Origin of the sequence: Cypionkella sinensis (assembly GCF_042646385.1) — a bacterium.
Classification (GTDB): Bacteria; Pseudomonadota; Alphaproteobacteria; order Rhodobacterales; family Rhodobacteraceae; genus Cypionkella; species Cypionkella sinensis.
The window spans coordinates 2126010-2234246 of sequence record NZ_JBHRTO010000001.1 but is presented as its reverse complement, the minus strand read 5'-3'; the positions used below and the strand labels follow the sequence as shown (position 1 = coordinate 2234246).

122 protein-coding genes and 1 tRNA gene (2 of these 123 running past the window's edge) are annotated in these 108237 nt (G+C 62.2%); 48 read left to right on the top strand and 75 right to left on the bottom strand.

The features are described from left to right. Together ACFOGH_RS11170 and ACFOGH_RS11165 are read left to right on the top strand one after the other, a co-directional pair. Positions 1-1009, top strand: the 3' portion of a protein-coding gene (locus ACFOGH_RS11170; protein WP_380073148.1) for an amino acid ABC transporter permease. 506 nt of this gene lie to the left of the window's left edge; the window shows 1009 of its 1515 coding nt (coding positions 507-1515); its start codon lies beyond the left edge, outside the window; its stop codon occupies positions 1007-1009. A 16-nt stretch (positions 1010-1025) separates the two neighbouring features. Further along, on the top strand, positions 1026-1805 hold the full coding sequence (locus ACFOGH_RS11165; protein WP_380073147.1) for an amino acid ABC transporter ATP-binding protein: 780 nt from the start codon (positions 1026-1028) through the stop codon (positions 1803-1805). A 168-nt stretch (positions 1806-1973) separates the two neighbouring features. Here the strand turns inward: ACFOGH_RS11165 and ACFOGH_RS11160 are convergent, their stop codons facing one another. From ACFOGH_RS11160 to argB, 3 genes are all read right to left on the bottom strand, one after another. Next, complete coding sequence (locus ACFOGH_RS11160) at positions 1974-2477, bottom strand: SixA phosphatase family protein (protein ID WP_380073146.1); 504 nt, start codon at positions 2475-2477, stop codon at positions 1974-1976. Continuing rightward, on the bottom strand, positions 2474-3115 hold the full coding sequence (locus tag ACFOGH_RS11155) for a ferredoxin (protein WP_380073145.1): 642 nt from the start codon (positions 3113-3115) through the stop codon (positions 2474-2476). Before ACFOGH_RS11155 ends, ACFOGH_RS11160 begins: the two co-directional genes overlap by 4 nt. Positions 3116-3210: 95 nt before the next feature. Further along, positions 3211-4089 carry an acetylglutamate kinase gene (gene argB / locus ACFOGH_RS11150; protein WP_380073997.1) on the bottom strand — a complete coding sequence of 293 codons (879 nt, stop codon included), beginning with the start codon at positions 4087-4089 and terminating at the stop codon, positions 3211-3213. 227 nt (positions 4090-4316) lie between these two features. On the opposite strand from argB, the gene ACFOGH_RS11145 reads away from it, so the two are divergent. Then, positions 4317-5048, top strand: coding sequence for an SDR family NAD(P)-dependent oxidoreductase (locus ACFOGH_RS11145; RefSeq protein WP_380073144.1), 732 nt, complete (start codon positions 4317-4319; stop codon positions 5046-5048). Between the two features lie 12 nt (positions 5049-5060). Here the strand turns inward: ACFOGH_RS11145 and yihA are convergent, their stop codons facing one another. The 7 genes from yihA to rpmH form a co-directional block, all read right to left on the bottom strand. Continuing rightward, positions 5061-5717: a ribosome biogenesis GTP-binding protein YihA/YsxC gene (gene yihA, locus ACFOGH_RS11140; protein WP_380073143.1), complete on the bottom strand. Its 657-nt coding sequence runs from the start codon at positions 5715-5717 to the stop codon at positions 5061-5063. Next, positions 5714-6460 carry an MOSC domain-containing protein gene (locus ACFOGH_RS11135; protein WP_380073142.1) on the bottom strand — a complete coding sequence of 249 codons (747 nt, stop codon included), beginning with the start codon at positions 6458-6460 and terminating at the stop codon, positions 5714-5716. Before ACFOGH_RS11135 ends, yihA begins: the two co-directional genes overlap by 4 nt. Next, on the bottom strand, positions 6457-8259 hold the full coding sequence (yidC, locus tag ACFOGH_RS11130) for a membrane protein insertase YidC (RefSeq protein ID WP_380073141.1): 1803 nt from the start codon (positions 8257-8259) through the stop codon (positions 6457-6459). Before yidC ends, ACFOGH_RS11135 begins: the two co-directional genes overlap by 4 nt. A gap of 138 nt (positions 8260-8397) precedes the next feature. Beyond that, on the bottom strand, positions 8398-9942 hold the full coding sequence (locus ACFOGH_RS11125; RefSeq protein WP_380073140.1) for a putative bifunctional diguanylate cyclase/phosphodiesterase: 1545 nt from the start codon (positions 9940-9942) through the stop codon (positions 8398-8400). Between the two features lie 167 nt (positions 9943-10109). Further along, positions 10110-10358 (bottom strand): membrane protein insertion efficiency factor YidD, encoded by a 249-nt coding sequence (gene yidD, locus ACFOGH_RS11120; RefSeq protein ID WP_380073139.1) that lies wholly within the window; start codon positions 10356-10358, stop codon positions 10110-10112. After that, positions 10355-10768, bottom strand: coding sequence for a ribonuclease P protein component (rnpA, locus tag ACFOGH_RS11115; protein WP_380073138.1), 414 nt, complete (start codon positions 10766-10768; stop codon positions 10355-10357). Before rnpA ends, yidD begins: the two co-directional genes overlap by 4 nt. Before the next feature lie 56 nt (positions 10769-10824). After that, a complete protein-coding gene (gene rpmH / locus ACFOGH_RS11110) occupies positions 10825-10959 on the bottom strand; it encodes a 50S ribosomal protein L34 (protein WP_380073137.1) in 135 nt (44 codons plus the stop codon). 261 nt (positions 10960-11220) lie between these two features. Between rpmH and ACFOGH_RS11105 the strand changes: the two genes are divergently transcribed. From ACFOGH_RS11105 to ACFOGH_RS11090, 4 genes are all read left to right on the top strand, one after another. Further along, positions 11221-11916: a TVP38/TMEM64 family protein gene (locus ACFOGH_RS11105; protein ID WP_380073136.1), complete on the top strand. Its 696-nt coding sequence runs from the start codon at positions 11221-11223 to the stop codon at positions 11914-11916. Next, positions 11917-13326 (top strand): dihydrolipoyl dehydrogenase family protein, encoded by a 1410-nt coding sequence (locus ACFOGH_RS11100; protein WP_380073135.1) that lies wholly within the window; start codon positions 11917-11919, stop codon positions 13324-13326. A 63-nt stretch (positions 13327-13389) separates the two neighbouring features. After that, the gene (locus tag ACFOGH_RS11095) at positions 13390-14811 is read left to right on the top strand and encodes a sensor histidine kinase (RefSeq protein ID WP_380073134.1); all 1422 of its coding nucleotides are present in this window, start codon (positions 13390-13392) and stop codon (positions 14809-14811) included. Between the two features lie 110 nt (positions 14812-14921). Continuing rightward, positions 14922-14998 (top strand) — tRNA-Arg (locus ACFOGH_RS11090). Between the two features lie 218 nt (positions 14999-15216). On the opposite strand, the gene ACFOGH_RS11085 is transcribed toward ACFOGH_RS11090, so the two are convergent. Together ACFOGH_RS11085 and ACFOGH_RS11080 are read right to left on the bottom strand one after the other, a co-directional pair. Further along, entirely contained in the window at positions 15217-15837 is a 621-nt protein-coding gene (locus tag ACFOGH_RS11085; RefSeq protein WP_380073133.1) for a hypothetical protein, read from the bottom strand. Positions 15838-15913: 76 nt separating this feature from the next. Further along, positions 15914-17047 (bottom strand): aminotransferase class I/II-fold pyridoxal phosphate-dependent enzyme, encoded by a 1134-nt coding sequence (locus ACFOGH_RS11080; protein ID WP_380073132.1) that lies wholly within the window; start codon positions 17045-17047, stop codon positions 15914-15916. Positions 17048-17082: 35 nt separating this feature from the next. On the opposite strand from ACFOGH_RS11080, the gene ACFOGH_RS11075 reads away from it, so the two are divergent. Beyond that, positions 17083-17841 (top strand): MBL fold metallo-hydrolase, encoded by a 759-nt coding sequence (locus ACFOGH_RS11075; RefSeq protein ID WP_380073131.1) that lies wholly within the window; start codon positions 17083-17085, stop codon positions 17839-17841. 6 nt (positions 17842-17847) lie between these two features. Here the strand turns inward: ACFOGH_RS11075 and ACFOGH_RS11070 are convergent, their stop codons facing one another. Together ACFOGH_RS11070 and ACFOGH_RS11065 are read right to left on the bottom strand one after the other, a co-directional pair. Next, positions 17848-18570 (bottom strand): SDR family NAD(P)-dependent oxidoreductase, encoded by a 723-nt coding sequence (locus ACFOGH_RS11070; RefSeq protein ID WP_380073130.1) that lies wholly within the window; start codon positions 18568-18570, stop codon positions 17848-17850. 241 nt (positions 18571-18811) lie between these two features. Then, a complete protein-coding gene (locus ACFOGH_RS11065; RefSeq protein ID WP_380073996.1) occupies positions 18812-19678 on the bottom strand; it encodes a LysR substrate-binding domain-containing protein in 867 nt (288 codons plus the stop codon). A gap of 165 nt (positions 19679-19843) precedes the next feature. Between ACFOGH_RS11065 and ACFOGH_RS11060 the strand changes: the two genes are divergently transcribed. Continuing rightward, complete coding sequence (locus ACFOGH_RS11060) at positions 19844-20455, top strand: carboxymuconolactone decarboxylase family protein (protein ID WP_380073129.1); 612 nt, start codon at positions 19844-19846, stop codon at positions 20453-20455. On the opposite strand, the gene ACFOGH_RS11055 is transcribed toward ACFOGH_RS11060, so the two are convergent. After that, positions 20425-20889: a nuclear transport factor 2 family protein gene (locus tag ACFOGH_RS11055; RefSeq protein WP_380073128.1), complete on the bottom strand. Its 465-nt coding sequence runs from the start codon at positions 20887-20889 to the stop codon at positions 20425-20427. The genes ACFOGH_RS11060 and ACFOGH_RS11055 overlap by 31 nt on opposite strands. 15 nt (positions 20890-20904) lie before the next feature. Between ACFOGH_RS11055 and ACFOGH_RS11050 the strand changes: the two genes are divergently transcribed. Further along, on the top strand, positions 20905-21570 hold the full coding sequence (locus ACFOGH_RS11050; protein ID WP_380073127.1) for a pyridoxamine 5'-phosphate oxidase family protein: 666 nt from the start codon (positions 20905-20907) through the stop codon (positions 21568-21570). On the opposite strand, the gene ACFOGH_RS11045 is transcribed toward ACFOGH_RS11050, so the two are convergent. Then, a complete protein-coding gene (locus ACFOGH_RS11045) occupies positions 21533-22171 on the bottom strand; it encodes an NrsF family protein (protein WP_380073126.1) in 639 nt (212 codons plus the stop codon). The genes ACFOGH_RS11050 and ACFOGH_RS11045 overlap by 38 nt on opposite strands. Further along, positions 22168-22725 (bottom strand): sigma-70 family RNA polymerase sigma factor, encoded by a 558-nt coding sequence (locus ACFOGH_RS11040; RefSeq protein WP_380073125.1) that lies wholly within the window; start codon positions 22723-22725, stop codon positions 22168-22170. The genes ACFOGH_RS11045 and ACFOGH_RS11040 overlap by 4 nt, the downstream gene beginning before the upstream one ends. Before the next feature lie 265 nt (positions 22726-22990). On the opposite strand from ACFOGH_RS11040, the gene msrB reads away from it, so the two are divergent. The 4 genes from msrB (at position 22991) to ACFOGH_RS11020 (ending at position 26661) form a co-directional block, all read left to right on the top strand. Continuing rightward, a complete protein-coding gene (gene msrB / locus ACFOGH_RS11035) occupies positions 22991-23476 on the top strand; it encodes a peptide-methionine (R)-S-oxide reductase MsrB (RefSeq protein WP_380073124.1) in 486 nt (161 codons plus the stop codon). 30 nt (positions 23477-23506) lie between these two features. Further along, on the top strand, positions 23507-24814 hold the full coding sequence (locus tag ACFOGH_RS11030) for a cytochrome c biogenesis protein DipZ (protein WP_380073123.1): 1308 nt from the start codon (positions 23507-23509) through the stop codon (positions 24812-24814). Between the two features lie 51 nt (positions 24815-24865). Then, positions 24866-25594 carry a peptide-methionine (S)-S-oxide reductase MsrA gene (gene msrA / locus ACFOGH_RS11025; RefSeq protein WP_380073122.1) on the top strand — a complete coding sequence of 243 codons (729 nt, stop codon included), beginning with the start codon at positions 24866-24868 and terminating at the stop codon, positions 25592-25594. 122 nt (positions 25595-25716) lie between these two features. Next, positions 25717-26661, top strand: coding sequence for a LysR family transcriptional regulator (locus ACFOGH_RS11020; RefSeq protein ID WP_380073121.1), 945 nt, complete (start codon positions 25717-25719; stop codon positions 26659-26661). Here ACFOGH_RS11020 and ACFOGH_RS11015 read toward each other — a convergent pair. Continuing rightward, entirely contained in the window at positions 26601-27191 is a 591-nt protein-coding gene (locus ACFOGH_RS11015; protein ID WP_380073120.1) for a peroxiredoxin-like family protein, read from the bottom strand. The two genes, ACFOGH_RS11020 and ACFOGH_RS11015, sit on opposite strands and share 61 nt — an antisense overlap. A gap of 305 nt (positions 27192-27496) precedes the next feature. Between ACFOGH_RS11015 and ACFOGH_RS11010 the strand changes: the two genes are divergently transcribed. The 11 genes from ACFOGH_RS11010 (at position 27497) to ACFOGH_RS10960 (ending at position 35509) form a co-directional block, all read left to right on the top strand. Further along, on the top strand, positions 27497-27844 hold the full coding sequence (locus ACFOGH_RS11010; RefSeq protein ID WP_380073119.1) for a hypothetical protein: 348 nt from the start codon (positions 27497-27499) through the stop codon (positions 27842-27844). Between the two features lie 65 nt (positions 27845-27909). Beyond that, on the top strand, positions 27910-28761 hold the full coding sequence (locus ACFOGH_RS11005; protein WP_380073118.1) for a cytochrome b/b6 domain-containing protein: 852 nt from the start codon (positions 27910-27912) through the stop codon (positions 28759-28761). Then, entirely contained in the window at positions 28761-29513 is a 753-nt protein-coding gene (locus ACFOGH_RS11000) for a molybdopterin-binding protein (protein ID WP_380073117.1), read from the top strand. The genes ACFOGH_RS11005 and ACFOGH_RS11000 overlap by 1 nt, the downstream gene beginning before the upstream one ends. 394 nt (positions 29514-29907) lie before the next feature. Beyond that, a complete protein-coding gene (locus ACFOGH_RS10995; RefSeq protein ID WP_380073116.1) occupies positions 29908-30249 on the top strand; it encodes a hypothetical protein in 342 nt (113 codons plus the stop codon). A gap of 447 nt (positions 30250-30696) precedes the next feature. After that, positions 30697-31347, top strand: coding sequence for a hypothetical protein (locus tag ACFOGH_RS10990; protein ID WP_380073115.1), 651 nt, complete (start codon positions 30697-30699; stop codon positions 31345-31347). Positions 31348-31360: 13 nt separating this feature from the next. Beyond that, positions 31361-31567: a hypothetical protein gene (locus ACFOGH_RS10985; protein ID WP_380073114.1), complete on the top strand. Its 207-nt coding sequence runs from the start codon at positions 31361-31363 to the stop codon at positions 31565-31567. Between the two features lie 403 nt (positions 31568-31970). Next, complete coding sequence (locus tag ACFOGH_RS10980) at positions 31971-32474, top strand: type III secretion system chaperone family protein (RefSeq protein ID WP_380073113.1); 504 nt, start codon at positions 31971-31973, stop codon at positions 32472-32474. Between the two features lie 117 nt (positions 32475-32591). Then, positions 32592-33404, top strand: coding sequence for a pyrroline-5-carboxylate reductase (gene proC / locus ACFOGH_RS10975; RefSeq protein WP_380073112.1), 813 nt, complete (start codon positions 32592-32594; stop codon positions 33402-33404). After that, positions 33401-33748 (top strand): tRNA-binding protein, encoded by a 348-nt coding sequence (locus ACFOGH_RS10970; RefSeq protein ID WP_380073111.1) that lies wholly within the window; start codon positions 33401-33403, stop codon positions 33746-33748. The genes proC and ACFOGH_RS10970 overlap by 4 nt, the downstream gene beginning before the upstream one ends. Next, positions 33748-34692: a 2-hydroxyacid dehydrogenase gene (locus ACFOGH_RS10965; RefSeq protein WP_380073110.1), complete on the top strand. Its 945-nt coding sequence runs from the start codon at positions 33748-33750 to the stop codon at positions 34690-34692. Before ACFOGH_RS10970 ends, ACFOGH_RS10965 begins: the two co-directional genes overlap by 1 nt. A gap of 160 nt (positions 34693-34852) precedes the next feature. Next, complete coding sequence (locus ACFOGH_RS10960; RefSeq protein WP_380073109.1) at positions 34853-35509, top strand: sulfotransferase family 2 domain-containing protein; 657 nt, start codon at positions 34853-34855, stop codon at positions 35507-35509. Positions 35510-35635: 126 nt separating this feature from the next. On the opposite strand, the gene ACFOGH_RS10955 is transcribed toward ACFOGH_RS10960, so the two are convergent. From ACFOGH_RS10955 to ACFOGH_RS10910, 10 genes are all read right to left on the bottom strand, one after another. Further along, complete coding sequence (locus ACFOGH_RS10955; protein ID WP_380073108.1) at positions 35636-37834, bottom strand: 3-hydroxyacyl-CoA dehydrogenase NAD-binding domain-containing protein; 2199 nt, start codon at positions 37832-37834, stop codon at positions 35636-35638. Further along, positions 37831-38811: a cupin domain-containing protein gene (locus ACFOGH_RS10950; protein ID WP_380073107.1), complete on the bottom strand. Its 981-nt coding sequence runs from the start codon at positions 38809-38811 to the stop codon at positions 37831-37833. The genes ACFOGH_RS10955 and ACFOGH_RS10950 overlap by 4 nt, the downstream gene beginning before the upstream one ends. Then, a complete protein-coding gene (locus ACFOGH_RS10945) occupies positions 38793-39263 on the bottom strand; it encodes a cupin domain-containing protein (RefSeq protein ID WP_380073106.1) in 471 nt (156 codons plus the stop codon). Before ACFOGH_RS10945 ends, ACFOGH_RS10950 begins: the two co-directional genes overlap by 19 nt. Next, positions 39250-39723: a hypothetical protein gene (locus tag ACFOGH_RS10940; RefSeq protein ID WP_380073105.1), complete on the bottom strand. Its 474-nt coding sequence runs from the start codon at positions 39721-39723 to the stop codon at positions 39250-39252. Before ACFOGH_RS10940 ends, ACFOGH_RS10945 begins: the two co-directional genes overlap by 14 nt. Positions 39724-39725: 2 nt before the next feature. Next, positions 39726-40937 (bottom strand): acetyl-CoA C-acetyltransferase, encoded by a 1212-nt coding sequence (locus ACFOGH_RS10935; RefSeq protein WP_380073104.1) that lies wholly within the window; start codon positions 40935-40937, stop codon positions 39726-39728. Between the two features lie 9 nt (positions 40938-40946). Next, entirely contained in the window at positions 40947-41582 is a 636-nt protein-coding gene (locus tag ACFOGH_RS10930; protein ID WP_380073103.1) for a glutathione S-transferase family protein, read from the bottom strand. Positions 41583-41867: 285 nt separating this feature from the next. Further along, positions 41868-42077 carry a hypothetical protein gene (locus tag ACFOGH_RS10925; protein WP_380073102.1) on the bottom strand — a complete coding sequence of 70 codons (210 nt, stop codon included), beginning with the start codon at positions 42075-42077 and terminating at the stop codon, positions 41868-41870. Positions 42078-42105: 28 nt separating this feature from the next. Next, positions 42106-43878 carry an acyl-CoA dehydrogenase C-terminal domain-containing protein gene (locus tag ACFOGH_RS10920; protein ID WP_380073101.1) on the bottom strand — a complete coding sequence of 591 codons (1773 nt, stop codon included), beginning with the start codon at positions 43876-43878 and terminating at the stop codon, positions 42106-42108. Positions 43879-43930: 52 nt separating this feature from the next. Further along, positions 43931-44338, bottom strand: a complete 408-nt coding sequence (locus ACFOGH_RS10915) for a MerR family transcriptional regulator (protein WP_380073100.1) — start codon at positions 44336-44338, stop codon at positions 43931-43933. Positions 44339-44462: 124 nt separating this feature from the next. Further along, the gene (locus ACFOGH_RS10910) at positions 44463-44846 is read right to left on the bottom strand and encodes a MerR family transcriptional regulator (protein ID WP_380073099.1); all 384 of its coding nucleotides are present in this window, start codon (positions 44844-44846) and stop codon (positions 44463-44465) included. A gap of 97 nt (positions 44847-44943) precedes the next feature. Here ACFOGH_RS10910 and ACFOGH_RS10905 point away from each other — a divergent pair, with 97 nt between their 5' ends. Genes ACFOGH_RS10905 through ACFOGH_RS10895 form a run of 3 tightly spaced genes read left to right on the top strand, consistent with a single transcriptional unit; the run spans position 44944 to position 47194 of the window. Beyond that, positions 44944-45378, top strand: coding sequence for a PaaI family thioesterase (locus tag ACFOGH_RS10905; RefSeq protein ID WP_380073098.1), 435 nt, complete (start codon positions 44944-44946; stop codon positions 45376-45378). Beyond that, positions 45375-45890 carry a PaaI family thioesterase gene (locus ACFOGH_RS10900; RefSeq protein WP_380073097.1) on the top strand — a complete coding sequence of 172 codons (516 nt, stop codon included), beginning with the start codon at positions 45375-45377 and terminating at the stop codon, positions 45888-45890. Before ACFOGH_RS10905 ends, ACFOGH_RS10900 begins: the two co-directional genes overlap by 4 nt. After that, positions 45887-47194 (top strand): MATE family efflux transporter, encoded by a 1308-nt coding sequence (locus ACFOGH_RS10895; protein WP_380073096.1) that lies wholly within the window; start codon positions 45887-45889, stop codon positions 47192-47194. Before ACFOGH_RS10900 ends, ACFOGH_RS10895 begins: the two co-directional genes overlap by 4 nt. Positions 47195-47273: 79 nt before the next feature. Here the strand turns inward: ACFOGH_RS10895 and ACFOGH_RS10890 are convergent, their stop codons facing one another. The 18 genes from ACFOGH_RS10890 to ACFOGH_RS10805 all read right to left on the bottom strand — a co-directional run bounded on the left by ACFOGH_RS10890 (position 47274) and on the right by ACFOGH_RS10805 (position 62164). Further along, positions 47274-48029: a TIGR02186 family protein gene (locus tag ACFOGH_RS10890; RefSeq protein ID WP_380073095.1), complete on the bottom strand. Its 756-nt coding sequence runs from the start codon at positions 48027-48029 to the stop codon at positions 47274-47276. Beyond that, on the bottom strand, positions 48026-48952 hold the full coding sequence (locus tag ACFOGH_RS10885) for a sulfite exporter TauE/SafE family protein (protein ID WP_380073094.1): 927 nt from the start codon (positions 48950-48952) through the stop codon (positions 48026-48028). The genes ACFOGH_RS10890 and ACFOGH_RS10885 overlap by 4 nt, the downstream gene beginning before the upstream one ends. Positions 48953-49030: 78 nt before the next feature. Beyond that, positions 49031-49837: a purine-nucleoside phosphorylase gene (locus ACFOGH_RS10880; protein ID WP_380073093.1), complete on the bottom strand. Its 807-nt coding sequence runs from the start codon at positions 49835-49837 to the stop codon at positions 49031-49033. A gap of 86 nt (positions 49838-49923) precedes the next feature. Then, positions 49924-50892, bottom strand: coding sequence for an ABC transporter permease (locus ACFOGH_RS10875; protein ID WP_380073092.1), 969 nt, complete (start codon positions 50890-50892; stop codon positions 49924-49926). Then, the gene (locus ACFOGH_RS10870; protein WP_380073091.1) at positions 50892-52037 is read right to left on the bottom strand and encodes an ABC transporter permease; all 1146 of its coding nucleotides are present in this window, start codon (positions 52035-52037) and stop codon (positions 50892-50894) included. The genes ACFOGH_RS10875 and ACFOGH_RS10870 overlap by 1 nt, the downstream gene beginning before the upstream one ends. Position 52038: 1 nt before the next feature. Next, the gene (locus ACFOGH_RS10865; RefSeq protein ID WP_380073090.1) at positions 52039-53610 is read right to left on the bottom strand and encodes an ABC transporter ATP-binding protein; all 1572 of its coding nucleotides are present in this window, start codon (positions 53608-53610) and stop codon (positions 52039-52041) included. Then, positions 53610-54605 (bottom strand): BMP family lipoprotein, encoded by a 996-nt coding sequence (locus ACFOGH_RS10860; protein ID WP_380073089.1) that lies wholly within the window; start codon positions 54603-54605, stop codon positions 53610-53612. Before ACFOGH_RS10860 ends, ACFOGH_RS10865 begins: the two co-directional genes overlap by 1 nt. 214 nt (positions 54606-54819) lie before the next feature. Further along, a complete protein-coding gene (gene rimI / locus ACFOGH_RS10855) occupies positions 54820-55230 on the bottom strand; it encodes a ribosomal protein S18-alanine N-acetyltransferase (RefSeq protein WP_380073088.1) in 411 nt (136 codons plus the stop codon). A 3-nt stretch (positions 55231-55233) separates the two neighbouring features. Next, positions 55234-55833, bottom strand: a complete 600-nt coding sequence (tsaB, locus tag ACFOGH_RS10850) for a tRNA (adenosine(37)-N6)-threonylcarbamoyltransferase complex dimerization subunit type 1 TsaB (protein WP_380073087.1) — start codon at positions 55831-55833, stop codon at positions 55234-55236. Next, a complete protein-coding gene (locus tag ACFOGH_RS10845) occupies positions 55823-56380 on the bottom strand; it encodes a NifU family protein (RefSeq protein WP_380073086.1) in 558 nt (185 codons plus the stop codon). The genes tsaB and ACFOGH_RS10845 overlap by 11 nt, the downstream gene beginning before the upstream one ends. Positions 56381-56825: 445 nt before the next feature. Continuing rightward, positions 56826-57419, bottom strand: coding sequence for an OmpW/AlkL family protein (locus ACFOGH_RS10840; protein ID WP_380073085.1), 594 nt, complete (start codon positions 57417-57419; stop codon positions 56826-56828). 114 nt (positions 57420-57533) lie between these two features. Next, the gene (locus ACFOGH_RS10835; RefSeq protein ID WP_380073084.1) at positions 57534-57701 is read right to left on the bottom strand and encodes a hypothetical protein; all 168 of its coding nucleotides are present in this window, start codon (positions 57699-57701) and stop codon (positions 57534-57536) included. Positions 57702-57801: 100 nt separating this feature from the next. Then, positions 57802-58272 carry a DUF2867 domain-containing protein gene (locus ACFOGH_RS10830; RefSeq protein WP_380073083.1) on the bottom strand — a complete coding sequence of 157 codons (471 nt, stop codon included), beginning with the start codon at positions 58270-58272 and terminating at the stop codon, positions 57802-57804. 81 nt (positions 58273-58353) lie between these two features. Next, positions 58354-58755, bottom strand: a complete 402-nt coding sequence (locus ACFOGH_RS10825) for a DUF1398 domain-containing protein (RefSeq protein WP_380073082.1) — start codon at positions 58753-58755, stop codon at positions 58354-58356. A gap of 36 nt (positions 58756-58791) precedes the next feature. After that, positions 58792-59235, bottom strand: coding sequence for a MarR family winged helix-turn-helix transcriptional regulator (locus ACFOGH_RS10820; protein WP_380073081.1), 444 nt, complete (start codon positions 59233-59235; stop codon positions 58792-58794). Between the two features lie 431 nt (positions 59236-59666). Continuing rightward, positions 59667-60122, bottom strand: a complete 456-nt coding sequence (locus tag ACFOGH_RS10815; RefSeq protein ID WP_322322945.1) for a universal stress protein — start codon at positions 60120-60122, stop codon at positions 59667-59669. Between the two features lie 340 nt (positions 60123-60462). After that, the gene (locus tag ACFOGH_RS10810; protein WP_380073080.1) at positions 60463-61326 is read right to left on the bottom strand and encodes a branched-chain amino acid aminotransferase; all 864 of its coding nucleotides are present in this window, start codon (positions 61324-61326) and stop codon (positions 60463-60465) included. 262 nt (positions 61327-61588) lie between these two features. Beyond that, entirely contained in the window at positions 61589-62164 is a 576-nt protein-coding gene (locus tag ACFOGH_RS10805) for a DNA-3-methyladenine glycosylase I (RefSeq protein ID WP_380073079.1), read from the bottom strand. A 106-nt stretch (positions 62165-62270) separates the two neighbouring features. Between ACFOGH_RS10805 and ACFOGH_RS10800 the strand changes: the two genes are divergently transcribed. The 4 genes from ACFOGH_RS10800 to yddG all read left to right on the top strand — a co-directional run bounded on the left by ACFOGH_RS10800 (position 62271) and on the right by yddG (position 66252). Next, entirely contained in the window at positions 62271-63110 is an 840-nt protein-coding gene (locus ACFOGH_RS10800; protein ID WP_380073078.1) for an EAL domain-containing protein, read from the top strand. Positions 63111-63243: 133 nt separating this feature from the next. Beyond that, positions 63244-64419, top strand: coding sequence for an acetyl-CoA C-acetyltransferase (locus ACFOGH_RS10795; RefSeq protein WP_380073077.1), 1176 nt, complete (start codon positions 63244-63246; stop codon positions 64417-64419). 108 nt (positions 64420-64527) lie between these two features. Then, entirely contained in the window at positions 64528-65253 is a 726-nt protein-coding gene (gene phbB / locus ACFOGH_RS10790; RefSeq protein WP_380073076.1) for an acetoacetyl-CoA reductase, read from the top strand. A 117-nt stretch (positions 65254-65370) separates the two neighbouring features. Then, on the top strand, positions 65371-66252 hold the full coding sequence (gene yddG, locus ACFOGH_RS10785; RefSeq protein WP_380073075.1) for an aromatic amino acid exporter YddG: 882 nt from the start codon (positions 65371-65373) through the stop codon (positions 66250-66252). Here the strand turns inward: yddG and ACFOGH_RS10780 are convergent. From ACFOGH_RS10780 to ACFOGH_RS10770, 3 genes are all read right to left on the bottom strand, one after another. Further along, on the bottom strand, positions 66249-66413 hold the full coding sequence (locus tag ACFOGH_RS10780) for a YdcH family protein (protein ID WP_380073074.1): 165 nt from the start codon (positions 66411-66413) through the stop codon (positions 66249-66251). The two genes, yddG and ACFOGH_RS10780, sit on opposite strands and share 4 nt — an antisense overlap. Positions 66414-66511: 98 nt before the next feature. Continuing rightward, on the bottom strand, positions 66512-67273 hold the full coding sequence (locus ACFOGH_RS10775; protein ID WP_380073073.1) for a tRNA1(Val) (adenine(37)-N6)-methyltransferase: 762 nt from the start codon (positions 67271-67273) through the stop codon (positions 66512-66514). Beyond that, positions 67274-67489 (bottom strand): putative signal transducing protein, encoded by a 216-nt coding sequence (locus ACFOGH_RS10770; protein WP_380073072.1) that lies wholly within the window; start codon positions 67487-67489, stop codon positions 67274-67276. Positions 67490-67557: 68 nt separating this feature from the next. Here ACFOGH_RS10770 and ACFOGH_RS10765 point away from each other — a divergent pair, with 68 nt between their 5' ends. Then, the gene (locus ACFOGH_RS10765) at positions 67558-68559 is read left to right on the top strand and encodes a polyprenyl synthetase family protein (RefSeq protein ID WP_380073071.1); all 1002 of its coding nucleotides are present in this window, start codon (positions 67558-67560) and stop codon (positions 68557-68559) included. A 63-nt stretch (positions 68560-68622) separates the two neighbouring features. Here ACFOGH_RS10765 and ACFOGH_RS10760 read toward each other — a convergent pair whose 3' ends face one another. The 4 genes from ACFOGH_RS10760 to ACFOGH_RS10745 all read right to left on the bottom strand — a co-directional run bounded on the left by ACFOGH_RS10760 (position 68623) and on the right by ACFOGH_RS10745 (position 73427). Next, positions 68623-69465, bottom strand: a complete 843-nt coding sequence (locus ACFOGH_RS10760) for a 4-(cytidine 5'-diphospho)-2-C-methyl-D-erythritol kinase (protein WP_380073995.1) — start codon at positions 69463-69465, stop codon at positions 68623-68625. A gap of 1 nt (position 69466) precedes the next feature. After that, positions 69467-71227: a tetratricopeptide repeat protein gene (locus ACFOGH_RS10755; RefSeq protein ID WP_380073070.1), complete on the bottom strand. Its 1761-nt coding sequence runs from the start codon at positions 71225-71227 to the stop codon at positions 69467-69469. Positions 71228-71349: 122 nt separating this feature from the next. Continuing rightward, on the bottom strand, positions 71350-71706 hold the full coding sequence (locus ACFOGH_RS10750; RefSeq protein ID WP_380073069.1) for a low molecular weight protein tyrosine phosphatase family protein: 357 nt from the start codon (positions 71704-71706) through the stop codon (positions 71350-71352). A gap of 71 nt (positions 71707-71777) precedes the next feature. After that, positions 71778-73427, bottom strand: coding sequence for an electron transfer flavoprotein-ubiquinone oxidoreductase (locus tag ACFOGH_RS10745; protein WP_380073068.1), 1650 nt, complete (start codon positions 73425-73427; stop codon positions 71778-71780). Positions 73428-73700: 273 nt separating this feature from the next. Here ACFOGH_RS10745 and greA point away from each other — a divergent pair, with 273 nt between their 5' ends. Both greA and ACFOGH_RS10735 read left to right on the top strand, forming a co-directional pair. Beyond that, the gene (gene greA, locus ACFOGH_RS10740) at positions 73701-74171 is read left to right on the top strand and encodes a transcription elongation factor GreA (protein WP_380073067.1); all 471 of its coding nucleotides are present in this window, start codon (positions 73701-73703) and stop codon (positions 74169-74171) included. A 36-nt stretch (positions 74172-74207) separates the two neighbouring features. Beyond that, positions 74208-75215 (top strand): hypothetical protein, encoded by a 1008-nt coding sequence (locus ACFOGH_RS10735; RefSeq protein WP_380073066.1) that lies wholly within the window; start codon positions 74208-74210, stop codon positions 75213-75215. 15 nt (positions 75216-75230) lie between these two features. Here ACFOGH_RS10735 and ACFOGH_RS10730 read toward each other — a convergent pair whose 3' ends face one another. The 4 genes from ACFOGH_RS10730 to mobA are packed head-to-tail and all read right to left on the bottom strand — an operon-like array spanning position 75231 to position 77728. After that, entirely contained in the window at positions 75231-75815 is a 585-nt protein-coding gene (locus ACFOGH_RS10730) for a GNAT family N-acetyltransferase (protein ID WP_380073065.1), read from the bottom strand. Continuing rightward, the gene (locus tag ACFOGH_RS10725) at positions 75812-76687 is read right to left on the bottom strand and encodes a molybdopterin guanine dinucleotide synthesis (RefSeq protein WP_380073064.1); all 876 of its coding nucleotides are present in this window, start codon (positions 76685-76687) and stop codon (positions 75812-75814) included. The genes ACFOGH_RS10730 and ACFOGH_RS10725 overlap by 4 nt, the downstream gene beginning before the upstream one ends. Next, positions 76647-77144 (bottom strand): molybdopterin-guanine dinucleotide biosynthesis protein B, encoded by a 498-nt coding sequence (mobB, locus tag ACFOGH_RS10720; RefSeq protein ID WP_380073063.1) that lies wholly within the window; start codon positions 77142-77144, stop codon positions 76647-76649. Before mobB ends, ACFOGH_RS10725 begins: the two co-directional genes overlap by 41 nt. Then, positions 77141-77728: a molybdenum cofactor guanylyltransferase MobA gene (mobA, locus tag ACFOGH_RS10715; RefSeq protein WP_380073062.1), complete on the bottom strand. Its 588-nt coding sequence runs from the start codon at positions 77726-77728 to the stop codon at positions 77141-77143. Before mobA ends, mobB begins: the two co-directional genes overlap by 4 nt. 81 nt (positions 77729-77809) lie before the next feature. Here mobA and ACFOGH_RS10710 point away from each other — a divergent pair, with 81 nt between their 5' ends. Continuing rightward, positions 77810-78514, top strand: a complete 705-nt coding sequence (locus tag ACFOGH_RS10710) for an AzlC family ABC transporter permease (protein ID WP_380073061.1) — start codon at positions 77810-77812, stop codon at positions 78512-78514. Next, on the top strand, positions 78511-78834 hold the full coding sequence (locus ACFOGH_RS10705) for an AzlD domain-containing protein (protein ID WP_380073060.1): 324 nt from the start codon (positions 78511-78513) through the stop codon (positions 78832-78834). Before ACFOGH_RS10710 ends, ACFOGH_RS10705 begins: the two co-directional genes overlap by 4 nt. Before the next feature lie 60 nt (positions 78835-78894). On the opposite strand, the gene ACFOGH_RS10700 is transcribed toward ACFOGH_RS10705, so the two are convergent. The 5 genes from ACFOGH_RS10700 to ACFOGH_RS10680 form a co-directional block, all read right to left on the bottom strand. Beyond that, complete coding sequence (locus ACFOGH_RS10700; RefSeq protein ID WP_380073059.1) at positions 78895-79515, bottom strand: hypothetical protein; 621 nt, start codon at positions 79513-79515, stop codon at positions 78895-78897. Between the two features lie 23 nt (positions 79516-79538). Further along, the gene (locus ACFOGH_RS10695) at positions 79539-79673 is read right to left on the bottom strand and encodes an aa3-type cytochrome c oxidase subunit IV (protein WP_380073058.1); all 135 of its coding nucleotides are present in this window, start codon (positions 79671-79673) and stop codon (positions 79539-79541) included. Between the two features lie 98 nt (positions 79674-79771). Beyond that, positions 79772-80272, bottom strand: a complete 501-nt coding sequence (locus ACFOGH_RS10690) for a DUF6173 family protein (protein WP_380073057.1) — start codon at positions 80270-80272, stop codon at positions 79772-79774. Between the two features lie 9 nt (positions 80273-80281). Then, on the bottom strand, positions 80282-81310 hold the full coding sequence (locus tag ACFOGH_RS10685; RefSeq protein WP_380073056.1) for an MBL fold metallo-hydrolase: 1029 nt from the start codon (positions 81308-81310) through the stop codon (positions 80282-80284). Continuing rightward, positions 81307-83004 carry an acyl-CoA dehydrogenase gene (locus ACFOGH_RS10680; protein WP_380073055.1) on the bottom strand — a complete coding sequence of 566 codons (1698 nt, stop codon included), beginning with the start codon at positions 83002-83004 and terminating at the stop codon, positions 81307-81309. The genes ACFOGH_RS10685 and ACFOGH_RS10680 overlap by 4 nt, the downstream gene beginning before the upstream one ends. Positions 83005-83128: 124 nt before the next feature. Between ACFOGH_RS10680 and ACFOGH_RS10675 the strand changes: the two genes are divergently transcribed. Further along, a complete protein-coding gene (locus tag ACFOGH_RS10675) occupies positions 83129-84076 on the top strand; it encodes an L-threonylcarbamoyladenylate synthase (RefSeq protein WP_380073054.1) in 948 nt (315 codons plus the stop codon). 384 nt (positions 84077-84460) lie between these two features. Here the strand turns inward: ACFOGH_RS10675 and ACFOGH_RS10670 are convergent, their stop codons facing one another. The 3 genes from ACFOGH_RS10670 to ACFOGH_RS10660 form a co-directional block, all read right to left on the bottom strand. Further along, on the bottom strand, positions 84461-85141 hold the full coding sequence (locus tag ACFOGH_RS10670; protein WP_380073053.1) for a fumarylacetoacetate hydrolase family protein: 681 nt from the start codon (positions 85139-85141) through the stop codon (positions 84461-84463). Further along, positions 85142-86704 (bottom strand): serine hydrolase, encoded by a 1563-nt coding sequence (locus ACFOGH_RS10665; protein WP_380073052.1) that lies wholly within the window; start codon positions 86702-86704, stop codon positions 85142-85144. A gap of 151 nt (positions 86705-86855) precedes the next feature. Beyond that, positions 86856-87563: an HAD family hydrolase gene (locus ACFOGH_RS10660; RefSeq protein ID WP_380073051.1), complete on the bottom strand. Its 708-nt coding sequence runs from the start codon at positions 87561-87563 to the stop codon at positions 86856-86858. Between the two features lie 147 nt (positions 87564-87710). Between ACFOGH_RS10660 and clpS the strand changes: the two genes are divergently transcribed. Further along, the gene (gene clpS / locus ACFOGH_RS10655; protein WP_380073994.1) at positions 87711-88031 is read left to right on the top strand and encodes an ATP-dependent Clp protease adapter ClpS; all 321 of its coding nucleotides are present in this window, start codon (positions 87711-87713) and stop codon (positions 88029-88031) included. A 9-nt stretch (positions 88032-88040) separates the two neighbouring features. After that, entirely contained in the window at positions 88041-89009 is a 969-nt protein-coding gene (locus ACFOGH_RS10650) for a class I SAM-dependent methyltransferase (protein ID WP_380073050.1), read from the top strand. A gap of 9 nt (positions 89010-89018) precedes the next feature. On the opposite strand, the gene ACFOGH_RS10645 is transcribed toward ACFOGH_RS10650, so the two are convergent. Continuing rightward, the gene (locus ACFOGH_RS10645) at positions 89019-89408 is read right to left on the bottom strand and encodes a hypothetical protein (protein WP_380073049.1); all 390 of its coding nucleotides are present in this window, start codon (positions 89406-89408) and stop codon (positions 89019-89021) included. A 102-nt stretch (positions 89409-89510) separates the two neighbouring features. Here ACFOGH_RS10645 and hemF point away from each other — a divergent pair, with 102 nt between their 5' ends. Then, positions 89511-90365 (top strand): oxygen-dependent coproporphyrinogen oxidase, encoded by an 855-nt coding sequence (gene hemF, locus ACFOGH_RS10640; RefSeq protein WP_380073048.1) that lies wholly within the window; start codon positions 89511-89513, stop codon positions 90363-90365. A gap of 177 nt (positions 90366-90542) precedes the next feature. Here hemF and ACFOGH_RS10635 read toward each other — a convergent pair whose 3' ends face one another. The 3 genes from ACFOGH_RS10635 to hemE all read right to left on the bottom strand — a co-directional run bounded on the left by ACFOGH_RS10635 (position 90543) and on the right by hemE (position 93820). Further along, a complete protein-coding gene (locus ACFOGH_RS10635; RefSeq protein ID WP_380073047.1) occupies positions 90543-91436 on the bottom strand; it encodes a DMT family transporter in 894 nt (297 codons plus the stop codon). A 4-nt stretch (positions 91437-91440) separates the two neighbouring features. Continuing rightward, positions 91441-92652 (bottom strand): aminotransferase-like domain-containing protein, encoded by a 1212-nt coding sequence (locus tag ACFOGH_RS10630; protein WP_380073046.1) that lies wholly within the window; start codon positions 92650-92652, stop codon positions 91441-91443. A gap of 142 nt (positions 92653-92794) precedes the next feature. Further along, positions 92795-93820, bottom strand: coding sequence for a uroporphyrinogen decarboxylase (gene hemE / locus ACFOGH_RS10625; protein WP_380073045.1), 1026 nt, complete (start codon positions 93818-93820; stop codon positions 92795-92797). A gap of 78 nt (positions 93821-93898) precedes the next feature. Here hemE and hemC point away from each other — a divergent pair, with 78 nt between their 5' ends. Further along, a complete protein-coding gene (hemC, locus tag ACFOGH_RS10620) occupies positions 93899-94834 on the top strand; it encodes a hydroxymethylbilane synthase (protein WP_380073044.1) in 936 nt (311 codons plus the stop codon). On the opposite strand, the gene bchO is transcribed toward hemC, so the two are convergent. Genes bchO through crtA form a run of 4 tightly spaced genes read right to left on the bottom strand, consistent with a single transcriptional unit; the run spans position 94831 to position 99086 of the window. Further along, complete coding sequence (gene bchO / locus ACFOGH_RS10615) at positions 94831-95709, bottom strand: alpha/beta fold hydrolase BchO (RefSeq protein ID WP_380073043.1); 879 nt, start codon at positions 95707-95709, stop codon at positions 94831-94833. The genes hemC and bchO overlap by 4 nt on opposite strands. A gap of 1 nt (position 95710) precedes the next feature. Beyond that, positions 95711-97360, bottom strand: a complete 1650-nt coding sequence (locus ACFOGH_RS10610) for a magnesium chelatase subunit D (protein ID WP_380073042.1) — start codon at positions 97358-97360, stop codon at positions 95711-95713. After that, on the bottom strand, positions 97357-98361 hold the full coding sequence (gene bchI / locus ACFOGH_RS10605) for a magnesium chelatase ATPase subunit I (protein ID WP_380073041.1): 1005 nt from the start codon (positions 98359-98361) through the stop codon (positions 97357-97359). Before bchI ends, ACFOGH_RS10610 begins: the two co-directional genes overlap by 4 nt. Then, a complete protein-coding gene (crtA, locus tag ACFOGH_RS10600) occupies positions 98358-99086 on the bottom strand; it encodes a spheroidene monooxygenase (RefSeq protein ID WP_380073040.1) in 729 nt (242 codons plus the stop codon). The genes bchI and crtA overlap by 4 nt, the downstream gene beginning before the upstream one ends. A gap of 114 nt (positions 99087-99200) precedes the next feature. Between crtA and ACFOGH_RS10595 the strand changes: the two genes are divergently transcribed. The 3 genes from ACFOGH_RS10595 to ACFOGH_RS10585 are packed head-to-tail and all read left to right on the top strand — an operon-like array spanning position 99201 to position 102354. Next, entirely contained in the window at positions 99201-100763 is a 1563-nt protein-coding gene (locus ACFOGH_RS10595) for a phytoene desaturase (RefSeq protein ID WP_380073039.1), read from the top strand. Then, a complete protein-coding gene (crtB, locus tag ACFOGH_RS10590) occupies positions 100760-101785 on the top strand; it encodes a 15-cis-phytoene synthase (RefSeq protein WP_380073038.1) in 1026 nt (341 codons plus the stop codon). Before ACFOGH_RS10595 ends, crtB begins: the two co-directional genes overlap by 4 nt. Positions 101786-101820: 35 nt before the next feature. Continuing rightward, positions 101821-102354: a TspO/MBR family protein gene (locus ACFOGH_RS10585; protein WP_380073037.1), complete on the top strand. Its 534-nt coding sequence runs from the start codon at positions 101821-101823 to the stop codon at positions 102352-102354. Positions 102355-102777: 423 nt separating this feature from the next. Here ACFOGH_RS10585 and crtC read toward each other — a convergent pair whose 3' ends face one another. After that, on the bottom strand, positions 102778-103614 hold the full coding sequence (gene crtC / locus ACFOGH_RS10580; RefSeq protein WP_380073993.1) for a carotenoid 1,2-hydratase: 837 nt from the start codon (positions 103612-103614) through the stop codon (positions 102778-102780). Next, positions 103611-105182, bottom strand: a complete 1572-nt coding sequence (gene crtD, locus ACFOGH_RS10575; protein WP_380073036.1) for a 1-hydroxycarotenoid 3,4-desaturase CrtD — start codon at positions 105180-105182, stop codon at positions 103611-103613. Before crtD ends, crtC begins: the two co-directional genes overlap by 4 nt. Before the next feature lie 117 nt (positions 105183-105299). On the opposite strand from crtD, the gene ACFOGH_RS10570 reads away from it, so the two are divergent. The 3 genes from ACFOGH_RS10570 to bchC all read left to right on the top strand — a co-directional run. Beyond that, positions 105300-106181: a polyprenyl synthetase family protein gene (locus ACFOGH_RS10570; RefSeq protein WP_380073035.1), complete on the top strand. Its 882-nt coding sequence runs from the start codon at positions 105300-105302 to the stop codon at positions 106179-106181. Between the two features lie 10 nt (positions 106182-106191). Then, the gene (locus tag ACFOGH_RS10565) at positions 106192-107301 is read left to right on the top strand and encodes a methyltransferase (RefSeq protein ID WP_380073992.1); all 1110 of its coding nucleotides are present in this window, start codon (positions 106192-106194) and stop codon (positions 107299-107301) included. A 133-nt stretch (positions 107302-107434) separates the two neighbouring features. Continuing rightward, a protein-coding gene (gene bchC / locus ACFOGH_RS10560; protein ID WP_380073991.1) for a chlorophyll synthesis pathway protein BchC crosses the window boundary here: on the top strand, positions 107435-108237 show its 5' portion. It continues 154 nt past the right edge of the window; the window shows 803 of its 957 coding nt (coding positions 1-803); its start codon is at positions 107435-107437; its stop codon lies off the right edge, out of view.

Below are 108237 nucleotides of genomic sequence, written 5' to 3'. Positions count from 1 at the left end.
TGCAATCGTGATTACCGATCCCATGGTCGATCACTCAAAACTCGTCATCGCGCTTGTCGCAGCGCTGATGCTCGTTTGCACGGGTATTGCTGCGATCCGCCCACGGCTCCTGCTGGGAATCACCCTTTTCTTCCCCTTCCTCGCGCTGTGGATGATGTGGGGTGGTTCGATCTGGGGTCCGATCACCGCCATGCTCGGCTTTGTCGTCATGGTCGTGGTTTACGGCTTTGTCGCCCCCAAACTCGGCCCGGTCATGGGCGCAAGCCTTGGCTTTCTGTCAGCCTGCTTGTGGTGGCTGTTCCTGCAATCCTACGTCTCGGAATCTTGGCAAGGCCTGCTGCCGTTCGATCTTGTCTACGTCCCCTCCGACAAATTCGGCGGCTTCCTGTTGGCCTTCGTGATCGGCGTCTCGTCGATCTCAATCTCGCTGCCCCTCGGCATCCTGCTCGCCCTCGGTCGTCGCTCGGACATGTTCCTCGTCAAAACCCTCTCGGTCGGCTTCATCGAATTTGTCCGCGGCGTGCCCTTGATTACCATGCTGTTCACCGCCAGCCTGCTGCTGCAATACTTCCTGCCGCCGCAGACCAAATTCGACCTGATCCTGCGCGTCGTCATCCTCGTCACCATCTTCTCGGCCGCCTATAACGCCGAAGTGGTGCGCGGTGGCCTCGCCGCCCTGCCACGCGGCCAATATGAAGCCGCCGACGCTTTGGGTCTGGATTACTGGCAGGCGCAACGGCTGATCATCATGCCGCAAGCGCTGAAAATCTCGATCCCCGGCATCGTGTCGACCTTCATCGGCCTGTTCAAAGACACAACGCTGGTGTCCTTCGTCGGCCTCGCCGACCCGCTCAGGGGCATCACCACAATCGTGCGCGCCGACATCGCGTGGAAAGGCATCTACTGGGAGCCTTACATTTTCGTCGGCGCCATCTTCTTCCTCGTCTGCTTCGGCATGTCCCGATACTCGATGTATCTGGAGAACAAGCTGAAGACTGATCATCGCTAAATCAAGGACTTACATCATGGCAGACCCCGCAATCGACCGCAGCAAGATGAAAGTCTCGGATGAGATCGCCATCCAGATCGCCAATATGAACAAGTGGTATGGCACCTTCCACGTCTTGCGCGACATCAACATGACCGTGAATAAGGGCGAACGCATCGTCATCTGCGGCCCCTCTGGTTCCGGCAAATCCACCCTGATCCGCTGCATCAACCGGCTGGAAGAACACCAGCAAGGCCAGATCGTCGTTGACGGCACCGAACTGACCTCAGACCTTAAGAACATCGACAAGGTGCGCTCGGAAGTCGGCATGGTGTTCCAACACTTCAACCTGTTCCCGCATCTGACGATCCTCGAGAACCTGACGCTGGCCCCGATCTGGGTCCGCAAGGTGCCGAAGAAAGAGGCCGAGGAAACCGCGATGTATTTCCTCAGCAAGGTGAAAATCCCCGAGCAGGCGCATAAATACCCCGGCCAGCTTTCCGGCGGGCAACAGCAGCGCGTCGCCATCGCACGCTCGCTCTGCATGAAGCCACGCATCATGCTGTTTGACGAGCCGACCTCGGCCCTCGACCCCGAGATGATCAAAGAGGTGCTCGACACCATGATCTCCCTCGCCGAAGAAGGCATGACCATGCTCTGCGTCACCCACGAAATGGGCTTCGCGCAGGCGGTGGCAAACCGGGTGATCTTCATGGACCAAGGCCAGATCGTCGAGCAGAACGAACCGCGTGAGTTTTTCAATAACCCGCAATCGGATCGCACCAAGCTGTTCCTCAGCCAGATTCTCGGCCATTGATGTAGCGTGCGTGCTCGCACGCACCAGGACATGCAAAAAAAAGAAAGGCGCCCCTGCCATGGGCGCCTTTTTTCTGTCCGGGTGGCGAAAGTGTTAAAACTTCCTTAAATCGGCCACCCTAAGTACTTGATCTAAAATGATATAAAAAGGTCCCGAGTTGGGACCACTCTAAACCACCATCTCCCGCGGGATCACGAAATCCACCGTCACGCCCTGCCCAAAGCCCACCTGATCCCACGAATCCACGGCAAAATCCGCGACCAGTGTCGCCCCCGTCGGATACCGCGAAAACTCCGGGTTCAGCGGGGCCTGCGCCACCAGTTTATCGGCAAATTCGGCAATCCCCGGATTGTGCCCGATCATCATCACCACATCCGCCTGCGCGTGCCGCAGCACCGCCAGCATCACATCCACCCCGGCATGATACAGCGCCGGTTTCAGCTCCATCAGCGGCGTCGCAGGCAGGGCAGGGGCGATCCCCGACCAGGTCTGCCGCGTCCTGACCGCGTCCGAACACAGCACCTTGCCCGGCACATACCCGCGAGAGGCCAGCCACTGCCCCAGATCCGCCGCCGCCGCCTTCCCCCGCTCATTCAAGGGCCGGTCATGGTCCGGCGTCAGCGGGTCGTCCCAGGCAGATTTGGCGTGGCGGGTCAGGATGAGGCGTTTCATGTGTGGAATGTTCCCATGTGATAGGCCGAATGTTCCGCCAGTCTTGCATAGCCTTGCGACACCGGGCAAGCCCGTCGCACCGCACAGCCGAAATTCATGCAATCCCCGCCACTTGCGCCGCTCAAATACGCGTGACAGGCTGGCACATCATAACCCGCCGCACCCAACGCCCCCGCCGGGCAAGCATCCAGACAAGGCCGCGCGCAGCCCTCGCAAGGCGACACCGCGCGCGCCACCTCAACCCGTTCCTTCAACGCCAGCGCGCCGCGAAACGACACCAGCAATCCCTGCTCGGCCTGCACCAGCAACCGCACCGGGCTATCCCACACCCGCCCCGTCCGCAGCGCCCATTGATAAAACGGATGATAGGGCGCGCCACCAAACGGAAACAGCGCCTTCGCCGCCAGATCGCAGGCCATGCTTCCAATCACCCGCCGCGACCAGCGATCAATCGGATCGGATTTCGCATCCAGCCACTCAGGCTCCGCCTTGATATGCGGCCAATACCCCGGCTCCAAAGGCCCCAACAACAGAACCGAGCGCGTCCCGGCTGGCAACCCCGCCTCATCGTCGCAAGTGAATCCACCCAGCACCGCCAGAAAGTGCCGCGCCGCCATCGCCTCGATCTCAGCCAGCATTTTGTCCTCTTCAGCTTGGTCCCAATACTCCCGCCGGAGGCATCCGACGCAAGCCTAAGAGCCTCCGGCGGGAGTATTTGGGCCAAGATGAAGCCTTAGCGCTTCACCCGCGGCGTCACGCGCGGCACGGTCGAGCGGATTTGCGACCCCGCGCCGTGATCGGTGAACAACTCAAGCAGGCAGGCATTCGGAATCCGCCCATCAAGGATCGTCACCGCCCGCGTGCCCGCCTCAATCGCCATCAGCGCGGTTTCGGTTTTCGGGATCATCCCGCCCGAGATCACCCCATCCGCCGTCATCTGCCGGATTTCATCCGGGGTGATCTGCGTCATCACCTCGCCAGCCGCGTTCTTCACCCCCGGCACGTCGGTCAAAAGCAGCAGGCGATCCGCCTGCAACGCGCCCGCAATCGCCCCGGCAGCGGTGTCGCCGTTGACGTTGAAGGTCTCATTATCCGCCATGCCGGTGGCCACCGGGGCCACCACCGGGATGATGCCGGCGTTATAAAGATCGCGCAAAACCTGCACATTCATCTCCACCGGGCGGCCGACAAAGCCGAGTTCCGGGTCATCGGCGACGCAGACCATCAGATCGTCGTCCTTGCCGGAAATCCCCACCGCGCGCCCGCCCGCATCCATGATCGCCTGCACGATGCGCTTGTTGACCAGACCCGACAGGATCATCTCGACAACCTCGACCGTCGCCTTGTCCGTCACCCGTTTGCCGCGCACGAATTCCGATTTGATGCCCAGTTTGTTCAGCATCTCGTTGATCATCGGCCCGCCGCCATGCACGACCACCGGGTTCACCCCGACCTGCCGCATCAGCACCACGTCGCGAGCAAATTCCGCCATCGCAGCATCGTCGCCCATCGCATTGCCGCCAAATTTCACCACCACCACTGCGCCTTCAAAGCGTTGTAGATAGGGCAGGGCCTCGGACAGCATTTTGGCGGTGGTCTTGGCATCGGTCATGGTCAGGGTCTGCTTTTGCATAGGGAAGACTCCGGTGATTTTGCGCGTGATAGCCCCTTTGCGCCCCCCTGCCAAGCAAAGCTTTTGTGTCTGAGCAAAGGTTAAATAGTGGTAAATGACCCTGTGTTAAGTAATTGAAATCACTAATGCGCCGAGATGGTCCACGCGTGGACACCCTTGCATTCGCCCGTCAATGCCCTAGCTTGACCGCAAAGCAGGAGACCCGCATGACCGAGCAAAAAACCCTCGTCCTGACAGGCGCAAGCCGCGGAATCGGCCATGCGACCGTCAAACGCTTTGGTGGTGAAGGCTGGCGGGTGCTGACCTGTTCGCGGCAACCTTTCGATCCCCGCTGCCCCTGGCCGGGGGGCGAGGAAAACCATATCCAGATCGACCTCGCCGACCCCAATAAAACCATCGCCGCGATCGAGACGATCAAGGCGAAACTTAACGGCAAGCTGCACGCCTTGGTCAACAATGCCGGGATTTCCCCGAAAGGCACGGGAGGCGCGCGGCTGAACACGCTGGAGACCGACCTGCGCACTTGGGGGCAGGTGTTTCACGTCAACTTCTTCGCCAGCGTCATCCTCGCCCGTGGCCTGCAAGCCGAACTGGTCGCGGCCCAGGGCTCGGTGGTAAACGTGACCTCCATCGCGGGCAGCCGGGTGCATCCGTTTGCGGGGGCGGCCTATTCCACGTCAAAGGCGGCGCTTGCCGCCCTGACCCGCGAAATGGCGCATGATTTTGGCCCGCTGGGAGTGCGGGTGAACGCCATCGCGCCCGGCGAGGTTGAAACGGCCATCCTCTCGCCCGGCACTGACAAGATTGTCGAGCAACTGCCGATGCGCCGCTTGGGTCAGACCAAAGAGGTGGCCGACGCGATCTGGTTCCTGTGTTCGGATCAGTCGAGCTATATCTCGGGCACCGAAATTCAGATCAACGGCGGCCAGCACGTCTGAAAGCGCAGGCTTTCAGACCAGAGTCGCGATGATCGCCCGCAGGGTTTCGATCCCATCGCCCTTTTCAGAACTGGTCACGACAATCTCGGGGTAGGCGGCGGGATGTTTGGCGATGGCCCCCTTGACCTGCTCGATGGACGCGTCACGGTCTGCCGTAGAAACCTTGTCGGCCTTGGTCATCACCACCTGAAACGTCACCGCAGATTTGTCGAGCAGGGTCAGGATTTCTTCATCCACCGCCTTCACGCCATGCCGTGTATCAATCAGCACAAACGCCCGCCGCAGGGTCTGCCGCCCCGCCAGATAGGATTTCAGCAGCGCCTGCCATTTCGCCACAACCGGCTTCGGGGCTTCGGCATAGCCATAACCCGGCAAATCGACGAGGAAACGGTTCATCTCGCCCAAGGCGAAATAGTTGATTTCCTGCGTCCGCCCCGGCGTATTCGAGGCGCGGGCAAGGTTTTTCCGCCCGGTCAGCGCATTGATCAGGCTGGATTTGCCGACGTTCGAGCGGCCTGCAAAGCAAACCTCCAGCCGATCCGGTTCGGGCAGGCCCGACATCGCGACGACGCCTTTGACGAAATCGACCGGGCCAGCGAACAGCAGACGGCCGGTTTCGCGGGCAAAGGGTTCCGGCTCGGGTGCCAAGGTGAATTGCAGGCTTGTCATGCCAATCTCCATTCATCGCCGACCGCAACCGGCCCGCTTTCCACGACCACGCCGTAAACCCCGAAATCCTGATGGCCGAAATGTGTGTTCAAGGCGGTCAGGGTCGGGGCATTGACCTTGCCGGTTTCGGGATCAACCGTGGTGGCGCTGCACCGCTCGATGCGTTCCTCGATTCGGAATACGGTGTGCCCGATCACCAGATGTTTGCCGACCCAACCGAGTTCGGCCCAAGGCTCCACACCATCCAGCCACAGATTGCCACGCCAGCGATCCTGCGACAGCGATATACCCATCTTTGCCGAAAGATCGGCCAGTGAGGCCGTGGACAGTATGGAAAGCGCGGGCAAGTCGGTGTCGGTCATGCCGCGCCCCGCGCAGACAATCGACACCGGCTGCGCGCGATCCGGTGGGTTGAGGGGCGTCACCCATTCCAAAAAGCGGGGCAGGTCGGCCGTATTATCTGGGCGAAACCGGATCTCACCACGCTCCGGGTGGTGCAGGGTGACGGTCGCCGTCGCCTCATCCAGCGTCGAGGTGATCGCCATCAGGGCCGGAGCCTTGGCCCCCCGCGCAAAATTCACGCAGCGGTTCCAGCCCGGCACCAACTTGGCCGCCTCATGTGCGACGGCCCAATGGCGATCCCACGGCATACACGCGCCCGCCAAAAGACGAACGGACGCGAGGGCTTCGCGTCCGTGTCCTTTGATAGGGTGGCGATAAATCTGCGCCAGTCGCCCTGTCATTTCTTGGCAACCTCAACCGGCTTCTTCTTGGCAAAACCAGATTTGATGTTGCCGAAGATATCCGGTTTGTGGCCGTGGCTGCGCATGATCAGATACTGCTGCGCAAAGGTGATGGTATTGTTTGTGATCCAATACACCACCAAGCCGCTGGCAAAACCGCCCAGCATAAACATGAACACGAACGGCATCCAAGCGAACAATTGCTGCTGCACCGGATCAGCGGGGGCCGGGTTCAGTTTCTGCTGCAGCCACATCGTGATGCCCAGCAGGATAGGCAGCACGCCGATGAAGATCGTGGCCAGCAGGGTGTGCGGCGCGGGGGCCGCCCAAGGCAAAGCCCCGAACAGGTTGAAAAGTGACGACGAATCCGGGGCAGACAGGTCTTTGATCCATCCAAAGAACGGCGCTTGGCGCAATTCGATGGTGACGAAAATCACTTTATACAGTGAGAAGAAGATCGGGATCTGGATCAGGATCGGCAGACAGCCCGCCGCCGGATTGACCTTGCGCTCTTTATACAGCGCCATCATGTCCTTTTGCAGCTTTTGCTTGTCGTCGCCGGCGCGCTCTTTCAGCACCTCCAACTCGGGCTGCAATTCTTTCATCCGCGCCATCGAGACGTAGGATTTATACGCCAGCGGCAGCACCAGAAGTTTCAGGATGAACGTCAGCCCGATGATCGCGAGGCCCATGTTGCCGATCAGCCCGTGCAGCCAATGCAGCACGACGAAGATCGGTTTGGTCAGGAAGAAGAACCAGCCCCAATCGATCGAGTCGATAAAGCCTGCGATGCCGTCCTTGTCCTGATAGGCGCGGATGGTTTCCCATTCTTTCGCGCCTGCGAACATCCGGGTGGTGGTTTGCATCGTCGCACCGGGGGCCACCGTCATCAGCGGCTGGCGCACCTCGGCCTGATAGATATCCGATCCGGGCAGATATTTTGCCACTGCGGTGTAGGGTTTGCCCTGTTCGGGGACGAGGGTTGTCATCCAGTAGTGGTCGGTAAAGCCGATCCAGCCATCGGTGGCCGCTTCGGTGACTTCGGCAGGAAAGCCTTCGCGCTCATTCGGGGTCATCGAGGCGAATTTGGAATATTTCAGCTCTTCCAAGCTGCCGTCGGTGCGCCGCACCAGACCTTCATGCACCACATAGATGTTTTGCAGTTGCGGCAGGCCTTGGCGAATGATCTGGCCATAGGAATACAGATTGGCAGCAGCAGTTCCGGTGTTTTGTACAGAATCCGTGACGGTGAACATGTAGTCTTCATCCACTGCGATGGTGCGCAGGAATTTCAGTCCCTTGGTGTTTTCCCATTGCAGAGTCACCGGCTGACCGGCGGACAAGGTGCCGCCAGACGCAATCTTCCATTCAGTTTTCGCTCCGGGCACGTCTTCCGCCAACAGGCCGGTTCCCGGAGCCCAGCCGAAGACCGCATAATAAGGCGTCGTCTGTCCCACGGGTGACAGCAGTTTGACGGTGGGCGAGTTTGCCTCGATAGTCTCATGATACGTTTTCAGCGACAGGTCATCAAACCGCCCGCCGAGCATCGAGATTGAGCCGGACAGTTTCGGCGTATCAATGGTCAGACGCGGCGCATCCGGCAAAGGCTCGGTCGAGGCGACGGTGCCGGCAGGCGCGGTGGTTGTCGGGGCGTCGGGCACAGCGGCCAAAGGCTCGGTCGCTTGGGTCTCGGCTGGGAACCATTGCGGGAAAAGCATCGGGCCTGCGACGAACCAACCAAGGATCACCAGAAAGCTGAGTACGGTTGCGAGGATGAGATTCTTGTTTTGATCGTCCATCGGGACAAGCACCATTCCTGTTCAGGGTCAGGCGTGGTTCAACGATAGGGGGGCGCAAAGGTCAAGCGGTTTTCCCCTTTTAGCAGGGCTTGGGCTTGGGTTTGCCGCGCAATTCCCGGGGCTCGCGGCGATTTGTCGTCACCGCGCACGCGACCCGATGCGTGGAATGGCCCCGACCTTGGCGCGATGGCGGGCGATCCATTCCAGCGTTTCATCGACCGGCATGGGGCGCGCGATGCCAAATCCTTGCACATCCCCGCAACCCAATTGTGACAACATCGCATGTTCGCCGGGGGTCTCGACACCTTCGGCCAAGGTTTCCAGCCCCAGACGTTCGGCCATCGATAATATGGCGGCCACCATCTTTTGCTGTTCGCGATCTTCGTCGAGTTTGGCCACAAAGCTGCGGTCAATCTTGATGCGGCGCACTGCAAAGCGGCGGATTGAGGTGATCGAGGCATGCCCCGTGCCAAAATCGTCCAGATCGATACCGCAGCCCAAGGCAGCCAGTGCCGCGATGTTGGCGACGATGATGTCATTGTCGGTTTGGGCGACGACGTTTTCCAACACTTCAACTGAAAGCCGTTTCGGCGCTAGATCGAAACGGTCCAGTTCCCATTTCAGCTTTTCAGCCAGCCGGGGATTGCGCAACTCTTGCGCCGAGAAATTCACGGCAACCGTTGGCACATTTAGCCCGGCGCGATCCCAGCGGGCGAGGGCAGAAAGGGCGTGATATAGGATGACTTCGCCGAGGCGTTCGCTTAAACCAGCATCCTCGATCATCGGCAGAAATTCTGCGGGCGGAATCAGCCCCTTATCGGGGTGATACCATCGCGCGAGCGCCTCAAACCCCGAGATTGCGCCGGTGTGGGTGGAAATCTGCGGTTGAAAATGCGGCCGGATCTGCCCTTCGTCCAGCGCGTGTTCCAGTTCATCCCGCAGCGCGTCACGGTCGGCGCGGGTTGCGGCCATATCCTCGGAAAAGCTGCGAATGGCACCTGGGCCGTGGCGCAGGGCGTCGTCAGCGGCGATTTGGGCCGCGTTCAGCAGACTTGCGCCGTTTGGTTCTGGCGCACGGTTGCCCATGCAAAATCCGATGGAACAAGTGACGTAGAGCCGTGTGGCATTGAGGCTGATTGGCGCAGAGAGTGCCGATTGCAACCGGGCAGCCACCTGCACCACCGTTTCGATATCCAGTCGCCGGACGGGGGCCAGCGCCACGGCAAATCCGCCGCCTTCCAGCCGCGCCACCACATCGCCTGCGCGCAACGAAGCGCAGATACGTTCTGCCGAGCGCGCCAGCACTTCGGTTTGAGCGGCGCGGCCGTGCAGTTCGACGATACGCTCTGCCATATCGAATTGAAGCACCAAACATGTTGTCGTGCGCCCGCTTAGATGTGATTCGCGCAATGTTGCGTCCAACGTGCCAACGATTTGCGCCCGTAGCGACAGGCCGTCCAACACCTGCAACTGATCTGGTTGGGCGTCGGTTGGCCGTACCGCGCCAGAGATGGCGAACAAAAGGGGCGCGCCCAAGGCGATCAGGATAAGATCACGCTCCCCCCCCAGCCAGAACGCGGCCAGAGTTATCGCGGGCAGGAAAACGAACGCTTCTGGTCTGCGCAACAGTGCCCCGACGCGGATAAATCCTGCACAGATTGCGGCGAAAACGCGTGAAACCATCGGACCAGCCCTGTTTTCAATCAGAGGCAATAGCACCTCGACTTCTTCCAGATTAGCCAAACAGCCTATTCGGAAAGTTAATTCTCACCCCAAAGTTGCAGACGATTTTCACTAAATGTTCTACTATCTGTTAACGATGTGCCCATCAAATCTGCCGTCGATATGCCTTATCCCTTGGCATCAAAGTCGGGGTCTGCGCCGGGGACGGGATCGTAGCCGTGCCCACCCCATGGGTGGCAGCGGCAGATGCGGTTCACCATCAGATAGCCGCCCTTTGCGGCGCCATGACGCTCCAGCGCTTCCATGGCATAGGCCGAGCAAGTGGGTTGAAAGCGGCAGCCGTGGCCGACCCATGGGCTCAGCAGCAGGCGGTAGGCGCGCACGGGCAGGGCCACGATGTGCGCCAGCGGTGTCATGTCCGCGTCCGGTGCACCGAGGCCAGTGCAGAGGCCAGGTCTGATAACATGTCTTTGTAATCGCGCGCTATTGTTGCATCGGGCTTGGCTACCAACACGTAATCCCAGCCGGGGCGCGCAAGGGATGGCAGGACTTGTCGCGCCAAAGCGCGCATCCGGCGCTTGGCACGGTTGCGCGCCACGGCGTTGCCGATTTTCTTCGAAGCGGTGAAGCCGATGCGCACCAGCGGTTGATCATCGCCGCGTGCCCGGCCCTGCAACAGAAAGCTGCCCGTGCCCTGCCTGCGACCCTGGGCGGTGCGCAGGTAGTCCGGGCGGTTTTTCATGGTTTCAACACAAACGGAAACCGCCGGAGGCGCTTCGGACGCTTCGGCGGTGGTGCCAATGTCCGATACCTTCGGCGGTGTCATGGTTTACTCCTGCATCCGGCCCCGCAGGGCCAGTCAGAGATAACGCCTGTCAGAGATTAAGCCGACAGCTTCTTGCGGCCCTTGGCGCGGCGCGCTGCCAGCACAAGACGGCCACCTTTGGTTGCCATACGGGCGCGGAAGCCGTGACGGCGGGTGCGAACCAGGTTCGACGGTTGAAAAGTGCGCTTCATCGCGGTCTCCATCAGACAGGCACGGCGAACCACAAGATTCGACGGCGTAAACTTGAAGCCCGGTCTTTAGGGGGGGATAAGCAGTAAGTCAACGCGCGTCCTGCGAGAATTCTGCAACATTTGCCGATCATGGCTGATCACACCGGCTAAATTGTTACAAATCCGCAGCTTTACATTGCTGATTTGCCGAACCTGATCAACCCGACGTGAGGCGACTGGCGCGGAAAGGGCAATCCGACCAAGTTGAGCTAAAGGATGACCATGACCCGAAGCACCCGCCTGATCCCGATTGCTCTGATTCTCTGTGCCGCTGTTGTCGGCGCAGTGTTTCTGCGCGAACGGTTGTCGTTTGAAGCTTTGGCTGAGAACCGCGAGGCATTGCTGGCCTACCGTGACGCGCATTTCTTGTCGGCAAGCCTTTTGTTTGTCGGCGTATATGTGGTCATCGTTGGACTCAGCCTGCCGGGGGCGACGATTGCCACCCTGACTGGCGGTTTTCTGTTCGGGCTGTTCCCCGGCACGCTTTACAATGTGATTGCAGCCAGCGTCGGGGCGATTGGCATCTTTTTAGCGGCGCGGGCTGGTTTTGGCGCGACCTTGGCGGAACGGCTGCAGGGGGGATCAGCCTCGCGCGTGCAGACGGCGCTGCGTGAGAATCAATGGTCGGCGCTTTTCATCATGCGGCTGGTGCCTGCGCTGCCCTTCGTTCTGGCCAATCTGCTGCCTGCCATCGTCGGCGTGCGCTTGCTGCCGTTTGCGGTGACGACATTCTTTGGCATCATTCCGGGGACATTTGTGTTCACATCGGTTGGCGCAGGTCTGGGCGAGGTGTTTGCGCGCGGTGAGCGGCCTGATTTGGGGGTGATTTTTTCTGCACCCATACTGTTGCCGCTGTTGGCGTTGGCGGCGTTGTCGGCATTGCCGATTTGGTTGAAGAAACGCAAGGAAAGGCGCTGAATGGAGCGGATTTCGACGGATATCTGCATCATTGGGGCGGGTTCGGGCGGGTTGTCGGTGGCCGCTGGGGCATCCCAGATGGGGGCAAAAGTGGTGCTGATTGAAGGCGCTGCGATGGGTGGCGATTGTCTGAATTTCGGCTGTGTGCCATCCAAAGCGCTGCTGGCGGCGGGGCGGGTAGCGCAGTCGAACCGTACGGGGACGCCCGGCGTGGCGGGGGCTGAGCCGCAGATCGACTTTGCCGCTGTCAAAGCTCAGATTGCAGCCGTGATCGGGCAGATCGCGCCGGTGGATAGTCAGGAACGCTTTGAAGGCTTTGGCGTTCAGGTGATCCGGGCCTACGCACGCTTTGTGAACCCGCGCGAAGTCGAGGCGGGCGGCAAGATCATCCGCGCGCGGCGGTTTGTGATCGCCACCGGGTCGCATCCGATGATTCCTCAGGTTCCGGGGCTGGAGACCATCCCCTATCTGACCAATGAGACTATTTTCGCTCAGCTAGAGCGGCCCGCGCATCTGCTGATTCTGGGGGGCGGCCCGATTGCGATGGAAATGGCGCAGGCGCATCGGCGCTTGGGCTGTGCTGTGACGGTCATCGCGCGCAGCAAGGTTCTGGGCCGCGACGACCCGGAAGCCGCAGCGCTGGTGCTGTCCACGCTGCGCGATGAAGGGGTTTCGGTGCTGGAAGGCCGCAACATCGCCCGCTTGCGCCCGCTTCCGGATGGGCTGGAGGCTGTGCTGGACGATGGCACCACGCTGGCCGGATCCCATCTGCTGATCGCGACGGGGCGCACGCCTGCGATCAAGGCGCTGGATTTGCCCGCTGCCGGAGTTGCTTTCACCGAGCGCGGCGTGACCGTTGGACCAAATCTGCGCAGCAGCAACCGCCGGATTTATGCGGTGGGCGATGTCTCGGGTGGATTGCAGTTCACCCATGTTGCGGGGGCACATGCGGGTGTGGTGATCCGGCAGATGCTGTTCGGTCTGCCCGCGAAGCAGGCGGTCATTGTGCCCACCGTCACCTATACTGACCCTGAACTTGCGCAGGTTGGGCTGACCGAGGCCGATGCGCGCAAGCACCATCCTAACTTGCAAGTGCTGCGGCAAGAGTTTCTGCACAACGACCGCGCAGTGACAGATGGCAAGACCGCGGGCTTTCTGAAACTGATGTTGGTCAAGGGTCGCCCGGTGGGTGTGACTATTGTCGGTGCCGGAGCAGGCGAGTTGGTTGGGCTATGGGCGCTGGCAATGAGCGCGGGTCTGAAGGTTGGTGCACTGGCATCGATCATCGCGCCCTACCCGACGCGCGGAGAGATTTCCAAGCGTGCAGCAGGGGCCTATTTCTCGCCGAAACTCTTTGATAACATAGCCGTGAAGCGCGTGGTGCGGCTGGTTCAACGGTTTTTGCCATAAGCTGCGTTTGGATAGGCTGGGGCAGCGATGCCCTGATCTTTCCAGAGTGTTTATAGGCAGAGGATGACCGGAAGCGTGGCAGCGGGACGGGGCGGATTCTTGAACACCCTGTCAGGCCGCTTTCTGGCCTTGACGGTAGCTTTTGTCATGCTGGCCGAAGTGTTGATCTTCGTGCCCTCCATCGCCCGCTTTCGCGCCGATTTTCTGACACTCCGGTTGGAAAAGGCGCAGATCGCGTCCTTGGCGCAGCTTGCGGCCGAAGACATGGTGACGCCAGCGTTGGAGAAAGAACTGCTGGCCAATGCCGAGGTTTACAACGTCGTACTGCGCCGCGATGAAGTGCGGCAACTGGTGCTGTCCTCGCCGATTCCCAAGCCGATTGCCGATACGTTCGATCTGCGCGAGGCGGGACCTTGGACGCTGATCCGCGATGCTTTTGCCTGCCTGCTGGACCCTGAGGACCAGATTATCCGCGTGATCGGCTATCCGGTGCAGTCGGCGGGGCTTTTGATTGAAATCACGATGGATTCCGCGCCGATGCGGCGCGCGATGCTGGATTATGGCGGGCGGATACTGGTGTTGTCGGCACTGATCTCGGGTGTCACTGCGCTGTTTCTGTTTCTGGCGGTGCAGCGGCTGATCGTGTTGCCGATTCGCCGGGTGGTCAATCACATGACCGCTTATGCCGAGGCCCCAGAAGATGCGCGCCGGGTCATTGCCCCCAATGCCTCGGTGGTCGAGTTGCGCGACGCCGAGGAAGCCATGCATGCGATGCAGACCCAGTTGACAGGTTCGCTGCGGCAAAAGGAGCGGTTGGCGCAGTTGGGCGGCGCTGTGGCCAAGATCAGCCATGATCTGCGCAACATCCTGACCACGGCGCAGCTTTTCGCCGACAGGATAGAGGGCAGCACCGATCCAATGGTCGTGCGTGCCGCGCCCAAGCTGGTCGGCTCCATCGCGCGGGCGGTGGCGCTGTGCGAATCAACCTTGGCTTTTGGCAAGGCAGAAGAATCGCCGCCACAACTGCGCGAAGTGGCCTTGGCCCCGCTGGCGGAGGATGTTGCCGAAGCCGAGGGGCTTGCGGATGAAGGCTCTGTCACCTGCCTGATCGAAGTGCCCGAGGCTTTGGTGATCCATGCCGATTACGATCAGTTGTTCCGAGTGCTGTCCAACCTGGTGCGCAACGCGCGTCAGGCCATTGAAGCCACTGGGGCCGAGGGCAGCATCGAAATCTCGGCTGGCGAAACCGCTGCGGAATGGTGGATCAGGGTGGGTGACACTGGCCCCGGCCTGCCGGAAAAGGCCCGCGAGCATTTGTTTGAGGCATTTCAGGGCGGTGCGCGCAAAGGTGGCACGGGTTTGGGCCTTGCGATTGCCGCCGAACTGATCCGCGGCCATGGCGGCCGTCTGGAACTTGCCCGCACGGATCGCGATGGCACCGAATTTCTGATCCACCTGCCCAAGGCCATCGGTTCTGCAGCCTGATTACGCAGGGAGTTCAGGGCTTGCCGTGAACTTTGCGCAGCAAGTTGCATTTCGCAGCGTATTCGCCCTTGCAATGCCCGGCAGGGGCAGCTAAATGCAGCCGCAAGAGTGGATCCATAGCTCAGCTGGATAGAGCATCAGACTACGAATCTGAGGGTCGGGCGTTCGAATCGCTCTGGGTCCACCACTTTTCCTAATAAAAACAATGGGTTAGCGGCGCGCGATGAGCGTCTGCATTGTGGTTTTTATTTCATGCTAGCGCTATGCTAGCCTCGCCCACCCCCATCCGAATCCCGATCAAGCAAACACCCCCTGCCTTGTGGCAGAGGGTGCTACAGCGTCAGATCGGCAAAGAGTAGCCAACCCCGCTGCTGGGTCCGATGTTTGTCACGAAGGCTCGGTTTCCTATCTCCGCCGGGCGCTGAAGGCACTAGCCCGGACCCTCGGTGCGTGCATGGGACACTCGCGAGGGGTTTCGTTATTCGATCCGCATCTTGCAGCGATCACAGATTCGCAACCGCACAACCCCGCCCGCGCCAACCGCTCATTCGTCTTGCCACGTGTTTCTTGGAGCCAATTCCAAAAGATGCCAATGTGCTCCAGCTCCACACGCCGATCTTTCGGTTCCCCTGCATGTCGCTTCATGTCTGCTTTTAGATTGGCGACGGGATTCACCGCAATGATAGGTGAGCTGTCTTGCTTCCGATACTCATTGCCTGCCCAGTTGCAAAGAGTGCGGAGTGTGGTGAACGCGATGGTAGCTTGCACGGGTGCTGGTCCCTTGCCGCGAAGCCCCTTAGTCGCCATTTCTTGGAACCGTTTACGGCATTCCTTCTCCGTGAGTGATGCGATTGGGCGGTCCTTCCACTTCTCGAAAACCTGTTCGATATGGCGATCCATTTCCCGACGCGTGCTTTCCTTCAACATGCCGGGGCGGGCGAAATAAGCGTTCGCCACCTGCCGCAGCGTTACGGACATAGCTTCGTCTTCCCGCTTCACGTTGCGAGGGTCGATGCCCTCAAACATCTGCTGAAGAATTGACCGGGCTCTCCTTCGCGCTTCGTCTTCTGTGTATGTGGGAAGCCGTCAGTCAGGTTGCGCCCTAGTAATCAACCGGCCAGTCGTGCAGCGCTTGTGACAGGCGGTCCAGCCCGTCTTGCAGCCGCACTGCGGCACCACCGCCAACCCCCAGCCGGATGTGCTGTGGCAGGTCATAGGCACTGCCCGGCAACAGGAATGTTCGATAGGGAGCGGCCAGCAGAAACCGTGCGAAAGCGTCGCTGTCAACGCCATCGGGCAGGCGCGCGAGCCCGATCAGGCCGGCTTTGGGCTCCACCCACGACAGATTTGGCTCGGCCGTGACCCAGGCGGTCATCTGCGCCAGATTGGCGGCTCCTTCCGTCCGCGCACGCTGAAGCGCAGCTTGGTAGCGCGCGGGCCGCATGGCGATCTCGGCAATCACCTCGCCCATGATGTTCATGATTTCGCTGGAGTTTTCGCGTAGGACAAGTGCGTCACGCATGAGAGTGGCATCGCGGCAGATCAGCCAACCGGTGCGCAAACCTTGCAAGCCCAGCGCCTTGCTGACTGATCCTGTTGTGATGCCGCGCGCATACAGCCCTGCGACCGACGGCGCACGAGGGCCGCGCCATTCCAGCCCGGCGTAAACCTCATCCACCAGCAACCATGCCCCGACTCGATCAGCGATGGCGACAACCTCGGCAAGATCGGCGGCGCTCATTAGATCGCCGGTCGGGTTGTTCGGGTTGGTCAGAAAGATCATCCGGGTGCCGGGTGTGACCGCTGCCGCTAGCTGATCCAGCGGCAAGCGCCAGCCTTCGGCTTCGGATCGCGCCACTTTGACGATCTCGGCGCCTTTGGCTTTCGCCAAAACTTCGGCCTGCGGCCAGCCGGGGGTTTCGATCACGATCCGCTCGCCGGGTTGCAGAAGCTGTATGATCGCAAGATAGTTCGCTTCGGCGGCACCGGCGGTGATCAGCACATCGGCGGGCGTGCAGATGTCGGTCAGCCGAGCCTGAGCCAGAACGTGTTCCCGCAGGTCCGGCAAACCGCGAAAATCGCGGCCGTTCCAGTCAAGCGACTGGTTTGGGTCAAGATCATCCAGATAATCGCCCAACTTTGGCGAACCCGACAGCGAAAAGCCGACGATGGCCTCGGGTGCGGCTTCGGTGGTTTCCAGCAAGTATTGGAACAGGGTGTGTATCTTGACTTTCAAGCAGGCTCTCCGCTTCATCTGCCGGGGGGTATCCTATGATGGAACAGATAAGGCTAAAGGGGAAACCCATTCGGCTGGCAGTCTTGGATTACGGGCTGTTCGAGGTGCATTCCGGCCCGCGCACGATCGGCATTTGCGGCTTTGCAGTGCAGACCGATGCGGGCGAAGTGGTGCTGATCGACACGGGATTTCCGGTAAAATACACTGTGGATGCCGAAGCTGCGACCGCGGAAGATGCCTTAGGCAGCTTTGGTCGGGTGCTTCAGATCACGCCAGAAAACACCCCCGAGGCGCAGCTTGCCGAACTGGGCCTACGCAAGGCGGATGTAACGCTGATGATCCAAAGCCACACCCATATTGATCATGTCGGCCATATGGACGGCTTCCCCGGTGTACCGATCTTGATCGCCAAGGCCGAGCGCGATTTGCCGCGCCCGATGTATTGGTCAGGTAAACAGGCGATGGAGTGGCCGGACCGCGACTATCATCTGGTGACACAGGATTTCAGCTTGGGCGAGGGGTTTGACGTGTTGCTCTGCCCCGGCCACGCGCCGGGCCAACTCGCGTTCATGATTGCCTTGCCGCAGACCGGTTGGATGCTGCTGACCTCGGATGCGATCAGCCGCGCCAGTGAGATCGACGAGGGGTTCGCGGGGTCGTGGGATGTGCCTCTGGCGATCCACCACGGTGCGCGGCTGATGGAACTTGCCCGCGCCAAGGGGGCCGAAGTGATATTTGGCCACAGCCCGCAGCAATGGCCGGTGCTGCGCAAGGCTCCCGAATGGTTTACCTGACCCCGATCATCTTACATCGCGCCCTTGATTGAGGATGATCACATTGCCGCTGCAAATATCCCCAGCGGCCGAAATCAGGAAGCCGACCCAAGCGGCCACCTCGCTGGGCTGCATCGCATGGCCATGCGGCATGGCGGCGATGGCGCGGGCGAGGACATCATCGGTCAACACCTTGAACAGCGGCGTTTCAGTCATCGCTGGGGCAAGGGAGTTGACGGCAATCTTGTCGCGCGCGTAGCGGCGTGCCAAATCCTTGGTCAGCGTGTCAAGCGCGGCCTTTGACGCGCGGTAATGCGGCGGATCGAACACATCGAAGTTGTAAGCGCCATTCGACGATATATTGACGATCTTTCGCACGCCCGCACGGCCTGACATCAGCTTGATTGCGGCTTGGCTGCAATGAAACGCGCCCGAGAAGTTGATTGCCATTTGCCGATCCAGCTCTTGTGCCGGGATGTCAGGAAAGTCTGACATAAAGCATGTGCCGGCGTTGTTCACCAAAGCATCAATGCCGCCGCGATCACGCGCGATTACAGTGAATATGTCAGTGATTGCCGAGGCATCGCTGAGGTCCGTCACATGCCCAGTAAAACCGGCCTGCGCCATGCTGGCCAGGCCCGCCTCATCAATATCCAGCCCGATCACATGCAGCCCATCTGCCAACAGCTTGGCGCTGATAGCGCGGCCCAGTCCTCCCGCAGCACCGGTCACGACGGCTATTCTTGTCATGGATCATCCTATCCGAAAATTGCTACCTGTCGCAGCATGCCAGAGATCACCACAGATATGGCAAACCGTGCAAGATCAAGTCGTGCGCGCGAAGTTAGCACCGTGGCAAAATCGTGCTGCGTGTGGCTGCACCCCGTCGGGTGTTCAAGCCCTGCGAGCCGCTGCGAAGTTCACGGCGCGAAACTGCAATGGTGGCAGCATCTGTTGGATAGCCATTGAGCGCTATCGCGCCGTCCGTTGTTCATGCTTCCCATCGCCTGCTCCGCAAGCTTTCTCTGATCCGCGGTGCGCCAAAATCAAGAAAGGCGCGCAACTTCAAGGGTAAAGCGCCTTGCGCGTCATAGACCATGCTGACGGGGATGGCGGGCGGAGCGTGCGTGTCCAAGACGGTATGCAACTGCCCTGCATTGCGTGGAGCGGCGATCTGATAGGAGAGCACTTGCGTCAGCCCCAGACCTGCAACAGCGGCATCAATGGCTGCCTCGGCTGTGTTGACCGACAAGCGCGATTGGACCTGCACAGATTTTTCAATGCCATGGATTTGAAACGCCCATCGGTCGGGCTGGCCCAGCCCGCTAAAGCTGATACAGCGGTGCTGTGACAGATCGTCGGGGGCGACAAGCGCGGCATTTGTGGCCAGATAGGCCGGGCTGGCGCAAACCAAGCGCTGCACCTCGCCCAGCCGGATGGCACGCAAACGGCTGTCTGGCAATGTCCCGATCCGGATGGCAACATCAACGTGATCATCCTGTAGATGCAGCAATCGGTCTGCCAGCGTCAGCTTGATGTCGATCTCTGGGTAGGTTTGCAGAAATGCTGTCACAACGGGCAGCACGTGCAATCGGCCAAATACCACAGGGGCAGTCAGCGTCAGCTCGCCGCGCGCTGATGTGAACTGGCCAGCGGCAGCAAGCTCGGCCTCGGCCACATCGCGCAGGATACGTTGGCAGGCAACAACATAGGATTGCCCGGCTTCGGTCAGCGTCACGCTACGGTTCGAGCGTTGCAGGAGCCGCGCACCAAGATGGTTTTCCAGGTCGGATATCTTGCGGCTTATCGTGGTCAGCGGCACGCCCAATTTGCGCCCCGCCGCCGAAAGATTGCCCAGCTAGACCACCTGCGTCAGCACCTGCATCGCGTCCAGCCGATCCACGGCACATCCTTCCGATAAATGGAAATATATTCGCCGAATATGCCGAATATTCCCCGATATTGAAAGGGCGTAGTTCCCTTGCAGCGGGCCATATCGGCTCGATCAACCGAGGAGACCATAATGACCCGTATCGCCACCCCCGCCACCATCACCGACGCCCCGCTGGCCGCGCAGCCTTTGCTGGACGCCGTGAAAAAGCAGCTTGGCGTTGTGCCAAACCTGTTCCGCACCGTTGCCAACAGTCCGGCTGCGCTTGAAGGCTACCTTGGCCTGTCGGGCGCTTTGGGCAAGGGCAGTCTGCCCGCCGCCACCCGCGAACGCATCGCCCTTGCCGTGGCCGAGATCAACGGATGCAATTACTGCCTGTCGGCGCACAGCTATCTTGGCAAGAACCTTGCCAAGCTGGACGAAGCCGAAATCCTTGCCAACCGGAGAGGCCATTCCAACGATCCCAAGGCCGATGCTGCCGTGCGGTTTGCAGCCCTTGTGACCAAGGCGCGCGGCCATGTCAGCGACGAGGACCTGCGCGCGGTGAAGATGGCGGGCTATGATGACGGCCAAGTGGTTGAGATAGTGCTGCATATCGCGCTGAACACCTGGACGAACTATATCAACGAGGTCGCGCAGACCGTGATTGATTTGTGCGACCTTAACTGCGGGAGAGAACGCCACGTCGCTGGAGCAAATCATCTGCTATCCCTTCATAGTCCAAGGTCACTAAGGCCGGGGTGATCGTCGGGCCTGCGCCCCAACGGCCAATGAAATTTTCTCTCAGTTTCGGCGATTGCCAGATCATTGATGCTGGCGTGACGCTGTTGCATCAGCCCGTCGGCGTCGAACTGCCAGTTTTCGTTTCCGTAGCCGCGAAACCACGCGCCCGTCATGTCGCGCCATTCATAGGCGAACCGCACCGCAACCCGGTTGCCCAAGGTGCCCCAGACCTCTTTGATCAGGCGGTAGTCTAACTCGCGTTCCCACTTGCGGGTAAGGAATGCCACGATCTCGCTGCGCCCTGTGAGGAATTGAGCGCGATTGCGCCAGCGGCTGTCCTCGGTATAGGCCAAAGCGACGCGGGCCGGGTCGCGCGAGTTCCATGCATCTTCGGCCATGCGGGCCTTTTGCGCGGCGGTTTCCAAGGTAAACGGTGGCAGGGGTGGGCGTGACATCGGCATTCTCCGGGTGTGTGCGCCGCTCGGAATTGGGCGGCGCAGAAGAGTGGATCAGGCAACAAGTGCCTTGGCGACAGGGAAACCCGCAAAGGCTCGCGCAGGGCTTATGCGCAGCAGGAAGATGCAGGTGCGTGGGAGCATGAAATCACGGAAGCGCTGCTCGATTTTATCTCAGCACAGACAAGCTTGTTTCTGGCCACTGCCAGTGCCGACGGTCAGCCCTACATCCAGCACCGCGGTGGCCCGGCTGGATTTCTGCGGGTGCTTGACGCTCAGACGTTGGCCTTTGTGGATTTCACCGGCAATCGGCAATACATCACAATGGGCAATTTGTCCGAAAATCCCAAAGCGCAATTGTTTCTGATCGACTATGCGCAGCGCCGCCGCATCAAGATCTGGGGAACCGCACAAGTGGTAGAGGGCGACGCCGATTTGGTCGCCGCCTTGATGCCTGAAGGCTACAAAGCGCGCCCAGAACAGGTGATCTTGTTCAAGGTCGCGGCATGGGATGTGAATTGCCCTCAACACATTCCGCAGCGTTTCGAAGCATCTGATGTCGCAGAAGTTCTTGCCGCCCGAGACGCAAAAATTCTGGCGCTGGAAGCCGAGCTTGCGACCCTTCGTGCGCAGCAAGAGCCACCTACCAATGTAGCAGACGACGTCCCACCAGCGCGCTAACTGCAGTGACAATCACAATCGCAACGCCATACCAGGTTACGAAGAACAGCGGGTTGTCGCGGGTGCAGAACAGAGAATACCCGGTGGTCACACCAGTCGCCGCGGTCAGCCCGATCAGTGCAGCGGTTAACGCGGGCGAGGTGGTCGCCCCGCGCCGCGCCATGCGCAGCATCGCGGCCACCGGAACAATAGCCAAAACCAGGATAGAGCCCAGACACTCGGCCAGCGAAAACACCCCAACTTCGGCAAAGCGGGCAGGGGGCGGGCGCATGGCAAAAGCCCCGCCCCACAGGACAACTGCCGAAACCAAGGGCAGGGCGTAGGCCCAAACAACAACCCCCGCCCGAGCTTCCGGCCTAGTCAGCCGCAACACAAGCGTCATCGACAAGGCGCAAGTGATCAATGGCAGTAGCGTCTTGAATGGCACAACCGGATTCGACCAGGCTTGCAGCAATCCGGGCCGCGTGCCTAGTACCGACAAGAACGCAGCAATGGGCACAATGATCGACACAGCCATCATCGCGCCAAGCAGCCCACGGCTAAAGGGCTGGGATGCAGCTTCACCCGCCAAACGGGCGATCAAATCGTCGGTGCGCATCATGATTGGTCCTTGCGGCCAAGTGCAGCCATCCGCTTCATCGCGCGGTGCAAAGTAACGCGCAGATTGGCAGCGCTTATCTGCAATCGAGCGCTAACTTCAGCCTGTGGTTCTTCCCGCAGCACGACGGCTCGCACCACTTCTGCGGCGCGCGGCTCTAACTGGCCCAACAGACGATCAACCTCTGCCCGGTCATCGCGCGCGCCCAGCGCATCGGTCTGCATCTCTGCGGGCACGACGTCGCTATAATCTTCAATGGGCAGATGCATCGCTACGCCGCGTTTGCGGTATGCGTCGATGATCTTGTAGCGGGTGATCGCATAAAGCCATGGCCGCAGGGGGTGTGCTTCGTCCCATGTGTGCCGCTTCAGATGGATGCCAAGCAAAACGTCCTGCACAATATCCTCGTGTTGATCGGGGGGAAGATTGCGGCCGCGTGCGCGCACAATTCCCCGGACAATCGGTGTAACGGCGTGCAGAAACCGGGCGTAGGCCTGCTTGTCGTCAGCATTTGCCGCCTTCAGCAACGTGGCCAAAGGATCTTCGGTCAGCTGCATTCCTTCAGTCCTTTCGGGCGGCGCAGGCGGATTGTTACAAGCGATAGGCGATTATTCTGCATTACGCCATCGCCGCGAAATCTTTGAACACCAAAGCGTGAGCCGCGTAACAGCGCCAGATTTTCGGCGAATGGACCATCCGAAAGCAACTGACTGATCCCGCAATCGGCAGGCGCGGAAATAGAACCCGCGCCTCTCCATGCGGAACCATACCCCGGCACGCGCACCCTGTGGTGCATCGGCCTGACATTCGAGGAGACTGACCATGCAACCATCGCGTCGTTCCGTTCTGACGAGCCTTGTTTTGGGCACTGCTGCATTTGGAGTGGGGCTCAGCCGCAGTTTCGCCTTGGCGGGCGAAAGCTTGGCCGTCAGCCACACCGATGCCGAATGGCGGGCAATGCTGACGCCTGCGCAGTATCAGGTGCTGCGCCAGCAGGGCACCGAACGCGCCTTCAGCAGCCCTTTGTTGAACGAGCACCGCAAAGGCATTTTTGCCTGCGCAGGCTGCGATCTGCCGCTGTATTCGTCTGAGACGAAATTCGACAGCGGCACCGGCTGGCCAAGCTTCTGGCAGCCGCTGAAGGGCGCAGTCGGCACCACAACCGACACCACCCTGTCCGAGGTTCGCACTGCCGTGCATTGCAGCCGCTGTGGCGGCCATCTGGGCCATGTCTTTAACGACGGCCCGCAACCGACCGGCCTACGCTATTGCATGGACGGTGTCGCGATGACCTTCCACGCCGCCTGACTTATCCCCCATTCAGCGAAGGATCAAATCATGCTGTTGTTTGTACTGGCGTTTATTGGTGGAATGCTGACGATCGCGAGCCCCTGCATCCTGCCGATGCTGCCGTTCGTGTTTGCGCGGGCAGGGCATCCCTTTGTCAAGAGCACCTTGCCAATGCTGGTGGGCATGGCTGCCACCTTCGCCGCCGTTGCCTCGCTTGCAGCGGTCGGCGGTGAATGGGCCGTGGCTGCAAATCAATATGGCCGCAACATAGCCTTGGTCGTGATGGCAGGATTTGGTGTGGCGCTGTTGCTTCCTTCGCTCGCCGAAAAGCTATCACGACCCGTCGTGGCGCTCGGCGCGCGGTTGTCGGAAACGGCAGATCGCACGCGCCGCGGCGGTGGGTCAGTCGTCGCGCCATCCCTGCTCCTAGGCGTCGCCACAGGATTGTTGTGGGCGCCCTGTGCCGGACCGCTGCTTGGGTTGATCCTGACAGGGGCCGCAATCAATGGGGCCAACCTGACCACAAGTCTGTTGCTGTTGGCCTATGCCCTAGGCGCAGCCACGTCGCTTGCCTTAGCCTTGCTGGTCGGCGGGCGGGTGTTTCAGGCGATGAAACGCTCGCTGCACGCTGGAAACTGGCTGCGTCGTGGGTTTGGCGTTGCGGTCATTATTGCGACGGCCGCGATAGGGCTTGGTGTCGATACCCGCATTCTGGCGAAAGCGTCTTACGCCAGCACGGCGATCCTAGAGCAGCGGTTGCTTGACAGCATGACCGCGCCACAATCCGAACCAGCAATGCAGGGCGAGATGCTGCAAAACGCGCCTGCCTCGGCCATCCCCGCATTGCAGCCCGCCATTGTCACCCAGATCAAGGCTGAACGCGTCAGACTTACTCTGCCGGTCGAACCGACCCAACCAGACCTGAAGGGTGCGGTGCAATGGTTAAACTCGGAACCGCTGCAGATGCGCGATCTGAAGGACAAAGTTGTGCTGGTCAATTTCTGGACCTTCGGCTGCATCAACTGCCTGCATACGCTGCCCTATGTCAAAGCCTGGGCTGAGAAATATGCGGATCAGGGCTTTGTCGTGATCGGCGTGCATTCACCTGAATTCGCCTACGAGAAAGACCGCGACAATGTCAAAGCCGCAGTAAAGGATCTGGGCGTTACTTTTCCGGTCGCACTCGACAATGATTTCACCATCTGGCGCCAGTTCAACAACCGCTACTGGCCCGCGCAATACTTCATCGACGCCAATGGCCAAGTCCGCTTCCACCATTTCGGCGAAGGTAAATACGATCAGTCTGAACAAGTGATCCGGCAACTGCTTGCCGAACGTGATGCAGCCGCGCCCTAAGCGCTGCCGGCTTCGTCTCTCATTTCCAAACACTCACCGAAAGGAAACGCCATGCGCAAATCCCTGACCCAACGCCACAGTTCCACCAATCACCCACCGCGGCGCGCCATCATTGCGCTTATGGCTCTGCTGACAGGCACGGCGATGCTGCCTGTTAGCGTCAGCTTTGCCGGTGAGGGTGTCGCTATCCCGGCCCCCAGCATTGACGAGGCTGCAACAGCAGGCACGCAAACCGCAATTTTCGCAGGCGGCTGCTTTTGGGGCGTGCAGGGAGTGTTTCAGCATGTCGACGGGGTCATCAGCGCCACCTCGGGTTACACAGGCGGCGATACAGCAAACCCCAGTTACGATGTGGTCACAACTGGCACCACTGGCCATGCCGAAGCGGTGAAGGTCGTCTACGATCCGTCGAAAGTGACCTATGGCCATTTGTTGCAGATTTTCTTCTCGGTCGTCGCTGATCCCACCACTTTGAACTACCAAGGCCCGGATCACGGCACGCAGTATCGCACGGCGATCTTTCCGACCAATACCGCACAGGCCAAGATCGCCAAGGCCTACATTGCCGACCTCGATGCGGCGAAAGTGTTTGGCGCCGCTATCGTGACCAAGATCGAGCCCCAAGCAAAGTTCTATAAGGCTGAAGACTACCATCAGGATTTTCTGACACTGAATCCAACTTATTTCTACATCGTCATCAACGACCTGCCCAAGGTTGCCGATCTGAAATCGCTGTTCCCGCAAAGTTATCGCGCCAAACCAGTTCTGCTGATGAACTGAGAATTTGCGCTTTCGGTCCACAAAGCATGTATGCTCGCGGCGTCAGATCTAAGGATGCCGCGAGCGACACAACAAAAACAATGCCCATTCATCCAATCAGGTAGCCCGTAACGCCCATGGAAATGCACCAGATCAAATACTTTCTGGCCGTGACGCGGACGCTGAACTTCACCCGTGCGGCGGATCAGTGCAATGTGACCCAGCCCTCGCTGACCCGTGCGATCCAGAAGCTTGAGGACGAGTTTGGCGGCATTTTGTTCAACCGCGAACGTGCGCTGACGCATCTGACAGAACTGGGCCGCATGGTGCTGCCGCATCTGGAACAAACTTACGAGGCGGCCGAGGCTGCGACCCTTTTGGCCAACAGCATCGGTAAAGCCGAGGTGACACCGCTGGTGATCGGGGTCGCCGATGGTCTGCATCTTCCGGTGATGGATGACATTCTGGCCAATTTGGCCACCACCTTGCCAGCGCTGACGCTCGATGTGCGCGGCGGAACCTCGGCACAGGTGCTGGATGCTGCACTAAAGGGCGGAATTGATCTGGTGATCATCGCGATGCCGGAACAAGCGCCCGACCGGCTTGAGACATGGCCGCTTTTCCAGCAGCGCTATGCCGTAGCAGTCGCGGCCCACCACCGCGGCGGCAATGGCCAGCCAATTGCAATGGCCGAGGTCGCGGCAGAGCCATGGATCGATTGCGGAGATGCCGGAACGGCGATCTGGCGTAACGCTGCATGCGCGATGGGATCTACGCCGACCTTTCGTCACAAGGTCGAAAGCCGCAGTCAGGCGCTGCGCCTGGCAGCCCTCGGTCTTGGTCATGTGATCGTGCCCGCGGGGCTTGCCGCGCCCGGCCTGCGCGTGGTGAGCCTGTCAGACTGCGAACTTTACCAGAAAGTCGTACTGGGAGCCGTTGCGGGTCGACGTCGGGGCTATGCCGCCGAAGCCTTTCTGCGTGCGGCCCGCGCGCGCGACTGGCAGCCCGTTGGCACAGACCCTGCCGGTCAGGTGGGCCTGATCAAACTGGAAAGCGCACAAAGCACGGCAGCGGGTTCAGCCCTGTGATGAAAATCGGGATCGACAAAGGAAAAATGTACCTGCCGCGATGGGTCCAGCAGGAATGTGGCAGGTGCCGGCAGCAAACCGTTTGAGGTTCCATAGGCCTCGGCCAAATCAAACCCATCTTCGCGAAACTGCTGCAACACCAACGGGCCTACCGGAAACGCCAGACCATAGCGCAATGCCACGCCCAGATCGGGATCACACAGCACCACGGCGTCTTCGCCTGCAATCTGCGCCAAACCTGCCAACCGCCCGCCGGTTTCGGGTGTCACAATGATCAACCGCCCACCTGCCGCGCGCAACGCGTCGCGGTTTTCAGCCCAAGCCCCAATTTCTTCCGCGCAAAACGGGCACCAACTTCCGCGATTAAAGCTCAGAACCGCCGGACCATCGGCCAACAGGTCTTGCAACCTGCGCAAACGCCCCATGGCATCCGGCAAGGCAAAATCCGGCGCAAGTGCGCCAACCTGCGGTGCATTGGCCATCGCTTCCGAACTGCGCAGCCGTGCGATCAGCGCATCATAGCTTGCCATCCAGCTGCCCGGAAGGGCGCGACAAGCGGCAAGACGCGGCGCAAGGGGAGGTGGGTTTTTCATGCAGCCATCATTGTGCAATTTTCGCGCCGCATAAAGAGGGCCGCTCGCATGGGTTTCATACGCGTAAAGCATGATAGCGCCCGGGTGATAGCTTTCGAGTATTGAAAGCATAGGTAGGTGGCATTTTCTATTTTGGGTGGCTTGGGGCACCTTCAACCTAATCGGTCCCGCTGTGGATCGGTTCTAACCCGTCAGGTCAAACGTCAATCGCTGCATGACCTGCGCCCAAATGGAGAATTGCCATGAACCGTTTTCTGATCATCCTCGCGATGTCGACCGCCATGACTGCCCCGGCTTTTGCCGACTCGATGGCCAAAGACATGGCCTGCAGCGCCTTCTCGGCCATGGACTCTGCGGGCATGATGGCCGCCATGAACGAAGCCAAAATGGCTGGCGACGCTATGGCGTCCGGTGACGCGATGGCCTCTGGCGATGCAATGGCATCCGGTGACGCAATGGCTTCGGGCGATGCGATGGCGTCTGGTGACGCCATGGCGAAAAGCCCCGAAGATGAAATGGCTGCTGTGGTCGAAACCTGCAAAGAGCATCCTGACATGATGCTGATGGATGCGATGCACCCCAAGATGTGATCTGGCTTGGGCACCGCGGGTATAGCGGTGCCCGAACTACCCTCTGACCCGATCAGGATAGCAAAATGCACATCACCGACCCAGTGACCATGGCGCCCCCCTCTACGCCGAAAGGTGGCGACCTTGTGGACCGACATCGTCTGTCCACGCGGCTTTGGCATTGGACGAATGTTGTGACTTTTGTGATCATGCTGATGAGCGGCCTTATGATCTTCAACGCGCATCCAAGGCTTTACTGGGGCGCCTATGGTGCCAACCCCGATTACGCCTGGTTGCAGATCGGAGCCACGCAAGCCAACACCGGCTTTGTTCGTGTTGGCAACCTTACTGTCGACACGACCGGAGTCTTGGGCCGCTGGGCTGACAGCGGTGGCCAAGTCCGTAACCGGGCTTTCCCATCATGGGCGACGCTGCCGCAGACTTATAATCTCGCATTGGCACGTCGCTGGCATCTGACTTTTGCCTGGGTTTTTGCCGTCGGCCTTGCCGCCTATCTGATCCGCAGCTTGGCCAACCGCCATCTGCAACGCGACTTGCTGCCCACCTCAGACGAAGTCCGCCCCTCGCATATTTGGGCTGACATCAAACACCACGCCAAATTGCAATTCCCAACCGGGGTTGCCGCCCTGCGCTACAACGTCTTGCAGAAGTTTGCATATCTTTCGGTGCTGATCGCGCTGATCCCCGGCATGATCCTGACTGGCTTTACCATGTCGCCTGGCCTGAATGCCGCGATGCCATGGTTGCTTGATCTGTTTGGCGGCCGTCAATCGGCGCGGTCCCTGCACTTCATTTTCGCCTTCGGCCTTGTTGGCTTTATCGTGATCCACCTCGCCATGGTCGTGCTTGCGGGTCCCCTCAACGAAGTGCGCTCGATGATCACCGGTCGCTACCGTCTGCCGAAGGAGAAAGTCTGATGCCGCTTCTGACCCGCAGATCTTTTTTGACTGGCCTTGGCTTTTCCACGATTATCGGCACCACCGCCGGCCTTGTGGTCAGCCCAACATTCCGCGACCTGATCTTGGGCAGCGGCGAGAAACTGGCGTATCAAACCCATCGCCTGATCGGGCGAAACGCCTTGGCTCCAGAGTTTACCGAGGCCGATCTCTCCCCCGATTTCCGCACGAACGGCAATACTATGCCTGCCTCTGCCGAGTATCAGCGCCATATCGAAACCAATTTCGCCAACTGGCAGTTGCAAGTCGACGGCCTTGTCGCAACTCCGAAGGCCTTTTCGCTGGCCACGCTGAAAACCATGCCAGCCCGCACCCAGATCACTCGCCACGATTGCGTTGAGGGTTGGAGCGCGATTGGCAAATGGACAGGCGTGCCGCTCAGCGCGTTGTTGTCGCAAGTTTCACTCTTGCCCACCGCGCGGTATCTGGTGCTGCACTGCGCTGATGATTTCAGTGGCAACGCCTACTACGAAAGCATTGATTTGGTGGATGCTTTCCATCCCCAGACCATCCTTGCCCACACGATGAATGACACGCCGCTAAGTGTCGGCCACGGCGCGCCACTGCGCCTGCGGGTTGAACGGCAGTTAGGCTATAAGCAAGCCAAGTACATCATGCGCATCGAAGCCACCGCTACCCTGGCCGGGGTTGGTCTGGGTAAAGGCGGGTTTTGGGAAGATCAAATCGGCTATGATTGGTACGCGGGTATCTAGGCATCGGAGTGCGAAAGCCCACGGGTCTTACGAACGACCATTGGCAATCTGTTGGCCTCAGAGCAGACAGCAGACGCGTTGAAGATCGCCTATTTCCACAAGGCCAAATAGAGCACCGCGCCGGACGACACCGGCGCTGGGGGGGTGCACACCGTCGCGGCCAGTAAAGATGGAACTCTTTTGCGCCACGGCGCGTGCGCAGTTTCTGCGCAAAGGGCATATCACGCCGCCGCCTCGTGAACTTCACCACCGATGTGCAAGGCTTCACTCCGGGCATCGGCAGTCTGATTGCCATCCATCACAATATGCAGGGCCGGGGCAAACATGCCGACGCGGTGGAGAGGGATGCCGTAACGCGCCCACTCACCTACGAGCTTAACGACCTCCGCTCGGTGTGGGCAACCGCGCCTGCATCGTGCTGAGCCCGGAGCGGGGTCTGCAGTTCAAGACGGACCAGAACCAGACCGGCAGCCAGATTGGTCTGAAGAACGCGGCCGGGGCTTGGACCCTGATGTGGGAGCTGCTGAAGGCGACGGGCTGGACACCGCAGCGCCCGCTCTCTTGCCACCGATGCCGGGTGATTTTGCTGAATGGGGAAAAGCACTCGGAAGGGCACCTCAGTTGCAACCCTGCCTTCAGCGACTGGATGATGGGGTGGCCACCTGGTTGGACCGATCCGCTGCAGCCGGTAATGGGGTGGTGCCACTGGCTGCGGCGCGCGCATGGCGCATGCTGAAGGCTGATTTGATGGTGTGAAAGCACCCTTTAAACGGGGTTTAAATGCCCCGTTGAAAACAAGCTTGTGTGGACTGAACCGGGGCGGCTGGTAACAAATTGACCCACGCGACTGCAGCGCGCGTGGAAGTCGAAGCTGGTGGTGTGAAAGCGGCCCCCGTGTGGTGCGATCATACCCCAAAAGGCCTTCCCTCATAAATGACAACCCTGTAACAGATCCTCCATTGCTGAAGAAATAGGTGTGAAGTTGCCCGATTTAGATTTCGAGTCCCGAGTCAAGGGATGGCTAGATGATAGAGCGAATCTTCCCACGCGGCTCGCGCGATCAGTTAGGGCATACCGTCACAACAATCTTTCAGGATGGAGTGCATGGTCAGGAGTACATTGGACCAGCCGGACAGCTCTAGCGAGTTCTGGGCCGGCCATCGCTTACGCTTCCGGGAGTTCTATGTCCGCGGTTAAGGCCGGTGTGTTAGCCGCAGGGCTTTTCTTTTCACATTCGGCTGTTTCTTACTTTGGGCAGAGATCTAAGGGCAAGAAGCGTGGACCTAATCCGACGACCATTGATGCCATGATACGGATCGGTGACATTCTTTCTTCTAGAACTGTAATGGGTGGGAAAACCGCTGAAAAACAAGCTGCGATTGTTGCGGCACTAGGCTTGCTTGAGGTTCTGGCGAGGGAAGTGACGTGTCGACAGAAGGGTGAGATATCCGTGTCGTTGGCAACCTATGAGGGGAGCAGCAGGAATACGATGCGATTGAGATTTCGTAACCCCGGCAACGAGCGCCCTCAGAACCGATCATTCGATGCTACCGATCTTTTGGCCCATCGCGCATGCCAAGCGGGTTCTGAACCCCGTGTGGTTCACGACCTTAAGGGGTTTGGAACCAAGGCCAAGAAGAGCCCCACGCAGTCGGCGGTGACATATCGATCATTCTTGATTTTCCCGCTTCGAGGCGATCGCGGTGGGGAAGAGAAAATTATTGGTTTTTTATCCATCGATGCGAGTACCCCGTATTCATTCTTTGGGAACCGTGCTACGACTATAGTCGTTAACTCCCAGCCGATTATCACCCACATTCAGGCGTTGCTTTAAAAAGGAGGGAACCATGTTTGCACGAGTTTCAGACCACGAAACAGCTCGCCGATTTCATAGTTTGTCCGATGCAGAGCGTCTTGAGCGTCTGCGCGTCGCAGCTGAGAAGATTTCATTGATGCATTCGCGGGGAGAACTAACCGCGGAGCAAGCAGCCGAGGAACTAAGCAAGCTGACGATTGCAGGTTCGAATGGTTTCCTGCGTCTGTTTGGCCTCTAATTTGAGAACAGTGCTCTCTGCTCACACGTCTTCGATCAATAAAAATCAGAATTTCGGGAACCTTTGAGGTCGCTCTCGCCCTGCTAGGTTAGCGGTATTTTGACTGGCCGCCGCGCCAGCGCGCTGACTCGCGCTTCGTGTTGATTGGCGGGGTTTTGACTTCTGATCACCAACAGTATTGAAAATCGTGTTGCTGCAGACTCTGCTGTCAAACTCTGCAGCTTTTGCTGTCACGCCACACACACACAATCTGTCCACAGAAGATTTCGGCAGAAATCGCTTTACAGGCTTCCCCCCTGAGATCAACATCTAGTAAAGGTCTGTCAGCCCTGCGCTGTAAATTGCGGTTCACCATGCAGTTGGTGGCTGGTAATGCTTCTGGGCCTTTATTGTGGGGCGCGCTATGTCATATTCTGAAGATTATCTGCTCAGTGACGATCTTCATCCGATCGACATCGTGGAAAACCTTGCGGCGCATCATGATTGGGAATTTGATCGTGTCACAGATGACCAGATCGCCATGGCGGTGGAAGGGCAGTGGCGGACCTATGCGCTGACCCTCGCGTGGTCGGCGCAGGACGAAACGCTGCGACTGATCTGCACATTTGAGATGGAGCCGCCAAACGACAAGATCGCGGCGCTTTATGATGTGTTGAACCGCTGTAACGATATGGTCTGGACCGGGGCGTTTACCTATTGGGGCGAGCAGAAGCTGATGGTGTTCCGCTATGGGCTTTGCCTTGCCGGCGGCCAGATGGTCGCGGCCGAGCAGATTGACCGGCTGATTTCCGGCGCGATCACTGCCTCGGAGCGGTTTTACCCGGCGTTCCAACTGGTGTCTTGGGCCGACAAATCTCCGGCTGAGGCGATGAAAGTCGCGATTGCCGAAGCGTATGGCCGCGCCTGAAGCCTGCAACCTGCCACTGATTTCCATCGCCATCCGTCCTTAATCACGCCCCGGCGTGATTTTTGATTCAATGTCGCGGCAAAGCGCATTACCCTCGCGGCAAAAGGGGAGTTTTCGATGATGCTGGATGGGGTTGCCCGCGACGGGTTGGTTTTGTTGGGCTGCGGCAAGATGGGCACCGCGCTGCTGACCGGATGGCTGGCGGCCGGAGTGCCCGCGACAAGCGTCTGGGTCATCGAACCGCACCCGACCGATTGGCTGCAAGCCACCGGTGTGCATCTGAACGCTGGTATGCCGGCAGCGCCTGCGGTGGCCGTGCTGGCGGTCAAGCCGCAGATGATGGGCGCGGCGCTGCCCGCCTTGCAGGCGCTGGGCAACGGCAAGACATTGTTTGTCTCGATCGCGGCGGGCACCTCGATCGCCACGTTTGAGGCGGCCTTGGGCGCACAAACCCCGATCGTGCGCACCATGCCAAACACGCCCGCAATGGTTGGCCGTGGCATCACCGGCATCTGCGCCAACGCCCATGCCGGGGCTGCGGGGCTGGCGCTGGCGCATCAGTTGATGCTGGCGGTGGGGCAAGTGGTTGAACTCGATGGCGAGCACCAGATTGACGCGGTGACGGGGGTGTCCGGCTCTGGCCCCGCCTATGTCTTCCATCTGATCGAAGCGATGGCGGCGGCGGGCGAGGCCGAGGGGCTTTCTGCCGATGTGGCGATGAAACTGGCGCGGGCCACGGTCTGCGGGGCTGGCGAACTCGCCTACCAATCCAGCGAGCCCGCTGCACAGTTGCGCATCAATGTGACCTCGCCGGGTGGCACGACGGCGGCAGCGCTGGGCGTGCTGATGGATGAAACCTCGGGCTTCCCGCCGCTGCTGAAACGCGCCGTCAAAGCCGCCGCAGATCGCGGGCGGGAGTTGGGGAAATGACCAGCTCTGCCCAGATCACCTACGACGATTTCGCCAAAGTGGATATCCGCGTTGGCCGCATCACCCGCGCCGAACCCTATCCCGAAGCGCGCAAACCCGCGATCAAGCTCTGGCTCGATTTCGGGCCCGAGATTGGCGAGAAACGCTCATCCGCACAGATCACCGCGCATTACACCCCCGAGGCGCTGATCGGGCGGCAAGTGCTGGCCGTGGTCAATTTTCCGCCGCGCCAGATCGGCAAGTTGCTGTCCGAAGTGCTGGTGCTTGGCCTGCCCGATGCCGCAGGCGAGGTGGTGTTGATCGCGCCGGATCAGGCGGTGCCGCTGGGAGGTAAACTGTTTTGATGAAACTGCTGATCACCCGCCCCTTGCCCGATCCCGTCATGCAGGCCGCTCGTGCCCGGTTTGACGTGACCGCCCGCGCCAGCACCCTGCCGCTGAATCACGCCGAATTGCGCCAGGCCCTGAGCGATTTCGATGTCGTGCTGCCGACCCTTGGTGATCTGTTCAAGGCCGAGGTCTTTGCCGATGTGCCGCAACCACGGGCGAAATTGCTCGCCAATTTCGGGGTTGGCTACAACCATATCGACACCGCCGCTGCCAAGGCGCTGGGCATTGCCGTCACCAATACCCCCGGCGCTGTCACCGATGCCACCGCAGATGTGGTGCTGACCCTGATGCTGATGACGGCGCGGCGCGCGGGCGAGGGTGAGCGGATGCTGCGGGCGGGCGCATGGCAGGGCTGGCACCCGGTTCAGATGCTGGGCGCGCCCGTCTCTGGCAAGACGGTTGGCATCATCGGCATGGGGCGGATCGGCCGTGCGATTGCGCAACGCTGCCATTTTGGCTTTGGCATGCAGGTGATCTATCACAACCGCTCGACCGTCGATGCCGGTGTTCCCGCGCGGCAAGTGCCGATGGCAGAGGTGCTGCAAGCCGATTTCGTGGTCATCGCCGTGCCGGGTGGCCCGGCCACGCGGCATCTGATCAACGCCGCCGCCTTGGCGCAAATGTCGCGGCATGCGATCATGATCAATATCGCGCGTGGCGATGTGGTGGATGAAGCAGCGCTTGTCGCGGCGCTGCAAACGGGGCAGATCGCGGGCGCGGGGCTGGATGTCTATGAACACGAACCCGTCGTCAGCCCTGCGCTGATCGGTATGGAAAACGTCACCCTGCTGCCGCACCTTGGCACCGCTGTTCTGGAAACCCGCACCGCGATGGGCATGATGGCCGTCGCCAATCTGATCGCGTTTCAGGATGGGCAACCCTTGCCCAACCCCGTCTGATGATAGGCTTCATCTTGGCGCAAATACTCCCGCCGGAGGCTTCCGGGGCCGATGGCGAAGCCTCCGGCGGGAGTATTTATGCCAAGATGAAGCCCAAGCGCCAAAGCCGGGGGAAGGGGCTCGATGCCCCTGAGACCGGCATCTGGTTGGGGGGGATGCCATGATCATCTCACGCGGGCGGCGTTATATCTTTGTGCATATCCCTAAGACTGGCGGCACGGCGCTGAGCCTCGCGCTGGAAGATCGTGCGATGAAGGACGACATCCTGATCGGCGATACCCCGAAAGCGCGGGCGCGCAAGGGGCGGCTGAAGGGGGTAAAGGCGGCGGGGCGGCTTTGGAAGCATTCGACGCTGTCCGACATTGCCGGGCTGGTTTCGGATACCGAGATTGCCGATTTCTTCACGCTGACGCTGGTGCGCAATCCATGGGACCGCGCCGTCAGCTATTATCACTGGCTGCGCGGCCAGAATTTTGCGCATCCGGCGGTCGGTCTGGCGAAATCGCATGACTTCAGCGGCTTTCTGAACCATGCCCAGACCCGCACCGCCTTCGCGCTTTGGCCCTATACCGCCTATATGCGCGACCGGCTTGGGTTTGAGCGCGCCAGCCTTTATGCGCGGCTGGAACATCTGGACGCCGATCTGGCCCGGTTTGAGGCGCATCTTGGCTTTCGCATCACCCCCGTGCCAACCGCCAATACTTCAGAGCGCGCCCGCGATTGGCGCGGGTTTTATTCGGATGCCGATGCCGCGCTGGTGGCGCAGATCAGCGCCGAGGATATCATCCGGTTTGGCTATCGCTTTGATCCCGATTGACCGTGCCGCTTGGGCGGATTGCTCAAAAGTCATTCCCAACTGGGAATGACTTGTGGTTTTGGGTAGGTTTTGGCAGTTTTTCCACAACATGTTGTGGTTGATTGCGAAAAGCCTGTCACCGGGTGGTTATGCTGCCTTCTGCGCGCCAAAGCGGCCGTAAAAGCTTTCGCCGCTCAAAGCCATCTCGCGCAGCAGGGCAGGGGCGGTAAAGCGGCTGCCAAATTCTGCCTGCAGCTTTTCGCAAATCTCGACCGCGCGGGCTGCACCGATGATGTCGAGCCACGAGAACGGACCGCCCGACCACGGCGCGAAACCCCAGCCGAGGATTGCCCCCACATCGCCTTCGCGGATGTCGGTCAGCACGCCTTCTTCCAGCGCGCGCACGGCTTCCAGCACTTGCGCCATCAGCAGGCGGTGCTGCACGGTGGTGAGGTCCGGGTCGGTCTGGTGCGGGTATTTGGCCGACAGCCCCTCCCACAGGCCTTCGCGTTTGCCTGCGGCATCATAAGCATAGAACCCGGCGTTGGCCTTTTTGCCCAGGCGGCCTTGGTCTGCCATCCAGAACAGCACCGCATCCACCGCGCCATCGGGGTAGGCATCGCCAATCGCGGCTTTCGTCGCCTTGGCGATCTTTACGCCCAGATCAATCGAGGTTTCATCGACCAGTTGCAGCGGGCCGAGCGGCATGCCCACCAGTTTCGCAGCATTCTCGATCAGTGCCGGTTCCACCCCTTCGGCGACCATGCGGATGCCTTCGTTGATGTATGGGATGATGCAGCGGTTGGCGTAGAAGAACCGCGCGTCGTTTACCACGATGGGGGTCTTGCGGATGGCGCGGACGAAATCCAGCGCCTTGGCGACGGCGACATCGCCGGTCTGTTTGCCGCGGATGATCTCGACCAGGTTCATCTTGTCGACGGGGCTGAAGAAATGGATGCCGATGAACTGATCGGGGCGGGCCGAGGCTTTGGCCAGCATCGAGATCGGCAGGGTGGAGGTGTTGGACGCATAGATGCAATTGGCCCCTACGGCGGCTTCGACCTTGGCGGTGACTTCGGCCTTCACTTTCGGGTCTTCGAACACGGCTTCGACCACCAGATCAGCGCCTGCGAGTGCGGTGTAATCGGTGGTCGCGGTAATCCGTGCCAGCACTTCGGCCTTTTTCTCGGGCGTGACCTTGCGGCGCTGGATGCCCTTGTCGAGCAGGTCTGCCGAATGGGATTTGCCGCGATCCGCGCTTTCCTGTGTGGCGTCGATCAGTACCACCTCGATCCCGGCATTTGCCGCGACATAGGCGATGCCAGCCCCCATCATGCCTGCGCCGATCACGCCCAGCTTTTTCACCGATTGATCGGCAACGGCGGGGCGGTTTGCGCCTTTCTCCAGCGCCTCTTTGTTGATGAACAGGCTGCGGATCATCGCCGAGGAGGACGGGTTCAGCAGAACCGAGGTGAAATGCCGTGCCTCGATCCGCAGGGCGGTGTCGAAGGGAACCAACGCGCCTTCGTAGACGGCCGCGAGCAGGGCCTTTGCGGCGGGGTAGACGCCCATGGTCTTGCCCAGCACCATGGCGCTTGCGCCGACAAAGGTCATGAAGCCCGCCGGATGATAGGGCGCGCCGCCGGGCATTTTATAGCCTTTGTCGTCCCACGGTTTGATCAGATCGGCGTCTTTCGCGGCCAGCACCCATTCTTTCGCGCGGGCGAGCAGTTGATCGGGGGCGACGACTTCGTCAATCAGACCTGCCGCCTTGGCAGCTTTGGGATCAGAGAGCTTGCCTTCCAGCAGGAAGGGGGCGGCCATCATCGCGCCGAGTTTACGCACAAGGCGCGTGGTGCCGCCCGCGCCGGGGAAGATGCCGACCATGATCTCGGGCAGGCCGATCTTGGCGCGTGGGTTATCCGCCGCGATGATGCGGTGGCAGGACAGCGGCAGTTCCAGCCCGATGCCCAAGGCGGTGCCGGGCAGGGCCGCCACGATTGGCTTGCCGCCCTTTTTGGTTTTGGGGTCCATCCCCGCCAGTTCGATCTTGCGCAAGACCTTGTGCATGGTCATCACGCCGTCGAAAATCGCCTGCGCCCCGCCTGCGCGCATTTCGGCGATGACGTTCAGATCCATGCCGCCCGCGAAATCTTTCTTGCCGCTGGTGATGATGATGCCCTTGACGCTGGCATCGGCCAAAGCCTGATCCACCAAGCCGCTGAGAGCGGCGAAGGCCGCCGTGGACATCACGTTCATCGACTTTGCCGCCACATCCCAAGTGATGGTGGCAACGCCATCGGCATCTGTGGTCATGGTGAAATCGGTCGATGTAGAATCAGTCATGGCATTCTCCGGTCAGGGTGTGCGGTGCCGTCACGGCGCAGGTAGCGCCGGGCGGGGTCGTCTTTGTGGGTGATAAGATCGTGGTCGGTGTAGTGGATCACATCGCGCTGGTGGCGTGTGCCGATAACGAGATAGCGCAGGGGCGCGTTGCTGCGGTTGGCGATACGGTGCCCGATCGGCGTGCCCGCAGGCCAACAAGCGGTATCGCCTGCGCGCAGGGTGGTTTCGCTATCTTCGATCAGCACCGCTTCGCCCAACAGCATGTAGACCATTTCATCCTCGGCCTCGTGCCAATGGCGGTGGCCGGAAAACGCGCCGGGGGGCAGTTCTTCGATGAAGGCGCCGAATTGGCTGAGACCGCCCAAGTCTGAGATCAGCTGATACCGATAAGCGCCCAGGCCTTTGCCCAAGACCGCATGTTCTGCGTCTTCGGCGTCAACCCACGGCCGGGATGCATCCGGCAGGATGCGCGGGAATTGTGGTGCGGGATCAAAGGGTTTGCCCCAGACTTCGGGCAGGTTCAGCAGTTCGGGCGGCAAGGCACCGCCGCGCAGCACGGTGCCATCGGCGGCCTCAACCCGCCAATCGGTTGCGGTGTTGATCTGCCGGTCGCCGGTATCGGGATAGGTGCAGATGTCTCCCGATACCCGTGTGCCGATGATCAGATAGCGGCAGGGTTGTTCGGTGTGGTTGTGCAGATGATGCGCATTCGGATCGCCGTGCCCCCAGCAGGCCGCATCGCCGGGATGCAGCAGATGCGGGCCGTCGTCGTCGATCACCGTCGCGGCACCGTCCAGCAGATAGACCATTTCATCTTCGGCGCTGTGCCAGTGCCGGGTGGAGGAATAGGCCCCGGGTGCCAGCGTTGCCAGATACGCCCCGAACTGCGTCAGCCCGCCAGCGTTGGACAGCGGCAGCGCGCCGTCGTCTTCGTGGAGTATCTGGTTTGGCTCCAGCTTCACCGCGGCCCCTCCCATTTGGTGCCGTCCTTGTAGGTGTAGGTGGCCTGCCCAGCCTCAACCGTCAGCACCAGATCGACGTCGGAGTACGTGGCGACCTCACGCTTGGCCTTGCTGCCCACCACCAGAAACCGCGCTTCTGCGCCCGAGCGGTTGATGAAATGATGCCCGTCCGGCACGTTCGCCGGAAACGCCACGCAATCGCCCGCCTGCATCACGGTTTCGCCCGCATCCTGCACCAGCACGCATTCACCTTGCGTCACCATGACAAATTCATCTTCGGCCATGTGCCAATGCCGCAAGCTGGACAAGGCCCCCGGCTGCAGGATCACCATATTGACGCCAAATTGCGTCAAGCCGCCCGCATCGCCCAAGCGCAGGCTGCTGCGCCCGGCCATCATCTCGGCATAGGGGGATGGATAGATCGAGCCGGTTTTCAGCGGCACCTTGCTGAGATCAAGTTTCGTCATCGCTTTCCCCCTCTGCCGCCGATACGGGCGTGAATGCGCCGCCGGTGATTTCCGACAACCCCAAACTGAACCGGATATGCCCGCGCACGCTTTCAATCTCGGCGATCCGCCAGCCGTCTGGTGTCTCTGTCAGCACGAAATGCGAGACAAAGGGTTCAACGATGCGCTGCGCGCCCACCATGATGTGAATGGTGCAGCGCACCCGCAGATGCGACTGATCAATCACGGCGATCTCATTGATCTGGCGGAAGATATCCGTCACACCCCGGCCTTTCAGGTTATCGTGATAAAGCTGAAAGTCGGCGCGCAATTCGTCGGCATTGTGCAGCACATAGGCGACATCGCCGCGCGGCGTGATGGTCAGGGGCAGGGCCATTACGCTGGCATAGGCGGGGAAGTCGCCGTCGAGCAATGCCCGCGTCAACCTTTCGCCCAATGCGGTAAAGACCTGCCCCGGCATGACTACATCCGCTCGATGATGGTCGCAGCCCCCATGCCCGAAGCGATGCAGAGCGTGGCAAGGCCAACCGATTTGCCGCTGCGTTCCAACTCATCCAGCAGGGTGCCGATGATGATCGCCCCGGTGGCCCCCAAAGGATGCCCCAAGGCAATCGAGCCGCCGTTGACGTTGACCAGCGCCGGGTCAACGTCGAAGGCCTGCTGAAAGCGCAAGACGACGCTGGCGAAGGCCTCGTTGACCTCAAACAGATCAATGTCGCCAATCGCCATGCCCGCGTCGCGCAGGATTTTCTCGGTTACAGGCACCGGGCCGGTCAGCATGATAGTGGGATCGGTGCCTATCTTGGCAGTGGCACGGATGCGGGCACGGGGTTTCAGCCCATGCGCTGCACCAAATTCGGCATTGCCGATCAACACCGCCGCCGCGCCATCAACGATACCGGATGAGTTGCCAGCGTGGTGGATGTGGTTGATCCGCTCCAGATGCGGGTATTTCATCAGTGCGATCTTGTCGAAACCGGGCATGCTTTCGCCCATGTCCTTGAACGCAGGGCGCAGGGCGGCCAAGGTGGCCATATCGGTGCCGGGGCGCATGTATTCATCGCGGTCGAGGATGGTCAGACCGTTCTGATCAAGAATCGGCACAACAGAATTGGCAAAGCGGTTGTCGGCCCAAGCGGCGGCGGCGCGCTCTTGCGATTCCACCGCCAAAGCATCGGCCATCTCACGGGTAAAGCCGTATTCGGTGGCGATGATGTCGGCGGAAATGCCTTGAGGGACGAAATAGGTTTTCATCGCCAGACCCGGATCAACCGCGATCGCGGCACCATCCGAGCCCATGGCAACCCGGCCCATCATCTCGACCCCGCCCGCGATGTAGGCCTGACCCGCGCCGCCCTTCACCTGATTGGCGGCAAGGTTCACCGCCTCCATCCCCGATGCGCAAAAGCGGTTGATCGCAAGGCCGGGGATCGACTGATCCAAGCCCGAGGCCAGCACCGCCGAGCGTGCCAGACAGCCGCCCTGTTCGCCGACCTGGGTGACATTGCCCCAGATCACATCCTCGACCGCGTGGCCTTCCAGCCCGTTGCGCAGGCGGATAGCATCCAGGATCTTGGCGGAAAGCGCCACCGAGGTCAGCTCGTGCAAAGCGCCATCCGGGCGGCCCTTGCCACGCGGGCTGCGCACGGCGTCATAGATAAAAGCGTCGGTCATGTTGCCTCCTTACGCCCGGTCAGAGGGATTGCCGGGCATCAGATCATAGGGATGTTTCCAGCCGGGTTGGGCGGCGATGCGGTCCAGCCAGGCGTCGATATGGGGCCAATCCTTGCGGTCAAAACCGAAAGGTTCGGGGTAGTAAAGATAGCCGCAGAGCGAGAGGTCTGCGATGGTCATCGCCTCACCCGCGACCCATTTGCGCCCCTCGAGATGGCCATTCAGCACGGTATAGGCGGCTTTCAGGCGACCCTGCAGGAAGGGCACCACGCCTTCGGGGCGTTTGTCTGCGGGCAGGAAGTTTGCGAGAAACCGCGCGGTGCCGATCTGGGTGGACAGCTTGTGATTGTCCCAGAACAGCCAGCGCAACACCTCGCGCCGCTCTGCCGCGGAGCGCCCGCCGAGTTTGCCGGATTTGCTGCTGATGTAATCGAGGATCACGCCGGATTGCGTCAGCGTGGTGTCGCCATCGACCAGTACCGGCACCTCGCCCATCTCATTGATCGCGCGGAACTCGGGTGTGCGGGTGCCGCCGTTGAAGAAATCAACAAACACCGGCTGCCATTCCATATCGGCGAAGGTCAGCGCCAGTGCGACCTTGTAGGCATTGCCGGATTCGCCAAAGCAGTAGAGTTGTGCGGTCATCGCTTAACGCCCTTTGTTGATCCCGAAAAAGCCGGGGGTTTTCCACCCCCGGACCCCCGGAGAGTATTTTCGCCAAGATGAAGAACGATTCGTTAACCATTCCTCGGCAGTCTCGTCTTGCGGCACAGGCTGGAGAGCCGATGGCCGCCCAAGGTGAAGCCCTGCGTCTGCTTAAATCGGATAGCCAAGCCGTAAGTGCGGTCGCAGGGTGATCACGCCTTACGCTTCATCTTGGCCTAAATACTCCCGCCGGAGGCTTCGACAGATCAACCGGCGGACGGGTGGTTACTTGCGCGCCTCCAGTTCCGAATTGAACAGCCGCAAGCGATGCGTCAGGTTGTCGTGGTTGATCACGCTTGAGTAGTTCTCAAACAGAAACGACAGTGCCTCACCCTCATCCAGACCTGCCTCTTTGGCAAAGGTTTTCAGGCGGCGATAGCCATCCTCGGTCATGGCGACCGGAAAGCGGCGGGTGAGGCGGAAGCGTTTCGGCATGGGTTTCTCCGTTGACCTATACGTCAGCTTAGAACGCCTCTGCGGCCAGCGCCATCACCGGATCGGCCCCCGATTCAATCCGCGCGAGGTGCATCGCCGTGGCGGGCAGTTGCCGCTGCATGTAATAGCGCCCGGTGGCCAGTTTGGCGTTCAGGAAATCGGCATCGCCGCCTGTATCCAGCCCGGCAAAGGCGGCCTTGGCGATCTTGGCCCACATCAGGCCCAGGCAGGTGTGGCCCATCATGGTCATGAAGTCATAAGACCCCGCCAGCGCCGCATTCGGGTTTTTCATTGCGTTGTTCATGAAGAACATCGCCGCCGCCTGCACATCCTTGGACGCGGCTTTCAGCGGATCGAGATAGGGCTGCATCCGCGTATCGGCCTCATTTTCCTTGATGAAGGCTTTGACCAGCGCAAAGAACGCCATCACATGCTTGCCACCATCGGTGGCGAGTTTGCGGCCTACCAAATCAAGCGCCTGCACGCCATTGGCGCCTTCGTAGATTTGCGCAATGCGGGCGTCGCGGACGAATTGCGATACGCCGTTGTCCTCGATATAGCCGTGGCCGCCCCAGATTTGCTGGGCCTGCACCGCCATCTCAAACCCCTTGTCGGTCTGGAAGCCTTTCAGCACCGGGATCAGCAGCGATACCAGACCTTCGGCATCGGCATCGCCCGCGCGCACCGATTGGTCGATCATCGAGGCCGCCCAATAGGTGAACGCCCGCGCGCCTTCGACAAAGCTTTTCTGATCCATCAGGTTGCGGCGGATGTCGGGATGCACGATCAGCGGATCAGCCGGGCCTTTCGGGTTCTGCGCGCCCGTCACATCGCGGCCCTGCAGACGGTCTTTCGCGTAAGCGAGGCTGTTTTGATAGGCAGCCTCGGCCACGGCGTAGCCTTGCAGACCCACGCCCAGACGCGCCTCGTTCATCATGGTAAACATGGCGCGCATGCCCTTGTGCAGGTCGCCCAGCAGGTAGCCCACAGCGCCGTCATAGTTCATCACGCAGGTGGCGTTGCCGTGAATGCCCATCTTTTCTTCGACCTTGCCGACCGCCACGCCGTTGCGCGCGCCCAAAGAGCCGTCGGCATTGATCAGAAACTTCGGCACGATGAACAGCGAGATACCCTTGGTGCCTTCGCCGCCACCCGGAGCCTTGGCCAGCACCAGATGGATGATGTTCTCGGCCATGTCATGCTCGCCTGCCGAGATGAAGATTTTGGTGCCGGTGATCTTGTAGCTGCCATCCGCCTGCGGCTCGGCCTTGGTGCGCATCAGGCCCAGATCGGTGCCGCAATGCGGCTCGGTCAGGTTCATCGTGCCGGTCCAGTCGCAGGAGACCATTTTAGGCAAATAGGTCGCCTTCTGCTCGGCCGAGCCATGGGTGTGGATCGCGGAATAGGCGCCGTGGGTGAGGCCCTGATACATGTTGAAGGCCATGTTGGCCGAGACGAACATCTCGCCCACCGCCGTTGCCATCACGTAAGGCAGACCTTGGCCGCCATATTCCGGGTCGCAATCCAGCGCTGTCCAGCCGCCCGCCTTGACCGCATCAAACGCCGCCTTGAAGCCGGTGGGCGTGCGCACCACGCCGTTTTCCAGAACGCAGCCTTCCCGGTCGCCCACCGCGTTCAGAGGCTCCAGCACGTCCGATGCCAGTTTGCCCGCTTCCTCTAGCACGGCGGCGGTGAAACCCGCGTCCAGATCGCTGTAACCGGGAATGTCGCGGCCCGAGACCCCCAGCACATCTTGCAGCAGGAACTGCATGTCTTTCAGCGGGGCTGTGTAGCTGGTCATCGGCCTTACTCCTCAATTCGGCTGTCTGCGGTGGTCTGTCTGCGGGTCGTCTCTATTCGGCGGCAGCGCGGAAGGCGGCCAAGGTTTGGGCCGCGCTGTGCAATTCGGTTTCCAATTCGGCGATGGCGATGCTCAGCTCATCCCGTTGTGCTTTCATCTGCGCCAGACGGTCCTGACCCAGATCGAAGGTGCGCGACAGTTGCGCCTGATTGCTGCCGTTTCGGTCATACATATCCAGCAGTTGCCGGATGTCTTCGAGGCTGAAGCCAAACCGTTTGCCGCGCAGGATCAGTTGCAAGCGCGCGCGATCCTGCTTGGTATACAGCCGTTTGCTGCCAGCGCGGATCGGCGACAGCAGTTCCTTGGCCTCATAAAACCGCAAGGTGCGCGCGGTTACCTGATAGGCATCGCACATCTCGCGGATCGAAAGGGTTTCAGTCTGGGTCTCAGTCTGCGTCATGGCACGTCCTCGGCAAAGCATGCCGGGTAGATGGGAACTTTTCGCCATCATAGTAGAGTGCTTGACGTTAACGTAAATGTAACGTCACGTCAGAAACCGGGGTGACGTGATGTCAATCCGCCGATCAGCCCTCGGACAATTTGCGGATTTCCGCCGCTGCGGTCTCGCGCAGGGCGCGCAGATCGTTGATGCTGGTTTCCAACTCGGCCTGCTGGCGGGTTAGGTCTGCCAACTGGCGATCGGCAAGGCTCAGCCATTGCTCTAGCTGCGGCTGCGTGCCCTTCTGGCGATAGATCAGCAGCCATTGGCGGATTTCTTCCAGCGAGAAGCCAAAGCGCCGCCCGCGCAGGATCAGCGTCATACGCGCCACTTCGCGCGGGCCGTAAAACCGCGCGCGGCCGTCCTTTTCGGGGGCCAGAAGCTCGATATATTCGTAATAGCGCAAGGTGCGGGGTGTGACCTCGAACTTCGCGCACATTTCCTTGAAGCTTAGCCTGGTCTCGGACATGGTGGCCTCCCGCTGCCAGACTAGGCCTTGGCTGTGTTGCGCGCAAGAATTGTGAGCAGGCCCTTGCACTTGGCGCTGGGCGAAGGATTATGGCGGCATGACAGAAATTCTGACCATCGCCCGCCAATTCATTCAAGCCCTGCCGTTCTCGCGCGCGTTGGGGATGGAGTTGACCGAACTTGGGCCGGGGCGGGCCACGATCACGATGCCGTGGGATGCGCGGCTGGTGGGCGATCCGGGCACCGGCGTGCTGCATGGCGGGGCGATTTCGGCGCTGATGGATACTGCATCGGGCGCGTCGGTGATGAGCCATCCGGCAGCGCCAACCTCGACCGCTACGCTGGATCTGCGGATTGATTACATGCGACCGGCCACACCGGGGCAAAACATTACGGCGCGCGCAGAATGCCATCATGTGACGCGGTCGGTGGCGTTTGTGCGGGTGACGGCCTGCGACGAGGATACGGCGCGGCCTGTCGCCATGGGCACCGGGGCCTTCACGCTGGAACGCGCCAAAGGGGCCACGCCATGAAGCGGCCTGAACCTGTGCAGGTCGTCAAATCCCGCCGCGATGCGGCCTTGGCGGGGTTGGTGGCGGCGGTGCCTTACATCCAGTTCCTTGGCATCCGCTTTGACCGGCGGGGCGATGAGTTGACGGCGTGGCTGCCCTATTCCGACATGCTGATCGGCAATCCGGCGCTGCCTGCGCTGCATGGCGGGGTGACGGCGTCGTTTCTGGAAGTCACGGCGTTGATTGGCCTCGCGTGGAGCAGTCTGTGGGATGATCTGGAGGCTGGGCGGATTGATCCGGCGGGGGTGGCGGCTGGGCAATTGCCGCCGCTGCCGAAAACCATCGACTTCACCGTCGATTATCTGCGCGCGGGCCTGCCGCGCGATTGCTATGCGCGCGCCACGGTGAACCGTTCGGGCCGCCGCTTTGCTTCGGTGCAGGTCGAGGCTTGGCAGGACAATCGCGCGCGCCCCTTTGCTCTGGGCTCGGTGCATTGCCTGATGCCTGATCCCACGCAGGACGGTACTGCGTGAGCCGAGCCGCCGCCGAGATCAGCCACAAACGCCTGCTGCGCATCGCGTTTCCCATCGTGATCGCCAATGCCACGGTGCCGTTGCTGGGGGCGGTGGATGTCGCGGTGATCGGGCAGATCGGGCAGGCGGCACCTTTGGGGGCGGTGGGGTTGGGGGCGGTGATCCTGACCACGCTTTACTGGATTTTCGGGTTCTTGCGGATGTCGACCTCGGGCCTTGCCGCGCAAGCGCATGGGGCGGGTGATCTGGCCGAGCGGACGGCGGTGCTTTTGCGCGCGCTGTTGATCGGGGGGGCTGCGGGATTGGCGCTGATCCTGCTGCAAGCGCCGCTGTTCTGGGCGGCGTTTCAGGTGGCGTCGGCCTCGGACACGGTCGAAGGCTATGCCCGCAGCTATCTGGCCATCCGCATCTGGGGCGCGCCCGCCACCATCATGCTCTATGCGCTGTCCGGCTGGCTGATCGCACTGGAGCGGACGCGGGCGGTGCTGGTGCTGCAATTGGTGCAGAACGGGCTGAATGTGGCGCTGAACCTGTGGTTTGTGCTGGGGCTGCATTGGGGCGTGGCAGGGGTGGCCACGGCCACGCTGATCGCCGAATGGGCGGGGCTGGCCTTGGCGCTGTGGCTGGCGCGCGATGGCTTTGGCGCGGTGCTGGCGCAAGCCTGGGGCCGCGTGTTTCACGCTGCACCCTTGCGCGCGATGTTCCATGCCAGCCGCGACATCATGGGCCGCTCGGTGCTGCTGCAAATCTCGTTCACCAGCTTTGTGTTTCTGGGTGCGCGATTTGGCGATGTGACGCTGGCGGCCAATCATGTGCTGATGCAGTTTCTGGAGCTGACCGCCTATGCGCTGGATGGTTTCGCCTTTGCAGCCGAGGCGTTGGTGGGGCAGGCGGTTGGGGCCCAAGGATGGGCGCAGGCGCGGCGGGCGAAGGTGATCGCGATGCAATGGGGCTTTGCCGGGGCGGCGGCGATGGCGCTGGTGTTTGCGCTGTTTGGCGGCCAGATCATCGGGTTGATGACGACGGCACAGGATGTGCAGGCCGAAGCCTGGCGCTATCTGCCGTGGTTGGTGGCGGCACCGCTGCTGGGGGTGGCAAGCTGGATTCTGGATGGGGTGTTCATCGGCGCGCTGCTGACCGGGGCGATGCTGCGCGCCATGGGGATTGCGGTGGCGCTTTATGCGCTGGCGCTGGTGGTGCTGATCCCGCTGGCGGGCAATCATGGGCTGTGGGCGGCGCTGATGCTGCTGAACGTGCTGCGCGCGCTGACACTGTGGCGGGCTTTGCCTGCGGCCTTGCGCTGACGGCAAGCGGGTGCCGCCTTGGGGGGCATCGAGCCCCCGCGCGGCGGCGCTGCCGCAGCATGAATTGCGGCGTTGCGCTTTAGCGGACGAAGCGGAATGCTGCCGAAGCTGCCCAACCCGCCGCTGCCGCCATCACCAGCGAGATGACGCCATAAAGCAGCGGTTGCTGATGGGCGAGGTTGTAAAGAAACCGCTCTAACCCCGCCTTGCGCACGGCGATCAGCCGTTCTTGCGTATCCAGCACCGCGCCACCGCGCAGGATGAACAGGCGCACTTTGTAATTGCCCTCGGTCAGGTTTGCGGGCAGGGCGATATCGGTGCGAAACAGCGTTTCATCGGCCAGCTGCACCGAGCGTTCGGCAATGCGGTAGCGGCTTTCGTCGAGCCGGATACGCTCCAGCGCTGCGATGAAATCGGGGGCGTTCTCGGCCTCATCACTGATGCCCACCGCGCGGATCACTTGCGGGATGGTGATGTGGTGGCGCAGATCCTCGGTGCCGGACAGGATTTTGTCGAGTTTGTCGGTGGTTGCCACTGCGTAAAAGCTGGGCGCCGCATCGACGGTGACGGAGGAGCGGTTCAGCCAGATCCCGGCCACGCGTTCCTTGCGGCGGATGATCAGCCCGGTGCTGGGGCCTTCGACGGTGACGATCACCTCAAGCGGTGGGCCATTCGGGGGCGGGCTGTCACGCTTGACCGCGCCATAGATCAGAATCTCGGAGCCGTCAAAATTTGCGGTGATCTGCACGCGGTTCTGGCTGAGACCGCTGACCAAAGCCTCATTCGCAAGCGCAGGGCTGGCAAGCGCCAGCAGAAACAGCAAGGCGCGGATCATGGCAGCAGCCCCGGTGTCACCGAGAACAACTCGGCCGGTTGCAGCAAAAGGTCCAGGGCGATCTTGAAGCTGACGGTCAGCACCATGATTGCCAGCATGATGCGCAACTGCTCGGCCTTCAGGCGTGTCGACAGCCGCGCGCCGATCTGTGCGCCGATCACACCGCCCAAAATCAGCAGGAAGGCCAGCATCATATCGACGGTCTGGCTGTTGATCGCGTGCATGATGGTGGTGAAACCGGTCACGAAGATGATCTGGAACAGCGATGTGCCCACCACCACCCGTGTCGGCATCCCCAGCAGATAGATCATCGCGGGCACCAGAATAAAGCCGCCGCCCACCCCCATGATCGCTGACAGAAAGCCGACGCCGGCGCCGATTGCGGCTGGGGGCAGAACCGAGATGTAAAGCCCCGAGGCGCGGAACTTCATCTGCAACGGCAAGCGATGCACCCAAGTATGCGCATGCGCCCGCCGGATCGGCGCAGCCGCCCCCGCCTTGCGCGCCCGCAGCAGGGCGCGGGTGCTTTCGGCAAACATCATGCCGCCGATCAGGCCCAGAAACAGCACATAAGAAAGCTGCACGAACAGGTCGATCTGCCCCAGCGCCGTCATCCAGGCGAAGACCTTGACGCCGATGAAAGACCCCGCAAAACCGCCCGCCAGCAGCACCAACCCCATGCGGAAATCGACGCCCTTGCGCTTCATCTGCACCAGCACGCCCGAGATTGACGAGGCCACCACCTGATTGGCCCCGGTCGCCACTGCCACACCGGGCGGCACGCCGACGAAGAGCAACAGCGGCGTGATCAGAAAGCCACCGCCGACGCCGAACATCCCCGACAAAAAGCCGACGATGCCGCCCAATCCCAAAAGCAGGAAGGCGTTGATCGAAACCTCGGCAATGGGGAGGTAGATTTGCATTGGCGCAAGGCCCGGAAAGAGAAGGAATTTCCTCAAGCCTTGCGCAGGTTTTTCGGCCTTGTCAAACCCTTGTGGCCGTCACAGTTGCGTGCGCAGAAAATGACGCAGCACCTGTTCCAGTTTCGCCGCACCCAACGGCGCCATGGCTTTGGTGTGCTCGTGGCTGATCTGCTCGTCGCTCATCCCGGCGGCCATGTTGGTGATGGTGGAAATCGCAGCCACCTTGAGGCCGAGAAAGCGCGCCAGAATGACCTCGGGCACGGTGGACATGCCCACCGCATCACCGCCCAGGATCTTGATGGCGCGGATTTCTGCGGGGGTTTCAAACGATGGGCCGGAATACCAGGCATAAACGCCTTCGGGCAGGGCGACGTTTACCGCCTGCGCTGCGGCTTTGAGGCCCGCGCGCAGGACAGGATCATGCGCCGTGGTCATCGGCACAAACCGCGCATCGGTTTTCTCGCCGATCAGCGGATTCAGCCCCGAAAAGTTGATGTGATCACTCAGCAGCATCAGATCGCCGGGGCGGATGTCGGGGCGTAAACTGCCTGCGGCGTTGGTGGCAATCAACGCCTCTGCCCCCAGTGCTTTCAGCACCGTCAGCGGCAGGCGCATCGCAGCGGAGTTGCCGTTTTCATAGTAATGCTCGCGCGCGCCAAACACCGCGACGCGCACGCCTTCGAGATCGCCGATCACCAGATTGGGATTGTGGCCCGAGACGCCGACATGCGGAAACCCCGGCAGATCGGCATAGGGGATCGCCACACCCTGCACCGACTGCGCCAGATGGCCAAGCCCTGAGCCAAGGATCAGACCGAGTTTGACCGGGGCGGCACCGGCGCGGGATTGGATTTGGGCCACAAGAGCGGCGGTTTGATCAGGCATTGGGCGGTCCTTTTTGGCAAGAGCCGGGGGATTTCACATCCCCCGGACCCCCTGTGGAGTATTTAGGCCAAGATGAAGCCGGAAGATCAGCGCTCTTTCACATAGGGCTCGCCGCCCGCGCGGGGTGGGATCGCCTTGCCGACAAAGCCCGCCAGCACCAGCACTGTCAGGATATAGGGCAGGGCATCCAGCGCCGAGACCGGGACTTTGACTTGCGCGATACGCTCGACCACATCGGGGCGCAGCGCTAGTGCTTGGAAAAAGCCGAACAGCATGGTGGCCCCCAGGGCCTGCCACGGCCGCCATTTGGCGAAGATTAGGGCGGCCAGCGCGATATAGCCGCGCCCCGCTGTCATCTCGCGCCCGAAGCCTGCTTGCAGGGCGGTTGCCATGTAAGCCCCTGCCACACCGCACAAAACCCCGGTGATCGCCACAGCGGCAAAGCGCAGGCCCTTGACGGAAACCCCCGCCGTATCCACCGCCGCCGGGTTTTCGCCCACCGCGCGCAGCCGCAGGCCAAAGCGGGTGCGGAATAGGATCCACCATGTCAGCGGCACAAAGGCCACTGCGGCATAGACAAGGATCGAGTGGCCCGAGATCACCTGATAATACAGCGGCCCGATCAGCGGCACGTCTTTAAGGCTGTCGGCAAAGGGCAGGGTGATCGGGTTGAACCGCGCCGCCCCATCCAAGGGCGGCGTGCGCCCGCCTTGCCCGAACAAGGCCTGCGCCACCAGCACCGTGATCCCCGACGACAGGAAGTTCAGCGCGACACCGGAAATCAACTGATTGCCGCGGAAGGTGATCGAGGCTACCCCGTGCAGCATCGCGAAAATCAGCGACGCGCCAATCCCCGCCAGCAGCCCGACCCAGGCCGAGCCGGACATTGCCGCCACGGTCCCCGCCGCCATCGCCGCCGCAAGCATCTTGCCTTCCAGCCCGATATCGAAAATTCCGGCGCGTTCGGAAAACAACCCGGCCAGGCAGGCCAGCAGCAAGGGCGTGCCCAACCGCACGGTCGAGCCCAAAATCTGCATCAGCGTTTCGTAATCCATCAGACCGCCGCCTTTCGTCCAAAGCTGAACAGCCACACCAGCAGCATCCGCACCATCTGATCCAGCGCCCCGGTGAACAGGATCACCAGACCCTGCACCACCACCCGCATCTCAATCGGGATCGTGGTGTTCAGCCCCAAAGCCGCGCCGCCCTGATAGAGGAAGCCGAACAGCAGCGCCGCCAGCAGCACGCCCAGCGGATGATTGCGCCCCATCAGCGCCACCGCGATGCCGATGAAACCCGCGCCTTCGGCCGAGTTCTGCAACAACCGCTCGGCCGAGCCCATGACGTTGTTGATCGCCATCATGCCCGCAAGACCGCCCGAGATCAGCATCACGATCATGGTGATCTTCACCGGATTGATGCCGGCATATTTCGAGGCCGCTTCCGATTTGCCGAAGGCACGGATCTGATATCCCAGCCGCGTGCGCCACAGCAGCAGCCACACCACGAAACAGGCCGCAAGTGCGATGAACAGCGTCACATTGGCGGGGACGTTGGAATACATCTGCACCCCGGCCTTGGTCAGCTTTGGCGTGCCATCGGCGTTCATCTTGGCGAAAAACTCGCTGATGAACGGCATATCTGACAGCGCGGGCAGCTTTGCCCCCGCCGGGAAGCGTGCCGAGGCTGGGTCCATCTGCCCCGCAGGCCGCAGCACATCGACCAGCATGTAAACGATCAGCGCGCTGGCGATATAGTTGAACATGATCGTGGTGATCACGATATGACTGCCGCGTTTCGCCTGCAAATACGCGGGGATAGCCGCCCAAGCCGCACCAAAAGCCGCAGCGCCCAAGGTGGCCGCCAGCAGCGCAACCGTCCAATGCGGCCAAGGCAGTGCCAGACAGACCAAGGCCACGCCAAGCCCACCCAGTTGCGCCTGCCCCTCGCCGCCGATGTTGAACAGGCCTGCGTGAAACGCCACGATCACCGATAGCCCGGTGAAGATAAAGCTGGTGGTGTAATAGAGCGTGTAGCCCCAGCCATTCGCCGAGCCAAACGCCCCCTTCACCATGATCGCCAGCGCGGCGGTGGGGCTTTGCCCGATTGCCAACAGCACAATCGCCGCGACCAATGCCGCCAGCAACAACGAGATCAACGGCACCAGCACCACATCGGCCCATTGCGGTAATTTGTTCATGCTACGCCTTCCCGCCCACACCGGCCATCAACAGCCCCAAGGCACGCTCGTCTGTGGTTTCGGGGTCGGCGGTGCCCATGATCTGCCCGTCGAACATCACGGCAATCCGATCAGAAAGCGACATGATTTCATCCAGTTCCACCGAGACCAGCAAGATCGCCTTGCCCGCATCGCGCAGCGCCACGATCTGCTTGTGGATGAATTCAATCGCGCCAATATCCACCCCGCGCGTCGGCTGACCGATCAGTAGGAGATCGGGGTTCTGTTCGACCTCGCGCGCCACCACGATCTTTTGCTGGTTGCCGCCCGAGAAATTCTTCGCTGCCAGCGTCGGGATCGGTGGGCGCACGTCATAGCGCGCCATCTTCGCCTCGGTATCCGCCCGCAACGCGTCGTTATCCATGAACAGCGCGTTCTTTTGATATTTCGGGTCGTTGTGATAGCCGAAAGCCACGTTTTCCCAGGCGCTGAAATCCATGATCAGGCCCAGATGCTGGCGATCTTCCGGCACATGGGCGATGCCTGCCTCGCGCCGGGTCAGGCCGTTTGCGGCCAAGCCCACCAGCGGCAGGTCCACCCCGTTCAACGTGATCCGCCCGGTCGCCCGCGCGATGCCGCCCAACGCCTCGAGCAGTTCCGACTGGCCGTTGCCCGCCACGCCCGCAATGCCCAAAATCTCGCCCGCGCGGATTTCCAGACTGACGCCTTTCAGCCGTTCGACCCCGTGTTCGTCTTTCACCCGCAGGTTTTCCACCGCCAAAACCACCGCCCCCGGCGTCGCCTTGGCTTTCTCGACCTCGAGCAGAACCTTGCGGCCCACCATCAACTCGGCCAAGGATTCCGGGCTGCTTTCGGCGGTTTTCACCGTATCTACCATGGTGCCACGGCGCATGACGCTGACGTTATCGGTCGCCTCCATGATCTCGCGCAGCTTGTGGGTGATCAGGATGATTGTCTTGCCCTGTTCCTTCAACCCATTCAGAATCCTGAACAAATGGTCGGCCTCATCAGGGGTCAGCACGCCGGTCGGCTCGTCCAGAATCAGGATATCGGCTTGACGATACAAAGCCTTCAAAATCTCGACCCGCTGCTGATGGCCGACCGACAGGTCTTCGATCAGCGCATCGGGGTCTACGTCCATCTCATATTCGCGCGACAGGTCGGCCAGAACCTTGCGCGCCTTGGCCAGAGAGGTGTTCAACATCGGGCCATCCTCGGCCCCAAGGATCACATTCTCCAGCACCGTGAAATTCTGCACCAGTTTGAAATGCTGAAACACCATGCCGATACCGGCGCGGATGGCGCTCTGGCTGTCGGGGATCGGGGTCAGCTTGCCGTTGATGAAAATCTCGCCCGCATCGGCGCGGTAAAATCCGTAAAGGATCGACATCAGCGTCGATTTGCCCGCGCCATTCTCGCCGATAATGCCGTGAATGGTGCCGCGCGGCACGGCAATATTGATATCCCGGTTCGCCTGAACCGGGCCAAAGGCCTTGGAGATGCCTTTCAACTCAATCGCATACGGAGAGAGGGCGGCAGTTGCCTGCCGCCCCCCATTGGCCGTAGCCTCCATCAGAACGACCCAGCCGGGCAGGTGTTGTCGGACATGTAGTCATGCACCACCAACTCGCCGGATTTGATCTTTTCGGCTGCCGCATCGACGGCTGCTTTCATTTCCGGGGTCACCAGATCCTTGTTGTTGTCGTCCATCGCGTAGTCGACGCCGCCTGCTTTCAGGTCCATCACGTTGATGCCCGGCTTCAGGTCTTCGCCTTCCTTGAACGCCTCATAAACCGCGTTATCGACGCGCTTCAGCATTGAGGTCAGCACTTTGCCGGGGTGCAGATAGTTCTGGTTGCTGTCCACGCCGATCGAGAGAATCCCCTCATCCGCAGCCGTTTGCAGAACGCCCACGCCGGTGCCGCCTGCTGCCGCATAGATCACGTCTGCGCCTTGCGATTTCTGGGCTTTCGCGAGTTCGGCACCCTTCACCGGGTCGTTCCATGCTGCCGGAGTGGTGCCGGTCATGTTCAGGATCACGGTGGCATCCGGCTTCACAGCCTTGACGCCCTGCGCATAGCCGCAGCCAAAGCGACGGATCAGCGGGATATCCATGCCGCCGATGAAGCCAACGGTGTTGGTTTTGGAGGCCAGACCCGCCATCATGCCCACCAGATAGCTGCCCTGATCTTCGGTAAACACCACCGATTTCACGTTCGGCTGTTCCACCACCATGTCGATGATGCCGAATTTGGTGTCGGGAAAATCGGGGGCCACGGTGTTCAGCACGTCACCAAAGGCAAAGCCGGTCATGATGATCGGGTTCGCGCCCTCTTCAGCCAGGCTGCGCAAAGCCTGCTCGCGCTGGGCTTCGGACTGCATTTCCAGCTCTTTATAGGTGCCGCCGGTTTCTTTCGCCCATTTCTCTGCGCCGTTGAACGCCGCTTCGTTGAACGATTTGTCGAACTTGCCGCCCAGATCGAAGATGATCGCAGGTTCCGCCAAAGCGGCACCACCCGTCAGCGCCAAAGTGGCAGCCGCACCCAGCAGGTGTTTCATCAGGGTCATAATTTTCTCCCGGTTTCCGTGTTGTTAGCGTTTTTGTTTCCCATCTCGGCGCGGCAACAGCCCCAGCACCAGAGCGGGTCGTAGTGGATTTAGGACAGCGCTTTGCGGGAGGGTCAACAGGAATCTGTGACGCAACTGTGCAACAACGCGGGAGCGCCGCATCGTCGCGGTCAACTTTATACCGATTGGTCAATAATTTGGCGGCTGCGGCGTGCTAAAGCGCCCGCGCCAGCACCAGCGCATCGACGCGCGCGCCGTTGGGTGTGCGGTAGTAATCGCGACGTTTGCCTTTGTGCTCAAAGCCTTTGGCGGCATACAGGCGCTGCGCGGGCAGGTTGTCGGCGGCGACTTCCAAAAAGGCCGATTCGGCCCCACGGCGCGCGGCTTCGGTCAGAAATTGCGCAACCAGACGCGCACCGATGCCCTGCCTGCGCGCCACAGGGTCAACGGCCAGCGTGATCAACTCGGCCTCACCGGCCACCACGCGGCCAATCAGAAAGCCGCTTGGCTCGGATACGGCAAAGGCGAAAGCGCTGTCCAAGGTCTGCGCAATCTCGGCCTCGGACCACGGCGGTGGCGTGGTGAAACAGGCGGCGTGGATCACCGCCATCTCGGCAGGGCGCATCGCCTAGGACTCCAGAATAACCGGCGGCGGATCGCTGGACGGGGCTGCATCGGCACCGCGCAGATAGAACGGGGCAGGGCGCGGCTGGGCTGTGCCCGCGCGCGTGGCCGCGATCCGCGCAATCGCCTCGGCAATCGGCAGGCTGTGCAAGCCGTCGCGCCCCGCCACTGCGCCCTCAACCACCACGCCCGCCGCCATGATCTGCGCCGGCCCCGGCCCATCAGCCGCAAACCGCTGCACGTAAACCTCATCGCGCCGCGCGTCTTCGACCACCGTCACCGGGCGCGGCAGGCCGAACGCCGCCGCCTCCAGCCGTGTGACGCCAATCGCTGGCACCGCCAGCCCCAAAGCCAGCCCCCGCGCCGCCGCGACCGAAATGCGCACGCCGGTGAAATTCCCCGGCCCGGTGCCGACACCAATCGCCGTCACATCGGCCAGAGCCTTGCCTGCCTCGGCCAGCAGTTCGGTAATCAGCGGCATCAGCCGTTCGGCCTGCCCTTTGTCCATCGCTTCGGATTTCAGCCAGATGCGGTCGCCAGACAGCAAAGCGGCGGCGCAATGCGCCGCCGATGTGTCGAATGCCAAAATCAACTCAGGCCGCAACTGGGCGCACTTCCAGCACTTCGGGGATGTAGTGCCGCAGCAAGTTTTCGATCCCCATCTTCAGCGTCAGCGTCGACGAGGGGCAACCGGCGCAAGCGCCCTTCATATGCAGATAGACCACGCCACGATCAAAGCCGTGGAAGGTGATGTCGCCACCATCCTGCGCCACTGCCGGACGCACACGGGTATCCAGCAATTCCTTGATCTGGTTGACGATTTCAGAATCCTCGCCGCTATGCGCAGCATGGGCAGCCTGACCTTCGCCCTCCATCACCGCCGCACCCGACTGGAAATGCTCCATGATCGCGCCCAGAATTGCGGGCTTGATATGCTGCCAATCGGCGGCTTCGGCCTTGGTCACGGTGATGAAATCGGTGCCCAGAAACACGCCCGTCACTTGGCCGGTGGCAAACACGCGGCTCGCCAGCGGCGATTTCGCAGCCGACTCTAGGCTGGGAAAATCGGCAGTGCCCATCTCCAGCACGGCTTGGCCCGGCAGGAACTTCAGCGTCGCCGGGTTCGGGGTGGATTCGGTCTGGATGAACATGGTCTTTTCTCCGACTATTCCACTCGGATATGCGCGCTTCCCCGGCAGAAGTCAAGTTTGGAACCGTTCTAATTCCACCCCAATCAACCGAAAAGGGCGCGAGGTAACCCCGCGCCCCTTGGGTCGCCACCCCTCTCCCAAGGCGGCAACATGGGTCGGATCGGCCTTAGCCGGATCGACATTCACCGTGAACGCCTTGGCGAAGGCCATCGCCTTCGCCACGCGGTAACAGTGCCGCTGAGACCGCCGGGCCTGAATGGCCCGGCCAGCGCCCGACCCGCCGATGGCGGGCGCTTCTCGCCCGCCGGGTCGGACACTGGCCTTAGGGGGTTTCTTGCGGCACTGACTACAGAGTGAAACCGCACCCGCGGGCGGGGAAACGCGATGCGTTTCCTGTTTCCGCCCGGACCTGACAGCCCCCAACAAGGTGAATATCGGATCGGCCTTAGAACTTGATGACGTAGGAAACGCCCGTCACCAGCGGGTCAATCTCGACCTTTCCAATGTTCGCACCGTTCAGATGCACATCGCTGCCGATCTTGGCATAGCGCAGATCCAGCCGCAGCGCGGCCTTGTCGCTGACCGCATAATCCACCCCCAGATGCGCCGCCACGCCAAAGCTGTCGTCGATCTTCAGATCGCCGAGGGGCGAGTTGGTCTCGAAAAACTTGGTGTAGTTCAGACCCACACCCACGAACGGCGTGAACTTGCTAGTATTTGCGAAGTGGTAACTCACCGAGATCGTCGGCGGCAGTTGCTTGGTTTCCCCGGCATAGCCGCCGTTCAGATAGATCGAGTGTTTGAACGGCAGCGCCCCCAGAACTTCCAGCCCCAGATTGTCGCGCAGGAAATACTCAAAAGTGATCGACGGCCGCACGCTGTCATCCACCGTGGCCGCAGCGCCCGCAAGCGTGCCATTGTCGCTTTTCGGTGAGACAGAAGCCAAGCCGAAGCCCAAGGTCATATCCCCGGCAGATTGCGCAAGCGCGGGCGCGGCCAGGGCAGCACTGGCAAGAAGGGCGAGCAGAGTTATTTTCATGATTTCATTCCGCAAATTGGTTGCGGGGTCATCCTCTGCCGCTTCAACCGCCCAGACGTTGACCTGTGTCAAATCGCGGGCGGGGTGGGGTGCGGCAGGGTGTCGCGACTCCGCTCAGGCGCTGTAATAGGCATACATCGCGTCCAGCGCGCTCAGGGTCGGTGCTACGCTGGGGCGGGGCAGGGGGCTGGCTTTGAAATAGGCCTCAGCCTCTTGCGCGGCGCGGATTGCGGCGATGTGCTGGATGTCGGATTTGGCGGTGACAGACGGATTGCGGCTCATGGCTTGCTCCTGTTGTCCTCCCGCCGCCAATATAGGGTGGAATGCTGCACTTGCAAAGGGGAGCATTGCCGCAACTGCGAAATGCACCCGCTGCAAGCCTTCACCCCCGCCGCAACCGCCGCAGCATCGCCCAGACGATCAGCCGATGCGCCGGGGCCACCGGGATCATATAGGCCCGCCCAAAGGCATTATGCGTCACCACCGAGGCTGTGATGCCAAGCGTTGCGTCGTCCACCGTCACACAGGTCATCACATCCAGATGCCGGTCGCGCGCGGTCAGCGACAGCACGCTGTCACTGATATGTTCCACCAGAAAGAAATCGAGATGATCGCCCACTTGCGGCACCCCGACCGCCTTGCCGGAGAACCCGCCAATCCGCGCCACGCCAAACCGCGCCGAAATCGCATCGCGCAGCCAGAACGCCCAAGCCAACCCCGGCAAGGGCCTGGCCATCACCAACCGCCAAGCCTCAATCGCGGTGATCGGGGCGGGCAAGGTGGCGCTTTGGCTGTCAAGATAGGCCAGATCGTCCAAGGGCGCGATCAGTTGGGCATTGGGCGGCAGTTGCATCGCGGGCACCTCACTTTGCGGCAGCCTAGCCGAAACTTTGGTGAAGCGGCCTGAGGCAGATGGCCTCACCCCGCCGCCACATCAGTTGGGAAAATGCTCGACATGGGTTTCCGCTGTGCGGCCAAAGTAAACCACCCGCCGCCCAAGAAAGGAAACCATGTAACCCGCACAGCCCGCCGCCTTGGCTAGGGTGCTGAAGCCCGCATAGCTGTAATCGGGCGGATTGGCCTGCGCCCACAGAACCAGACGAGCGATCTCTGCCGCGTCGAACACCGCCGCGACCGGGATTGCGGGTTGTGGCATGTCCAGCCCTACGCTCTCGCCATCCGGCAGGTAGTAGGTCTGCGTGTTGCTGCGGTAATCCACCGTATAGCCTTCAAACCCAGCATTGATCAGCTTGCCCACGATCTCGGGAAAGCTGAGGCTGCCGCTATGCGCCGCATGCAGGCAGGTTTCGGCAAGAGTGATGCGTTCCGCGTCCATGGCGGTTCCTTTCTGGTCAGGATTTCAGTCGATTGGTTAGCTGAGTGGAGTGGCCGTCAGCCCGCGCCGCTCGGCAAGGTTTCGCAAGATCCGGTCAAGCGCCGCGCGATCAGCATCAGGAAGCGCATCGAAATAGGCCGCATCATTCGCATCGGCCATTGCGGCAAGGATCGGCACCTTTGCCCGCCCCGTTGCCGTCAGCGCCAGAGTTTGCCCCCGCCCGCCGCTTTCCATGCGGGCGACCAGCCCCTTTGCCACCATTCGATCCGCCAGCTTGCTGATCGCGCCGCGCGTCATGCCCATGCGGTCTGCGAGCAGCGTCGGCGCTATGCCATCGGCATCAAACAACGCCCGCAGAAAGCACCATTCGGCCACCGTCACCCCCTCGGCGTCGACCTTGCGGGCAAAGTCCTGTGACACCGCATTCGACACCATCCGCAGCCAATATCCGGTGTGATCGGTCAGATCGGAAACGCGCATTATCATTCGCCATGCTATGTTGACTAGGAAACTATTCTTGTTGTGTTTCCTAGTCAACACAAATCACGCAGCAGGATGCGCGGCCCTGCCAAAGCTGTGATGAGCGAAGTTTTCCGGGGCAGCACCGGGCCTCAAAGGCCCGGCCAGCGCCCGACCCGCCCATGGCGGGCGCTTCTCGCCCGCCGGGTCGCGCACTGGCCTCAGGGGGGTTCTTGCGGCACTGACTACAGGGTGAAACCGCTCACGCGGGCGGGGAAACGCAATGCGTTTCCTATTTCCGCCCGGACCTAGGCGCCTACAAGCACATGGATGTTGATCCACCCCAGCTCAAAAATGGGGCTTCAAAGCCACCAATCCGGTTAGCTTTCGTTAACCCTACCCCGAACCGTTCCAAATACCGCAATGAAAACAATGGTCCCGAGTTGGGACCATCAGGTGATGCTCTCCAGCCGTTCCTTGCTCATATCGCCAGGAACGATGGTGATCGGGATCGGCAGGCTGCCCGAAGACCGCGTCATCGCCGTCACCAGCGGCCCCGGCCCGGATTTCTCGGTGCCCGCGCCCAGCACCAGAATCCCCACCGCCGGGTCTTCCTTGACCTGCGCCAGAATCTCGGCCACTGGATCGCCTTCGCGGATGATCAGTTCGGGGTTCACCCCCTGCTTGTCGCGCATCCATTTCGCGAAGACCTCGAAATGCGCCTCGATCCGCTCGCGCGCCTCGGCTCGCATCAGGTCGGCCACGCCCATCCAGTGCTGGAATTCTTCCGGCGGGATGATCGACAGAACCTGCACACCCCCACCCGTATGCGCGGCCCGCAGCGCCGCAAATCGCATCGCGTTCAGACACTCTCGGCTGTCATCCAGCACGACAAGGAATTTCCGCATGTTTGTCTCCCCTTAACGGGGCAATCATGCAGCCGGGGTCATGGGAAGGCAAGAGTGGGGGCGGGCCAAGCGCAAATGCACATCCATGCTCTTGGCTGCGCCCAGACCCGGGCGGAAACAGGAAACGCACTGCGTTTCCCCGCCCGCGTGAGCGGTTTCACCCTGCACGCCTATCCGCCATAGCTTCCTGAGGCCAGCGCGCGACTCGGCGGGCGAGAAGCGCCCGCCATTGGCGGGTCGGGCGCTGGCCGGGCCTTTGAGGCCCGGCGGTTTCAGCGGCTTCTGCCCCGCTTGGCGAAGGCAATGGCCTTCGCCAGATTATCCCGGGTGTCGATCTCGCCTAGCGCTGCCCCGCCGCCCATTCCCAATACAGCCGCCGTGCCCGCGCTGTCATCGGGCGATCCTTGTATTCCGTGCCGTCAAACGCCTTGACCGCCGTGACCTTGGCAAAGTTGCCCGACAGGAAAATCTCATCCGCCGCATGGGCATCGTCAAAGGTCAGCACAGCCTCGCGCACCTCGACCCCGTCAGCACGCAGGTTCGCGATATGCCGCGACCGCGTGATCCCGGCCAGAAAAGTGCCGTTGGGGATGGGGGTGAACACCACGCCATCTTTCACCAGAAAGACATTCGCCGTGGCACTTTCCGCCAGATTGCCCAAAGCATCCGCCACCAGCGCATTGCCAAAGCCCTTGGCCTGCGCCTCTGCCAGCATCCGGGCATTGTTGGGGTAAAGGCAGCCCGCCTTGGCGTTGCAGACCGCATCCTCCAGTACCGGGCGGCGGAACCGGGTGCGCGTGACAGTAGTGGCAAACTCGGGGTCCGGCATCGCAACCTCCTCAAGCGAGATCGCAAACCCTGTTGCCCCCGGCGCGGGCACGATGCCCAGTTCGGTGCCATGCAGCGCCCAATACATCGGGCGGATATACACGGCCTGCTCTGGGCCAAAGCCCTGCAAGCCCTCGCGGATGATCGCGGCCATATCCTCGGGCGCGCAGGTGGGGGTGATCATCAGCGCCTCGGCGGAACGGTTCACTCGCGCGCAGTGCAGATCCAGATCGGGGCACATCCCATCAAACCAGCGCGCGCCGTCAAACACCGAGGTGCCCTGCCAGATGCCATGATCCGCCGCCTTCATCACCGCCATGTCGCCATCATGCCAGCGCCCGTCCCAAAAGGTGCGGATGGATTTGCCAAAGGCCATGCTGATCTCCTGCTGTTTTGCGACAGCTTAATCATGCGGCAAGGCGCGCGGAAAGTCCTGCCGTGCAACGCGCATCCGCCAAGCGAAAGCCCGCCACCCTTGCGCAAGCAATCGCGCAAGGTGATGAAAAAAGCCCTCGGACCGGGGGACTGGTCCGAGGGCTTGGCTGCACAATGCCAGCCTGAAGGTGGGACAGACGGGGAAGAAAAGCCCCAAGGCCGACTATCCCCCATGCTTGAATCGATTCTGTGACGGCCCGCAGTCAGGCGTGGGCCGTCATCCGGCCATGCCATGGGCAAGTCACGACATGGTCGTTCACCATGCCCACAGCCTGCATGAAGGCATAGCTGATGGTGGGGCCGACAAACTTGAAGCCCTCGGCCTTCAGCGCCTTTGACAGCGCCACCGATGCCTCGGTTTGCGCGACGGCTTGGGTCAGGCTGCCCAGTTGCCGATCCACCGATTGATGGTCGACATGCTTCCAGATGAAGTTTGCGAATCCCTCGCGCGCCTCAATCGCCAGATAGGCCCGCGCCCCGGCAAAGGTCGCCTCGATCTTGCCGCGATGGCGGATGATGCCCGGATCGGTCAGCAGCCGCTGCGTCTCGGCCTCGCCCCAGCCCGCCAGCACCGCCGGATCGAACCCGGCAAAGGCCGCGCGGAACGCCTCACGCCGGCGCAGGATGGTGATCCACGACAGACCCGCTTGAAACCCTTCCAGAATCAGGCATTCAAACAGTGCGCGCGGATCGCGCAGGGGCCTGCCCCATTCGTCATCATGGTAGGCGACGTAAACCGGATCGCTGCCACACCAGCCACATCTTGCGTTCTCTGTCATTGCGCCCTCAAAATCATTAAAATTGGCCTAAAATCCCAATGCTTAAGCTGGCTTTTACCGTTGTGGCAGCATGGTGTCCATCGGCCCAACCCGCAGGAGCATCGCCATGATCATGCCAAAACCAAAGCCCCGGCTGGATGCGCAGGCGGGTGTGGCCAGCCCTTTGGGGGTGGCAATCTCGGTTGGGGATCGCGAAACGATGTCGATGGTGCGGCAGGCGATTGATACCAAACGCCTGCGGCTGGCCTATCAGCCGGTGGTGCTGGCGCGTGACGCCGCGCGTGTGGCGTTTCAAGAGGGTCTTATCCGCGTGCTCGACCCAACCGGGCGGGTGATTCCGGCCAAGGATTTCATGGATGCGGTCGAAAGCCATGAAATCGGCCGCGAAATCGACTGTGCGGCGTTGGAAATCGGTCTGGCGACGCTGGCGCGCGTGCCAGATCTGCGCTTGTCGATCAACATGTCGGCACGGTCCATCGGCTATGCGCGCTGGAAACAGGTGCTGATGCGCGGGCTTTCCGTCGCCCCCACGATTGGAGAGCGGCTGATTCTCGAAATCACCGAAAGCTCGGCCATGCAGGTGCCCGAACTGGTGGTGGCCTTCATGGATGATCTGAAAGGTGCAGGCGTGGCCTTTGCGCTGGATAACTTCGGTTCGGGCAATATGGCGATCCGCTATTTCAAGGATTTCTATTTCGATATTCTCAAGTTGGATGGCCAATTCATCCGCAACATCCAGCAGGATGCCGACAATCAGGTGCTGACCGCAGCGCTGTTGTCGATTGGCAAGCATTTTCAGATGTTTACCGTGGCACAATCGGTCGAGACCGCTGCCGAGGCGCAGATGCTACAACAGATGGGCGTCGATTGCATGCAGGGCTATCTGTTCGGTGCAGCCACCCTGAAACCCGCGTTTGACCGCAACGCTGCGCGAAAATCAGCGTGATTGCGGCAGCCTTGCCCCTGCGACAACCCGGACGTGCAGAAAACTTGCTTTTCACCGCCACCCCTTCTAGGCCATGGTTCCAATCGGCAAAGCGGTGCTTCGCCGCGGCAGTTTCTGGGAGAGGGCGCAAGTCATGACCAATGTGGTAATCGTTTCGGCGGCACGGACCGCCGTGGGCAGCTTTAACGGGGCCTTCGCGGCCACACCCGCGCATGAATTGGGCGCTGCGGTGATCGAGGCCGTTGTGGCGCGCGCCGGCATCGACAAGGCAGAGGTTGCCGAAACCATTCTGGGCCAAGTGCTGACCGCGGGCCAAGGCCAGAACCCGGCGCGCCAGGCACATATCCGCGCGGGCCTCGCGAAAGAGGCTTCGGCATGGTCGCTGAACCAGGTCTGCGGCTCGGGTCTGCGGGCGGTGGCTTTGGGCGCGATGCATGTGCAACTGGGCGATTCGAACATCGTGGTCGCGGGTGGTCAGGAAAGCATGTCGCTGAGCCCGCATGTTGCGCATCTGCGCGCGGGCCAAAAGATGGGCGATATGAATTTCATCGACAGCATGATCCGTGACGGGCTGTGGGATGCGTTCAACGGCTATCACATGGGCCAAACGGCAGAAAACGTCGCGAACCAGTGGCAGATCAGCCGCGAGATGCAGGACGAATTCGCTCTGGCCAGCCAGCACAAGGCCGAGGCTGCGCAGAAGGCTGGCAAGTTCAAGGACGAGATCATCGCTTTCACCATCAAGACCCGCAAGGGCGATGTGACGGTCGATCAAGACGAATACATCCGCCACGGCGCGACGCTGGAATCGATGCAGAAACTGCGCCCCGCCTTCACCAAGGACGGCTCGGTGACGGCGGCCAACGCTTCGGGTCTGAACGACGGCGCGGCAGCCGTGCTGCTGATGTCGGAAGAAGAGGCCAACAAGCGCGGGTTGAAGCCGCTGGCCCGCATCGCCTCCTATGCGACCGCTGGGCTTGATCCGTCGATCATGGGCGTCGGTCCGATTTTCGCCAGCCGCAAGGCGCTGGACAAAGCAGGCTGGAAGGCCGCTGATCTGGATCTGATCGAGGCGAATGAGGCGTTTGCGGCGCAAGCTTGCGCTGTCAACAAAGACATGGGCTGGGACACCAGCAAGGTCAACGTCAACGGCGGCGCGATTGCGATTGGCCATCCGATTGGGGCCTCGGGCGCGCGGATCCTGAACACGCTGATCCATGAGATGGGTCGTTCGGGCGCGAAAAAGGGTCTGGCAACCCTGTGCATCGGTGGTGGCATGGGTGTGGCGATGTGCCTTGAGCGCGCCTAAGCTTGCGATATATTGAAATAAAATAACAGAAGCGGGCGCAACAATGTTGCGCCCGCTTATTCATCTCAATAACATGATTTCAAAACTGAAGCCTTGGAGGAGGAACGAATGGCAAAGGTAGCATTGGTCACAGGCGGCTCGCGCGGCATTGGCGCGGCGATTTCGGTGGCCTTGAAGGCGGCAGGCTACACTGTGGCTGCGAATTACGCAGGCAATGACGAGGCCGCCGCGGCCTTCACCAAGGAAACCGGCATCGCCACCTACAAATGGTCGGTCGCCGATTACGACGCTTGCGTTGCCGGTATCGCCAAGGTCGAGGCTGATCTTGGCCCGGTCGCTGTGCTGGTCAACAATGCGGGCATCACCCGCGATACGATGTTCCACAAGATGACTCCGACACAGTGGAAGGAAGTCATCGACACCAATCTTTCGGGCCTGTTCAACATGACGCATCCGCTGTGGACGGGGATGCGCGACCGCAAGTTTGGCCGGGTGATCAACATCTCGTCGATCAACGGTCAAAAGGGCCAAGCGGGCCAGGTGAACTATTCGGCGGCAAAATCCGGCGATCTGGGCTTTACCAAGGCGCTGGCAGCCGAAGGCGCGCGCGCCGGAATCACCGTGAACGCGATCTGCCCCGGCTATATCGGCACCGATATGGTGAAGGCGATTGACGAGAAGGTGTTGAAAGAACGCATCATTCCGCAAATTCCTGTGGGCCGTCTGGGCGAGCCGGACGAGATCGCGCGCATCGTTACCTTCCTTGCCTCGGATGACGCGGGCTTCATCACCGGCTCGACAATTTCTGCCAACGGCGGGCAGTTCGTGGTCTGACGCGCGGTGCGTGTCCGCACGCATCCCACATGTTGCACAAGGCCCGTTCGCCAGAGCGGGCCTTTTTGCTTGCCCGATGGGCGCGGTTTCGGCAGGTAGTGCCAAAAGGAAACCGACATGACCAAAGCCAAAGCCACGCTCATAGGTCTGACTGCCATCGCCATGTGGGCGCTGCTGGCTTTGTTCACCATCGGCTCGGCCCCGGTGCCGCCGCTGTTGCTGAATGCGCTGTGCTTTGGCATTGGTGGCGCGATTGGGCTGATCTGGACGATCACAGGTGCGGGGCTGTCGGTGCTGAAATCCGTGTCATGGAAGGTCTATGCCTTTGGCACTCTTGGGCTTTTTGGCTATCACCTTTTGTATTTCACCGCCTTCCGCCTATCCCCCACCGCCGAAACCGGGCTGATCGCCTATCTGTGGCCGCTGTTCATCGTGCTGCTGTCGGGCCTGCTGCCCGGCGAGCGTTTGGGCGCGTTGCACATCGCAGGCGCGCTGATCGCCTTTGCCGGGGCGGCACTGATCGTGCTGGCGCGGGGCGGTGATGCGACAGGCTCCAGCCTTGGGCTGGTGCTGGCGTTCCTGTGTGCGGTGACTTGGGCGGTCTATTCGGTGCTGTCGCGCCGCTTGGGCACTGTGCCGACAGAATCGGTGACGGTGTTCTGTCTGGCCACGGCTGCCCTGTCTGCCCTGGCGCATATGGCTTTGGAAACAACCACTTGGCCGCAAGGGGCGATGGGCTGGACCAGCGTCGTTGCCTTGGGCGTTGGTCCGGTGGGGGCCGCGTTTTTCACTTGGGACATCGGCATGAAAAAAGGCGACATCCAACTGCTTGGGGTCGCCTCGTATGCAGCGCCGTTGCTGTCTACCTCGGCTTTGGTCGCCGCAGGCATTGCCAAACCATCAAGCGCCATCCTGATCGCGGCGGTTCTGATCACGGCAGGGGCGGCGCTGGCGGCAAAAGCAAGTTCTGCCAAAGCGGCCAGCGCCAAAAAGGGTTAAGCGCTCAGCCGCGAGATTTCCTCTTTCAGTTTCAGCTTTTGCTTCTTCAGATCGGCGATGTGCAGATCATCCACGGCGGGCGAGCGCTGCGCCTGTTCGACCTTGGATGAGAGGGTTTCGTGCTTCTTTTTCAGTTCAGCGATATGCGAAGCGACGGTCATGCAAGTCCTCCTGATGCTGGTTCAACAACCCAAGTGCACCATAGAAACTGAGTCGTGTCACCAAATCTTCACACAACCTATGCGTTAATTATGTACGATTAGCGGAATTCATCCGAAAGGCTGGCACCACCGCGCAAAATCTCGCTGGCACGCGGGGTATAGCTTTCGCGGTCGCCGTCATGTGATTTGCCGTGATGGATCACCAGCGGCGCCAGCAGCCGGAACGCCGCCCGCCCGGTCTTGCGCGCCCGCAAAAGGATGCGCAGCGCGGGTTTTCCCTCGCGCGGGGTCAGCGGCAGCACGGAAGCCGAGCCGAGTTTGTCCCCCATCGCCGCCATCACCTCGGGCAGGCCATCGGCACCGCAGATCAACGTCAGCCAGCCCCCCGGCGCAAGCCGCCTGCTGGCCGCCCGCACCCAATCGCCCAAGGGCGTGTCAATCTGCAACGCCGTTGCCCGCCCGGCATTCGGGCTGGGGGTGCCACCGCGCGGATAATAGGGCGGGTTGGCGATGACATGGTCGAAATCCATCCGCAGCGCCTTCGGCATATCGGCCAGATCGCCGACCTCTACCTGCAAGGCGATGCCGTTTTCCACCGCATTGCGCCGCGCCAGATCGGCATAGTCGGCCTGCAACTCCAGCCCCGCCAGCCGCAAATCCGGCACGCGGGTGGCGAGACATAGCGCCGCAGCCCCGACACCACAGCCCAGATCCAGCACCGATTGGCCAGCCTGCGCGGGGCAGGCAGCGGCCAGCAAAACCGGGTCTGTGGCCGCGCGATAGCCATGGCGCGGCTGCCAAAGCTGCAATTTGCCGCACAGAAACTTGTCATGCGTCAGATCGGCTGGCAAATCGTCCATTCACACCCCATCCGAGATGCCGTTATCGGCCAGGATCGCCCGCGCCATGAACAGATCACTGTCGGCCACCATCATGCGGCGGGGAAACAATCCGATGCCACCTTCCAGCGTGCTCATGTGGACGTCCATCACAAAGCTGTCTATACCCTCGCCCTCAAGGAGCGCTTGAGCAAAGGCGATTACGGTGGGGTCGGTCGTGCGCAATAAAAGCTTCATGGGATTGGGTTTAGCCGGGGTCATAGCCCCGAGTCGACACCTATGTGTCGATACCTGAAGGGGTGAGAATGAATATGATCAACGCCGCGCAAAAACCGCATGACCTGCTGGCCGATGCCTTGGCCGAGGATATGGCGGCGGTGAACAAGATGATCCGGGCGCGGATGGCCTCGGAACATGCGCCGCGCATCCCGGAAGTGACAGCGCATCTGATCGAGGCGGGCGGCAAGCGTCTGCGCCCGATGCTGGTGTTGGCCGCAGCACGGCTGCTGGGCTACGCTGGCCCCTATCATGTGCATCTGGCCGCGACGGTAGAGTTCATCCACACTGCCACCCTGCTGCATGATGACGTGGTCGATGAAAGCCAGCGCCGCCGCGGTCGGCCTACCGCGAACCTGCTGTGGGACAACAAATCATCCGTGCTGGTCGGCGATTACCTGTTCGCCCGCGCGTTTCAACTGATGGTAGAGCCCGCCAATCTGCGGGTGCTGGATATCCTCGCCAACGCTTCCGCCACCATTGCGGAAGGAGAAGTGCTGCAACTGACCGCCGCACAGGATCTGGCCACCACCGAAGAGATTTACCTGAAGGTCGTGCGCGGCAAGACCGCCGCGCTGTTCTCGGCAGCAACCGAATCCGGTGCCGAAATCGCGGGTGCTACCCCGGCTCAGGTCAAGGCGCTGTTTGATTACGGCGATGCCTTGGGGATTGCGTTCCAGATCGTTGATGATCTTCTGGATTATGGCGGCTCGGCTGCGGTGATCGGCAAGAACACTGGCGACGATTTCCGCGAGCGCAAGCTGACGCTGCCGGTGATCAAGGCGATTGCCAAGGCCACCCCGGAAGAGCGCGCGTTCTGGGTGCGGGTGATCGAGAAAGGCCAGCAGGCCGAGGGCGATCTGGAACATGCGATGGCTCTGATGGCCCATCACGGCGCGATGGAGGCCGCTCGGGCCGATGCGCTGGCATGGGCGGCGCGGGCGCAAGCGGCGTTGGGCGTGCTGCCCGATCACCCTTTGCGCGACATGCTGTCTGATCTGGCGGCCTATGTGGTCGAGCGGATCAACTAACCACCAGCCCCACGCCGCCCCGGACTTGATCCGGGGCCTCACCAAAGCCCACGAGGCCCCGGATCAAGTCCGGGGCGGCGTTGGAGGCAGCACAGGCGCCGCCGCCACCCACCACGCCGGGGCCTCATCGCGCAACACCCCTGCAGCAGCTTTCGCCAGTTCCTCACTGGCAAACAGGCCAAAGCAGGTCGCACCAGACCCCGACATCCGCGCCAGCAGACATCCGGGGCGGGCCTCAAGCGCGGCTTTCACTTCGGCAATCACCGGGGCCAAGGCCATCGCCGGGGCCTCGAGGTCATTGCGCTGCGCGTGCAGCCAAGTGGCGAGATCACTTGCAGTCGCCCATTGGGGGATGCTCTCCATCGCCGGATTATCGCGCCGCGCCAGTGCTTTGAACACCGCAGGCGTTGCCACGGCCACACCGGGATTGACCAGCACCAGATAACATGCGGGCAAAGCGGGCAGGGGGGTCAGCACCTCGCCCACGCCCTGCATCCGCAGCGGCACCCCGGCCAGACACACCGGCACATCCGCGCCCAAGGCCAGCACGGCTGCTGCATCAGGCAGCGCCCGCCCGGTCAAGCCGCACAAAGCCCGCAACGCCGCCGCTGCATCCGCCGAGCCGCCACCAATGCCCGAGGCGACCGGCAACTGCTTGTCCAATTCCAGCGCCGCAGTCACGCCAAGACACCGCGCTGCCCGCAGCACAAGGTTATCGCCCGACAACCCCGCGCCGAATGGCCCCGTCACCCGCAGGCTTAACTGATCGCTGGCCTCTGCCGTCACCCAATCGCCCACGCCCGCGAACACCACCAGACTGTCAAGCAGATGATAGCCATCGCCGCGCTGCCCGGTCACATGCAGCGCCAGATTGATCTTGGCAGGGGCAAAGACGCGCAAGGTCAGATCACGGTTGCGCCGCAGCGGCAGCCACGGGCTTCAACGGTGCCGCCCCCTCAGACGCCAGCACCGCATCCAGCCCCTTGGCCAGTTTCAGCCGCAGCCGCGCCGCCAGCTTGTCATCCGGGCCATAAGACAAGGCACGCCGCCACTGATATTCGGCCTCGCGCTTGCGGCCCACCGCCCAATAGACATCGCCCAGATGGTCCGTCACCGTCGCATCCACCGGCATCCGCTGCGAGGCTTGCTCCATCGGCAGCACAGCATCGCGGTAGCGGCCCAGGCGGTAATAGGCCCAGCCAAGGCTATCCAGGATCGCCCCGCTGTCGGGCTGCATCAGCACCGCGCGCTTGATCAGGCCAAGCGCCTCATCCAGTTTGCGACCCTGATCAACCAGACTGTAGCCCAGATAGTTCAGCAATTCCGGCTGGTTCGGGTTCAACGCCATCGCGCGGCGGAAATCGGCCTCGGCGGCGTCGTAATGACGCAACGCGTCCGAGACCACGCCGCGGCTGTAGAACAGCACCCAGTGGCCGGGGCCGGGGTTCGGCACCATCTTGATCGCGGCGTCATAGGCCTTGAACGACTCGTCATAGCGCTTTTCGCGCCGCATCCCGTCGGCGAGTGCCAGTTGCACCGCCAGAATATTGCCATGCGTGCGCGCCAAAGCCTGCAAGATTTCCAGCGCCGCTTCGGGGTGGCCGGCGGCAAACGTGGCATTGGCACGGCCGATTTCGGCGGCGTGAAAGTTCAGATCGCTGGGCGAGACCATGGCATATGCCGCCGTTGCCAAAACGTGCTGGCGCTGCTGCTCCAGAATACCGGCCACCAGCAACACCGCTTCGGTGTTGTCGGGCCGCAGATAGGCCGCAGCGCGGGCGTGCAGCAGGGTAAAGGACGCATCAGCCTCGCCCTTCACCGCATTCGCCATGCTGTAGAACACTTCGCCAATGCCTTCGCTGGCATTGCGCGCAATGGTAAACGGCAGCGGCTCGCCCGCATCCAGACGGCGGCGCAGATCGTCGATCTCCAGATCATTGCCGGGCAGGAAATTGCGGTCGATCAGCGCCACCGCTTCGGGGTTCCGCTCAAGCTGGCTCAGGATTTCGACGGTCGCGATCAGCCCGCGCCGGGTCAGCGGGAAACTGCCCGCAGCCTTGCCGGAAAGGATGTTCTCGGCCCCCTCGTAATCCCCCGCCGAGGCAAGGGCGAGCGCCTTGTGGTATAACCCGAACGCCTCTAGCCCCTTGGTTTGCGCCATCTTGTCAAAGGCTTCGGTCGCCTCTGACATCCGCCCCAACCCCAGCTTGGCCCAGGCTTTCACCAGATCATCCAGCACTGCACCCGCCGAGCCGCCCGCGGCCTGCTCTTTCAGGATCGCCGCGTAATCCTGCCGTTTGGCATCGCTTGCGATCAGAACCACCGTGGCAATCTGGCTTTTGCCGCCCGCCGCCTGAAACGCCTGCGCCAGCTTGGCCGCACCCTCCATATCGCCCACGCCGACCTCTGCCATCAAAGCACCTTGCAGCAGCGCCGGGTTGGTCGGATCACCGCTCAGCGCGCGGCCATACCATTCGACCGCCGCCGCGTAGTCGGCTTCAGAACTCGCAACCCCGGCGGCCAGATAAGCCCCGGCCTCGCTCACCGGCCCGGCAACAGCCTCGGGGGCAGGCACGGGCTTGGCGGTTTCGGCCAGCGTGGCAAACGGCAGGCAGATGACAGCAGAGGCCAGCAGCAGGTGCATGCGGGTCAGGCGAGGAAAAGGCATCCGGGGCGGCTCCTGTAAGCGTTGCCACAAAGCTAGAGCCGCGCGGGCGGATAAGCAATGCGGGCCGGGGGTTTATCACCCCCGGCCCGCGCATCTTCGCTGATCTGCGCCAGAATGTCAGATCACATGTTGGCGGGCGATGGTCTGGTCTGCACTTTCGCAAACACGCGACGCAGCTTTGGCTGGATCAGTGCAACCAGTTCGGGCTGCATGAAGGTGTAATTGTCGGCTATGTCGAGGCAGACCACATGTTTGCCGCGCAACGCGCCACCAAACTGCCGCTTCAGCTTGGCAAGTTGCGCCTTTTCCATCACAGCAATGGAATCCGCCCAAGCGATCTGCTCGGCGCTGACACGCTCGTCAGCATCGGCGCTCAGCCCGGCATAATCCGTCTCGGCAACCAAGATCGCGCGCGCAACTTCAGCGGCGGTCGGGCTTCGCATCCGGGCCTTGCCGCAGATGAACAGAATGTTGTGCATGGGTGTTGCCTTGGTTCATATGCAAAAGGGCGGCCATGGGCCGCCCTTTGACAGTCGCGGACATCACCGCATTACATATTCGGATAGTTCGGCCCGCCACCGCCCATCGGCGTGGTCCAGACGATATTCTGCGACGGGTCTTTGATGTCGCAGGTCTTGCAATGCACGCAGTTCTGGAAGTTGATCTGAAAGCGCGGCTCTTTCCCGGCCTCGGCGATCACCTCATACACTCCCGCCGGGCAGTAGCGCTGCGCGGGTTCGGCATATTTCGGCAGGTTGACCGCGATCGGGATCGACGGGTCTTTCAGCTTCAGATGCGCCGGTTGGTTTTCGTCGTGGTTGGTGGCCGAGAACGCCACGTTGGTAAGCCGGTCAAACGAAAGCACGCCATCGGGTTTCGGATAGTCGATGGGTTGGTAATCCTTGGCCAGCCCGGTCGATTCCGCATCGTTCTTGCCGTGCTTCAGCGTGCCCAGAATGGTCAGCCCAAAGGTATTCGCCCACATGTCGGCACCGCCCAGGAACAGCGAGGCGACAAGCCCATACTTCGACCAGAGCGGCTTGACGTTGCGCACTTTTTTCAGGTCAGCCGCAATCGGGCCACCGCGCACCAGCGTTTCATATTCGGTCAACTCATCGCCCGAACGGCCTGCCGAGATCGCCACAAACGCCGCTTCTGCCGCGTCAATCCCCGACAGCATCGCGTTGTGGTTGCCCTTGATGCGCGGCACGTTGACCAGGCCCGCCGAACAGCCCAGCAGGGCCACGCCCGGTGCAACCATTTTCGGGATCGACTGCCAGCCGCCCTCGGAAATCGCCCGCGCGCCATAAGCCACGCGTTTTCCGCCTTTCAGCAGTTCGGCCACCATCGGGTGATGCTTGAAGCGCTGGAATTCCATATAGGGATAAAGATGCGGGTTCTTGTAGTTCAGATGGACGACGAAGCCCACGTAAACCTGATTGTTCTCAAGGTGATAGATGAACGACCCGCCGCCTGCATTGCTGCCCAGCGGCCAGCCCATCGTATGCGTGACCGTGCCCAAGCGATGCTTGGCCGGATCAATCTGCCAGATTTCCTTCATGCCAAGGCCGAACTTCTGCGGCTCGTGACCCTTGCTCAGATCATATTTGGCGATGACTTCCTTGGCCAAAGACCCGCGCACGCCTTCTGACAGGAACACATATTTCCCGGCCAGAACCATCCCCGGCTCATACGAAGGCCCCGGCGTGCCATCGGCGTTCTTGCCGAACTCGCCCGCAACCACGCCGCGCACTTCGCCTTTGTCGCCATAGATCAACTCGGAACACGCCATGCCCGGGAAAATCTCAACCCCCAAGCCCTCGGCCTGCTCGGCCATCCAGCGGCAGACATTCGCCATCGAGACGATGTAGTTGCCGTGGTTGTTCATCAACGGTGGCATCGGAAAGTTCGGGATCCGCATCTGCCCCGCTGGCCCAAGGATGTAGAAGTTATCCTCATGCACCGGCACATTCAGCGGCGCGCCTTTTTCTTTCCAATCCGGGATCAGCTTGGTCAGCCCGACCGGGTCCAGCACCGCGCCCGACAGGATATGCGCGCCAACTTCCGAACCTTTTTCCAGCACCACAACCGACAGGTTGCTGTCCAGCTGTTTAAGCCGGATCGCAGCCGACAGACCCGCAGGCCCCGCGCCCACGATGACCACATCATAATCCATCTGCTCGCGTGTGATCTCGGTCACTGTATTTCTCCGGCTTGGCAAAATGCTGCCCGTGTCATTGCCCGAACGCACCGTCTGGGTCAACTGTAACGCAACTTCCCAAGGCCATATCGCAGGTTAGGCGCAAGATTATTTCTCATGGGCGACTGAATTTTCCTCATGGGCGACCAAGGCCCGCCGATTGCCGCCATTCCCCCTTGCAATCACAGGCCCGCTCGGGTCAGGTATGGCGAAAGAGGCGCAAGGTCATGGCCCAAACCGGGCTGTGACCTTGTTATTTGCGTGAAGAGACCAATGGAAAAAATCCCGATGACCCGGCGCGGCTTCACCGCTCTGGATGAAGAATTGAAGCAGTTGAAATCTGTGGAACGCCCCGCCGTGATCCGCGCCATCGCCGAGGCGCGTGAGCATGGCGATCTGTCGGAAAACGCCGAGTATCACGCCGCCCGCGAAAAGCAGAGCTTCATCGAAGGCCGGGTGAAAGAGCTTGAGGCGATCATCTCGCTGGCCGAAGTGATTGATGTCGCCAAGCTGTCCGGCGCGATCAAGTTCGGCGCCACCGTGACTCTGGTGGATGAGGAATCCGACGAGGAGAAAACCTATCAGATCGTTGGCGAATCCGAGGCAGATATCGAGCGTAATCTGCTGAACATCCGCTCGCCACTGGCGCGCGCGCTGATCGGCAAAGACGAAGGCGACTCGGTCGAGGTGAAAACCCCCGGCGGCACGCGCGGCTACGAAATCCTGTCGATCCGTTACATCTGACCCCGGCTGCGGGACCAAGACCTGAGGGACCAAGACATGGCCGAACCCGAAGAAACGCCCCGCAGTCTGGGGTCGCGCCTGCGCGGCAACGCGGATCCTGCGGTCACGCCGACAGAATGGATCGCGGCGGTGATGAGCCTGCTGTGGGTCGTGGCCGTCGGGGGCTATTTCCTCACCGGCCCGGTGGAATCGGGTGTGCTGGGCTATGTGTTGACCCTGCTTGCGGTGTTCCTGCCGCTGGCGCTGATCTGGGCGGCAGTGACGACATTGCGCTCGATCCGGTCCTTGCGCGAAGAATCGGCGCGGTTGCAGGCCACGGTCGAGGCGATGCGCGCAGCCTATGTCGCAGGCCAGCAGGGCGGTATGCGGCCTTCGGTTGAGCGTAAGCTCGATGAAATCGCCGCCGCCACCAAACACACCGAAACCGCGCTCGCCAGCTTCAACTCGCGCCGTGACAGCGGCCTCAGCGTGCCTTCAGCCGACCGCAAGGCGGCACTGGTGCCGCCGCAGCCGCAGCCCGAGGCCGAACAGCCGGGGTTGGCGCTGGGCACACCATCGGAATCCCTGCGCGCGCCGCTGTCGGTGCAGGATTTCACCCGCGCGGTGCAGTTCCCCGAAAGCCCAGATGACAAGGAAGGCTTCCGCGCCCTGCGTTTGGCACTGGAAGATCGTAACGTCGCCAAACTGATCCGCGCCGCGCAAGATGTGCTGACCTTGCTCAGTCAGGAAGGCATCTTCATGGATGATCTGAAACCCGAACGCGCCCGGCCCGAGTTGTGGCGCAAGTTTGCCAACGGCGAACGCGGGCGCGGCATCGCTGCCCTGGGTGGCGTGCGCGACCGCTCATCTCTGGCGCTGACCGCCGGGCGGATGCGCGAAGACCCGGTGTTCCGCGACGCCGCCCACCATTTCCTACGCACCTTTGACCGTGTATTTTCCGAGTTTGAAAAGGTGGCCAGCGATCAGGATCTGTCTGATCTGGCCGAAACCCGCACCGCCCGCGCCTTCATGCTGTTTGGTCGGGTGACGGGCACCTTCGATTGACACCCACGTGCGCCGCTACAGCGGCTTGACCATGGTGATCGCCGCGTCAAACCCGAAGGCAAAGCGCAGCAAGCCAAGCGGTTGGGTTTTCAGCGTCTGATAGCCCAATCGTTGATACAGCGCCCGCGCGCGCAGGTTGCTGTCGATCACTTCCAACTGCACGCACGCATAGCCCCGCTGGCGGGCCTGATCCTCGATGGCCCCGATCAGCGCGCTGCCGACGCCCAAGCCGCGGGCCTTGGGGGCCACACAAATCCCATCCAGCAGAAAGTGATCTGGCGGCGTGTCATCGCCCAGCATCCACAACAGCGGCAAGCGCCAAGCCGCCCCCAGCGTGCCATAAATCGCGCGGATGTCAGCGATTTCACCGCCAGCAAAGCTGCCGGCCGGGGTCTTGAAACCTGCCATGCCCAGCAGCTGCCCCGCCTCATCCAGCGCCACAATCGCATGCGGCGCGCGCAGCACGCGGTCCAGAAAGCGGTGGGCTTTGGCGGTTGGCCCCATCACCCGGCCCAGCTTGCCGCCAAAGGCCTGCCAATACAGCACCACCGCTTGCCCGCGCAGACTATCGGGCAGGCCGAGTTGATAGGTTATGGTCATGACAGCGCGGCCAGCAAGGTTGCGCTGTGGCCTGCGCCCAGAATCCAGCCTTCCTCCGCGCTTGCAGGGCAATCGAAAAGCCCAGCCAGTCTGCCCTGTTGCGACAGGGTGAACAGCGAAGCTGCCAGCAACCTCACCTGCGCCTCGTCTTTGATCGGGGCAGGGTCGGCCATCACGGCGCGAGCCAGCAGCGAGGGGTAGATTTCGGCCAGCGTGATCTGTCCCGGTGGATCAAACGGCCAGACCGCCACGCCGGGGCGCTGTGACAGGCGGTGAATCATCGGCTGCCCCATCAGCCCTTGGCTGCCTGCCGCGCCCGTAGTGTAAAGCTTCCACACCGGCTGCGCGCGCGGCACCACGGTTTCCACCGCGCGGCGTTCAGACAGCGCCAGCGCAGGGTAGTCCACGGCCTTGGTGGCGGGCAGATCGGGCAGATCAAGGCGGGCAGGGCGGCCCCAGAACGGGCCTGCACCGCCGAAGTGGCGGTTGATCTGTGCGGCGATCTGAAAGCGGTTGTTGCTATTGTCGGGCGCGTCTTGAATGTGGTCGGCCAGCCATGCCCAGACAGCGCGGGCGCTGGCGCTGCCCGTCAGGCGGGCGGCAAAGCCAGATGGATAGCCCATCGGGAAATCGCAGCCGATCAGCAAGGCTTCGCCTGCCGCCTGTGCCGCTTCAATAGCCTGTGTCAGCGCGGCTTCGGCACTGGCGCGGCTGCGGTGATAGCGGCTGCTTGCGCCGTTCTTGTCGATGCTGCCCAGCCAGATCGCATCTGCCGAGGGGCGAGGGGGCGACAGGGCCGAGGCAGCCGACCAATCCGCCACGATCACCCGATCAAACCGCAAGACCGACCTCGGCCAGAATGAAATCAGCAATCTGCCCGGTGTTGTTCAGATCCAGCACCGGCACCGGCAGCGCGCCAAGATCCATATCGGTGGCAACGGCGCGCACCAGCCCATCGCCGGGCTGGATCAGATCATGGCCCGCTTCCTGCCGGAACACCTCGATCTTGGCATGGGCATCGCGCTTGTAACCCTCGACCAGAATCAGATCGACCGGGGCCATACGCGCCAGCACTTCGGTCAGGTCAGGCTCGGGCCCGCGATGTTCGCGCATCAGCGCAAACCGATGCGCCGAGGCCAGAACGACCTCGGATGCACCAGCCGCCCGGTGGCGGTGGCTGTCTTTGCCGGGTTGGTCAAGATCCACATCATGATGCACATGCTTGACGGTCGAGACGGTAAATCCGCGCCCGGTGATCTCGGCCACCAACCGCTCCATCAGGCTGGTTTTGCCCGAGTTTTTCCAGCCGATGACGCCATAAACCCTCATGACGCGGCCCGGATCAGCGCTTCGGCGGCGGCAAGGTCGGCGGGTGTGTTCAGGTTCTGAAACGCGGCCTCATCGGGGAATTGCGCGCGGGCGGCGTGATGGGCTTCGGCGAAGGTCATCACTTTCGGCTTGGCCCCCGAAGCCAGAAACCCCGCAAGCGCATCCGCCAGCGCCACCGGCCAAAGTCCGCAAGCCGGATGATCCTTGGCGGCATGAGCGATGGCGCAGCCTGTGGCGCTGGCTTCGGCGGCCAGACAAAGTTGCGGCACCAGATCGCCGGGCGCAAAGGGCGTATCGACGGCCAGCGTCACAACCGCGGTGGCCCCAAGCGGTGCGGCCCAACGCAGCGCGGCAAGAATGCCGGATAGCGGGCCGAGCGGCATTTCATCGGCCAGCACCGGCAGGCCATAGCCCGCCAGCCGCGCCGCATCGCCATTGGCCGAAATCGCCAGCCGTTCCACCTGCGGCTCCAGCCGGGCGATGGCGTGGCCCAGCAGGGTTTGGCCGCCCAAGCGGATCAGCGCCTTGTCGGCCCCCATGCGAAGGCCCATCCCGCCTGCCAGAACGCATCCAAAAATCCGCACCTTGGCCTCTTCAAATTCACCCAGCAAACGCCTAAGCCGTTCTGCATCCGGCGTAAAGCCGATCCAAGCTGGTGAGGGTTGATGTCTGCCGCTCGTGAAAGCTACCTGCGCGGGGTGCGCGCGGCCTTGCCCTTTGCCGTGGTGATCGTGCCCTTTGCGATGCTGTTTGGGCTGCTGGCCTCGGAAGCAGGGTTGCAACTTTATGAAATCGTGGCGTTTTCGGTCAGCGTGTTTGCCGGGGCCTCGCAGTTCGCCGCCCTGCATCTGTTGCAGGATCAAGCGCCGCTGCTGGTGATCCTGGCCACATCCTTGGCGGTCAATCTGCGGATGCTGATGTATTCGGTGACGCTTGCGCCGCACGTGGGCGCGGCGCCTTTGGGGGTGCGGGCGGTGATGGCTTACCTTTTGGTCGATCAAAGCTTTGCGCTGTCAGTGGCGGAATATGACAAGCGGCCCGAAATGACCCTGTCCGAAAAGACCGCGTATTTCTTTGGCGCGGTCACACCCGTCCTGCCGCTGTGGATGGGGTCCACCGTGGCGGGGGCTTTGGCAGGGCGGGCGATTCCGCCGGAATACGCCTTGGATTTCGCCGTGCCGATTGCCTTTCTGGCGATGACCGCGCCGATGATCCGAAGCTGGCCACATGCCCTTGCGGCGGGGCTTTCCGTGGTGGTGACGCTGGCGCTGACGGTGCTGCCCTATGGCACCGGCTTGCTGGTTGGCTCGACCATCGGCATGGCAGCGGGGGCCGCATTGGAATACTGGCGCGAAAGGTCTGCCGCATGATTGATCGCACGCAGTTCTGGATCGTGGTGGTCGTGCTGGGGCTGGCCACCTATGCCATCCGTTTTTCGTTTCTGGGCCTGCTCGGCAATCGGCCTTTGCCGGGGTGGTTGCAACGCAGCTTGCGCTATACGGCGGTGGCGGTGCTGCCAGCGCTGGTCGCGCCTGCGGTGCTGTGGCCGCCTGCGACCGGAGGCACGCCGGACGCCGCACGCCTTCTGGCGGCGGGGGTGACGGTGGTGGTGGGCCTTGCCACCCGGCAGATGATCTTTGCGGCGCTCGCCGGGGTTGCCACACTGCTGGGCTTGCCGTTTCTGCTGTAAGCGGCACAGCAAAAAGCCGCGCTGGGGTCAGCGCGGCTTTGGCGGGTTGAAACCCTGAAGTTATGGCGCCGGAGGCGTCTGACCTGCCTGCACCATCAGCACGCCGTGGTTGTTGTCGGCATCATCATCGGTGATCAACTTGCGCGTCACGCCGGGCAGTTGCGCGAATTCCTTCATCAGCTTGTTCGGATACCAGGTGCCGCTGATCGCCTCAAACCCCGGCACACCATGCAGGATCGACGAGATCGAATGCGCACATTGCGCGCTGGGCACCGAGCCATAAGCCTCGGCTCGCTGCTTGATCAGTTCGGCGACTTCCGGGCTGACGACCACGGTCTGCTCGATAACGTTGAACGTCTCCCGCGCATGGTAGTCGATGTAAAAGCTGACCATTTTCGGCGTCACGCCGTAATGCACGTCGCCGCGCTCGGGCAGATAGGGGTGATACCACGATCCTGCCGGGTCGAACATCACCTGTTCCGATGCGTTGATCAGCAGGCCAGAATGCGCGCCCGACCCGTTACGGGTGCTTTGCACCGTGAACAGGGTGATGCTGCGCGGCGGTTCGGCCACGAAATGCGCCGAAGGCGCCGCCATCTGGGCATCGGTCGCCCATTTGTTGTCACCCGCACAGGCAGACAGCGCGAAAAGCGCCAGAACGGCAAAGGCTTTGAAGGTCATATTACAGTTCCGGCGTTAAAGGATCAGGCGTTGGCGAGTGCCATGAAAATCAGCACGCAGATCGAGATGATCGCACCCCAGGTTGCCATGCGGATAAAGCCGTCAAAGGTCTTTTCCTGCACGCGAATGTCCATGCTGCCCGGTTTATGTTCGGCCATAAGAGCGTCCTTTCAGAGTTGTTGACTAGGCCATAGCTGATTCAGTGCCGACTGTCACGGGGCGACGCAATTCGGCAGGCAGAGAAATTGTCGCGGCCTCAGGCCGAGCCATCGCCCGACTCGCCGCCCATCCAGCCACTTGTCAGACGAAAGCCGATGCGTTTCGGCGGGGCCTCGGGTGCGGCCTTCGGCACCGCGCGCAGCATCACGGAAAGCTGGCTGACATGCTGGATCAGTTGGGTTTTCATGCCATCGTCATCGCGGCCATAAAAGGTCAGCAGGTCAGGCTCGAAAAAGCCCAGACCCTCGATCTTCAGCACGCCCGCCTCTGATCCTGCAAAGCCCATGGCGATCTCTTGCTGGGCGTCAAGCTGGCTTTCAAAGTTGCGGATATACAGGATGATCCGCTCGTAAGCCCATTCGGCGGGGCTTTTCTCGGCCAAGGGGCGACGTTGCAGCGCAGCGGGCAGGGGCTGTTGTTCGGCGCTAAGCGGTGCTGCCGGATCGGCGTGAATGGCATGGGCACGCGGCAGGCCCGCGGCCTTGCTGACAGCGGCGCCCAAAGCGGCTTCGGCAGCGGGATCAAGCGGTTTTGTCATGGCACCTCCTTAGGTGGCTTGCCAGACCCAAGCCCCTTCCGCATCCAGAAAACGCGAAACCTCGCCGCGCTTCAAGAGGTAGTTCAGATGCGCCACCGTCTCGACCAGCGCCAGCCCGTGCTGGCTGCCGGTGATCTCGCGCTTGAACAGCGGCACGAAACACTGTGCAGCGGTGTGCGGCTTGGCCAGATGCGCGCGCAGGCGGTCCAGCGCGCTTTCGTGGTTCTCCGCCATCTGGATCAGCCGGAACGGCAATCCGGTGAACGGCAGTTTATGCCCCGGCAACACCAGCTGATCCATCCGCGCAAACGGTGCGAACCCGCGTGTGCTGTCCAGCCATTCGCCCAACGGATCAGCCTCGGGCTCGGTCGGATACACCCCGATATTGGCCGAAATACCCGGCAGCAACTGATCCCCGCCGATGATCAGATCGTCATCCATGCTCCAAAGCGTCGCATGGTCAGGCGCATGACCTTGCCCCAAACGCACCAACCAACGCCGCCCGCCCGCGCTCAGCGTGTCGCCTTCGGCAATGCGCGTAAAGCCCTGCGGCATCGCCTCGACCACATCGGCAAAGTTGAATGGGCGCTCTTCGGCCTTCTGCGCACGCATCGCAGTATCGACCCCGGCGCGCTGATAGAACAGCATGGATTCCGGCGTGGGTGTCGCCTGTTCGTCCAGCACCAGCATCCGCGCATAAAGCCACGCCGTGCGGGTGGTGATCAACTCGACACCTTGGCGCTGAAACCAGCCCGCAAGGCCGATATGGTCGGGGTGATGATGCGTCACAATCAGCCGCCGCACCTGTTTGCCCGCCAGCGGCCCCGCGATCAGCGAGTCCCAAATCGCCTTGGTTTTGCGACTGGACATGCCGGTATCCACCAGCGTCCAGCCATCGCCATCATCCAGCGCATAGATGTTCACATGGTCCAGCGCCATCGGCAGCGGCAGGCGCATCCACAGGATATGTGGTGCGATTTCAACCGCTTCGCCCATCGCAGGGGCTGCGTCCCACGGATGATGGATGGCGCTTGTCACGCCGACAAAGCCTCGGGCGTCAGCGCATACAGCCCCGCCGCGCCCTCACGCACCTGGGCCAGCAGCGGCGCATATTCTGGCAGCATCCGCTTGATGGCAAACTGCGCCAGCGGCAGCCGCGCCGGATCGGCCAAGGCGGCCGCCATGTGGAAATGCCCGCCCAGCACCCGCGCAAATGCCCGCAGATAGGGCACGGCACCCGCAAAGCGATCTTGCGGCGGCATGGCGACCAAGGCTTCGGTCGCCTCACGCAGCGCCTCGGTCGCGGTCCAGACCGCGCCCGCCAGATCGGGGTGCTGCGCGCGGGCAGCTTCGGCGGCGGCCTGCATCTCGTCACACAACCGATACGCCGCCTCGCCCTGATCCATCATCTTGCGGCCCACCAGATCCATCGCCTGAATGCCGTTGGTGCCTTCATAAATCGCCGTCACCCGCACATCGCGGGCAAACTGCGCCGCGCCGGTTTCCTCGATAAATCCCATGCCGCCATGCACCTGCACGCCCAGATGCGCCACCTCGCAGCCAATATCAGTGCCGTAAGCCTTGGCGATCGGCGTCAGCAAAGCCGCCCGCGCCTGCCATTCCGCAGCCCCCGTCGCCCGCCCCATGTCAATCGCCACCGCACAGGCAAGGCCAATCGCGCGCGCCGAAAACACCTCGGCCTTCATCTGCGCCAGCATCCGGCGCACATCGGCGTGGTCGATGATCGCCCCCGACCCCAGCGGCGTTTTCCCCTGCTTACGCTCCATCGCATAGCCCAAGGCCTGCTGAAACGCCGCTTCGGCCACCGCCACGCCCTGCATCCCCACCCCCAGCCGCGCGTTGTTCATCATGGTGAACATCGCCGCCATGCCGTTGTGCTTCTCGCCCACCAGCCAGCCCCGCGCGCCGTCATACTGCATCACCGCAGTCGGAGAGCCATGCAACCCCAGCTTATGCTCCAGCGACACCACCTTCAGATCGTTGCGCGCGCCCGGGTTGCCATCCGCATCCGGGATCAGCTTGGGCACCATGAACAGGCTGATGCCCTTGGTCCCCGCAGGCCCATCAGGCAGCCGCGCCAGCACCAGATGGCAAACATTGCCGGAAAAATCATTGTCAGCCCAAGTGATGTAGATCTTCTGCCCGGTGATCGCATAAGTCCCGTCGCCGCGATCTTCGGCGCGGGTGCGCACCGCCCCCACATCTGACCCCGCTTGCGGTTCGGTCAGGTTCATCGTGCCGCACCACTCGCCCGACACCAGCTTGGGGATATACAGCGCCTTCAACGCATCCGAGGCATGATGCTCCAGCGCCTCAATCTGGCCCTGCGTCATCAGCGGGTTCAACTGCAACGCAAGGCACGCCGAGCCCATCATGTCATTCACACAGGTCGCCACCGCCATCGGCAGCCCCATGCCGCCATGCTCGGGCGCAGCCGCCATGCCAATCCACCCGCCCTCGGCAATCGCGCGGTATCCCTCGGCAAAGCCCGGAGAGGTCCGCACCACACCATTTTCCAGCCGCGCCGGAACCTTGTCACCCGCCCGGTTCAACGGCGCCAGCGTGGTTTCGCACAGCTTGCCCGCCTCGGCCAAGATCGCCGCCACAGTGTCGGGCGTGGCATCGGCGAAGCGCTCGGTTGCGGCCACATTGGCGAACCCAACCACCTCCAGCAGAAACGTGAAATCAGCAAGCGGGGCGCGGTAGGGCATGACAATCTCCGGGTCGGCAAATCTGGCTGGCGGCTTGGCAAGGCGAAGGATCAGGCGTAAAGGGCCTGATTGCTTATGGTTAGCTTTGCCGACCTGCGCTTCAAGCCCTACGCTACGTCACAAGATGATCCAGACCCAGACGCTTGCCACCACACCCGAAGGCCTTGCCCGCGCCGCAGCAATCCTGCGCGCCCAAGGCCTTGTCGCCTTCCCGACCGAGACGGTCTACGGGCTGGGCGGCGATGCGCGATCCGATCTGGCCGTGGCGCGGATTTTTGATGCCAAGGGGCGACCAAGGTTCAACCCGCTGATCGTGCATGTGCCTGATCTTGCTGCCGCAAAAGCCTTTGCCCATTTCGATACCCGCGCCGAAGCTGTTGCGGGGGCGTTCTGGCCGGGGCCGTTAACCCTTGTGCTGCCGCTGCGCGCCGATGCGGGCCTGTCGCCACTGGTCACGGCAGAGCTTGACACCGTCGCCATCCGCATCCCCGCCCATCCCGCAGCACAGGCCCTGCTGCGCGCCTTCGGCGGCCCACTCGCCGCCCCATCGGCCAACCCCTCGGGCCGGGTATCGCCCACCCGCGCGGTGCATGTGATCGACGGCCTGTCTGGCCGCATTGACGCCGTGCTTGACGGTGGCGCTTGTGGCGTTGGCGTGGAATCCACCATTCTGGGGCTGGTCGGCGCGCCCGCGCTGCTGCGCCCCGGCGGTGTGCCATCCGAGGCGCTCGAGGCGATGCTGGGGCCGCTTGCCAGTGGCGGCAACGCTGAAAAGCCCAACGCGCCGGGTCAGTTGGCCTCGCACTACGCCCCCGGTGCTGCCGTGCGGTTGAACGCCGACACGGCCCTGCCCGGCGAAGTGCGACTCGGCTTCGGGCCGGGGCCAGCCGACCTGAACCTGTCCGCAACTGCCGATCTGATTGAGGCCGCTGCCAACCTGTTCCACATGCTGCGCGAGGCCGATGTGATGGCAGGGCAGGGGGGCCGGATCGCTGTCGCCCCGATCCCGGAACAGGGCCTGGGCCGCGCCATCAACGACCGCCTGCGCCGCGCCGCCGCGCCGCGCGGCTAGGGGACGCTCAACAATCTCGCGCTAGGGCACAGTCAGTTCCGGGCGGAAAAAGCAAACGCATTGCGTTTCCCCACCCGCGCGTGCGGTTCCACCCTGTAATCGCTTCATCAATCACACCACAAGGCCGGTGCCCGACCCGGCGGGCGAGAAGCGCCCGCCATCGGCGGGTCGGGCGCTGGACGGGCCTTAAAGGCCCGGCGGTTTCAGCGGCACTTGCATCGCGTGGCGAAGGCGATGGCCTTCGCCAGATTGCCCCCCATGAAAGTCGATCAGCCTCAGGTCACAGCCGACAAAATCAGTGATGAACCACAATATCTTGTGGAAAATCGCAAAAAATCCGCGCAAAAGCACAAGTGCATCCCAGATGGGAAAGCTTTTCAGCGGCTAAAGAACCGTCACGCTTGCAGGTTCCAGCCCGTCAATCTGCACCTCGCAGGTCTGTCCCCGCGCAATCGGGCCAACCCCCGCCGGTGTTCCGGTAAAGATCAGATCGCCCGCCTGCAACGCCACCAACCGCGACAGATGCGCGATGATGCCCGCAACCGGCCAGATCATTTCGCCCAAATCGGCGTCTTGCGTCACACGGCCATCGACCAGACAGCGGATCCGCCCCGCAGGCACACCCTGATCCGCTGGCCGCAAAGCCCCGACCACCGCCGAGTTGTCAAACCCCTTCGACATATCCCAAGGCCTGCGCGCGGCTTTTGCCTGCGCTTGCAGATCGCGCCGGGTCAGATCATTGCCCGCAGCGTAGCCCCAGATCAGCGCCTCTGCGCGATCCTCGGCCACAAAACTGCCGCCTGCGCCCAAAGCCACCACCAGTTCGGCCTCGTGATGCAGGTCGGCGGTGGCGGTAGGGTAGGGGATGCACGCCCCGGAATCGATCACCGCATCGGCGGGCTTGGTGAAGAAAAACGGCGGCTCGGCATCGGGGTCATGCCCCATCTCGCGGGCGTGTTCGGCATAGTTGCGGCCCACACAGAAAATCCGCCGCACCGCAAAGCGGTCGCTGCCCCCCGCCACAGCGACCGAAGGCACCGGGGCGGGCGGCAGCACGAAGGCCATTTACGACCCCATCGTAAAGCAGGTCACGCCACGCGCCTGCAACCGACGGCAGGCCAGATCAGCCTCTTTCTGGCTCAGACCCAGGAAGTTCGCATCAAAGCCGCCACCCTTTTGCACCACCTTGCGCAACGCATCGCCCAAAGTCGCATTCTCGGAAAGCAGGGTTTTCATCAACACACGGTCCGCCTCGCCATAGCTGTTGAAGCGCCCGATATTGATGCCATAGCCCTTGCCGCCCGAGGTCGAGACGTTGGTCACAACTTCTTCGGTGGCGGGCTCTTCGACCTCGGCGACCACGACGGCCTCGTCATAGATCGGGGCTTTGTGCTTGGGCTTGACGGGGGCCGCGACCAGTTGCACCGCTTGCGGATTGGCTGCGGTTGCCTTGATCGTCAGTTCTGCCGGGGCCTCAACCGCTGCAAGTTCCACCGCTTGCGCCTCCAGCGAATCCGGGGCGGGTTCTGCCGTAGCCTCGGCCAGCGCACCCGCGATGCCATCGGCCATGGCGTTGCCTGCCTGCTCAACCGCCGCCACGGCCACCGGATCATGCACGGGGCGCGCATTCGGGCGGGGCGAAGACGACACGGCCATCACCAGACGAATGGTCTTGGCAGGGCCACCGCCGCCTTCTTCTTCCATATCGGTGTCGGCAGTATCGGCCTGCGCCACCAGTTCCTGATCGGCGCTGTAAGTTGGCATGACCGGGGCTGCACCAGCGCCGCCCTTCTTGGCCTTGCGGAAACCCAGATCCAGCAGTTCGGTCATCTTGGCATTGCGCATCGGGGTCGAAGTGCCGCCGAACACGGTGGCAATGATCCGCACCCCGTCCCGCTCGGCCGACGCGGTCAGGTTAAAGCCAGCTGGTCCGGTGTAGCCGGTCTTGATGCCATCAGCGCCCTTGTAGCTGTCCAGAAACTTGCGGTTGGTGTTGGCAACCGTCGCGATACCCGCATCGGTCGAACGGCGCGAGAAGATGTTGTAATACTGCGGATAATCATAGAACAGATGCCGCCCCATGATCGTCATGTCATGCGCGGTCGAAAGATGGCCCTTGGCGGTCAGACCGTTGGCGTTTTTGAAGGTGGAGTTGTTCATGCCCAACTGCTTGGCGGTGCGGGTCATCCGCGCACCCCATTTTTCGGGCGTCCCTTCAAAGTAATCGCCAATCGCAGCGGCGGCATCATTGGCCGATTTCACCGCAGCAGCCCGGATCAGATAGCGCAACTGAATCTTCTGCCCCGCCTTCAGGCCCAAACGCGAAGGCGGCTGGGCAGCGGCGGTTTTTGACACGGTGATCATCGTATCCAGTGAGACATTGCCGGCCTCAATCTCGGAAAACGTGATGTAAAGCGTCATCATCTTGGTCAGCGAGGCCGGATGCAGCCGCGTGTCAGCGTTTTCGGAATACAGCGTCTCACCCGTACGCGCATCCATCACGAAAGCCGCATAGGGCGCGGCCTTGGATTCCTGCGGGCCACTACAGGCCGCAACAACGCTCAGCGCTGCCAATACGAGAATATGACGAAAATACTGCCCAAGCTGGCACAGTGCCGATTTGCCCATTTGGTCTGCCTCGTTTGCCCCTCATTGATCGGGGGCTTGTTCTGCTTGGCAAAACGCTAACACAGCATCTGATTCAGGAAAACCCCTTATTCTGAAAGGGGTTCTGGGCTGTATAAACTGTGGTTTATGTGCCGAAATTGGCTCTTGCGCCCTAGGGATGGTGGTGATTTGCCAGTTTTGCTACAAGATCGGGCAGTTCGGCAAGGCTCGGCAGGGTGAAAAACCTGTCAGATTCATGCGGGGCATCGGCGTGTTCCAGCGCCCAGGTCAACCCATGCGGGATATGCACGCCATAGGCACCCGCAGCGATGGCCGGAAGCACGTCGGATTTCAACGAGTTGCCAACCATCAATGCCTGATCTGCGCCGGTGCCATGACGGGCGAAAATCGCCGAATAGGATTTCGCGGTCTTGTCCGAGACGATTTCGACGCCGTGAAACAGATCCCCCAAGCCCGATTGCGCCAGTTTTCGCTCTTGATCCAGCAGATCGCCCTTGGTGATCAAAACGACTCGGTGGCTGGCCGCCAAGGTTTTCACCGCCGCGCGGGCATGCGGCAGCAGTTCAATCGGATGCGCCAACATCTCGCGCCCCGCTGCCATGATCTCGGCAATCACCAGCGACGGCACGCGGCCTTCGGTGACTTCGATGGCGGTTTCGATCATCGACAGGGTGAAGCCTTTGACGCCAAAGCCGTAATGCCCCAGATTCCGCCGCTCGGCTGCCAAAAGCTGGGTGTGCAGATGTTCGGCTTCGGCATAATCGGCCAGCAGTTGCGTAAAGCGATCCTGCGTCAGGCGAAAGAAGCTTTCGTTCTGCCACAGCGTATCATCGGCATCAAAACCTATCGTTGTCAGCATATTGCCCCCTTGTGCGCATATCATCCGGGCTGGGGGTCTTTTCGCAAGGCAGAAATGCGCTATATTGCGCCAGAGCAACCGAAAATCCGAATCTGCCAAACGGAGCCTATCCGCGTGAACCCCATTGCTGGCCTGAACGATCTGATGATGTCCGATACGCCACACGGCCCCGGCGATGACACCTCTATTCTGACCAAGACCAAAAGCAAAACCCAGCGCCCGCCGTTGTATAAGGTGATGCTTTTGAACGACGATTACACACCAATGGAATTCGTCGTGCATATTCTCGAGCGGTTTTTTGGCCTGAACCACGCCCAAAGCTTTGAGATCATGCTGGCGGTTCACAAAAAGGGTCTGGCGGTGGTCGGGGTGTTTTCCTACGAGATCGCCGAGACCAAAGTGGCGCAGGTGATGGATTTTGCGCGGCGTCACCAGCATCCGCTGCAATGCACCATGGAAAAAGAATAGGCGGCAGTCATGCGCTCGGCCCGGTTGGAATTGGCGCTGCACAGCGGCGCTTTGGTGTTGCCTGCGCAAGGCGACATCGTGGTGCTGCGGCCAAGGGCGGGGGATGATCTGTCGGCGCTGCCGCACGACCGCGTTGTGGTGAAAACCGGGTTCAAGCCGGATCACGATTATTTTGCGGCCCAAGGCTATCGCACCGAAGGTGTGGGCCGCGTTGCCATCGTCTGCGTGCCCCGCGCCAAGGCCGAGGCCCGCGCGTTGATGGCCGAGGCTGCGGGCGCTGATGTAATCGTTGTGGACGGCCAAAAGACTGACGGGGTCGAGGCTTTGTTGAAAGAGTGCAAGGCTTTGGGCCTTGCGGTGGGCGAGGCTTTGTCCAAGGCGCATGGCAAGCTGGCGTTGGTTACGCCGGGGCCAGAGTTGGCGGCTTGGGCGGTAAGGCCTGCGCAGGTTGAGGGCGGCTTTCAGACTCTGCCCGCAGTGTTTTCTGCCGACGCGCCGGATCGCGGTTCGGTCCTGCTGGCGGCGGCTTTGCCTGCCAAACTGGGCGCGCGCGTGGCCGATCTGGGCGCAGGCTGGGGGTATCTTTCGCGCGCGATTCTGGCGCGGGATGGCGTGAAGGAACTGGATCTGGTCGAGGCCGAAGCCGATGCTTTGGCCTGCGCCCGCGTCAATATTCCCGATGCGCGCGCCAAATTCCATTGGGCGGATGCCACTACATTCAAGCCCGCGCGGTTCTGGGATACGGTGGTGATGAACCCCCCCTTCCACACCGCGCGTGAGGCCGATGCTGGGCTGGGCATGGCGTTCATCACGGCGGCGCAACGCGGGCTGAGCCCCTCGGGCAGCCTGTGGATGGTGGCCAATCGCCATCTGCCTTATGACAAGCTGCTGACCAGCCTGTTCAAACAGGTCGAAGAAATCGGCACCGATCCGGCATTTCGCGTCACGCGCGCATCCTATCCGATCCGCGCGCGCTGATCAAAGCAGTCATTCGGGATACTGTGCCCGACATGCCTTGATCGCCGGGCCTGCCGCCTTGGCTTGCGATGCACGCTTGGCTTTCAGGCTGGCCAGTTTGGCGGCCTCGGCGTTTAGGTCGATGGCGACGACGCGCTGTTCGGTGAAATCTTCATCATCTAGACACATGCGGGGCCGTGCTTCAGGCGTTCCGGGCCGACCGCCAAACTCGCAAGGCCGCCAGACCGTGCGGGTGCGGGTGACGGTTTCATAGGCATAGCCGCGTTCAAGGTTGCGCTCTGACTCGGCGATCAGGCGATCAACCACGCGCATGTCACGGGTGGCACCGCTGATGCAGTTCTCTTGCGGGGTGCCGCAGGCGGTCAAAAGCAGCAGGGCAGGCAGGACAAAGCGTTTCATGGCCGACTCACAAATAGGATGCTGGCTTTACTATAGGGCGCTGCGCTTGATATGCCATAACACGGGCACAGCCCGACAGATTTTAGCCGCTAGGGGTGAGCGATGAGCGAAGATTTCAGCACGCAAAAGGCGCAGGCTTCGGCGTGGTTCCGCACCTTGCGCAATCAGATTGTTCAGGCGTTTGAAGAGCTTGAGGCCAAATATGGCACGGCTGCGCGCTTTGAGGTAACGCCGACCAGCCGCGCAGATGGTGGTGGCGGGCTGATGTCGGTGCTGCGCGGCGGCGCGGTGTTTGAAAAGGTGGGTGTCAACGTCTCGGAAGTGCATGGCATGTTGGGCGAGCGCGCGCAAAAGGCGATGGCGGCGCGGGGTGTGCCGGGGATGGACAGCGATCCGCGCTTTTGGGCCAGCGGGATTTCCCTGGTGGCACATATGGTCAACCCGCATTGCCCGGCCGTGCATATGAACACCCGCATGTTCTGGACGCCGCATGCCTGGTGGTTTGGCGGCGGTGCCGACCTGAACCCCTGTCTGGAATATGCCGAAGATACTGCGCATTTTCATGCGGCCATGCAGGCGGCTTGCGATGTGCATAGCCCCGATTACTACGCTAAGTTCAAGGCCTGGGCGGATGAGTATTTCTTCATTCCGCACCGCGGCCGGGCGCGCGGAGTAGGTGGTATTTTCTATGACGATCTGAACACAGGCGATTGGGCTGAAGATTTCGCGCTGACGCAAGACGTGGGCCGCGCCTTTTTGCCCGCCTTCCTGCCGCTGACCGAGCGGCGCTTCCCGACCGTGTGGACCGATGCCGACCGTGAGGCGCAACTGATCCATCGCGGGCTTTATGCCGAATACAACCTTGTCTACGACCGTGGCACCAAGTTCGGCCTAGAATCCGGCCATGACGCCAACGCCGTGCTGATGAGCCTGCCGCCGATTGCGAAATGGACCTGACCGCTCTTTCACCGCAATTTGGCTAAAAATTTGTGCCCCGCCACCAGGTCCGCTCGGGGTGGGTTTTCGCCAGTGTCGGGCTTCATCTTGGCTGAAATACTCCCGCCGGAGGCTCCTTGCCTAAATGTCGGATGCCTCCGGCGGGAGTATTTCAGCCAAGATGAAGACAAGGCGGTGTTATGGCTGCAAGCGCAGCAGAAGGCCTACGCCTAAAACGATCACCGCCATGCCAAGGATCTGGCGGCGGCTGACGGGTTGTTTGAAACCATAGCGTGAGACGGCGGTGGCAAAGATCACCTCGACCAGCGCCAGCGTGCGCACGTTGGCGGCAGAGGTCAGCGCAAAGCCCAGAAACCAGAACTGCGACGCCAGTGCGCCGAGAAACCCCGCCAGCAGCGAAGAGCGCCACACAGAGAATGAGGCCGCCAGCGCGCGGCGGTTGAAGGCGGCCATCCAGATCAACAGCGTTGCGGTCTGGATCAACAGGCTGAGCGCCAGCGTCGAAGTGGCGCGGATCAGAAAGCCGCCGCTGTCCAGATGCACGATGCCGCCGCGAAAACCGATGGCCGATGCACCAAATAGCCCACCCGCCAGCAACCCTGTCAGGGCAGGGCGACCCAGCTGCCAACCGGCGGTGCCGGGTTTGACCGACATCAGCATCACACCCGCCGTCGCGATCAGGATTGCCGCGAGCACTGGCAGACTGATCGGATCGCGCAGGATCAGGGCTGCGGCTAGGGCTACGATGACGGGCTCGGTTTTCAGCCAAGCCGTTGTCACTGCAAAGCTTTGCGATTTCATTACCACCAGCATCAAGCCGGTTGCTGCAATCTGCGCCAAGGCTCCAGCAAAGGTAAAGCCAAGGCTGGTCAGGTTTGGGATTGGGATAGGCTCACGCGTGGTCAGCGTTACCAGCGCAAGGAAAAGCACCGCAAACGGCAACCCGAACAGAAAGCGCACTTGCGTTGCACCCACCGTGCCGATCTGCCGGGTCAGGCTGGATTGCATGGCATTGCGCGCAACTTGGCCCAATGACCCCAGTAGCGCTGCCAGCACCCATAAACTAGCCATGACCTTAGCCTTGCGCGCGGATCAGGCGACCCAACCGCTTCATGCCTTCGTCAATCGCAGCCTCATCCGCGCAAGAGAACGACAGCCGGATCGTGTTTCCATTGCTGCCATCGGCAAAGAAGGCGCGACCGGGCACGAAAGCCACCCGCTCGGTCTTGATGGATTGCGCCAGCAGGTCGGCACCGTCCATCGCCTCGGGCAGAGTCAGCCAGATGAACATGCCACCTTCGGGCCTGGTCCAGGTCACGCCCTCGGGCATCTCACGCGCCAACGCTGCCAGCAGATGATCGCGCCGCGCCTGATAGGTGCTGCGCAGTTTGGCGACATGGGCATCGAACTGGGTCGAGGCGACGTGATGCGTGACAATCTGGTTGGTCGTCGCCGAATGCAGATCGGCGGCCTGTTTCATCAGCACCAGACGGCTGATCACCTCGGCCGCGCCACAGACCCAGCCCACCCGCAGACCGGGGGCGAGTGATTTCGAGAAGCTGCCGCAATAAAGCGTGCGACAGTTTTCAATGCTGCCCTTGCGGGCGATTTCCAGCGCCAGAATCGGCGGAATCGCATCGCCATCATAGCGCAGGGTCTGATAGGCCGCGTCCTCGACCACGGCGATATCCATCTGGTCCGCCAGATCAATCACCGCTTCGCGGGCCGAACGGGCGATGGTCTCACCCGTCGGATTGGCAAAATCGACAGACAGATAGGCGAATTTCACCCGGCCACCCGCTGCTTTGGCATGGGCGGCGAAATCGGCGGCGGGGCGGTTGGTGTTGGGGTCTAGCCGGTCATAGGTGGGTTCATAGGCGTTGAACGCACCCAATGCGCCCAGATAGGTCGGCCAGCCCACCAGCACCGTATCATTGGGCGAGATCATCAGTTTCGCCAGATAATCAAGCGCTTGCTGTGAGCCTGAGGTGATCAGGATATTGTCGGCGGTGCAGGGGATGCCGATCTTGGCCATCTCGGCGACGATCCAGTCGCGCAAAGGCTTGTAGCCTTCCGACACCGAATATTGCAGCGCAGCCCCCGCCTTCGGCCCGGTCAGCGCGGCGGAAAACGCATCGCGAAACGCCTCGGTCGGGAACAAGGCCGGGTCGGGGATACCGCCCGCGAAAGAGATGATGTCGGGCTGATCCAGCAGTTTCAAAAGCTCGCGGATTTCCGAGGCTTTCATCCGCGAATTGCGGGTTGCCAGAACATTATTCCACTGCACGACTATCCTCCCGAACGGTTTGCGAGACATTTGCGCCGGGGGGTGGGTAAGTCAATGACTGTGACCTAAAATGTGATCGGTGGGACAGGCTCGCTGCGCCTACGCGCCATGATGGAGCCTGTTGCGGCCCAAGCGCTCGGTTCTATCCGTTCCGCACCGCATCCACCATCCGCGCCACGTTGTCGGGGCTGGCGTCGGGGGTGATGCCGTGGCCGAGGTTGAAGATATGCGGGCCGCCGCGGAACGCCTCTACCACCCGCCGGGTCGCGTCGATCAGCTCTTGCCCGCCTGTCACCATATGCGTCGGCGAAAGGTTCCCCTGCACGCAACCGCTCGGCTGCACCTGCGCCGCCGCCCATTCCGGGCTGACCGAGTTATCCACCGCCACGCAATCCGCCTCCGTCGCCTGCGCAAAGCCGACATAGCCCGCCCCAGCCTCACGCGGGAAGGCGATCACCGGCAGGCCGGGGTGTTTCGCCTTCACAGCGCGGATGATCCGCGCCGCTGGCTTCACCGCAAAGTCTTGAAAATCCTGCCCTTTCAGGCTGCCCGCCCACGAATCAAACAGCTTCACCACCTCGGCCCCCGCCTGCACTTGCGCCGACAGATAATCAATCGTCGCCTCGGTGATCACATCAATCAGCGCCGAGAACGTCGCCCGATCCGCCGCCTTCAGCGCATGGGCAGCACCCTGATCCTTGCTGCCACGGCCCGCGATCATATAGGTCGCCACCGTCCACGGCGCGCCTGCAAAGCCGATCAGCGTCGTCTCCGCCGGCAATTCCCGCGCCAGAATCCGCACGGTTTCATAGATCGGGCCGAGCGTCTCATGGATAGCCTCCTTCGGCTTCAACCCCCGAACCCCCGCCATCGTGGTGATGGTCGACAGCCGCGGCCCCTCGCCGGTCTCAAACCACAGATCCGCCCCCAAGGCCTGCGGCAACAGCAGGATATCGGCGAAAAGGATAGCCGCATCAAAGCCATAGCGGCGGATCGGCTGCAACGTCACCTCGGCCGCCAGTTCCGAATTATAACACAGCGACAGAAAATCCCCCGCCTGCGCCCGCGTTGCGCGATATTCCGGCAGATACCGCCCCGCCTGCCGCATCATCCAGATCGGCGGGGTCGGCAGGGTTTCGCCCGCAAGGGCGCGCAGGATCAGTTTCATGGACACTCCAGATATAGAAATTCGCCAAATCGTTTGTGGGTGTTGTCAGCGCAGACTGACACCGTTACTCCTTCAGGCATGACACAGCCCCTTCCCACGCCCGCCCAACCCTTCAAGATCGGCACCCGCGGCTCTCCGCTGGCCCTGTGGCAAGCGCATGAGGTGCGCCGCTGCCTGATGCAAGCCTACGACCTGCCCGTCGAGGCGTTCGAGGTTGTGGTGATCAAAGTCACCGGCGACCAGATTCAGGATCGCGCGCTGAAAGAAATCGGCGGCAAGGGCCTGTTCACCCGCGAAATCGAAGAGGCCCTGCTGGCAGGCGGCATCGACATCGCCGTGCATTCGATGAAAGACATGCCCACCCTGCAACCGGATGGCCTGTGGCTGGATTGCTACCTGCCGCGTCAGGACGTGCGCGACGGCTTTGTGACGCTGAACGGCGGCGGGTTGATGGATTTGCCGCAGGGCGCGGTGGTGGGCTCTTCCAGCCTGCGCAGGCGCGCGCAACTGGCGCATCGTCGGCCTGACCTGCAATTGGTCGAGTTTCGCGGCAACGTGCAAACCCGGATGAAAAAGCTGCATGACGGTGTGGCTGCGGCGACCTTCCTTGCGATGGCGGGCCTGAACCGGCTTGGCATGGCCGAGGTCGCTCGCCCGGTTGAAGTGACCGAGATGTTGCCCGCCGTCGCCCAAGGCGCCATTGGCGTTGAACGCCGTCAGAACGATCCGCGCGCCGAAGCCATGCTGGCCGCAATTCACCACATCCCCACCGGCCAGCAACTCGCCGCCGAGCGGGGCTTTCTGGCGCGGCTGGATGGCTCTTGCGAAACCCCGATCGCGGGGCTTGCGGTTCTGGAGGGCGATCAGCTTTGGCTGCGCGGCGAGATTCTGCGCCCCGATGGCAGCCGCGTGATCACGGGTGACATTCGCGGCGGTATTGCCGATGCAACCGCCTTGGGTCAAAGCCTCGCCGATGATCTGCTGGGCCGCGCGGGCGATGGGTTTTTCGCCTAAGCGCATAGCGGGTTCGCCTTTGTCTCGCGGGCCAGAAAGTCGCGGATCAGGGCCGCGACCTGATCCGGCGCTTCCTCGTGCACCAGATGGCCAAAGCGGGGCAGGGGGGCCCATTCGGCATGGGGCATGGCGGCGGCGGCGCGTTGTGACACTGCAGGCGGCACCGCGCGGTCAGCGGCTCCGGTGATCAGCAGGCAGGGCACCTTCTGCTGCGGCAGGCGGTTCAGCAATCCATCCAACTGCCATTGCGCCATCATTGCCAGCGTTGCCGCCACATGCCCCGGCTGGCGCAACAGATGCAGATACTGCGCCTCTCCGCCTTCGTCGATGCGCGACCCGGTTGAGGCCAAAAGCTGATGCACCTGCCGCTGCGTCCCCGCCAGTTTGCTGAACAGCTGCGGCACCAAAGGCAGCCGCGCCAGCACATTCGCCAGCGCCGGAAACAGCCAGCCCGCCACGCCCTCAAACCCGCCCAAGGCGGCGTTGATGCCGATCACGGCTTGCGGCGGGGCGATTTCAGCCAGCCGCAGCGCCACTGCGGCTCCGGCGGAATGGCCAATGATCGCAAAGGGTTGCCAGCCTTGCTGGGTGATAAGGGCGGCGATATCCTCGGCCATGGCATCCAGATTGCAGCGCGCGCGGTTGCCCAAGACGGTAAAACCTTGCCCCGGCAAATCCAGCGCGATTACCCGGTAATCGGGGCTCAGCAACGGCATCAGATGGCGAAAACTATGCGTCGCCCCGCCCGCGCCATGCAGCAGCAAAACCACCGGACCCGCGCCCATATCCTGCACATGCCACAGATGGCCCTTGCCGCGCACGTGTTGCGAGGCGTTGCGGTGTGGCCAGTCAACAGGGATCGCGGGCGCCTGCATCTTAGGCCCCCAATGCCGCTTGCAGCACGCCCGACAGCCGCTGTGCATCGGCGCGCGGCAGCGGCACATAGGCCGCCCCAAGGCTGCCCGCCATCCGCTGCAACGCCGCTTGCGGGCGGCTGGCGATGTCCAGCACCAGCGCCGGAATCGCCGCCGCACAGATCAGCCGCGCCATGCGCTGCGCATCTGCCTCGGCCTCCACCCGGTTGGCGCTGCCATCGAGCGCGATATTTCCCCGCCCATCGGTCAGCAAAGCAATCGTCGGCGTCATCCCCCGCGCGCGGGTTTGCAGGCCCAGATCAAACGCCATCCGCAGCCCCGCCGCCAACGGCGTGCCACCGCCCCCCGGCAAGCCCGACAACCGCCGCTTGGTCTGCACCAGCGACCGGGTCGGCGGCAACAGCAGCTCTGCCGCTACCCCGCGAAACGCGATCAGCGCGACATGATCGCGCCGCGCATAGGCCTGCGCCAGCAGCAACTCAATCGCCCCCTTCGCCTCGGCCAATCGCGCCAGCGCCGACGACCCCGAGGCATCCACCGCAAAGATCAGCACCCGGTCCGAGGTTTCCTGATACCGCTTCAACCGCAGATCAGACGCCCGGATCTCCAGCCGCGTCGCATCCGGGCTGCGCCTGCGAAGTGGTTGCCACGGCGCGGCGGCGCGCAAGGTCGCCACCAGATCAATCCGCTTGCCCGACCCCGGCACGCCTGGCCTTGGTGGCAGAGGCCGCCCGCGATGGTTGCCCTTGCGCGCAGCGCCCGTGCCGCCGCTACCCTTCGCCACCCGTGCCGCCTTGCCCGCCGCCAGCCGCGCCAAAAGGTCAGCGGGCAGGGCAGCGCGCACCGCTTCCAGCAAAATCTCATCCGGGATACGGTCGCTTTGCGGGGTCTGCTGTTCTTCCGCCTCACCCGGTTCCGGCGGTGGTGGGGCGCTGTCCTGTTCTTCCGCCACGGGCGGCAAATCCCCCCGATGCGCCAGCGTCAACTCGGCCGCATGGCGCAGGGTGTCTTCCGAGGCCACAACCTCCCCCCGCCAAGCCGCCAGCGCCCGTGCCACCGCCAGCGCTAACAGCGGCGCACGCAGGCTGGCGATACCCATCGCAAGCGCCACCGTGGTCAGGCTTTCCAACGCGCCCGCAGGCAGCGAAACCCCCGCCAACCGCCCCCGCGCATCCGCAACCTGATCCAGCGCAAGCGCACCCACCTCCGAATAGCCTAAATCGCCCAGATCAAGGAACAACCCCAACCGATCCGCCAGCGCAGGAGCCAAAACCTCCTCGGCCTCTGCCCCCTCATCCAGCGCCACCAGACACGGCCCCGCGCCATCCAGCCACAGCGAAAGCCGCGCGCTTAGGGCAGGGGGGCAGCGTTCGGCCATCGTCAGCACCACCGGCGCATCGCCCGCCAATATCCCCAAACTGCGCCGCACCGCACCCGCACTTAACGTCGCCGCCAGATCCACCCCACCAAACAGCGCCACATCGTCAATCCCCGGATGTATCCTGCGCGCCACCGGCAGCGCCTGCATCACCGCATCGCGCACCGGGCCAGACCGCGCCCTTAACCACAGCCCCTTCACCCCCGCCGGATCAACCGCCAGCACCGCCAGCGCAGCCTCAACCCGGCCCCAGGGCGACAGCGGCTCACTCACGGCAAGACTTCGGCGATGGTGCGGGCCACCCGCGCGCCCGATCCCGCCTCGTCCAGCGGATCACGCCGCAACCGATGCCCCAAGGCACTCGCCGCCACGCTGCGCAGATGCCCGCGCGTGACCGTATCCGCCCCCTCAAACGCCGCCTGCGCCCGTGCCGCCCGCAGCAGCGTCAACTCACCGCGCAACCCGTCCGACCCCAAGGCGATGCACAATGCCGCACAATCATGCAGCACCACCCCCGGTGTTTTCAGCCCCGGCAGTGCCGCCCGCGCCGCCAATATCGCCTTGCGCAAACCGCTATCCTTCGCCCGCCATTTCTTCATGAAGGCCGCGTTGTCATTCTCATACGCATCGCGCCTGCGCATCACCTCAACCCGCGTCTCAATATCGCGCGGGGATGCCACCTCAACCGACAGCCCGAACCGATCCAGCAACTGCGGCCGCAACTCGCCCTCTTCCGGGTTGCCAGACCCCACCAGCACGAACCGCGCCGCGTGGCGGATCGACAGCCCCTCCCGCTCCACCACATTCTCACCCGATTGCGCCACATCCAGCAGCAGATCGACGATGTGATCCTCCAGCAGGTTGACCTCGTCTATATAGAGATACCCCCGATTGGCCCGCGCCAGCAGCCCCGGCTCGAACGCCTTTTCGCCGCGCGTCAACGCCCGCTCAATATCCAGCGCACCCACCACCCGGTCCTCGGTCGCCCCCAGCGGCAGGTCGATCACCGGGGTCGGGCGCTTGACGATCTTGCCCGATGTCACCCCCGCCCAGTCCGGCACATCTTCGACCTTGGCCGAGTTCACCGGGCAGCCCTCTACCGCCGAAATCTCGGGCAACAGCGCCGCCAGCGCCCGCACCGCCGTTGATTTGCCGGTGCCCCGGTCGCCAAACACCAGCACCCCGCCGATGCCGGGATCAATCGCGGTCAGCACCATCGCTTGCTTCATCGCCGCTTGCCCAACGATGGCGGAAAACGGAAAAGGTTGGCTCATGCAGCGTCCTTCACAGCCAGCGGGCGGATGCCGCCCCATGTGCCCCAATCGTCCAGAATCCGAAACCGGGCGTAAAGTTCTTCGGAAAACCACCCCTCCGCCCGCACCGCCTGAATGGCGCGGCCATGCGGCCCGTCACCCCGCGCGAAATGCGCCATGCTCGCCGCATCCGGCCAGATCGAGAACGTGATCTGATGCAGCAACGGCACCTCGCCGATGCCGATCTTGAAGATCACATTCGGGTCTTGCCCGATCGCCGCCGAGATATCCGGCACCCGCCGCCAGAACCGCAAAAACGTCGAGGCCCGCATCGTCGCCCGCGTCAGCGCCACGATGGGGCCAGTATTGGGGGCATCCGTCGCGGTGAACGGCGCGCGCCCCGACCATTGCCCGCGGGCCGAAGTCGGCTCTAACAAAATCGTCCAGTTTTCAGCACTATGCTTGCGCCAGCGCTTGAACACCGGGGCCGCGTCAATCACCCGCCGCGCCGTCGCCGCATCGGGCCAGGTCGCAAGAATGGCCCAAACCGCAGTATTGGGTTTCGGCGTGAAACCTTCGCCCGTGCCCGATCCGCACAGCTTCCAGAACCCCACCTCGGGCATCCGCATGAAAGACAGCCGCGCCGCCCCCATTTGCCCGAAAACCCAAAGCCGGGCGGGCAGCGAGGCAAATCGAAAGAGCGAGAGACTCACGGTGTTGATGGCAGACCTCACAGGCGCAGGCATGGGGATGTGTCAGAATAGTCTTACAGTTTTTGCGGCTGCTGCAAAGGAAAATGGCGGATTCCACAATGAAAATGTGCGTATTGTAAATTACACTAGACAGTATATCGTGACTTTATGCTGAAAGATTCTTCAACCCCCTCCACCGCCCTGCCGCGCACCTCCGGCGCTGATGCCATCGTGATTGGCGCGGGGCTGGGGGGATTGGCGGCAGCGATGCGGCTGGGGGCCAAAGGCTATCGCGTCACGGTTGTTGACCGTCTGGACATGCCCGGCGGGCGCGGCAGTTCGATCACCCAAGGCGGCCACCGCTTTGATCTTGGCCCCACCATCGTGACCGTGCCGCAGGGCCTGCGCGATCTGTGGGCGGCCTGCGGGCGCGACTTTGACCGCGACGTTGATCTGCGCGCGTTAGAGGCGTTCTATCAGATACAATGGCAAGACGGATCGACCTTCACCGCCCGCCAATCCACCGACGCGATGCGGGCCGAGGTGGCGCGCCTGTCGCCAAGCGACCTTCCCGGCTATGACAGGTTCCTGAAAGACAGTGAGCGGCGCTATTGGTTCGGGTTTGAAGACCTTGGCCGCCGCGCGATGCACCGCTTTGCCGACCTGCTGAAAGTGCTGCCGACCTTTGTAAAACTGCGCGCCGACAAATCGGTCTACGCCCATGCGGCATCCCGCGTGAAAGACGAACGCCTGCGCTTTGCGCTGTCGTTCCACCCGCTGTTCATCGGCGGTGATCCGTTTCACGTCACTTCGATGTATATCCTCGTCAGCCATCTCGAGAAAGAATTCGGTGTCCATTACGCGATGGGCGGGGTGGCCGCGATTGCGCTTGCCATGGCCGGGGTGATCACGGCCCAAGGCGGCACCCTGCGCCTGAACGCCGAGGTCGACGAAATCCTGCTGCAAAATGGCCGCGCCACCGGAGTCCGCCTGACCGATGGCGAAGTCATCGCCGCCGATATCGTCGTCTCCAACGCCGACGCCGGCCACACCTATGACCGCCTGCTGCGCAACCATCCTCGCAAACGCTGGACGCCTACGAAACTGGCGCGCAAACGCTGGTCGATGGGCCTGTTCGTCTGGTATTTCGGCACCAAAGGCACCCGCCTGAAATGGCCCGAGGTCGGGCACCACACCATCCTCGTCGGCCCCCGCTACAAAGACCACATCCGCGATATCTTCATCCGGGGCAGGTTGGCCGATGACATGAGCCTGTATGTCCACCGCCCCTCTGTCACCGATCCATCGGTGGCGCCCGCGGGCGACGACACCTTCTACGCCCTCTCTCCCGTGCCGCATCTGGGGATAGGTGACACCGTTTGGCAAACCGAGGCTGAACCCTACCGCCAGAAAATGCAGAAGATGCTGGAGGATCGCCTGCTGCCCGGCCTTGGCGACCATCTGACCGAGCAGTTGACCTTCACCCCCAACAGCTTTCAAACCCGCTACCTTTCCCCCTTCGGCAGTGGTTTCTCCATCGAACCCCGCATCCTGCAATCCGCCTATTTCCGCCCGCATAACGTCTCGGAAGAAGCCAAAGGCCTCTACTTGGTCGGTGCAGGCACCCATCCCGGCGCAGGTCTGCCGGGGGTGATCGCCAGCGCCGAAGTCCTCGGCACCCTCGTCCCCGACGCCCCCCGCGCCGCCCCCATCCGCATGGCAGCCGAATGATCGCCCCCGCCGACATGGCCCATTGCCGCGAGGCGATCCGCACCGGATCACTCTCGTTCCACGCCGCCTCGCGCCTGCTGCCCGCAAATGTCCGCGACCCCGCGCTGGCGCTATACGCCTTCTGCCGCCTTGCCGACGACGCGGTGGATGACAGCGACGACAAAGCCCCCGCCGTCCTCGCCCTGCGCGACCGTCTTGATCTCGTCTATGCAGGCCGCCCCCGCAACGCCCCCGCCGACCGTGCCTTCGCCGCCGTTGTCGAAGATTTCGACATGCCCCGCGCCTTGCCCGAGGCGCTGCTCGAAGGTCTCGCCTGGGATGCCTTTGGCCGCCAATACCAAACCCTGCCCGACCTTCTCAGTTACTGCGCCCGTGTCGCCAGCGCCGTTGGTGCGATGATGTGTGTGCTGATGCGGGTGCGCGACGCCGATGCCTTGGCGCGCGCCTGCGATCTGGGCCTTGCCATGCAACTGACCAACATCGCCCGCGACGTGGGCGAGGATGCGCGGGCGGGGCGGCTTTATCTGCCGCTGGATTGGCTGGGCGAAGCCCGCCTCACCCCCGCCACCTTTCTGCACACCCCGCAAGCCACCCCCGCCATCCGCCAGCTGACCCAACGCCTGTTGACCGAAGCCCGCAGCCTCTACCACCATTCCGAGGCCGGGATTTCCGCGCTGCCGCTGGCCTGCCGCCCCGGCATCTACGCCGCCCGCCATGTCTACGCGGGCATCGGCGGCGCCGTCGCCCGCAACGGATACGACAGCATCACCGCCCGCGCCCGCACCAACGGCGCGCAAAAACTCGGCTGGCTGGCCCTGTCACTGGCCCGCAGTGCCGCCTCTCCGGTGCTGCCGGGGTCTGCCCTGTTGCACGCGCCCGCCCGCCCCGAGACGGCCTTTCTGGTCGAGGCCGCCGCCCGCAAATCCACCCGTTTCAGCCGGTCCGAGGCGCTGTTCACCGCGTTGGCCCAGCTTGAATCCAAAGATCGCGCCCGCCGCCCCTTGGATCGCGCCGGAATCTGACCTAGCTTCAAATCACCCAATTTGGAGCGACCCCGATGGACTGGCCCCTGTTTTTGACCTTTCTGGCCGCCTGCGGTGCCGCCGCTGCCACGGGGGCGATGTTCAACCCCGGCGCATGGTATGACAGCCTGCAAAAACCAAGCTGGACCCCGCGCAACTGGGTGTTCCCGGTGGTCTGGACCACGCTTTATCTGCTGATCGCCTATGCCGCGATGCGGGTGGCGGGCGTTGCCGTGTCGGCGGATGTGACGGGCGGCGCAGCCGTTGCGGGGACCACACCCTTGCCCGGCTCGGCCGTCTTGGCAGGCAATGTCGTGCAAGCCTTGGCGTTCTGGGCGCTGCAGATTGCCTTCAACACCCTGTGGACGCCGGTTTTCTTCGGCCTGCACCGCATCCGCGCCGCCATGGTGGTGATGGTGTTCCTTTGGCTTGCCGTGGCAGCTACGACATGGAGCTTTTTCGGCGTCGATTTCTGGGCCGGTGTCGCGTTCCTGCCGTATCTCGTGTGGGTCTCGATTGCTGGTGCGCTGAATTTCAGCGTCATGCGCCTGAACCCCAACGCGGGCTAACGCACTTCGCCAAAACCCCACAATGGCCAAGGCCATCGCCTTGGCCAAGCGCGGCGCTTGCTGCGGTCCGGTCGGGGGCCAACGCCCGTCCCGCCCAAGCCAACGGCAGGCTGCCCTTCCTCCCGAACCGAAAGAAAACGCTCCAGTGGAGCGTTTTCCGGTGAGTTGCGCGTAAGGCGGAACGCCGTCGCGCAAGGGGTGCCGAGCCACAAGCCAACGCATCAAAATCGGGGCGCGCCTGACTGCGCGGGCGCGGAAACGCGCCTGCCGGGGGCAGGCAGGCGCGGCCCGATTTGTCACGGGCCAAATCGGGCAAGAACCCGAACGTCGCACCAGAAATCTACGCAAAACACAACATCTTGTGCAAATCCGCCAAAATCCCGCGAAAAACCACAAGTCATTCCCAGATGGGAAAGAACCCCCCTACGGCCACCCCGCCCGCCGTGGCACCCGAAACGCCAGCATCGCCTTTACCACCGGTGATCGAAACCGGCCAAGGTCCAGCGCCTCATGCACCCCCGTCACCACCTCGCCATTGATCCGGGTCTGCACCAGTGATCGGCTGTAAAACGGCGCATCCAGCAGCGCCTTGGTCTGGCGTGGGCTCGCCCCCGCATCGCAGCGCGTCTCGCGCGCAATCCGCCAGCCGGTGCGGGCAAGCGGTGTCAGCGGCGGCGGCGCAATCTGCACCGCAGTCCCATCCGCCGCCACATCCAGCCCCAGCGCCAGAGTCGATCCATCCCGCCGGATACCATCGTAAAAACACGTCGTCCCGCCATGCGCGCGCGGATAGCGCCCCCATGTCCAACGCTGAAAATCCGCCTCCAGCGCCGCCTGCCCGAAATTGGCATCAAAGTATCCATGCCCCGACCAGCGATGCCCCTGCGACAGATCCACCTCGATCCGGGCCGAGGGCGCAAACGGTCGCCAGATATGCCGCGCATCCGGAGTCAGCATCGCCTCTACTTCCGTCACCGCCGAGGGCGTCAGCCGGATCTGCCCCTGCACCCGCGAAATGATCGGCAAGCCCGAGATCTCATTCACATCAATCACCAGCGTGCCATTCTGCCACGCCATCCGGCTTGGCCCGATCTGTAACGCATCCCGGCTTTGCCTAAGCGCCCCACGCCCCCGGTCGGTCATCGTAAACCGCCCACCCGGCCCATATGTCACCACATTGATGCAGCAATGGTTCGCCGGATCGCGCCGCCCCGACCACGCATACCAAGGCGAGAACACCGAGCCGATAAAGCCGATCACCGAGACCGCGCGTGTCCCGTCAGCCGAGACACCATCGACATACCACCACGCATAACCGTCTGGGGCCACGACGCATCCGAAGTCAGGTCGCTCTGTATCGCCGCGGCCGCGTGCTTGCCGGATAAGGCCGCCATCGGCACCCCCGCCCCGGGATGCGCCCCACCCCCCGCCAGATACAACCCCTGCACCTTCGTCCGCGCGCCGGGCCGCTGAAAACTCGCCATCAGGCTTTGCGGACTGCGCCCATAAAGCGCCCCCTGCGACCCCGGAAACAGCGCCGAAAACCCCTGCGGCGTCATCAGCGCCTGGTCGGGGGGCGGGGGCGAAAACGTCAGGCCGAATCTGGCCAGTTGCGGGAAAGTCTTGGCGCGACATTCGGAAACCTCATGCGGGGAAAGGGTCGTCTTGGCAGGGGCGTTCATGATGATCTCAAACCGCTCTGGCCCCGAATCTGGGCCGGCGTTGGGGAAATCCGTCACCCCCCGATCTTGCGCGCAGACATACAGCGTCGCCTCATCCGGCATTCGGCCTTGGCGGATGGGCCCAAATTCTCGCGTGGGATCGCTGGCGAAGAACACATTATGATGCGCCAGATCAAACGGGGCAGGGGTGGCGGCAAACGACCACACCCAAGCCGACAAACTGCGCGGATGCGCCGCGACGGGTTTCAACGCCTGCTGCGGCCCATTGCCCAACAGCCCCGCCAGCAAAGCCGCCGGATCGCCGTTGAACACCACCGCATCGCATTTCACCGCCCGCCCGTCCGACAGCACCACCTCTGTCACCCGCCCGCCCTGCCGCAAGATGCGCAGCGCAGAGGTGCCATAGCGGATCGTCACCCCCAGCCGAGCGGCCAGTTCCGCCAAGGCGCGGGCAAGCTGATGCATCCCACCCTTGACCGCCCAAACCCCCTGCGCCTCGGCCTGCCAAATCAACGCCAACACCGCAGGCGAAAGGTCAGGCGCCCCACCGACGTAAGTGGAATAGCGCCCGAACAACTGCCGCAAACGGGGATCAGTGAAAGTGTTGCCAAGGTGTTTCGCCAAACTCCGCTGCGGCAAAAGCGCAGGCCAGATCGCAGGCGCGCGCAACGCGTTCAGCCCGATCCCCACAACGTCAGGCCGCATCGCTTGCAGCATGGGCCGCTCAAACGCCTTGTAAAGCTGGGCGGATTGCCGGTTGAAGGCGTGAAACTCCGCCTCTGCCGCAGGTCCGGCAAACGCCGCAATCGCAGCCCCGCTTTGGTCAGGATCTGCAAACAGATCCAACCGCCCCCCATCCAACCACCAATGCCGCGCCAGCAAGGGCTGCGGCACAAGCGTCAGATGATCCTCAAGATCTTCGCCTGCCACCGCGAACAGATCGTCAAACACCCCCCGCAGCGTCAAAACCGTCGGCCCCGCATCAATCGGCCCCGCCCCCGACGCCAGACTGCGCATCTTGCCGCCCGGATAGGCCTGCGCCTCGACCAGCGTCACCTGCATCCCCGCCGCAGCCAAGCGGATGGCGGCGCTGAGGCCGCCCATGCCTGCACCGATGACGATGATTTTTTGCCCCGTGGTTGCCATGTCTGATTGTTGACTTGGACATGGAAACTGTCCAGTATGATTTACATATATGTGTCATTTTATACTGACACTCATCGCGACCACTCGCCGGGCCTCCGGCCGTTGAGGAGCTTTCCTATGAAGATCGACGAACGGCTTGATGCGGCAACGGCGCAGGTGTTGCGTGGGGCGATGGGTGGCGATGCGCCTGCAAAGCTGGCGCAGGCCTTGCACTATGCGGTGACGCCGGGGGGCGCGCGGATCAGGCCGACGATTCTGCTCAGCGTGGCGCTGGCCTGTGGCGATGATCGGCCCGGCCTTTCCGATGCGGCGGCGGTGGCGCTGGAGTTGATCCATTGCGCCAGCCTTGTGCATGACGATCTGCCCTGTTTCGACGATGCCGACCAGCGCCGCGGCAAGGCCACGGTGCATCGCGCGTTCTCCGAGCCGCTCGCGGTCCTGACCGGCGATAGCCTGATCGTGCTGGCCTTTGATGTGCTGGCGGCTGCGGCGGGCAAAGATGCCGATCGCGCCTTGCAGATGATCCGCGTTCTGTCGCGCCGCACCGGGATGCCGGATGGCATTTGCGCGGGACAAGGCTGGGAGAGTGAGGCGCAGGTTAACCTTTCCGCCTATCACCGCGCCAAAACCGGGGCCTTGTTCATTGCCGCCACGCAGATGGGCGCGCTGGCCGCCGGACAAGATGCCGAGCCTTGGGAAGAACTGGGCGCGCGGATTGGTGAGGCGTTTCAGGTGGCCGATGATCTGCGCGACGCGCTGTATGATGCCGAAACGCTGGGTAAACCTGCGGGGCAGGATGCGGCGCACGGGCGGCCCAATGCGGTGACATCGCTGGGTGTGCAGGGTGCGATCCGGCGGCTGAAGGATATTCTGGGCGGGGCGATTGCCTCGATCCCGTCGTGCCCCGGTGAGGCGATGCTGGCCGAGATGGTGCGCCGCTATGCCGAACGGATGACTCCGGTCGCGCCAGTTTTGCAGCGGGCCGACGTGCGGCGCTGAGATGACGGTTTTGCCAAGGCTACACCCCTTTCGGCGCGGCTGGCTGTTGCGGCTGGCGGCAACGCGCCGCTTTCAGGTGTGGGCCGCGCGTATTCCCTTTGTGCGGCGGATTGCGCGGGCCAAAGGGGCGGCGCTTTTTGACGTGGTGGCAGGCTTTGTCAACGCGCAGGTGCTGATGGCGCTGGTGGAATTGCGGGTGCTGCATCTGTTGCAAGACGGCCCCATGGCCGTGCCGCAGATGGCGGGGCTGTGCGCGGTGCCGCCCGAACGGATGCAGGTTTTGCTGCAAGCGGGGGCGGGGCTTGGCCTGCTGAAGCGGCACGCCGATGGCCGCTTTGGGCTGGCGATCGGGGGGGCCTCGCTGTTGGGCGTGCCGGGGTTGCAGGCGATGATCCTGCACCACCGCGCGCTTTATGCCGATCTGGCCGACCCCGTGGCGTTTTTGCGCGACGGCAGCGATACCCAGCTTGCGCGGTTCTGGCCCTATGTTTTCGGTGCGGCGGGCGCGGTCGATCCGCAAGTGACGGCGACCTATTCCGAGTTGATGGCCGAAAGTCAGGTGCTGGTGGCCGAGGATACGTTGCGGATGATCCCGCTGACCGGGGTGCGGCGGTTGCTGGATGTGGGCGGCGGCACGGGCGCTTTTCTGGCGGCGGTGGGGCGGGCCTATCCGCAGATGCAGCTTGATCTGTTCGATTTGCCCGTGGTGCTGGAAGGCGCGCGTCAGCGGCTGGCCGATTCGGGCTTTGCGGACCGGCTGGCGCTGCATCCGGGCAGCTTTCGCGATGATCCACTGCCGGTGGGGGCTGATGCGATCAGCCTAGTTCGGGTGCTGTATGATCACGATGATTCGACGGTGTTGAGGCTGTTGCAGGCGGTGCACGCGGCTTTGCCTGCGGGTGGGCGGCTGATCATATCCGAGCCGATGTCAGGCGGGGCTGTGCCTGACCGCGCGACCGATGTGTACTTTGCAATTTACACCATGGCGATGCAAACGGGGCGCACACGCTCTGCTGCCGAGATTGAGGCGCTTCTGTCGTCCGCTGGCTTCGCAACTATCTCTTTTCATAAGGGTTTCCGGCCTTTCATAACCTCGGTGATCACGGCGCGGCGGGGGTGAGTTCACAGAGAAGTTTTCAAAAGTGTCTATTTTGTTTGACAGTTATATATGTAAGTCTAGAATGACACTCAGAAGATGGCTCAGGGTTCGGTCTTGAAACAAGACTCACGCTGCTGCCATCCGGGGAGTGATCGTGAAAACCAATGCCGTCATACTTTCTGCGCCAAAGGACCTCTCGTTGGGGCAGGTGTCGCTGACGCCACCGGGCGCTGCCGATGTCGTGGTGCAGATCGCGTATTCGGGCATTTCAACCGGCACGGAAAAGCTGTTCTGGTCAGGCACGATGCCGCCGTTTCCGGGCATGGGCTATCCGCTGGTGCCGGGCTACGAAGCTGCGGGTGAGGTGGTTGAGGCGGGCGTAGAATCGGGCTTTCGGGTGGGCGAGCATGTGTTTGTCCCCGGCGCGAATTGCTTTGAGGCGACCGAGACGGGTCCGGTGCGCGGGCTGTTTGGCGCGGCGTCACAGATGCTGGTGACGCCCGGTGCGCGGGTGACGCGGATTGACCGGGCCTTGGGGGCCGAGGGTGCTTTGCTGGCGCTGGCCGCAACGGCGCGGCACGCGCTGGCCGGATTTGACCGCGCCTTGCCGGATCTGATCGTCGGGCATGGGGTGCTGGGCCGATTGCTGGCACGCCTGACCGTGGCCGCTGGTGCGCCGCCGCCGGTGGTGTGGGAGACGGATCTCGCCCGTCATGCCGGTGCCGAGGGCTATCAGGTGATGCTGCCCGAGGACGATGCGCGCCGCGATTATGCGGCGATCTACGATGCCTCGGGTGCGGCTGACCTTTTGAACAGCCTGATCGGGCGGATCAAAAAGGGCGGCGAGGTGGTGCTGGCGGGCTTTTACACCGCACCCATTTCCTTCGCCTTTCCGCCTGCGTTCATGAAGGAAGCGCGGTTTCGCATCGCCGCCGAATGGGCTGCCGATGACATGGT

What these genes read in the sequence shown, in the direction of transcription:
- ACFOGH_RS11165 (WP_380073147.1), top strand. Translation starts at nt 1,026, where the DNA reads ATGGCAGACCCCGCAATCGACCGCAGCAAGATGAAAGTCTCGGATGAG.
- ACFOGH_RS11160 (WP_380073146.1), bottom strand. Translation starts at nt 2,477, where the DNA reads ATGAAACGCCTCATCCTGACCCGCCACGCCAAATCTGCCTGGGACGAC.
- ACFOGH_RS11155 (WP_380073145.1), bottom strand. Translation starts at nt 3,115, where the DNA reads ATGCTGGCTGAGATCGAGGCGATGGCGGCGCGGCACTTTCTGGCGGTG.
- argB (WP_380073997.1), bottom strand. Translation starts at nt 4,089, where the DNA reads ATGACCGATGCCAAGACCACCGCCAAAATGCTGTCCGAGGCCCTGCCC.
- ACFOGH_RS11145 (WP_380073144.1), top strand. Translation starts at nt 4,317, where the DNA reads ATGACCGAGCAAAAAACCCTCGTCCTGACAGGCGCAAGCCGCGGAATC.
- yihA (WP_380073143.1), bottom strand. Translation starts at nt 5,717, where the DNA reads ATGACAAGCCTGCAATTCACCTTGGCACCCGAGCCGGAACCCTTTGCC.
- ACFOGH_RS11135 (WP_380073142.1), bottom strand. Translation starts at nt 6,460, where the DNA reads ATGACAGGGCGACTGGCGCAGATTTATCGCCACCCTATCAAAGGACAC.
- yidC (WP_380073141.1), bottom strand. Translation starts at nt 8,259, where the DNA reads ATGGACGATCAAAACAAGAATCTCATCCTCGCAACCGTACTCAGCTTT.
- ACFOGH_RS11125 (WP_380073140.1), bottom strand. Translation starts at nt 9,942, where the DNA reads ATGGTTTCACGCGTTTTCGCCGCAATCTGTGCAGGATTTATCCGCGTC.
- yidD (WP_380073139.1), bottom strand. Translation starts at nt 10,358, where the DNA reads ATGACACCGCTGGCGCACATCGTGGCCCTGCCCGTGCGCGCCTACCGC.
- rnpA (WP_380073138.1), bottom strand. Translation starts at nt 10,768, where the DNA reads ATGACACCGCCGAAGGTATCGGACATTGGCACCACCGCCGAAGCGTCC.
- rpmH (WP_380073137.1), bottom strand. Translation starts at nt 10,959, where the DNA reads ATGAAGCGCACTTTTCAACCGTCGAACCTGGTTCGCACCCGCCGTCAC.
- ACFOGH_RS11105 (WP_380073136.1), top strand. Translation starts at nt 11,221, where the DNA reads ATGACCCGAAGCACCCGCCTGATCCCGATTGCTCTGATTCTCTGTGCC.
- ACFOGH_RS11100 (WP_380073135.1), top strand. Translation starts at nt 11,917, where the DNA reads ATGGAGCGGATTTCGACGGATATCTGCATCATTGGGGCGGGTTCGGGC.
- ACFOGH_RS11095 (WP_380073134.1), top strand. Translation starts at nt 13,390, where the DNA reads ATGACCGGAAGCGTGGCAGCGGGACGGGGCGGATTCTTGAACACCCTG.
- ACFOGH_RS11085 (WP_380073133.1), bottom strand. Translation starts at nt 15,837, where the DNA reads ATGTTTGAGGGCATCGACCCTCGCAACGTGAAGCGGGAAGACGAAGCT.
- ACFOGH_RS11075 (WP_380073131.1), top strand. Translation starts at nt 17,083, where the DNA reads ATGATGGAACAGATAAGGCTAAAGGGGAAACCCATTCGGCTGGCAGTC.
- ACFOGH_RS11070 (WP_380073130.1), bottom strand. Translation starts at nt 18,570, where the DNA reads ATGACAAGAATAGCCGTCGTGACCGGTGCTGCGGGAGGACTGGGCCGC.
- ACFOGH_RS11060 (WP_380073129.1), top strand. Translation starts at nt 19,844, where the DNA reads ATGACCCGTATCGCCACCCCCGCCACCATCACCGACGCCCCGCTGGCC.
- ACFOGH_RS11055 (WP_380073128.1), bottom strand. Translation starts at nt 20,889, where the DNA reads ATGTCACGCCCACCCCTGCCACCGTTTACCTTGGAAACCGCCGCGCAA.
- ACFOGH_RS11045 (WP_380073126.1), bottom strand. Translation starts at nt 22,171, where the DNA reads ATGATGCGCACCGACGATTTGATCGCCCGTTTGGCGGGTGAAGCTGCA.
- ACFOGH_RS11040 (WP_380073125.1), bottom strand. Translation starts at nt 22,725, where the DNA reads ATGCAGCTGACCGAAGATCCTTTGGCCACGTTGCTGAAGGCGGCAAAT.
- msrB (WP_380073124.1), top strand. Translation starts at nt 22,991, where the DNA reads ATGCAACCATCGCGTCGTTCCGTTCTGACGAGCCTTGTTTTGGGCACT.
- ACFOGH_RS11030 (WP_380073123.1), top strand. Translation starts at nt 23,507, where the DNA reads ATGCTGTTGTTTGTACTGGCGTTTATTGGTGGAATGCTGACGATCGCG.
- msrA (WP_380073122.1), top strand. Translation starts at nt 24,866, where the DNA reads ATGCGCAAATCCCTGACCCAACGCCACAGTTCCACCAATCACCCACCG.
- ACFOGH_RS11020 (WP_380073121.1), top strand. Translation starts at nt 25,717, where the DNA reads ATGCACCAGATCAAATACTTTCTGGCCGTGACGCGGACGCTGAACTTC.
- ACFOGH_RS11015 (WP_380073120.1), bottom strand. Translation starts at nt 27,191, where the DNA reads ATGGCAAGCTATGATGCGCTGATCGCACGGCTGCGCAGTTCGGAAGCG.
- ACFOGH_RS11010 (WP_380073119.1), top strand. Translation starts at nt 27,497, where the DNA reads ATGAACCGTTTTCTGATCATCCTCGCGATGTCGACCGCCATGACTGCC.
- ACFOGH_RS11005 (WP_380073118.1), top strand. Translation starts at nt 27,910, where the DNA reads ATGCACATCACCGACCCAGTGACCATGGCGCCCCCCTCTACGCCGAAA.
- ACFOGH_RS11000 (WP_380073117.1), top strand. Translation starts at nt 28,761, where the DNA reads ATGCCGCTTCTGACCCGCAGATCTTTTTTGACTGGCCTTGGCTTTTCC.
- ACFOGH_RS10990 (WP_380073115.1), top strand. Translation starts at nt 30,697, where the DNA reads ATGTCCGCGGTTAAGGCCGGTGTGTTAGCCGCAGGGCTTTTCTTTTCA.
- ACFOGH_RS10985 (WP_380073114.1), top strand. Translation starts at nt 31,361, where the DNA reads ATGTTTGCACGAGTTTCAGACCACGAAACAGCTCGCCGATTTCATAGT.
- ACFOGH_RS10980 (WP_380073113.1), top strand. Translation starts at nt 31,971, where the DNA reads ATGTCATATTCTGAAGATTATCTGCTCAGTGACGATCTTCATCCGATC.
- proC (WP_380073112.1), top strand. Translation starts at nt 32,592, where the DNA reads ATGATGCTGGATGGGGTTGCCCGCGACGGGTTGGTTTTGTTGGGCTGC.
- ACFOGH_RS10970 (WP_380073111.1), top strand. Translation starts at nt 33,401, where the DNA reads ATGACCAGCTCTGCCCAGATCACCTACGACGATTTCGCCAAAGTGGAT.
- ACFOGH_RS10965 (WP_380073110.1), top strand. Translation starts at nt 33,748, where the DNA reads ATGAAACTGCTGATCACCCGCCCCTTGCCCGATCCCGTCATGCAGGCC.
- ACFOGH_RS10960 (WP_380073109.1), top strand. Translation starts at nt 34,853, where the DNA reads ATGATCATCTCACGCGGGCGGCGTTATATCTTTGTGCATATCCCTAAG.
- ACFOGH_RS10955 (WP_380073108.1), bottom strand. Translation starts at nt 37,834, where the DNA reads ATGACTGATTCTACATCGACCGATTTCACCATGACCACAGATGCCGAT.
- ACFOGH_RS10950 (WP_380073107.1), bottom strand. Translation starts at nt 38,811, where the DNA reads ATGGGAGGGGCCGCGGTGAAGCTGGAGCCAAACCAGATACTCCACGAA.
- ACFOGH_RS10945 (WP_380073106.1), bottom strand. Translation starts at nt 39,263, where the DNA reads ATGACGAAACTTGATCTCAGCAAGGTGCCGCTGAAAACCGGCTCGATC.
- ACFOGH_RS10940 (WP_380073105.1), bottom strand. Translation starts at nt 39,723, where the DNA reads ATGCCGGGGCAGGTCTTTACCGCATTGGGCGAAAGGTTGACGCGGGCA.
- ACFOGH_RS10935 (WP_380073104.1), bottom strand. Translation starts at nt 40,937, where the DNA reads ATGACCGACGCTTTTATCTATGACGCCGTGCGCAGCCCGCGTGGCAAG.
- ACFOGH_RS10930 (WP_380073103.1), bottom strand. Translation starts at nt 41,582, where the DNA reads ATGACCGCACAACTCTACTGCTTTGGCGAATCCGGCAATGCCTACAAG.
- ACFOGH_RS10925 (WP_380073102.1), bottom strand. Translation starts at nt 42,077, where the DNA reads ATGCCGAAACGCTTCCGCCTCACCCGCCGCTTTCCGGTCGCCATGACC.
- ACFOGH_RS10920 (WP_380073101.1), bottom strand. Translation starts at nt 43,878, where the DNA reads ATGACCAGCTACACAGCCCCGCTGAAAGACATGCAGTTCCTGCTGCAA.
- ACFOGH_RS10915 (WP_380073100.1), bottom strand. Translation starts at nt 44,338, where the DNA reads ATGACGCAGACTGAGACCCAGACTGAAACCCTTTCGATCCGCGAGATG.
- ACFOGH_RS10910 (WP_380073099.1), bottom strand. Translation starts at nt 44,846, where the DNA reads ATGTCCGAGACCAGGCTAAGCTTCAAGGAAATGTGCGCGAAGTTCGAG.
- ACFOGH_RS10905 (WP_380073098.1), top strand. Translation starts at nt 44,944, where the DNA reads ATGACAGAAATTCTGACCATCGCCCGCCAATTCATTCAAGCCCTGCCG.
- ACFOGH_RS10900 (WP_380073097.1), top strand. Translation starts at nt 45,375, where the DNA reads ATGAAGCGGCCTGAACCTGTGCAGGTCGTCAAATCCCGCCGCGATGCG.
- ACFOGH_RS10890 (WP_380073095.1), bottom strand. Translation starts at nt 48,029, where the DNA reads ATGATCCGCGCCTTGCTGTTTCTGCTGGCGCTTGCCAGCCCTGCGCTT.
- ACFOGH_RS10885 (WP_380073094.1), bottom strand. Translation starts at nt 48,952, where the DNA reads ATGCAAATCTACCTCCCCATTGCCGAGGTTTCGATCAACGCCTTCCTG.
- ACFOGH_RS10880 (WP_380073093.1), bottom strand. Translation starts at nt 49,837, where the DNA reads ATGCCTGATCAAACCGCCGCTCTTGTGGCCCAAATCCAATCCCGCGCC.
- ACFOGH_RS10875 (WP_380073092.1), bottom strand. Translation starts at nt 50,892, where the DNA reads ATGGATTACGAAACGCTGATGCAGATTTTGGGCTCGACCGTGCGGTTG.
- ACFOGH_RS10870 (WP_380073091.1), bottom strand. Translation starts at nt 52,037, where the DNA reads ATGAACAAATTACCGCAATGGGCCGATGTGGTGCTGGTGCCGTTGATC.
- ACFOGH_RS10865 (WP_380073090.1), bottom strand. Translation starts at nt 53,610, where the DNA reads ATGGAGGCTACGGCCAATGGGGGGCGGCAGGCAACTGCCGCCCTCTCT.
- ACFOGH_RS10860 (WP_380073089.1), bottom strand. Translation starts at nt 54,605, where the DNA reads ATGACCCTGATGAAACACCTGCTGGGTGCGGCTGCCACTTTGGCGCTG.
- rimI (WP_380073088.1), bottom strand. Translation starts at nt 55,230, where the DNA reads ATGCGCCCTGCCGAGATGGCGGTGATCCACGCCGCCTGTTTCACCACG.
- ACFOGH_RS10845 (WP_380073086.1), bottom strand. Translation starts at nt 56,380, where the DNA reads ATGTTCATCCAGACCGAATCCACCCCGAACCCGGCGACGCTGAAGTTC.
- ACFOGH_RS10840 (WP_380073085.1), bottom strand. Translation starts at nt 57,419, where the DNA reads ATGAAAATAACTCTGCTCGCCCTTCTTGCCAGTGCTGCCCTGGCCGCG.
- ACFOGH_RS10835 (WP_380073084.1), bottom strand. Translation starts at nt 57,701, where the DNA reads ATGAGCCGCAATCCGTCTGTCACCGCCAAATCCGACATCCAGCACATC.
- ACFOGH_RS10830 (WP_380073083.1), bottom strand. Translation starts at nt 58,272, where the DNA reads ATGCAACTGCCGCCCAATGCCCAACTGATCGCGCCCTTGGACGATCTG.
- ACFOGH_RS10825 (WP_380073082.1), bottom strand. Translation starts at nt 58,755, where the DNA reads ATGGACGCGGAACGCATCACTCTTGCCGAAACCTGCCTGCATGCGGCG.
- ACFOGH_RS10820 (WP_380073081.1), bottom strand. Translation starts at nt 59,235, where the DNA reads ATGCGCGTTTCCGATCTGACCGATCACACCGGATATTGGCTGCGGATG.
- ACFOGH_RS10815 (WP_322322945.1), bottom strand. Translation starts at nt 60,122, where the DNA reads ATGCGGAAATTCCTTGTCGTGCTGGATGACAGCCGAGAGTGTCTGAAC.
- ACFOGH_RS10810 (WP_380073080.1), bottom strand. Translation starts at nt 61,326, where the DNA reads ATGGCCTTTGGCAAATCCATCCGCACCTTTTGGGACGGGCGCTGGCAT.
- ACFOGH_RS10805 (WP_380073079.1), bottom strand. Translation starts at nt 62,164, where the DNA reads ATGACAGAGAACGCAAGATGTGGCTGGTGTGGCAGCGATCCGGTTTAC.
- ACFOGH_RS10800 (WP_380073078.1), top strand. Translation starts at nt 62,271, where the DNA reads ATGATCATGCCAAAACCAAAGCCCCGGCTGGATGCGCAGGCGGGTGTG.
- ACFOGH_RS10795 (WP_380073077.1), top strand. Translation starts at nt 63,244, where the DNA reads ATGACCAATGTGGTAATCGTTTCGGCGGCACGGACCGCCGTGGGCAGC.
- phbB (WP_380073076.1), top strand. Translation starts at nt 64,528, where the DNA reads ATGGCAAAGGTAGCATTGGTCACAGGCGGCTCGCGCGGCATTGGCGCG.
- yddG (WP_380073075.1), top strand. Translation starts at nt 65,371, where the DNA reads ATGACCAAAGCCAAAGCCACGCTCATAGGTCTGACTGCCATCGCCATG.
- ACFOGH_RS10780 (WP_380073074.1), bottom strand. Translation starts at nt 66,413, where the DNA reads ATGACCGTCGCTTCGCATATCGCTGAACTGAAAAAGAAGCACGAAACC.
- ACFOGH_RS10775 (WP_380073073.1), bottom strand. Translation starts at nt 67,273, where the DNA reads ATGGACGATTTGCCAGCCGATCTGACGCATGACAAGTTTCTGTGCGGC.
- ACFOGH_RS10770 (WP_380073072.1), bottom strand. Translation starts at nt 67,489, where the DNA reads ATGAAGCTTTTATTGCGCACGACCGACCCCACCGTAATCGCCTTTGCT.
- ACFOGH_RS10765 (WP_380073071.1), top strand. Translation starts at nt 67,558, where the DNA reads ATGAATATGATCAACGCCGCGCAAAAACCGCATGACCTGCTGGCCGAT.
- ACFOGH_RS10755 (WP_380073070.1), bottom strand. Translation starts at nt 71,227, where the DNA reads ATGCCTTTTCCTCGCCTGACCCGCATGCACCTGCTGCTGGCCTCTGCT.
- ACFOGH_RS10750 (WP_380073069.1), bottom strand. Translation starts at nt 71,706, where the DNA reads ATGCACAACATTCTGTTCATCTGCGGCAAGGCCCGGATGCGAAGCCCG.
- greA (WP_380073067.1), top strand. Translation starts at nt 73,701, where the DNA reads ATGGAAAAAATCCCGATGACCCGGCGCGGCTTCACCGCTCTGGATGAA.
- ACFOGH_RS10735 (WP_380073066.1), top strand. Translation starts at nt 74,208, where the DNA reads ATGGCCGAACCCGAAGAAACGCCCCGCAGTCTGGGGTCGCGCCTGCGC.
- ACFOGH_RS10730 (WP_380073065.1), bottom strand. Translation starts at nt 75,815, where the DNA reads ATGACCATAACCTATCAACTCGGCCTGCCCGATAGTCTGCGCGGGCAA.
- mobB (WP_380073063.1), bottom strand. Translation starts at nt 77,144, where the DNA reads ATGAGGGTTTATGGCGTCATCGGCTGGAAAAACTCGGGCAAAACCAGC.
- ACFOGH_RS10710 (WP_380073061.1), top strand. Translation starts at nt 77,810, where the DNA reads ATGTCTGCCGCTCGTGAAAGCTACCTGCGCGGGGTGCGCGCGGCCTTG.
- ACFOGH_RS10705 (WP_380073060.1), top strand. Translation starts at nt 78,511, where the DNA reads ATGATTGATCGCACGCAGTTCTGGATCGTGGTGGTCGTGCTGGGGCTG.
- ACFOGH_RS10700 (WP_380073059.1), bottom strand. Translation starts at nt 79,515, where the DNA reads ATGACCTTCAAAGCCTTTGCCGTTCTGGCGCTTTTCGCGCTGTCTGCC.
- ACFOGH_RS10695 (WP_380073058.1), bottom strand. Translation starts at nt 79,673, where the DNA reads ATGGCCGAACATAAACCGGGCAGCATGGACATTCGCGTGCAGGAAAAG.
- ACFOGH_RS10690 (WP_380073057.1), bottom strand. Translation starts at nt 80,272, where the DNA reads ATGACAAAACCGCTTGATCCCGCTGCCGAAGCCGCTTTGGGCGCCGCT.
- ACFOGH_RS10680 (WP_380073055.1), bottom strand. Translation starts at nt 83,004, where the DNA reads ATGCCCTACCGCGCCCCGCTTGCTGATTTCACGTTTCTGCTGGAGGTG.
- ACFOGH_RS10675 (WP_380073054.1), top strand. Translation starts at nt 83,129, where the DNA reads ATGATCCAGACCCAGACGCTTGCCACCACACCCGAAGGCCTTGCCCGC.
- ACFOGH_RS10670 (WP_380073053.1), bottom strand. Translation starts at nt 85,141, where the DNA reads ATGGCCTTCGTGCTGCCGCCCGCCCCGGTGCCTTCGGTCGCTGTGGCG.
- ACFOGH_RS10665 (WP_380073052.1), bottom strand. Translation starts at nt 86,704, where the DNA reads ATGGGCAAATCGGCACTGTGCCAGCTTGGGCAGTATTTTCGTCATATT.
- ACFOGH_RS10660 (WP_380073051.1), bottom strand. Translation starts at nt 87,563, where the DNA reads ATGCTGACAACGATAGGTTTTGATGCCGATGATACGCTGTGGCAGAAC.
- clpS (WP_380073994.1), top strand. Translation starts at nt 87,711, where the DNA reads ATGTCCGATACGCCACACGGCCCCGGCGATGACACCTCTATTCTGACC.
- ACFOGH_RS10650 (WP_380073050.1), top strand. Translation starts at nt 88,041, where the DNA reads ATGCGCTCGGCCCGGTTGGAATTGGCGCTGCACAGCGGCGCTTTGGTG.
- ACFOGH_RS10645 (WP_380073049.1), bottom strand. Translation starts at nt 89,408, where the DNA reads ATGAAACGCTTTGTCCTGCCTGCCCTGCTGCTTTTGACCGCCTGCGGC.
- hemF (WP_380073048.1), top strand. Translation starts at nt 89,511, where the DNA reads ATGAGCGAAGATTTCAGCACGCAAAAGGCGCAGGCTTCGGCGTGGTTC.
- ACFOGH_RS10635 (WP_380073047.1), bottom strand. Translation starts at nt 91,436, where the DNA reads ATGGCTAGTTTATGGGTGCTGGCAGCGCTACTGGGGTCATTGGGCCAA.
- hemE (WP_380073045.1), bottom strand. Translation starts at nt 93,820, where the DNA reads ATGAAACTGATCCTGCGCGCCCTTGCGGGCGAAACCCTGCCGACCCCG.
- hemC (WP_380073044.1), top strand. Translation starts at nt 93,899, where the DNA reads ATGACACAGCCCCTTCCCACGCCCGCCCAACCCTTCAAGATCGGCACC.
- bchO (WP_380073043.1), bottom strand. Translation starts at nt 95,709, where the DNA reads ATGCAGGCGCCCGCGATCCCTGTTGACTGGCCACACCGCAACGCCTCG.
- bchI (WP_380073041.1), bottom strand. Translation starts at nt 98,361, where the DNA reads ATGAGCCAACCTTTTCCGTTTTCCGCCATCGTTGGGCAAGCGGCGATG.
- crtA (WP_380073040.1), bottom strand. Translation starts at nt 99,086, where the DNA reads ATGCCTGCGCCTGTGAGGTCTGCCATCAACACCGTGAGTCTCTCGCTC.
- ACFOGH_RS10595 (WP_380073039.1), top strand. Translation starts at nt 99,201, where the DNA reads ATGCTGAAAGATTCTTCAACCCCCTCCACCGCCCTGCCGCGCACCTCC.
- crtB (WP_380073038.1), top strand. Translation starts at nt 100,760, where the DNA reads ATGATCGCCCCCGCCGACATGGCCCATTGCCGCGAGGCGATCCGCACC.
- ACFOGH_RS10585 (WP_380073037.1), top strand. Translation starts at nt 101,821, where the DNA reads ATGGACTGGCCCCTGTTTTTGACCTTTCTGGCCGCCTGCGGTGCCGCC.
- crtD (WP_380073036.1), bottom strand. Translation starts at nt 105,182, where the DNA reads ATGGCAACCACGGGGCAAAAAATCATCGTCATCGGTGCAGGCATGGGC.
- ACFOGH_RS10570 (WP_380073035.1), top strand. Translation starts at nt 105,300, where the DNA reads ATGAAGATCGACGAACGGCTTGATGCGGCAACGGCGCAGGTGTTGCGT.